Source organism: Pseudomonas sp. MTM4 (assembly GCF_019355055.1).
Lineage (GTDB): Bacteria > Pseudomonadota > Gammaproteobacteria > Pseudomonadales > Pseudomonadaceae > Stutzerimonas.
Genome location: NZ_CP048411.1, coordinates 1437341 through 1549587, shown reverse-complemented (window position 1 = coordinate 1549587; position 112247 = coordinate 1437341). Strand labels below are relative to the sequence as shown.

109 protein-coding genes, 2 tRNA genes and 3 pseudogenes (2 of these 114 running past the window's edge) are annotated in these 112247 nt (G+C 59.9%); 64 read left to right on the top strand and 50 right to left on the bottom strand.

Annotation, left to right across the window (positions count from 1 at the left end; all coding sequences use genetic code 11):
* The 13 genes from GYM54_RS06960 to GYM54_RS06900 all read left to right on the top strand — a co-directional run.
* Window positions 1-5: the final stretch of a Wzz/FepE/Etk N-terminal domain-containing protein gene (locus GYM54_RS06960; protein WP_197445961.1), read on the top strand. Its footprint begins 1273 nt before the window's first position; 5 of the gene's 1278 nt are visible here — the last part of the coding sequence; its start codon lies beyond the left edge, outside the window; it ends in the stop codon at window positions 3-5.
* A 575-nt stretch (window positions 6-580) separates the two neighbouring features.
* The gene (locus GYM54_RS06955) at window positions 581-1861 is read left to right on the top strand and encodes a Wzz/FepE/Etk N-terminal domain-containing protein (protein WP_197445962.1); all 1281 of its coding nucleotides are present in this window, start codon (window positions 581-583) and stop codon (window positions 1859-1861) included.
* A 130-nt stretch (window positions 1862-1991) separates the two neighbouring features.
* Window positions 1992-3482 carry an MBL fold metallo-hydrolase gene (locus GYM54_RS06950; RefSeq protein ID WP_197446001.1) on the top strand — a complete coding sequence of 497 codons (1491 nt, stop codon included), beginning with the start codon at window positions 1992-1994 and terminating at the stop codon, window positions 3480-3482.
* Between the two features lie 86 nt (window positions 3483-3568).
* Window positions 3569-4846, top strand: a complete 1278-nt coding sequence (gene tviB / locus GYM54_RS06945; protein WP_197445963.1) for a Vi polysaccharide biosynthesis UDP-N-acetylglucosamine C-6 dehydrogenase TviB — start codon at window positions 3569-3571, stop codon at window positions 4844-4846.
* A gap of 99 nt (window positions 4847-4945) precedes the next feature.
* On the top strand, window positions 4946-5968 hold the full coding sequence (locus GYM54_RS06940) for an NAD-dependent epimerase/dehydratase family protein (RefSeq protein WP_197445964.1): 1023 nt from the start codon (window positions 4946-4948) through the stop codon (window positions 5966-5968).
* Between the two features lie 102 nt (window positions 5969-6070).
* A complete protein-coding gene (locus GYM54_RS06935; RefSeq protein ID WP_197445965.1) occupies window positions 6071-7231 on the top strand; it encodes a hypothetical protein in 1161 nt (386 codons plus the stop codon).
* Complete coding sequence (gene wzy, locus GYM54_RS06930) at window positions 7228-8448, top strand: O-antigen polysaccharide polymerase Wzy (protein ID WP_197445966.1); 1221 nt, start codon at window positions 7228-7230, stop codon at window positions 8446-8448. The genes GYM54_RS06935 and wzy overlap by 4 nt, the downstream gene beginning before the upstream one ends.
* Window positions 8441-9631, top strand: coding sequence for a glycosyltransferase (locus tag GYM54_RS06925; RefSeq protein WP_197445967.1), 1191 nt, complete (start codon window positions 8441-8443; stop codon window positions 9629-9631). The genes wzy and GYM54_RS06925 overlap by 8 nt, the downstream gene beginning before the upstream one ends.
* Complete coding sequence (locus tag GYM54_RS06920) at window positions 9631-10776, top strand: glycosyltransferase (RefSeq protein ID WP_197445968.1); 1146 nt, start codon at window positions 9631-9633, stop codon at window positions 10774-10776. The genes GYM54_RS06925 and GYM54_RS06920 overlap by 1 nt, the downstream gene beginning before the upstream one ends.
* Window positions 10777-10778: 2 nt before the next feature.
* Window positions 10779-11375: a sugar transferase gene (locus GYM54_RS06915; RefSeq protein ID WP_197445969.1), complete on the top strand. Its 597-nt coding sequence runs from the start codon at window positions 10779-10781 to the stop codon at window positions 11373-11375.
* Window positions 11368-11988, top strand: coding sequence for an acetyltransferase (locus tag GYM54_RS06910; RefSeq protein ID WP_197445970.1), 621 nt, complete (start codon window positions 11368-11370; stop codon window positions 11986-11988). The genes GYM54_RS06915 and GYM54_RS06910 overlap by 8 nt, the downstream gene beginning before the upstream one ends.
* Window positions 11989-11996: 8 nt before the next feature.
* Window positions 11997-13181: a DegT/DnrJ/EryC1/StrS aminotransferase family protein gene (locus GYM54_RS06905; RefSeq protein WP_197445971.1), complete on the top strand. Its 1185-nt coding sequence runs from the start codon at window positions 11997-11999 to the stop codon at window positions 13179-13181.
* A gap of 26 nt (window positions 13182-13207) precedes the next feature.
* Window positions 13208-15220, top strand: a complete 2013-nt coding sequence (locus tag GYM54_RS06900) for a nucleoside-diphosphate sugar epimerase/dehydratase (protein ID WP_197445972.1) — start codon at window positions 13208-13210, stop codon at window positions 15218-15220.
* Window positions 15221-15415: 195 nt separating this feature from the next.
* Here the strand turns inward: GYM54_RS06900 and GYM54_RS06895 are convergent, their stop codons facing one another.
* From GYM54_RS06895 to GYM54_RS06880, 4 genes are all read right to left on the bottom strand, one after another.
* The gene (locus GYM54_RS06895) at window positions 15416-15733 is read right to left on the bottom strand and encodes a nucleotidyltransferase domain-containing protein (RefSeq protein WP_197445973.1); all 318 of its coding nucleotides are present in this window, start codon (window positions 15731-15733) and stop codon (window positions 15416-15418) included.
* Window positions 15730-16152, bottom strand: coding sequence for a nucleotidyltransferase substrate binding protein (locus tag GYM54_RS06890; protein ID WP_197445974.1), 423 nt, complete (start codon window positions 16150-16152; stop codon window positions 15730-15732). Before GYM54_RS06890 ends, GYM54_RS06895 begins: the two co-directional genes overlap by 4 nt.
* 52 nt (window positions 16153-16204) lie before the next feature.
* Entirely contained in the window at window positions 16205-17140 is a 936-nt protein-coding gene (locus tag GYM54_RS06885; protein ID WP_131650167.1) for a hydroxymethylglutaryl-CoA lyase, read from the bottom strand.
* A 349-nt stretch (window positions 17141-17489) separates the two neighbouring features.
* Window positions 17490-18692 (bottom strand): CaiB/BaiF CoA-transferase family protein, encoded by a 1203-nt coding sequence (locus tag GYM54_RS06880; RefSeq protein ID WP_197445975.1) that lies wholly within the window; start codon window positions 18690-18692, stop codon window positions 17490-17492.
* Window positions 18693-18865: 173 nt separating this feature from the next.
* Here GYM54_RS06880 and GYM54_RS06875 point away from each other — a divergent pair, with 173 nt between their 5' ends.
* From GYM54_RS06875 to GYM54_RS06860, 4 genes are all read left to right on the top strand, one after another.
* Window positions 18866-19765, top strand: a complete 900-nt coding sequence (locus GYM54_RS06875; protein ID WP_197445976.1) for a LysR family transcriptional regulator — start codon at window positions 18866-18868, stop codon at window positions 19763-19765.
* 147 nt (window positions 19766-19912) lie between these two features.
* Entirely contained in the window at window positions 19913-20926 is a 1014-nt protein-coding gene (locus tag GYM54_RS06870) for a DctP family TRAP transporter solute-binding subunit (RefSeq protein WP_197445977.1), read from the top strand.
* Window positions 20927-21327: 401 nt separating this feature from the next.
* Window positions 21328-22137 carry a tRNA cyclic N6-threonylcarbamoyladenosine(37) synthase TcdA gene (gene tcdA / locus GYM54_RS06865; protein ID WP_197445978.1) on the top strand — a complete coding sequence of 270 codons (810 nt, stop codon included), beginning with the start codon at window positions 21328-21330 and terminating at the stop codon, window positions 22135-22137.
* 83 nt (window positions 22138-22220) lie between these two features.
* Window positions 22221-22721, top strand: a complete 501-nt coding sequence (locus GYM54_RS06860) for an isoprenylcysteine carboxylmethyltransferase family protein (protein WP_131650172.1) — start codon at window positions 22221-22223, stop codon at window positions 22719-22721.
* 4 nt (window positions 22722-22725) lie between these two features.
* On the opposite strand, the gene GYM54_RS06855 is transcribed toward GYM54_RS06860, so the two are convergent.
* The 5 genes from GYM54_RS06855 to GYM54_RS06835 form a co-directional block, all read right to left on the bottom strand.
* Window positions 22726-23142: a SufE family protein gene (locus tag GYM54_RS06855; protein WP_197445979.1), complete on the bottom strand. Its 417-nt coding sequence runs from the start codon at window positions 23140-23142 to the stop codon at window positions 22726-22728.
* Window positions 23139-24341 carry an aminotransferase class V-fold PLP-dependent enzyme gene (locus GYM54_RS06850; protein WP_197445980.1) on the bottom strand — a complete coding sequence of 401 codons (1203 nt, stop codon included), beginning with the start codon at window positions 24339-24341 and terminating at the stop codon, window positions 23139-23141. Before GYM54_RS06850 ends, GYM54_RS06855 begins: the two co-directional genes overlap by 4 nt.
* Window positions 24342-24426: 85 nt before the next feature.
* Window positions 24427-25461 carry a 2,3,4,5-tetrahydropyridine-2,6-dicarboxylate N-succinyltransferase gene (dapD, locus tag GYM54_RS06845; protein ID WP_197445981.1) on the bottom strand — a complete coding sequence of 345 codons (1035 nt, stop codon included), beginning with the start codon at window positions 25459-25461 and terminating at the stop codon, window positions 24427-24429.
* Window positions 25462-25504: 43 nt separating this feature from the next.
* A complete protein-coding gene (locus tag GYM54_RS06840; RefSeq protein WP_181100981.1) occupies window positions 25505-25876 on the bottom strand; it encodes an ArsC family reductase in 372 nt (123 codons plus the stop codon).
* 84 nt (window positions 25877-25960) lie between these two features.
* Window positions 25961-26293, bottom strand: a complete 333-nt coding sequence (locus tag GYM54_RS06835) for a thioredoxin family protein (protein WP_181100983.1) — start codon at window positions 26291-26293, stop codon at window positions 25961-25963.
* Window positions 26294-26432: 139 nt separating this feature from the next.
* Between GYM54_RS06835 and GYM54_RS06830 the strand changes: the two genes are divergently transcribed.
* Both GYM54_RS06830 and GYM54_RS06825 read left to right on the top strand, forming a co-directional pair.
* Window positions 26433-26678 carry a hypothetical protein gene (locus GYM54_RS06830; RefSeq protein WP_181100985.1) on the top strand — a complete coding sequence of 82 codons (246 nt, stop codon included), beginning with the start codon at window positions 26433-26435 and terminating at the stop codon, window positions 26676-26678.
* Window positions 26679-26688: 10 nt separating this feature from the next.
* On the top strand, window positions 26689-26835 hold the full coding sequence (locus tag GYM54_RS06825; protein ID WP_181100987.1) for a hypothetical protein: 147 nt from the start codon (window positions 26689-26691) through the stop codon (window positions 26833-26835).
* Window positions 26836-26869: 34 nt separating this feature from the next.
* Here GYM54_RS06825 and dapC read toward each other — a convergent pair whose 3' ends face one another.
* From dapC to purM, 5 genes are read right to left on the bottom strand one after another with little or no spacing between them, the layout of a single operon-like run.
* Window positions 26870-28066, bottom strand: a complete 1197-nt coding sequence (dapC, locus tag GYM54_RS06820) for a succinyldiaminopimelate transaminase (RefSeq protein ID WP_197445982.1) — start codon at window positions 28064-28066, stop codon at window positions 26870-26872.
* 50 nt (window positions 28067-28116) lie between these two features.
* On the bottom strand, window positions 28117-28779 hold the full coding sequence (locus GYM54_RS06815; RefSeq protein WP_197445983.1) for a COG3650 family protein: 663 nt from the start codon (window positions 28777-28779) through the stop codon (window positions 28117-28119).
* Between the two features lie 57 nt (window positions 28780-28836).
* Window positions 28837-29547 carry a DUF3108 domain-containing protein gene (locus GYM54_RS06810; protein ID WP_197445984.1) on the bottom strand — a complete coding sequence of 237 codons (711 nt, stop codon included), beginning with the start codon at window positions 29545-29547 and terminating at the stop codon, window positions 28837-28839.
* 8 nt (window positions 29548-29555) lie between these two features.
* The gene (gene purN, locus GYM54_RS06805) at window positions 29556-30209 is read right to left on the bottom strand and encodes a phosphoribosylglycinamide formyltransferase (RefSeq protein ID WP_197445985.1); all 654 of its coding nucleotides are present in this window, start codon (window positions 30207-30209) and stop codon (window positions 29556-29558) included.
* Window positions 30209-31270 carry a phosphoribosylformylglycinamidine cyclo-ligase gene (gene purM / locus GYM54_RS06800; RefSeq protein WP_197446002.1) on the bottom strand — a complete coding sequence of 354 codons (1062 nt, stop codon included), beginning with the start codon at window positions 31268-31270 and terminating at the stop codon, window positions 30209-30211. The genes purN and purM overlap by 1 nt, the downstream gene beginning before the upstream one ends.
* A 320-nt stretch (window positions 31271-31590) precedes the next feature.
* On the opposite strand from purM, the gene GYM54_RS06795 reads away from it, so the two are divergent.
* The 3 genes from GYM54_RS06795 (at window position 31591) to hda (ending at window position 34646) form a co-directional block, all read left to right on the top strand.
* The gene (locus tag GYM54_RS06795; RefSeq protein WP_197445986.1) at window positions 31591-32724 is read left to right on the top strand and encodes a DUF2066 domain-containing protein; all 1134 of its coding nucleotides are present in this window, start codon (window positions 31591-31593) and stop codon (window positions 32722-32724) included.
* Window positions 32725-32847: 123 nt separating this feature from the next.
* Window positions 32848-33945, top strand: a complete 1098-nt coding sequence (locus GYM54_RS06790) for an AI-2E family transporter (protein ID WP_197445987.1) — start codon at window positions 32848-32850, stop codon at window positions 33943-33945.
* Window positions 33942-34646, top strand: a complete 705-nt coding sequence (gene hda / locus GYM54_RS06785) for a DnaA regulatory inactivator Hda (protein ID WP_131650186.1) — start codon at window positions 33942-33944, stop codon at window positions 34644-34646. Before GYM54_RS06790 ends, hda begins: the two co-directional genes overlap by 4 nt.
* Window positions 34647-34810: 164 nt before the next feature.
* Here the strand turns inward: hda and GYM54_RS06780 are convergent, their stop codons facing one another.
* The 3 genes from GYM54_RS06780 to arsC are packed head-to-tail and all read right to left on the bottom strand — an operon-like array spanning window position 34811 to window position 36169.
* Window positions 34811-35221, bottom strand: a complete 411-nt coding sequence (locus tag GYM54_RS06780) for a DUF2069 domain-containing protein (protein WP_131650187.1) — start codon at window positions 35219-35221, stop codon at window positions 34811-34813.
* Window positions 35214-35819, bottom strand: a complete 606-nt coding sequence (wrbA, locus tag GYM54_RS06775) for an NAD(P)H:quinone oxidoreductase (RefSeq protein WP_131650188.1) — start codon at window positions 35817-35819, stop codon at window positions 35214-35216. Before wrbA ends, GYM54_RS06780 begins: the two co-directional genes overlap by 8 nt.
* Entirely contained in the window at window positions 35816-36169 is a 354-nt protein-coding gene (gene arsC, locus GYM54_RS06770; RefSeq protein WP_131650189.1) for an arsenate reductase (glutaredoxin), read from the bottom strand. The genes wrbA and arsC overlap by 4 nt, the downstream gene beginning before the upstream one ends.
* Window positions 36170-36325: 156 nt before the next feature.
* Here arsC and GYM54_RS06765 point away from each other — a divergent pair, with 156 nt between their 5' ends.
* Together GYM54_RS06765 and GYM54_RS06760 are read left to right on the top strand one after the other, a co-directional pair.
* A complete protein-coding gene (locus GYM54_RS06765) occupies window positions 36326-37546 on the top strand; it encodes a virulence factor BrkB family protein (RefSeq protein ID WP_131650190.1) in 1221 nt (406 codons plus the stop codon).
* Between the two features lie 32 nt (window positions 37547-37578).
* On the top strand, window positions 37579-38034 hold the full coding sequence (locus GYM54_RS06760) for a TlpA disulfide reductase family protein (RefSeq protein WP_197445988.1): 456 nt from the start codon (window positions 37579-37581) through the stop codon (window positions 38032-38034).
* Window positions 38035-38119: 85 nt separating this feature from the next.
* Here GYM54_RS06760 and GYM54_RS06755 read toward each other — a convergent pair whose 3' ends face one another.
* The 4 genes from GYM54_RS06755 to GYM54_RS06740 all read right to left on the bottom strand — a co-directional run bounded on the left by GYM54_RS06755 (window position 38120) and on the right by GYM54_RS06740 (window position 42779).
* Complete coding sequence (locus GYM54_RS06755) at window positions 38120-38692, bottom strand: transglycosylase SLT domain-containing protein (protein WP_197445989.1); 573 nt, start codon at window positions 38690-38692, stop codon at window positions 38120-38122.
* Window positions 38693-38698: 6 nt separating this feature from the next.
* Window positions 38699-39646 (bottom strand): hypothetical protein, encoded by a 948-nt coding sequence (locus tag GYM54_RS06750; protein ID WP_181101003.1) that lies wholly within the window; start codon window positions 39644-39646, stop codon window positions 38699-38701.
* Window positions 39647-39654: 8 nt separating this feature from the next.
* The gene (locus GYM54_RS06745; RefSeq protein WP_197445990.1) at window positions 39655-41370 is read right to left on the bottom strand and encodes a proline--tRNA ligase; all 1716 of its coding nucleotides are present in this window, start codon (window positions 41368-41370) and stop codon (window positions 39655-39657) included.
* Between the two features lie 167 nt (window positions 41371-41537).
* A complete protein-coding gene (locus GYM54_RS06740; protein WP_131650194.1) occupies window positions 41538-42779 on the bottom strand; it encodes an OprD family porin in 1242 nt (413 codons plus the stop codon).
* A gap of 456 nt (window positions 42780-43235) precedes the next feature.
* On the opposite strand from GYM54_RS06740, the gene GYM54_RS06735 reads away from it, so the two are divergent.
* Window positions 43236-43658: an HIT domain-containing protein gene (locus tag GYM54_RS06735; protein WP_131650195.1), complete on the top strand. Its 423-nt coding sequence runs from the start codon at window positions 43236-43238 to the stop codon at window positions 43656-43658.
* A 4-nt stretch (window positions 43659-43662) separates the two neighbouring features.
* The gene (locus tag GYM54_RS06730; protein WP_131650196.1) at window positions 43663-43869 is read left to right on the top strand and encodes a SlyX family protein; all 207 of its coding nucleotides are present in this window, start codon (window positions 43663-43665) and stop codon (window positions 43867-43869) included.
* Window positions 43870-43934: 65 nt separating this feature from the next.
* Here GYM54_RS06730 and GYM54_RS21995 read toward each other — a convergent pair.
* From GYM54_RS21995 to GYM54_RS06720, 3 genes and pseudogenes are all read right to left on the bottom strand, one after another.
* Window positions 43935-44141: pseudogene (locus tag GYM54_RS21995) on the bottom strand (cold-shock protein); the annotation flags it as partial.
* A gap of 156 nt (window positions 44142-44297) precedes the next feature.
* Window positions 44298-44564 (bottom strand): annotated as a pseudogene (locus GYM54_RS21990) (cold shock domain-containing protein membrane protein); the annotation flags it as partial.
* A 271-nt stretch (window positions 44565-44835) separates the two neighbouring features.
* The gene (locus tag GYM54_RS06720) at window positions 44836-45306 is read right to left on the bottom strand and encodes a Dps family protein (protein ID WP_181101012.1); all 471 of its coding nucleotides are present in this window, start codon (window positions 45304-45306) and stop codon (window positions 44836-44838) included.
* Between the two features lie 376 nt (window positions 45307-45682).
* Here GYM54_RS06720 and aspS point away from each other — a divergent pair, with 376 nt between their 5' ends.
* The 17 genes from aspS (at window position 45683) to nadA (ending at window position 60687) form a co-directional block, all read left to right on the top strand.
* Window positions 45683-47458, top strand: a complete 1776-nt coding sequence (gene aspS / locus GYM54_RS06715) for an aspartate--tRNA ligase (protein ID WP_197445992.1) — start codon at window positions 45683-45685, stop codon at window positions 47456-47458.
* Window positions 47459-47535: 77 nt separating this feature from the next.
* On the top strand, window positions 47536-48282 hold the full coding sequence (locus tag GYM54_RS06710) for a YebC/PmpR family DNA-binding transcriptional regulator (protein ID WP_197445993.1): 747 nt from the start codon (window positions 47536-47538) through the stop codon (window positions 48280-48282).
* A 177-nt stretch (window positions 48283-48459) separates the two neighbouring features.
* Window positions 48460-48984, top strand: coding sequence for a crossover junction endodeoxyribonuclease RuvC (gene ruvC / locus GYM54_RS06705; protein WP_197445994.1), 525 nt, complete (start codon window positions 48460-48462; stop codon window positions 48982-48984).
* Between the two features lie 68 nt (window positions 48985-49052).
* On the top strand, window positions 49053-49658 hold the full coding sequence (gene ruvA, locus GYM54_RS06700; RefSeq protein ID WP_197445995.1) for a Holliday junction branch migration protein RuvA: 606 nt from the start codon (window positions 49053-49055) through the stop codon (window positions 49656-49658).
* 4 nt (window positions 49659-49662) lie between these two features.
* Window positions 49663-50715 (top strand): Holliday junction branch migration DNA helicase RuvB, encoded by a 1053-nt coding sequence (gene ruvB / locus GYM54_RS06695; RefSeq protein WP_131650203.1) that lies wholly within the window; start codon window positions 49663-49665, stop codon window positions 50713-50715.
* Window positions 50716-50766: 51 nt separating this feature from the next.
* Window positions 50767-51210 (top strand): tol-pal system-associated acyl-CoA thioesterase, encoded by a 444-nt coding sequence (ybgC, locus tag GYM54_RS06690; RefSeq protein WP_131650204.1) that lies wholly within the window; start codon window positions 50767-50769, stop codon window positions 51208-51210.
* A gap of 2 nt (window positions 51211-51212) precedes the next feature.
* Window positions 51213-51905 (top strand): protein TolQ, encoded by a 693-nt coding sequence (gene tolQ, locus GYM54_RS06685; protein WP_131650205.1) that lies wholly within the window; start codon window positions 51213-51215, stop codon window positions 51903-51905.
* A gap of 12 nt (window positions 51906-51917) precedes the next feature.
* Window positions 51918-52370: a protein TolR gene (gene tolR / locus GYM54_RS06680; protein ID WP_131650206.1), complete on the top strand. Its 453-nt coding sequence runs from the start codon at window positions 51918-51920 to the stop codon at window positions 52368-52370.
* A complete protein-coding gene (gene tolA / locus GYM54_RS06675) occupies window positions 52370-53377 on the top strand; it encodes a cell envelope integrity protein TolA (RefSeq protein WP_197445996.1) in 1008 nt (335 codons plus the stop codon). The genes tolR and tolA overlap by 1 nt, the downstream gene beginning before the upstream one ends.
* 41 nt (window positions 53378-53418) lie before the next feature.
* On the top strand, window positions 53419-54675 hold the full coding sequence (gene tolB, locus GYM54_RS06670) for a Tol-Pal system beta propeller repeat protein TolB (protein ID WP_218568023.1): 1257 nt from the start codon (window positions 53419-53421) through the stop codon (window positions 54673-54675).
* Window positions 54676-54725: 50 nt separating this feature from the next.
* Complete coding sequence (gene pal / locus GYM54_RS06665; RefSeq protein WP_131650209.1) at window positions 54726-55232, top strand: peptidoglycan-associated lipoprotein Pal; 507 nt, start codon at window positions 54726-54728, stop codon at window positions 55230-55232.
* A 6-nt stretch (window positions 55233-55238) separates the two neighbouring features.
* A complete protein-coding gene (gene ybgF / locus GYM54_RS06660) occupies window positions 55239-56066 on the top strand; it encodes a tol-pal system protein YbgF (RefSeq protein WP_197445997.1) in 828 nt (275 codons plus the stop codon).
* Window positions 56067-56188: 122 nt separating this feature from the next.
* Window positions 56189-56836, top strand: a complete 648-nt coding sequence (gene queE, locus GYM54_RS06655) for a 7-carboxy-7-deazaguanine synthase QueE (RefSeq protein WP_197445998.1) — start codon at window positions 56189-56191, stop codon at window positions 56834-56836.
* 53 nt (window positions 56837-56889) lie between these two features.
* Window positions 56890-57564 (top strand): 7-cyano-7-deazaguanine synthase QueC, encoded by a 675-nt coding sequence (queC, locus tag GYM54_RS06650; protein WP_197446003.1) that lies wholly within the window; start codon window positions 56890-56892, stop codon window positions 57562-57564.
* A 57-nt stretch (window positions 57565-57621) separates the two neighbouring features.
* A tRNA-Lys gene (locus GYM54_RS06645) sits at window positions 57622-57697 on the top strand.
* Between the two features lie 197 nt (window positions 57698-57894).
* Entirely contained in the window at window positions 57895-59391 is a 1497-nt protein-coding gene (locus GYM54_RS06640; protein WP_181101033.1) for an acetyl-CoA hydrolase/transferase family protein, read from the top strand.
* A gap of 237 nt (window positions 59392-59628) precedes the next feature.
* Window positions 59629-60687, top strand: coding sequence for a quinolinate synthase NadA (gene nadA / locus GYM54_RS06635; protein WP_131650214.1), 1059 nt, complete (start codon window positions 59629-59631; stop codon window positions 60685-60687).
* Window positions 60688-60718: 31 nt separating this feature from the next.
* On the opposite strand, the gene GYM54_RS06630 is transcribed toward nadA, so the two are convergent.
* Entirely contained in the window at window positions 60719-62149 is a 1431-nt protein-coding gene (locus GYM54_RS06630) for a M48 family metalloprotease (protein WP_197445999.1), read from the bottom strand.
* Between the two features lie 106 nt (window positions 62150-62255).
* Between GYM54_RS06630 and GYM54_RS06625 the strand changes: the two genes are divergently transcribed.
* Both GYM54_RS06625 and GYM54_RS06620 read left to right on the top strand, forming a co-directional pair.
* Window positions 62256-62510 (top strand): sulfurtransferase TusA family protein, encoded by a 255-nt coding sequence (locus GYM54_RS06625; RefSeq protein WP_131650216.1) that lies wholly within the window; start codon window positions 62256-62258, stop codon window positions 62508-62510.
* A gap of 18 nt (window positions 62511-62528) precedes the next feature.
* Window positions 62529-63605, top strand: a complete 1077-nt coding sequence (locus tag GYM54_RS06620) for an AI-2E family transporter (protein WP_131650217.1) — start codon at window positions 62529-62531, stop codon at window positions 63603-63605.
* 31 nt (window positions 63606-63636) lie between these two features.
* Here GYM54_RS06620 and GYM54_RS06615 read toward each other — a convergent pair whose 3' ends face one another.
* Together GYM54_RS06615 and GYM54_RS06610 are read right to left on the bottom strand one after the other, a co-directional pair.
* Window positions 63637-64110: a peroxiredoxin gene (locus tag GYM54_RS06615; protein ID WP_181101037.1), complete on the bottom strand. Its 474-nt coding sequence runs from the start codon at window positions 64108-64110 to the stop codon at window positions 63637-63639.
* A gap of 14 nt (window positions 64111-64124) precedes the next feature.
* The gene (locus GYM54_RS06610; protein WP_131650219.1) at window positions 64125-64685 is read right to left on the bottom strand and encodes a glycine cleavage system protein R; all 561 of its coding nucleotides are present in this window, start codon (window positions 64683-64685) and stop codon (window positions 64125-64127) included.
* A gap of 217 nt (window positions 64686-64902) precedes the next feature.
* Between GYM54_RS06610 and dapA the strand changes: the two genes are divergently transcribed.
* The 4 genes from dapA (at window position 64903) to GYM54_RS06590 (ending at window position 68148) form a co-directional block, all read left to right on the top strand.
* Window positions 64903-65781 carry a 4-hydroxy-tetrahydrodipicolinate synthase gene (gene dapA / locus GYM54_RS06605; protein ID WP_131650220.1) on the top strand — a complete coding sequence of 293 codons (879 nt, stop codon included), beginning with the start codon at window positions 64903-64905 and terminating at the stop codon, window positions 65779-65781.
* Between the two features lie 40 nt (window positions 65782-65821).
* Window positions 65822-66922: an outer membrane protein assembly factor BamC gene (gene bamC, locus GYM54_RS06600; protein ID WP_131650221.1), complete on the top strand. Its 1101-nt coding sequence runs from the start codon at window positions 65822-65824 to the stop codon at window positions 66920-66922.
* 132 nt (window positions 66923-67054) lie between these two features.
* Window positions 67055-67924 carry a phosphoribosylaminoimidazolesuccinocarboxamide synthase gene (locus GYM54_RS06595; protein ID WP_181101041.1) on the top strand — a complete coding sequence of 290 codons (870 nt, stop codon included), beginning with the start codon at window positions 67055-67057 and terminating at the stop codon, window positions 67922-67924.
* A 134-nt stretch (window positions 67925-68058) separates the two neighbouring features.
* Window positions 68059-68148 (top strand) — tRNA-Ser (locus GYM54_RS06590).
* A gap of 264 nt (window positions 68149-68412) precedes the next feature.
* On the opposite strand, the gene GYM54_RS06585 is transcribed toward GYM54_RS06590, so the two are convergent.
* The 7 genes from GYM54_RS06585 to GYM54_RS06555 all read right to left on the bottom strand — a co-directional run bounded on the left by GYM54_RS06585 (window position 68413) and on the right by GYM54_RS06555 (window position 78167).
* On the bottom strand, window positions 68413-69759 hold the full coding sequence (locus GYM54_RS06585; protein ID WP_181101043.1) for an OprD family porin: 1347 nt from the start codon (window positions 69757-69759) through the stop codon (window positions 68413-68415).
* A gap of 9 nt (window positions 69760-69768) precedes the next feature.
* The gene (locus GYM54_RS06580) at window positions 69769-70947 is read right to left on the bottom strand and encodes a DUF1624 domain-containing protein (RefSeq protein ID WP_231752254.1); all 1179 of its coding nucleotides are present in this window, start codon (window positions 70945-70947) and stop codon (window positions 69769-69771) included.
* 204 nt (window positions 70948-71151) lie between these two features.
* Window positions 71152-71475, bottom strand: a complete 324-nt coding sequence (locus GYM54_RS06575) for a DUF2149 domain-containing protein (RefSeq protein WP_131650224.1) — start codon at window positions 71473-71475, stop codon at window positions 71152-71154.
* The gene (locus tag GYM54_RS06570; protein ID WP_197446000.1) at window positions 71472-71951 is read right to left on the bottom strand and encodes a MotA/TolQ/ExbB proton channel family protein; all 480 of its coding nucleotides are present in this window, start codon (window positions 71949-71951) and stop codon (window positions 71472-71474) included. Before GYM54_RS06570 ends, GYM54_RS06575 begins: the two co-directional genes overlap by 4 nt.
* Before the next feature lie 10 nt (window positions 71952-71961).
* Window positions 71962-75849 carry a cobaltochelatase subunit CobN gene (gene cobN / locus GYM54_RS06565; RefSeq protein ID WP_181101049.1) on the bottom strand — a complete coding sequence of 1296 codons (3888 nt, stop codon included), beginning with the start codon at window positions 75847-75849 and terminating at the stop codon, window positions 71962-71964.
* Between the two features lies 1 nt (window position 75850).
* Complete coding sequence (locus GYM54_RS06560; protein WP_181101052.1) at window positions 75851-77812, bottom strand: TonB-dependent receptor domain-containing protein; 1962 nt, start codon at window positions 77810-77812, stop codon at window positions 75851-75853.
* Between the two features lie 97 nt (window positions 77813-77909).
* Entirely contained in the window at window positions 77910-78167 is a 258-nt protein-coding gene (locus tag GYM54_RS06555) for a type B 50S ribosomal protein L31 (RefSeq protein ID WP_131650228.1), read from the bottom strand.
* 195 nt (window positions 78168-78362) lie between these two features.
* Between GYM54_RS06555 and dksA the strand changes: the two genes are divergently transcribed.
* Together dksA and zigA are read left to right on the top strand one after the other, a co-directional pair.
* Window positions 78363-78767, top strand: coding sequence for an RNA polymerase-binding protein DksA (gene dksA, locus GYM54_RS06550; protein WP_181101054.1), 405 nt, complete (start codon window positions 78363-78365; stop codon window positions 78765-78767).
* 10 nt (window positions 78768-78777) lie between these two features.
* A complete protein-coding gene (gene zigA / locus GYM54_RS06545; RefSeq protein ID WP_181101056.1) occupies window positions 78778-79983 on the top strand; it encodes a zinc metallochaperone GTPase ZigA in 1206 nt (401 codons plus the stop codon).
* A gap of 220 nt (window positions 79984-80203) precedes the next feature.
* On the opposite strand, the gene GYM54_RS06540 is transcribed toward zigA, so the two are convergent.
* The 3 genes and pseudogenes from GYM54_RS06540 to GYM54_RS06530 form a co-directional block, all read right to left on the bottom strand.
* Window positions 80204-81043: a bifunctional allantoicase/(S)-ureidoglycine aminohydrolase gene (locus GYM54_RS06540; RefSeq protein WP_181101058.1), complete on the bottom strand. Its 840-nt coding sequence runs from the start codon at window positions 81041-81043 to the stop codon at window positions 80204-80206.
* A gap of 251 nt (window positions 81044-81294) precedes the next feature.
* The gene (locus GYM54_RS06535) at window positions 81295-82155 is read right to left on the bottom strand and encodes an MBL fold metallo-hydrolase (protein ID WP_231752252.1); all 861 of its coding nucleotides are present in this window, start codon (window positions 82153-82155) and stop codon (window positions 81295-81297) included.
* 110 nt (window positions 82156-82265) lie between these two features.
* Window positions 82266-83230 (bottom strand): annotated as a pseudogene (locus GYM54_RS06530) (GlxA family transcriptional regulator).
* On the opposite strand from GYM54_RS06530, the gene GYM54_RS21700 reads away from it, so the two are divergent.
* From GYM54_RS21700 to GYM54_RS06520, 3 genes are all read left to right on the top strand, one after another.
* A complete protein-coding gene (locus GYM54_RS21700; protein WP_231752255.1) occupies window positions 83198-83359 on the top strand; it encodes a hypothetical protein in 162 nt (53 codons plus the stop codon). The pseudogene GYM54_RS06530 and the gene GYM54_RS21700 sit on opposite strands and share 33 nt — an antisense overlap.
* 43 nt (window positions 83360-83402) lie before the next feature.
* Complete coding sequence (locus tag GYM54_RS06525) at window positions 83403-83951, top strand: cysteine hydrolase family protein (RefSeq protein ID WP_131650233.1); 549 nt, start codon at window positions 83403-83405, stop codon at window positions 83949-83951.
* A 141-nt stretch (window positions 83952-84092) separates the two neighbouring features.
* The gene (locus GYM54_RS06520) at window positions 84093-85070 is read left to right on the top strand and encodes a GlxA family transcriptional regulator (RefSeq protein WP_181101063.1); all 978 of its coding nucleotides are present in this window, start codon (window positions 84093-84095) and stop codon (window positions 85068-85070) included.
* A 337-nt stretch (window positions 85071-85407) separates the two neighbouring features.
* Here the strand turns inward: GYM54_RS06520 and GYM54_RS06515 are convergent, their stop codons facing one another.
* Entirely contained in the window at window positions 85408-86886 is a 1479-nt protein-coding gene (locus GYM54_RS06515; protein ID WP_181101064.1) for an MFS transporter, read from the bottom strand.
* A 95-nt stretch (window positions 86887-86981) separates the two neighbouring features.
* On the opposite strand from GYM54_RS06515, the gene GYM54_RS06510 reads away from it, so the two are divergent.
* Window positions 86982-87527 carry a TetR/AcrR family transcriptional regulator gene (locus tag GYM54_RS06510; protein ID WP_181101065.1) on the top strand — a complete coding sequence of 182 codons (546 nt, stop codon included), beginning with the start codon at window positions 86982-86984 and terminating at the stop codon, window positions 87525-87527.
* A gap of 58 nt (window positions 87528-87585) precedes the next feature.
* On the opposite strand, the gene GYM54_RS06505 is transcribed toward GYM54_RS06510, so the two are convergent.
* The 3 genes from GYM54_RS06505 to GYM54_RS06495 form a co-directional block, all read right to left on the bottom strand.
* The gene (locus GYM54_RS06505; protein WP_131650237.1) at window positions 87586-88548 is read right to left on the bottom strand and encodes an electron transfer flavoprotein subunit alpha/FixB family protein; all 963 of its coding nucleotides are present in this window, start codon (window positions 88546-88548) and stop codon (window positions 87586-87588) included.
* Complete coding sequence (locus tag GYM54_RS06500) at window positions 88549-89298, bottom strand: electron transfer flavoprotein subunit beta/FixA family protein (RefSeq protein WP_131650238.1); 750 nt, start codon at window positions 89296-89298, stop codon at window positions 88549-88551. It lies immediately after the preceding gene.
* Between the two features lie 157 nt (window positions 89299-89455).
* Entirely contained in the window at window positions 89456-90238 is a 783-nt protein-coding gene (locus GYM54_RS06495) for an enoyl-CoA hydratase/isomerase family protein (protein WP_181101066.1), read from the bottom strand.
* 303 nt (window positions 90239-90541) lie between these two features.
* On the opposite strand from GYM54_RS06495, the gene GYM54_RS06490 reads away from it, so the two are divergent.
* Window positions 90542-91309, top strand: a complete 768-nt coding sequence (locus tag GYM54_RS06490; protein WP_131650240.1) for an SDR family oxidoreductase — start codon at window positions 90542-90544, stop codon at window positions 91307-91309.
* Window positions 91310-91373: 64 nt separating this feature from the next.
* Here GYM54_RS06490 and GYM54_RS06485 read toward each other — a convergent pair whose 3' ends face one another.
* Genes GYM54_RS06485 through GYM54_RS06460 form a run of 6 tightly spaced genes read right to left on the bottom strand, consistent with a single transcriptional unit; the run spans window position 91374 to window position 97348 of the window.
* Window positions 91374-92732 carry an MFS transporter gene (locus GYM54_RS06485; RefSeq protein WP_131650241.1) on the bottom strand — a complete coding sequence of 453 codons (1359 nt, stop codon included), beginning with the start codon at window positions 92730-92732 and terminating at the stop codon, window positions 91374-91376.
* A gap of 47 nt (window positions 92733-92779) precedes the next feature.
* Entirely contained in the window at window positions 92780-93811 is a 1032-nt protein-coding gene (gene dmpG, locus GYM54_RS06480; RefSeq protein WP_131650242.1) for a 4-hydroxy-2-oxovalerate aldolase, read from the bottom strand.
* Between the two features lie 10 nt (window positions 93812-93821).
* Window positions 93822-94718, bottom strand: coding sequence for an acetaldehyde dehydrogenase (acetylating) (locus GYM54_RS06475; RefSeq protein WP_131650243.1), 897 nt, complete (start codon window positions 94716-94718; stop codon window positions 93822-93824).
* Window positions 94719-94743: 25 nt separating this feature from the next.
* On the bottom strand, window positions 94744-95538 hold the full coding sequence (locus tag GYM54_RS06470; RefSeq protein ID WP_181101068.1) for a fumarylacetoacetate hydrolase family protein: 795 nt from the start codon (window positions 95536-95538) through the stop codon (window positions 94744-94746).
* 9 nt (window positions 95539-95547) lie between these two features.
* Window positions 95548-96321 (bottom strand): glucose 1-dehydrogenase, encoded by a 774-nt coding sequence (locus tag GYM54_RS06465; RefSeq protein ID WP_181101069.1) that lies wholly within the window; start codon window positions 96319-96321, stop codon window positions 95548-95550.
* 25 nt (window positions 96322-96346) lie between these two features.
* Complete coding sequence (locus GYM54_RS06460; protein ID WP_181101070.1) at window positions 96347-97348, bottom strand: flavin reductase family protein; 1002 nt, start codon at window positions 97346-97348, stop codon at window positions 96347-96349.
* Window positions 97349-97531: 183 nt separating this feature from the next.
* Between GYM54_RS06460 and GYM54_RS06455 the strand changes: the two genes are divergently transcribed.
* The 8 genes from GYM54_RS06455 (at window position 97532) to GYM54_RS06420 (ending at window position 108447) form a co-directional block, all read left to right on the top strand.
* Complete coding sequence (locus GYM54_RS06455) at window positions 97532-98965, top strand: coniferyl aldehyde dehydrogenase (protein WP_181101072.1); 1434 nt, start codon at window positions 97532-97534, stop codon at window positions 98963-98965.
* 77 nt (window positions 98966-99042) lie between these two features.
* The gene (locus GYM54_RS06450; RefSeq protein ID WP_197446079.1) at window positions 99043-100635 is read left to right on the top strand and encodes an amidase; all 1593 of its coding nucleotides are present in this window, start codon (window positions 99043-99045) and stop codon (window positions 100633-100635) included.
* Between the two features lie 117 nt (window positions 100636-100752).
* Complete coding sequence (locus GYM54_RS06445; protein ID WP_181101074.1) at window positions 100753-101943, top strand: acyl-CoA dehydrogenase family protein; 1191 nt, start codon at window positions 100753-100755, stop codon at window positions 101941-101943.
* 59 nt (window positions 101944-102002) lie between these two features.
* Window positions 102003-103712, top strand: a complete 1710-nt coding sequence (locus tag GYM54_RS06440) for an FAD-dependent oxidoreductase (RefSeq protein ID WP_131650250.1) — start codon at window positions 102003-102005, stop codon at window positions 103710-103712.
* A gap of 10 nt (window positions 103713-103722) precedes the next feature.
* Window positions 103723-104478 carry a glucose 1-dehydrogenase gene (locus GYM54_RS06435; RefSeq protein ID WP_131650251.1) on the top strand — a complete coding sequence of 252 codons (756 nt, stop codon included), beginning with the start codon at window positions 103723-103725 and terminating at the stop codon, window positions 104476-104478.
* 2 nt (window positions 104479-104480) lie between these two features.
* A complete protein-coding gene (locus tag GYM54_RS06430; RefSeq protein ID WP_131650252.1) occupies window positions 104481-105512 on the top strand; it encodes a ferredoxin--NADP reductase in 1032 nt (343 codons plus the stop codon).
* Between the two features lie 16 nt (window positions 105513-105528).
* The gene (locus tag GYM54_RS06425; protein WP_131650253.1) at window positions 105529-107136 is read left to right on the top strand and encodes a FadD3 family acyl-CoA ligase; all 1608 of its coding nucleotides are present in this window, start codon (window positions 105529-105531) and stop codon (window positions 107134-107136) included.
* Between the two features lie 75 nt (window positions 107137-107211).
* A complete protein-coding gene (locus tag GYM54_RS06420) occupies window positions 107212-108447 on the top strand; it encodes an NADH:flavin oxidoreductase (RefSeq protein ID WP_197446080.1) in 1236 nt (411 codons plus the stop codon).
* 680 nt (window positions 108448-109127) lie between these two features.
* On the opposite strand, the gene GYM54_RS06415 is transcribed toward GYM54_RS06420, so the two are convergent.
* The 3 genes from GYM54_RS06415 to GYM54_RS06405 all read right to left on the bottom strand — a co-directional run.
* Window positions 109128-110318 carry an acyl-CoA dehydrogenase family protein gene (locus GYM54_RS06415; RefSeq protein WP_197446081.1) on the bottom strand — a complete coding sequence of 397 codons (1191 nt, stop codon included), beginning with the start codon at window positions 110316-110318 and terminating at the stop codon, window positions 109128-109130.
* On the bottom strand, window positions 110315-111484 hold the full coding sequence (locus GYM54_RS06410) for an acyl-CoA dehydrogenase family protein (protein WP_197446082.1): 1170 nt from the start codon (window positions 111482-111484) through the stop codon (window positions 110315-110317). Before GYM54_RS06410 ends, GYM54_RS06415 begins: the two co-directional genes overlap by 4 nt.
* A gap of 303 nt (window positions 111485-111787) precedes the next feature.
* Window positions 111788-112247: the 3' portion of an enoyl-CoA hydratase gene (locus tag GYM54_RS06405; protein ID WP_197446083.1), read on the bottom strand. 326 nt of this gene lie beyond the right edge of the window; 460 of the gene's 786 nt are visible here — the last part of the coding sequence; its start codon lies off the right edge, out of view; its stop codon occupies window positions 111788-111790.

Below are 112247 nucleotides of genomic sequence, written 5' to 3'. Positions count from 1 at the left end.
GCTGATCAATAGGCTGTTGACGCTCCAGCAGCCTATTTACTCTGCATTGCCCGCATCGCGCGGACATTCCATCGCCCGCTACTGCTCAGTTCTAAGCATTCGCCGCGAGGTCGCGCCTCCTACAACCTTGGCGACACCTCACAGCTCTTGTGGGAGGCCCGCCCCCGGGGCGAACGGGCTCAGGTAGCTGGCATCGTCATGGACCATGAACCCAACCCCCTAGCATTTCCATGAAGCACGCACTGCCCCCCGGGCAGGCCTGCGTTTGCATTCGCCGCGAGGGCGCGCGCCCTACAAATCTTGACGATACCTCGCAGCTTCTGTGGGAGGCCCGCCCCCGGGGCGAAGCTCTTCGCTTGTTAGGCAACCGGCTAGCTCAACGACTTCTCTCGAAAGCCCTTAATAGATACCACTCGTCACCTGCGGCGTTTTGCCCTTCGTCTCCTTTAATCGGTCCGCTTGTTTTTTGTGATCTAGGTGGCAAAATGCCAACCCGCTAAAGGTTGGATGGAACTTTTCAATCTTTTTCAGATCGCGCAGCCTTTCGCTGCGCTGCCTAACCGACGAGACGGAATTCGACGTGAACGCTGTAGTCCCCCCGCAACACCTTCATTCTGCTACCCATGATGAAATTGATCTGGTCCAGCTCGTCAGCGCGCTATGGAAGCAAAAAACGCTGATCATCGCAGTGACCATCCTGGCTGGCCTCATTGGGCTTGCTTACGCCATGCTTACAACGCGCTACTACACAGTCCAAAGCGTATTGCGACCAGCAGCGATCAAGGATCTGGACGAACTCAATCACCTGGGTATCTACAAGCTGTCACCGAAGCAGGCATTGGCCGAAGTTGGCGCTGCGCTCGATTCTTACGAAAACCGCCTCGGTTTCTTCCGCGACAATCAGCAGCTCTTCGCTGATTTGGCCCAGCCCGGCCGCAGCCTGGAACAAACCTTCGAGTCCTTTAATGATGACGCATTCGAGCTGCTGCAGCCTGATGCTAAAAAGGCCGAAAGCACCACTCCCTTCATTGGCATCCAGCTGACCTACCCGCAGGACCTCAACGGCGTCCAGATCGTCAACGGCTTCGTGCAGTACTCACTTAATAATGTACGTCAGCAGGTCGCAGCCGATCTCGACACCCTCATCGGCAATCGACTCAGCCAATTGGAAAAGAACATGGCTGCCGCTCGTGCCAACTACGAGGCGAGTAAAGAAATCAAGATCGCCAAGCTGAGCGAGGCGGACGCCCTCAAGCGCGCCGAATTGAACGATGAATTGGCAGCGCTGCGCCAGCAACTGAAAACCCGCCGTGACAACCGCATCAATCAACTTAACGAGGCGATCCGCATCGCAACCTCGTTGGGTATCAGCAAACCCACTACGCCTTCATCCCTTGGCGCCGCCGAAATCACGGGCCAAGGCAGCGTGATCCGTACTGAAGTCAACAATCAGCAAATTCCGCTCTACTTCATGGGCAGCAATGCGCTCGAGGCCGAGCGTAAAGCGTTGCTCGCGCGCCGCTCCGATGACTTCACCGAGCCGCGCATTGCCCAGATCGCCCGCGAGCTCAAACTGCTCCAGCACAACCGCCAGATCGAAGTGCTCAACAGTCGCGAAAACGAAGACTTATTCCTCAAAGACCTCGCCACTTGGCGCGAGGAGGCCGCACGCTTGCGTGCCCTGCAGTTCGATACCGAATCGCTCAAGTTGGTCTCCATCGACCAGGCTGCGGTAGAGCCGAGCCGGCCCATCAAACCTAGGAAGGCGCTGATCGTCGCGCTCGCCTTGGTGCTTGGCGGCATGCTCGGTTTGTTCATCGCACTGGTGCGAAACCTGCGTCGTCCGGTCGTTACGATCTGACCATCCATCCGTCGGATTGCTGCTGATAACTCGGCAGCTCCGAAACTCGTTTAGAATCCCGCTTTATTTTTTCAGCGGGCACGTGACTAGTTTGTCGCGCGCATTGGGTGACATCGTTAAAGGAATAACCATGAGCTATCCACAAATAGAACATCACGGCGCCAAGGACGGCGTTACCGGCTCCTGCCACCAACTGCGCATGAACGCCACCACCAGCTTGCTGATCGACTGCGGGCTGTTCCAAGGCAACGACGCATCGATCCCTGATGAGCCCGGCGCGGATCGCCTCTCCATCGAATTCCCGCTGGATACCATCAAAGCGCTGGTCGCCACCCACGTACATATCGATCACGTCGGGCGCATTCCTTACCTGCTCGCGGCAGGCTTCGATGGTCCCATCCTGTGCAGCGAGCCTTCCGCGAAGCTTCTGCCGATCGTGCTGGAAGATGCCTTCAAGCTTGGCTTCAGCCGTGATCAGGTCCAGATCGAGAAATATATCCGCCTCGTCGAGCAGCGGATCATCGCGCTGCCGTATCAGCAATGGTTCACCCTGGCCGATAGCGACGAATTGCTGGCGCGCATACGGTTGCAGCGTGCTGGACATATCCTCGGGTCGGCCTATGTCGAAATCGATCTGACTTACTCGCAAACAGGGGAGAGCAAGCGCGTAGTCTTTTCCGGCGACCTCGGCGCGCCGCACGCACCTTTCCTGATGCCGCCCGAATCACCGGAGCGCGCCGACATCCTGGTGCTGGAAAGCACCTACGGCGACCGCCTCCACGAAGACCGCGCCAACCGCCGAAAGCGGCTCGAAGCCGTCATCGAACAAGCCCTCGAAGACCAAGGCACTGTCCTCATTCCCGCATTCAGCATCGGCCGAACCCAAGAGCTGCTCTACGAGCTTGAAGAGATCATCAACAAGGCCCGCCCCAACACCGCACAACCCCCTCTCCCCCCTGGGGAGAGGGCTGGGGTGAGGGGGCCGGCGAACAACACCGACGCCAAGTCCAACACCGAAACAAACTGGCCCGAACTCCCCGTCATCCTCGATTCGCCACTCGCGAGCCGCTTCACCGAGACCTACCGAAGCCTAAAACCCTTTTGGAACCAGGAGGCCCGCGACCGTATCCAGTCCGGCCGCCGCCCGCTGGCCTTCGAGCAACTGATTACCATCGACAGCCACAGCGACCACCAACGCATCGTCCAGCATCTGGCCCAGACCGCACGCCCGGCGATCGTCATCGCTGGCGGTGGCATGTGTAGCGGTGGCCGTATCGTCAATTACCTCAAAGCCATGCTGGGCGATAAAAGGCACAACGTCCTATTCGTTGGCTACCAAGCCAAGGGCACGCCGGGACATGTCATCCAAACCTACGGACCTAAAGGCGGCTACGTAGACCTGGATGGCGAACGCATCGATATCTGTGCTGGCATCACAAGTATCGGCGGCTACTCTGCGCATGCGGATCAGAAAGGGTTGGTGGAGTTTGTGACCGGAATGCAGCAGTGGCCGAGTGAGATACGAGCGGTACATGGGGAGGTTGGGGCGAAGGGGGTGTTGTCTGCCCAGTTGAGTAAACAATACGCATACAAAGGTGAAACAGTGCACGTCGTTACCTGACGCATACTTCTAACGGAGCGGTAGCGGACCAAGCCAAAGGCGAAAGGCCGCTGAGTTCAATTTTAATCATTTAGATGGATGTAATGATGGTCAGCTTGCAAGAGATAAAACTCGCCATTATCGGCTTGGGCTACGTCGGCCTGCCGCTAGCTGTGGAATTTGGGAAGCAGCGTGCCGTGGTGGGTTTCGATATCAACAACCCGCGCATTGAAGCTTTACAAGGAGGTCACGATGCTACTCTCGAAGTTAGCGATGACGAACTTAAGCAAGCTGAACATCTCACCTACACAGCGAAACTCGACGACCTTAGAGATTGCAACGTATTTGTCGTTACTGTGCCGACGCCTATAGACGAGCATAAGCAGCCAGATCTCACACCGCTGATTAAAGCTTCCCAGAGTATCGGTAAGGTGTTGAAGAAGGGCGATATTGTCATCTACGAATCCACGGTATATCCGGGAGCTACCGAGGAAGACTGCGTACCGGTCTTGGAAAAAGTGTCTGGCCTGCAGTTCAACGTTGACTTCTTTGCCGGATACAGTCCAGAGCGCATCAACCCAGGCGACAAAGAGCACCGGGTCACCACCATCAAGAAGGTTACCTCAGGTTCTACTCCCGAAGTCGCCGATTTGGTTGATAAACTTTACAACCAGATCATTACAGCCGGGACCCACAAGGCTACTAGCATCAAGGTCGCTGAGGCCGCTAAGGTCATTGAGAATACCCAGCGCGATCTAAATATCGCCTTGATCAATGAGCTTGCAATTATCTTTAACAGGATGGGTATCGATACCGAGGCAGTACTCCAAGCTGCAGGAACCAAATGGAACTTCCTGCCTTTTCGCCCAGGCCTGGTCGGCGGTCACTGCATCGGGGTAGACCCGTACTATTTGACTCATAAAGCCCAAAGTATCGGTTACCATCCCGAAATTATTCTTGCTGGTCGCCGCCTTAACGATGGCATGGGCGCATACGTTGTGTCGCAGCTGGTCAAAGCTATGCTGAAACGTCGAATCCACGTCGACGGCGCACGAGTGCTCGTACTAGGGCTTGCGTTCAAAGAAAATTGTCCAGACCTACGTAACACGCGGGTAGTGGACATCATCAGCGAATTGGGTGAATACAACATTGCGGTTGACGTATATGACCCTTGGGTCAGTGGCACGGAAGCCCAGCATGAATACGGAATCACGCCAATAACCGAACCGGCAATCGACGCGTACGATGGTGTCGTGCTCGCTGTAGCGCATAACGAATTCCGTGATTTGGGCGCTGACAATATACGTCGGTACGGCAAGGCTGAACACGTACTATATGATCTAAAGTATTTGCTGAGCGCTGAAGAGTCCGACCTGCGCTTATAAATGGCCTGAGCAGGTGGCCCGGTCACGGAAAACTCGAGAGGAGGGAATGTTCAATTTACGGTTCCCTTCACTGCTCCCTTTAAGAACAAGTGAAACTTCATGACTCGCTACGAATTATTACTGCAAGAACTGCCTCTAAAGCCTAAAACTTGGTTGATAACCGGAGTGGCAGGCTTTATCGGCTCCAACTTGTTAGAAACGCTGCTCCGGCTAAATCAGCATGTGGTTGGGCTGGATAATTTCGCCACAGGCCACCAGCGGAATCTGGATGAAGTTAAAAGTTTGGTGAGTGCGGGGCAATGGGCGCGGTTCAGATTCAATGAGGGTGATATCCGGAACCTAGACGATTGCCGCAGAGGGTGCGCAGGCGTTGACTATGTTCTGCATCAAGCAGCCCTAGGCTCCGTACCACGGTCGATCAATGATCCGATAACAACGAACAGCACCAATATTGATGGCTTCCTTAATATGTTGGTGGCCGCTCGCGACGCTCAGGTGGAAAGCTTCACCTATGCTGCCAGCAGTTCAACATACGGAGATCATCCTGGGCTTCCTAAGGTTGAGGATGTGATTGGGAAACCTCTTTCGCCCTACGCTGTGACCAAATATGTCAATGAGCTTTATGCTGACGTATTTGCTCGCACATATGGATTCAGTACGATTGGACTGCGCTACTTTAACGTATTCGGTAAGCGCCAAGACCCAGACGGGGCCTATGCTGCTGTTATTCCAAAATGGATTAGTTCAATGTTAAAAAATGAACCAATTTGGATAAATGGTGATGGTGAAACGAGCCGGGATTTTTGTCATATTAACAATGTTATTCAGGCAAACATACTTGCCGCATCAGCAAGCTCAACAGAAAAAGACAATATCTATAATATCGCAGTTGGTGATCAAACTACTTTGAATGAGATCGCAGTGCTTATCGGCAAAGCTTTGAATGAGCAAGGGGTATTCTTTAAAAGCGAAATTCTGTACAGAGGGTTTCGCGGTGGAGATGTAAGGCATTCAAGGGCCGATATTACAAAGGCCAGAAATATACTTTTCTATAATCCGTCGATATCTGCATCTGAAGGTGTTCGTGAAGCTATGTCGTGGTATGTTCGTAAATTGATTTAGTAGCGCATGAAAAGGTCTTCGGACTCATGTCGATAATTTTAGCCGTAAGCTAGGAATTTTCGACCTAATGAGTTTTTTCAAGTTTGAACGCTGGTGGGCGACTTGGGTATATTATCTATATTGGTAGGGCTGCACCAAGTTGTAGCTTTCCTTTCGCCTTGGTCCATCGTATTTATTGCTGGTAACGTCGGAGGGGAAGCGAGTATTGGGCTCGTGTCTTACTGGATGGCTATAGCCACTCCTGTCGCAACACTGTCGGCACTGCCAAACAGGAACTTCCTGCTTACAGCTAATAAGGTTTTTTCAGATAGTTGTTTGTATTTATCTAGGCTGTCTATAACAGCCATATGTTGTATATTTTTTCTTTTTGTGGGTTGGAATATAGAGTATTGGTTTATTCCAATTCTTGTTTTTGCTGTTAAATCCTTTGAGTTGCTTGTTGATATACCATTGGCTAAATTAATTAGCCAGAAGCGCATTCGGTCTATCAGTATTTTATGGTGCTGCCGTGTTGTGACGACAGTTGGCCCCCTATTGGTTGCGATGCGGTTTGAATCGCTGGTTATATTAATCGTTCCTATGTGCGTTGGCTTTATCCTCACTGCAATCTTATTTTATGATGATACTGGTGTTTGGATAGGGCGTAATGAGGTGCTGAGTTCCCTAGCGCTATCTATTTCCGGTTTTTTTGTTGCTTTAGAAAGTAATATGCCTCGCTATATTCTCGGGGGAAATAACGAAATGCCCTATTTGGCTGCTTATACTGCTAGTGCCTTTTTGGTGACTGGATTGTCTGTGGCAGTCAACGTTATTTTGCAGACTAGGTTGACAGCATTAAGTGCCTGTTTTCAGTCAGGAAGCACGAAAGATGCTTTTGGCATGATGCTAAGAGTACAGCTTTTCTTTTCTGTGATTTGGGGAGTCGTCTGCATCTTGTTGCTTGGTACAAGCGGTGGATCATATTACCTATCCCTTTATAAGATTGAATCCAGTGACGTGGCAAAGGAGGTTTTTATGTTCACCGCTGCGTCAGGTTTCGTCGCTATCGCAAATTCCGTTTTAGCATCTGGAGTAATGGCTTCTCGCCAATATAGCCAGATGCTTAAATCGTCGATTGCTTTTGTAGCTGGCGCGTTGGTGTTCGGCTTGCTTGGATATTCATTAAGCAGAGCGTTAGGTGCTATATGGATGTGCTTGTTAGTTCAGGCTGCTCATGCAAGCTATTTCTTTCTTTGTATCAGGCGCCGCAAGGTTGCTATATGACAATTTTTAGCGTTTTCTTTGTGGTATTTGTAATTTTACTCGCCGGCAGATTTTCATGGCGCAAAAAACTATCAGGTATCGATATTTACCTTCTTTTATATATATATTTTTTTGCAGGCCCTTTTGCCGCGCAACTTCTTGGTTACCATGTATATATAGGGATTCGGTTCGATTATTTGCATAAAGCATTGCTGGTATTGTCTGTTGCCGTTTTTGCGATGATGCTGGGAAGTTGGCTTCCCACACGGTCTGAACGGGTCCCTGATTTTTATTCGGCCGCTGGAGGAAAGAAAAATATTTTTCTGGTATTGCCTGTTTTTGGGATAGTGCTTGTAGTGTTTGCACTTGTTTGGCTGTATTACATCGGTATTGTGCAGTCTGGTATGAATAAAACGGAGAAAATACTAGCTGTAGGAATATATCATTATGCAGTAGCAACGCTGGTCCCTGCCGCGCTTATAGCTTATATGGCGCTCACCGTCGAAGTCAGACGTAATTACCTTGTTTTCACCATTTGCTTGGTTTTGTACTGCTTCTACTCTCTCCTAATGGGAGAACGGGACTTTCTGCTTCTAGCTCTTCCAATATATTTTTGGTTGATTCGTGATGTATTTACCGGCTTGCGATACCCATTAATACTTTTTGTTTGTTTCGTTTTTTTATTTGTATTGATGTCGGGCGGGCGCTCCGATGTTTTTAATCAAGGGTTTGTGTCTTCGCTACTTAATCAAGGGAGTAATCTCATGGTTATGACAAATGTTTTGCAGTATTTCGAAGAGGGCGGCGAGTTGATTTGGGGTGGGTCTTATGTGTCTGCAATTTTGAATTTACTGACGGCTGGTTTCGTTAAAATAACTGAGTCTCGCTCGGTGTGGTTCTCTAATTATGTTTCTAACGGGGCCGGCGCTTACGGCTTCTCTCTGGAGGCAGAAGCTTATTTGAACTTTGGAATTATGGGCGTCCTGGTTGTTTTCTTATTGTATGGCTACTATTATGCATGGATAGAGCACTTTGCTGTAAGGCGAAGTCATCTTGGATATTTGTTGTACTATCACTTTCTTTTCTTTGGTATATATGCAATACGCGGCGAGTCGCTCGTTGTTTTGAAATCGCTGGCATATTGTTTGTTTTTCTATATTTTCGCGTCGGTAATTTCAAGCGGCGGTAGGGTAAGGTTGACGTCGCGAAAGGGTGAGGTGAAAGCAACCAATGTCTAAAGTTCTGGTTGTGTACTTAGAGGAGCGATTTCAGCGATCTAGCGCTGGTGTGTATTACTCGAATATATTTGGTGGTTTTTTTTGGCGCCGGTATTTGGAGGTTTACGACTTTGTTTATATTGTCGCTCGTGCCGAGCCAGATAGAAATTTAATGCCCCAAAATCTTGATTGGATGATAGCGGATACACGCTTAAAATTTATCGAGCTGCCCTATTATAAGGGCGGTCGACAGTTGTTAATAAAAATTCATAAGGTGCTATTTGCCGTATGGATGACAACTCGGATCCGTGGTGTACATATTTTGAGGCTACCGGGAATCTTAAGTAGCATCGCGCTTCCTTTTCTTCTTGTAAGTCGAAAGGTATTTGGCGTTGAGCTGGTTGGAGATCCTCAAAGTGTTTTTTCAGTAGGTGGTGTAGGTGGTAGGTTTTCTAAATGTTATGAGTATGTATTTACGACCGCCACTCGTCTTGCTTGCAAGCATGCAAAGGCTGTGGCATACGTAACTAAGCATACAATGCAGCGGCGCTATCCTGCTTCATCTAGGGCTTATGCGACATTTTATTCGAGCATTGATCTTCCTAGTGAAATTATAGTGTCTGACCGATTAATAAAAAGGAAGAGTGAGGAGCAGGCGTTCAGACTTTTTATGGCTGGTACTATGGAGCAGCGATATAAAGGGTTTGATATCATGATTAAAGCTATGGAACGCATAGCTTCTTCTGGGCATCGTGCCAACCTCATTTTAGCTGGAGATGGGGCTTTTAAAAGCGAATTGGAATATCTTGCACGTTCGCTGGAGGTTTCAAAAAATATTGTTTTTTTGGGAAAAGTTTCTCGGGAACAGGTTTTGCGTGAAATGGACTTGGCTGACATGTTTGTTATCCCGTCAAGGACAGAAGGGCTGCCGCGGGTTTTAATAGAAGCTATGGCACGCGGTCTTCCTTCTGTTGGAACTAATGTAGGTGGCATACCTGAATTGCTCGCGTCAAACTTTCTGGTTGAACGTGAGGATTACGTCTCGCTGGCTAATCTAATTTGCAATCTAATAGATGATTACGCACAGAGAAAGGCCATGTCTGAAGATAACATTCGCATGGCGCATAGTTATGAGTCGAGTGTTCTACGAGGGCGGCGAATAGAATTTTATGAATATCTTGCGGCACGGGCTGGAGAGAAATAATGAAAGTCTTGCACCTCGTCAAAACGACGTCAGGCGCTATCTGGGCTCTACGGCAGATAAAAGTTCTCATCGATTTGGGTTGCGAAGTGTGGGTTGCCTTACCTAATGATACAGGTACAGCGAGCGCTTACCGGGCCGCAGGCGCTAACGTCGTTATACTTGTTAGTGATGTAACTTCGCTGAAAAACCCACTTTCGTTGTTTCGCTCTATTTATGCTTTTCGTCGATTAGTTAAAGAAATCAGGCCGGACGTCATTCACTCGCACTTCGTAGGCACGACGTTGTTTATGCGTATTGCTTTGTTTCGAATGAGTGTGGCGCGTTGTTTTCAGGTCCCTGGACCTTTGCACCTGGAAAGTTGTTTAACGCGCGCTGTCGAGATTGCTTTATCTAATGACCACGACTATTGGATTGCGACATGCAATAGAACCAGAAAATATTATATTGATGCGAAGGTTTCTGCTAGTAAGCTGTTTTTAACATATTATGGTACCGATACGGGTCTCTTTTCACCTAGTGCCAAAGGTGTATTAAGGAGAGAATTGGGCGTTCCTGATGGAGTTAAGATTGTTGGGATGGTTGCTTATGCATACGGACCAAAAAAATGGCTTGGCCAAAGCAGAGGAATAAAAGGACATGAGGATTTGATAGATGCTATGTCGCTCGTTCTTCAGCATCGTAGCGACGTAGTTTGCGTTTTTGTTGGGGGGGCTTGGGTTGGGGCTGAAAAGTACTACGGCGCAGTGAAAAAGTACGGAAAAAAGATTCTGAAAGACAAAGCGATTTTCTTAGGTTCAAGAAGTGATGTCGCTTCACTGTATCCTGATTTTGATCTTGTAGTGCACCCGTCTCACTCTGAGAATCTTGGTGGCGCAGCTGAGTCGTTACTGATGGGAGTTCCAACCCTCACCACTAGTGTTGGTGGTTTTCCAGATATTATTATTCCTGGCGAGACGGGCTGGATGGTTTCGCCAAGAGATCCTGCAATGCTTTCAAACGCTATTTTAGAAATATTATGTAACCCTGACGAGGCTATCAAGCGCGCTCACGCTGGTCGTGTGTTTACTCAAAATATCCTAGATATACGAGAAACCGGTCGCGCTGTGTATGGGTTCTATCAAGATATTCTGAATAGGAAGGGATGAATATGTGGTCGCGGCTAATGGATATCGTAGTTTCGGCTGTATGCCTAGTTATCCTTTTTCCATTGTTATTGGTCATATCTTTGGTTGCTCGGTTGGCGTTTGGGTCTGTGTTTTTTACTCAGTTAAGGCCTGGGATGAATGGCAGGCTATTTAGAATGGTAAAATTCCGTACGATGAATGAATTGGTTGACGCAAAAGGGGAGTTGCTTCCAGATCGCGATAGGTTAACTCCGTTAGGACATCTCTTGCGCTCTTGTAGTTTAGACGAGCTTCCTGAATTGTGGAATGTCCTCAGGGGAGACATGAGTTTGGTAGGACCTCGACCTTTATTGCCTGAGTATCTACCTCTTTACAACGAGCGACAACGCCGGCGTCATGAAGTTAGGCCAGGTATTACCGGGTGGGCGCAGATCAACGGGCGTAACTCACTGAGTTGGGATGAAAAGTTTGAGCTTGATATTTGGTACGTGGATAATCGCTCCATATTTTTAGATTTGAGGATTATGTTTATCACTCTAAAGAAGGTTGTGGCGCGCGAAGGAATAAATGCTGACAGAGATGCCACAATGCCAAAATTTACAGGGAATAAGTGTGAATAGCCTAGCCATTCTCGGTGCCAGTGGTCACGGAAAGGTAGTGGCGGATACTGCTGAATGTTGCGGTTGGCATACAATCGAGTTTTTTGATGACGCATGGCCTAAACTTCAAAATAATCGAATTTGGCCGGTTGTGGGCGATATGACGGCGCTCATGAAGCGGTTGGCCGAATTTGAAGGTATTGTGGTGGCTATTGGCAATAACCGTATCCGTCACGCCAAGCTGCTTGAGCTGCGTGCGGCGGGTGCTCGTCTGGCAACGCTGGTTCATCCCGCTGCTACCGTCAGCCGATACGCGACTATTAGCGAAGGAACTGTGATATTTGCGGGGGCGGTAGTTAACGCTGATGTTTCCGTAGCTCTAGGCAGTATCCTTAATACTGGCTGCAGCATCGACCACGATTGTGTACTCGGTGAGGCCGTGCATGTCAGTCCAGGTGCCAGACTCGCGGGTGGCGTACAGGTTGGTAGTCAAAGCTGGGTTGGCATTGGCGCTAGTGTGCGGCAGCTGATTCGTATCGGCCAGCGCGTGATGGTGGGTGCGGGTTCGGCGGTCGTAAGTGATGTTCCGGATGATGTGACTGTGGCTGGTGTTCCGGCCAAAAGGATGAGGTAACCCGTTTTATGCTCAATACCCCGTTTTCTCCCTGGCCGAGCTTCAGTGAAGAAGAAGCCAATGCTGTACGAGATGTTATTCTCTCCAACAAGGTGAACTACTGGACTGGCCAAGAATGTCGCGAATTTGAAAAAGAGTTTGCGGCCTGGGCAGGTACTGAGCATGCCGTTGCGGTAACTAACGGTACGGTAGCGCTGGACCTGGCATTGCTGACCTTAGGTATCGGTGCTGGTGATGAGGTTATCGTTACGCCGCGCACTTTTCTCGCTTCGGTTTCCAGCATCGTCAATGCGGGCGCAATCCCTGTGTTCGCTGAGGTGGATCGGGACTCGCAAAATATCACTGCAGAAACGATCCGCGCCGTGCTGACGCCCCGTACACGTGTAGTCATTTGCGTGCATCTGGCTGGTTGGCCGTGCGATATGGATCCGATTATGGAATTGGCGGCTGAGCACCATCTTAAAGTCATCGAGGATTGTGCCCAGGCTCACGGAGCACGTTACAAGGGCCGACCGGTGGGTTCCATCGGACATGTCGGTGCGTGGTCCTTCTGTCAGGACAAGATCATGACCACTGGAGGCGAGGGGGGCATGGTCACCACGAATGATCGCTCCCTGTGGAAGCGTATGTGGGCCATCAAAGACCATGGCAAGAGTTGGGATGCAGTCTATGAGCGTGAGCATGCGCCCGGTTTTCGCTGGCTTCATGAGAGCTTCGGCACCAACTGGCGAATGATGGAGGTCCAAGGTGTTATTGGTCGTATACAGCTGCGGCAGATGGCTAATTGGCATGCGAGTCGTTTAGCTAATTGCGAGCGCATATGGTCGGTTGCCAAGACGCTGCAGGGGCTGCGCGTACCGGAAGTACCGCAAGAAATTCTTCACGCAGGGTACAAATGCTATGTGTTCGTAGAGCCTGCTCAGCTTGCTGAAGGTTGGAGCAGGGACCGTATTCTTGGAGAGATATCGGCGAAAGGCGTTCCTTGCTTTTCGGGCTCCTGCTCCGAGGTCTATTTGGAAAAAGCTTTTGACGGGACAGGATGGCGACCTGCGGAGCGTCTTCCGATTGCCCGCGAATTGGGCGAGACCAGTCTAATGTTCTTAGTGCATCCGACGCTAACAACAGCCGAAATAGAAAAGACCTGCTCGGTGCTTATGCAAGTCATGGCTGCCGCCACAACTAAGGTCGTTTGACCGGTCAGCCAGAACGTGAGGTTAGTGTGTTAAGACTCGCTGAAAAACTACGAGCTCGGTTGGTGACTTTGCCGCGTCGTTATAAGCGGCTGATCCAGGTCTCTGCGGATGTAGTCTTGGTCTGGGCTGCGCTCTGGCTGGCCTTTGTGGTGCGATTGGGTGATACGCACAATATTGATCCGTTTGGTGGGCACGCCTGGCTGTTCGGAATTGCACCGCTGATTGCGATTCCGTTCTTCATCCGCTTCGGCATGTATCGCGCTGTGATGCGCTACTTCGGCAACGACGCGCTGATGGCAATCGTCAAGGCGGTTACGCTCTCGGCGTTGCTGCTTTCCCTGGCTGTGTATTGGCGTACGGATGTGCCCAAGGTCATTCCGCGCTCCATGGTGTTCAATTACTGGTGGTTGAGCCTGGTGCTGATCGGCGGCTTGCGCCTGGTGATGCGCCAATACTTTATGGGTGATTGGTTTTCCCCGGATTCGCTTACTAAGTTCAAGGGCCGCGACGCGGGGTTGCCGAAAGTCGCTGTTTATGGCGCTGGTGCGGCGGGCAATCAGTTGATTGCAGCATTGCGGCTGGGGCGCGCGATGCGTCCGGTTGCGTTCATCGATGATGATCCAAATCTCTTCAACCGCACCATCGCCGGATTGCGGGTGTATTCGCCCAAGCATATCCAGCAGATGATCGACGAGACGGGAGCGGATGAAATTCTGTTGGCGATCCCGTCTGCATCGCGTGGCAGGCGGCGTGAGGTACTGGAGACATTGGAGCATTTCCCCCTCCATGTACGCAGCGTTCCCGGTTTTATGGATCTGGCCAGCGGCAAGGTCAAGGTCGAGGATATTCAGGAAGTCGACATTGCTGACTTGCTCGGGCGTGACGCCGTGCCACCGCAGCAGGCGCTGTTCGAGAAGTGCATCCGCAGCAAGGTAGTGATGGTGACGGGAGCGGGCGGCTCGATTGGTTCCGAGCTGTGCCGACAGATCCTGTCGAACAAGCCTCGAACGCTACTGCTGTTCGAGCACAGCGAGTTCAATCTTTACAGCATTCACATCGAACTGGAGCGGGTGATCAAGCGGGCTTCGCTGCCGGTTCGGTTGGTGCCGATCATGGGTTCCATCCGTAATCCCGAGCGTCTACTGGATGTGATGCGCACCTGGCAGGTCGAGACGATCTACCACGCAGCGGCGTACAAGCATGTACCCATGGTGGAGCACAACGTCGCAGAGGGCGTGCTAAATAATGTGCTTGGCACCATGAACACCGCCCAGGCGGCGGTGCAGGCGGGTGTTGCCAACTTCGTGCTGATCTCCACCGACAAGGCGGTGCGGCCCACCAATGTGATGGGGAGTACCAAGCGTGTCGCGGAGATGATTCTGCAGGCGTTGAGCCGTGAAGCGGCACCGGTGCTGTTCGGCGCTGACGATGCGGTGCATCACGTCAACAAGACCCGTTTCACCATGGTGCGTTTCGGCAATGTGCTGGGCTCGTCGGGATCGGTGATTCCACGTTTCTATCAGCAGATACGCAGTGGCGGGCCGGTAACCGTGACCCATCCGAAAATCACTCGCTACTTCATGACCATTCCCGAGGCCGCCCAGCTGGTGATCCAGGCGGGCTCCATGGGGCAGGGCGGTGATGTGTTTGTCCTGGACATGGGGCAACCGGTGCGTATTGCCGAGCTGGCGGAGAAGCTCATTCACCTGTCCGGTCTGAGCGTGCGCTCGGAGAAATCTCCGCATGGCGATATCGCCATCGAGTTCACTGGGCTGCGCCCGGGTGAGAAGCTTTATGAAGAGCTGCTGATCGGCGACAACGTGAGCCCCACCGAGCATCCGATGATCATGCGTGCCGATGAGGAATACTTCACTTGGGATGCATTGCGCGGCGCTCTGGCGAAACTGCTTAAAGCTGTCGAGCAGGATGACTATCCGCAGGTTCGGGTACTGCTGCGTGAGGTGGTGAGCGGTTATGTGCCTGAAGGGGAAATCGTCGATTTGATTTATCAGCAGCGAAGAGCGGGGCCGGCTGAGTAGGGGAGGTGGGCAGGCTATCGCCTGCATCCGCCGCGAGGGCGCGCCTCCCACAACGGGCTCGCGGTGGGCTGATTAAGCTTTAGGCCCGACCTCGGGGCAAGGCTTTGGTTTGTTGGCGGCTGTGGTCCGCATTCGCTGCGGGACACGTCTCCACAAGAGCGATCCTCAGGCGAAGCGCTGGATCGAGGGGATGCGCTAATCCGTTACCTTATAGAACTGTTTCCCGACTCGGGCGATGTGGTCGATCAGCTGGGAGTTGTCGATTTGGTAATGCAGGGACAGGTCCACCTTGTAAGGCAGGAGCAGGTCATCGATCGCCAGCTCGATATCGAGTAGGTCTTGGTGTGAGAGCCCATCACCCTTGAGGGTCAAATCGATATCCGAACCGGGGCGGTAGTTTCGTTTTGCGCGGGAGCCGTAGAGAATCGCTTCGCTGACTTTGGGAAACTGTCGCAGCGCTTCTTGAATCGATTGCACATCGCTTTGGGAGAGTCCCGTATCTTCTAAAATCATGGGGCTGGTTCGGCTCGGCTGCGCATGGTTCGCTCAAGCGCTTTGAGCAGCGAATGGTGCTTCATTCGGATATTGCTCAAGATGGCTTCGGCCGTTTCCTCGTTATACGTGTGAGAGGTCCGGTTACGGTCTGTCAGCATGTGCATCCAGGCATGACCATCCTCGATCAGCCCCTTGCTAAACGCTTCTCTAATAGTGTCACGCGAGCCGACGATGCCATCGATGCCTTGCCAGACGAGGAAATCTTTCAGCGTATTCCAGCCAAGCTCATAGCAATATTCGAAACCCTGGATGACACCCTGCTTTTCCAGTTTCGATAGCTGGCGTTGCTGCATGAGTTCCATCGCTTCATCGAGTTGTAGCAGAGCCCTGCTGAAGTTATGCAGACGTTGTTGCCAGCGCACATCAATGTTGTTCATTCGTGGGCCCTAATACGTTTGCGCATATGCTACAACTTACTCGTTGATAGGCCTATTTGTCTGACTCCTGCATCCACTTGGGCTTCGGATAACGGCGGTCTGCTTTACCGGCTTTGAGGACGGCGCCCGGCACATCGTGGCCGACCAGTTCCGGCAGGCTCGCGGCGCATTGCAACAGCGTGTCTAGATCGACGCCGGTGTTCAGGCCCATGCGTTGAAACATGTGCACGAGATCTTCAGTGCAGATGTTGCCGCTGGCACCTGGCGCGTAAGGACAGCCGCCAAGGCCACCGAGCGACGCATCGAAACGATCGATACCTGCATTCAGAGCGGCCAGCGCGTTGGCCAAGCCCATTCCTCGGGTGTTGTGAAAGTGCGCGGTAAATACCGCCTCGGGCCAGTTGCTCGTCGCTTCGCGGCAGATGCGCTCGACCTGAGCCGGATCGGCCATGCCGGTGGTATCGCAGAGGGTGATGCCCTGCACGTCTAGATCCAGCAGGCGCTGCACCAGTTCATATATTCGGGGCTCTGGGATATCACCCTCGAACGGGCAGCCGAAGGTGGTGGAGAGCGAAGCGTTGATGAACACGCCGCTGCCACGGGTGACTTCGATGATTTCGCGGAACTGAGCCAGTGATTGCTCCGGCGTCATACGCAGGTTTGCCATGCCGTGGGTGTCGCTAGCGGACATCACGAGGTTGATTTCATCCACGCGACAGGAGAGGGCGCGCTCGCATCCCTTTACGTTGGGTACCAGTACCGTGTATTCGACGCCTGGCGTTCGGCGGATACCGCGCATGACTTCTTCGGCATCGCGCAAATTGGGGATGGCTTTTGGCGAGGTAAAAGAGGTGACCTCGATTTTCGCCAACCCGGTTTCGGAGAGGCGATCGATCAATGCGATTTTGCCTTCGGTTGGGATGAAGTTCGGTTCAATCTGGAAACCGTCGCGGGTAGCAACGTCCTGGATGTAGAGGCGTTTGGTCATGATGTCTCCGGGAGTGGCAAGCGCTGATTGTTCGAGGACCATCAGGTCAGTTTGATTGTCCCCAAGCTCCGCTGGGAACGGCACTGCGGCGCTTTGCGCCGCTGGACGCTGAGCGTCCGGTTGGCTCCTACGCAGAGCGTGGAAGCCATAAGATGCCCGTTGGGCGGCGAGTGGCTGGTGGGCTAAAGCCCACCCTACGATTGCTGCGTGCCGAGGGCAGGCCTCCTACAACACCCAAAGCCTACGCCGCACCGCTTTTTGTGGGAGGCGCGCCCTCGCGGCGAATGCAGGCGATAGGCTGCTAACAAAGTCAAAGCCTCGCCCCGCGGCGAATGGATTTGATGGCTACTCAGATAATTCCCCGCTCGCGCAATCCGTGGCGCTGCGCTTCGGTCAGGCCTAGCCCCGCCAGTACGTCTTCGGTGTGTTCGCCCAGCTGTGGGCCGCCGGTGCCGATGCGGCCTGGGGTGCGGCTGAGCTTGGGTAGCACGCCCGGAACCTTGAGCGGTCCGGCGAATGTATGTACCTGCTCGATCATCTGCCGCGCCAGGTAATGCGGGTCTTTGACAATATCGGCAGCGGTGTAGGGATAGCCGGCCGGGACGCGCGCGTCTTTGAGCGCCTCGATTACCTCGTCGCGACTGTGCTTCGCGGTCCATTCACCGATGGCGGCATCGATCAGTTCGGCATGCTGGGAGCGGCCGTCGTTATGGGCGAAGCGCGGATCGTCGGCAAGATCCTGGCGCCCCATCAGAGCCATCAAACGCTTGTAGATGCTGTCGCCGTTGCCTGCGATCAATACATACGCGCCGTCGCTGCACAGGTAGGAGTTGGAAGGCGTGATGCCGGGCAGGGCGCTGCCGGCGGGCTCGCGGATATAGCCGAAGGCGTCGTACTCGGGCACCATGCTTTCCATCATGGCGAATACCGATTCGTACAACGCTACGTCGATCTCTTGGCCCTTGCCGCTGCGGCTGCGCTCCTGCAAGGCGAGCAGCACGCCGATAACGCCGTAGAGCGAGGACAGCGAGTCACCAATGCTCACGCCTACCCGTACCGGCGGTTGACCGGGATAGCCGGACAGGTGCCGCAACCCGCCCATGGCCTCGCCGATCACGCCGAAGCCGGGCAGGTCGCGGTAGGGGCCGGTCTGGCCGTAGCCGGAGATGCGCAACATGATCAGCCGCGGGTTGAGCTTGGCCAGCTCGTCCCAGCCAAGGCCCCAGCCTTCGAGGGTGCCGGGACGAAAATTTTCCACCAGTACGTCGGCTTCGGCCACCAACTGACGAACTATTTCCTGACCTTCGGCGGCTTTCAGATCAAGGGTCACCGACTGCTTATTGCGCGACTGCACGTGCCACCAGAGCGAGGTGCCGTCCTTGAGCTTGCGCCATTTGCGCAGTGGATCGCCGACTCCCGGTGGTTCGATCTTGATCACCTCGGCGCCGAACTCACCGAGCATCTTGCTGGCGAAGGGGCCGGCGATCAGCTGGCCCATCTCGATGACCTTGAGGCCTTGCAGCGGCAAGCTGTTTTCATTCTTTTCGTTCATCACAACACCTGTGCCGGTAATCCATATGCGGAGGATGACCGAGGGCGGCGCGGTGGACAATTACCAAATAACCAAGCATGTATTCGCGGAATGCGAAGGCTGTAGGCTAATGCCTTTCTGAACGCTACGGTTTAAGGTTGCCGCTTCGTCACTTGCGAATACGAGAACCAACCATGCGGCGTGTCGATTTCGTTACCCTGCGCCTTTTTGTCGCCATTGCCGACGAGCGCAGCCTTACCCGTGCCGCCGAGCGCGAGCACCTGGCGCTCGCCGCTGTCAGCAAGCGCATCAGCGACATGGAGAGCCAGCTCGGCGTGAGCTTACTGTATCGCCAACCGAAGGGCGTGGAACTGACGCCCGCCGGCCATGCGTTGCTGCATCACGCGCGCAACTTGCTCGATGGCCTACAGCAGATGGATGCCGATCTCAGCGAATTCAGCCAAGGCGTGAAAGGGCACGTTCGCATCCACGCCAACACCTCATCGGTAATTGAATTCCTGCCCGAAGATCTGAGTGCCTTCTCTCGCTTGCATCCAGAAGTAAAAATTGATCTGGAAGAGCGCGTCAGCAGCGACACCCTGCGTGCTCTACGCGAAGGGCTGACGGATATCGGCATCTTCGCCGGGCACATGCCGGCCGAAGATATTCAGGTGTTCGGCTATCGCGAGGATCGGCTGGTGCTGGTCACACCGCGCGAGCATCCCTTGGCGACGCTGACAAGCATCGCCCTGCGCGATGCCGCCGGTTTCGATTTCATCGGCCTGCAGCAAGACGCGTCACTGCATGCGCTGCTGCAGCAGTCAGCCCAGCAGATGGGCATGCCGTTGCGGCTGCGCATTCAGGTGCGCAGCTTCGAGGCGATCTGCCGGATGATTCATACCGGCATGGGCATTGGTGTGCTGCCCGAGCAGGTGGTGCGCAATTACTTGCCGGCGCTGGATGTCGCGATCATTCCGCTTACCGATCCTTGGGCACGCCGCGAACTGAAGATTGGTGTACGCAACCTCGAAAGCCTCTCGGTCACGGCGCGACAGTTGCTGGAGCACCTCACGACTCGCGAAGGCAATCGCTGAAAACAGGCTGTATACGGCATGGCCTCGTCCTAGCCTTCGCGGGCAGCGAAGCCACGCTTGCTCAAATATGAATGTCAGCGGGAAACCACGCCGGCTAGAGTCCGGTTAGCTACACAGCTCACACAACTACAAAACGGAGCTTCTCCCATGGCACGACTCACCCGTGGTATCAGCCGCCTGCTCGCCGTTTCGGCATTGGTCACCGTATTCGGCGCTCAGGCCCAATCTCAGCCGAGCGCACCGATCCTGATCAAGTTCTCCCACATCACCGCGGACAGCACGCCCAAAGGGCAGGGCGCGTTGATGTTTCAAAAGCTCGTCCAGGAACGTCTGCCGGAGCAGGTCAAGGTCGAGGTTTACGCCAACTCGTCGCTGTATGGCGATGGCAAGGAAATGGAAGCCCTGCTACTGAACCAGGTTCAGATGCTCGCCCCAGCGCCGTCGAAACTCGAGCAATACACAAAGCAGCTACAGCTGTTCGACATGATGTTCCTCTTCGATGACGTCGCCGCCGCGCAGCGCTTCCAGCAATCGGACAAGGGCAAGGCCATGCTCAAGTCGATGGAAGACAAGGGCATCACCGGATTGGCTTACTGGCTCAACGGTATGCGCCAGTTCACCGCCAACAAGCCGTTGCGCGAGCCGACCGACGCTCGCGGATTGAAGTTCCGTGTTCAGCCGTCGGATCTACAGGCCGCTCAGTACACCGCGCTGCGCGCCGTGCCGCGAAAGATGGCTTTCGCCGAGATCTACCAGGGCTTGCAGACCGGCGTAGTCAATGCTCAGGACAACCCCTGGTCGAACATCTATAGCCAGAAGTACTACGAAGTGCAGCCGTACATGACCGAGTCCAATCACGGGATCGGAAATTACCTGCTGATCACCAACACCCAGTTTTGGAACGGCTTGCCGGCTCCGGTGCGTACCGAACTCGAAGAAATCATCGAGGAGGTTACCGCCGAGGTGAATCGTCAAGCCGAGGCTCTGAATGAAAAAGCCAGGCAGAACATCGTCGATACCGGCAAGAGCGAAATTCTGGTGCTGACCGAGGAGCAGCGCAATGCCTGGCGCGATGCGGTTCGCCCGGCCTGGAAGAAGTTCGAGAATGAAATTGGCGTTGATCTGATCCAGGCAGCTGAAGCGGCGAATCAGGCGCAATAATTCGTCCTTGTTCGTGCTCACCACGTTCGCCGCGAGGGCGTGCCTCTTACAGGGTTTCGTACAGGTTCGGCTTTAACGTCGGCGCGGCTAACGCAAGGGTTTATGCAGGCCTCGGTTTGTAGGAGACCCCCCTCGGCGCGAAGCTTTTTGGCTTTCCGGCAGATAGGGTTGCTGGTTGTTTGAGCGTTGATCAGGCGGGTACGCCTCCAACAGGGTTTCGTGCAGGCTTCGGCTTTAATGTCGGGCGCGGCTAACGCAGGGGTCGTTGCAGACCTCGGTTTGCGTAGGAGGCCCGCCCTCGGGGCGAAGCTTTTAGAGGAGCTGTCAGGGCTGACATTACGGGCTGGGATCGAGGTGAATGTCGGCCCTATAATCGCGCGATATTTCCCAGGGGTATCGACATGGCTATCGACGATCAGCGTTTTGGCGGTATAGCCCGTCTCTACGGTGCTGCTGGGCTAGAGCGTTTGGCGGCGGCGCATGTCGCAGTGGTTGGGATTGGAGGGGTTGGTTCCTGGGCGGCCGAGGCGCTAGCGCGTAGCGGGGTCGGCGAGATCAGTTTGTTCGATCTGGACGATGTCTGTATTACCAACACCAACCGGCAGGTGCATGCGCTGGAAGGCGCCGTTGGCAAACCCAAGGTTGATGAGATGGCGGCGCGGATCAAAGCGATCAACCCCGCATGTGTGGTGCATGCTGTTGCCGACTTCGTCACGCGCGACACTATGGCCGAATACATCACCGAACAGATGGATTGCGTCATCGACTGCATCGACAGCGTGCCGGCCAAGGCGGCGCTGATCGCCTGGTGCAAGCGGCGCAAGATTCAGATCATCGCCACGGGCGGCGCGGGCGGGCAGGTTGATCCGACGCAGATCCAAGTCACCGACTTGAACAAGACCTTCAACGATCCGCTGGCCGCCAAGGTGCGTTCCCTGCTGCGGCGCGAATACAACTTTTCCCGCACGCCGGGCCGCACCTACAGCGTGCCCTGTGTGTTTTCCACCGAGCAATTGCGCTACCCCAAGCCGGATGGCGGTGTCTGCCAGAGCAAGAGTTTCGTGGGCGAGGGAGTAAAGCTCGACTGTGCCGGCGGTTTCGGCGCGGCGATGATGGTCACTGCCAGTTTCGGTCTGGTGGCGGCGGCGCGCGCCGTCGACAAGCTGGTGGCGGGAGCAAGGCGGCCGGCGGAGCGTGCGCCGATAGGCTAGTCCCGACGCTGTTGCCTTCGTCGAAGGCGAACCGGGGCGCTGCGCTTGTTGTCCTTAGACGAGACAGATCGGACGCCATACACGTGAATAAGCTGCTCGGCAGGGTCGATACCCTGATCTACCTGATCGTCGGCCCGTTCGGCGTGCTCTATGTATTCCCGCGTTTCTTTCTGCAACTGGAACAGCAACTGGGCATCGAGCTGCCGCGCCTGGCAGTTCTGAAATACACGGGCGTCACGCTGATGAATCTGGGTGGGCTGCTGGCGATCGTCTGCGCGCTGATGATGTACCGGCATGGCAAGGGAACGGTCAGCCCGCTATCTGGACCGAAGGCCCTGCTGCGAGGCGGTCCGTACGGATGGGTCAGGCATCCGATGATGTGGTCGGGCACTTTCGTACTGATCGGCCTGATGTTGATCTACAGTTCGCCGCTGCTGGCGGTGTGGCTGGCGATCTGGAGCCGCTTCGCCGCGGTATATATCGCGCGTTATGAAGAGCCCTACCTGGAATCGGTGTTCGGTGAGCAGTATCGCGATTATTGCCGACGTACGCCGCGCTGGTTTCCCTGGCGCTCTGCCAGATGAGCCGCTATTGCGTTTGCCGGCTCAGTTCGCGCATGCGCGCCAACACTGCGTTCATGCCGTTGCTGCGCGAAGGCGATAGCTGCCGCGACAGGCCGAGTTGGTCGAACCACTCTGCGATGTCGAGCTGCCGCAGCTGAGCAGCGTCGAGCCCGTTGACGCGCACCAGCAGAACAGCGAGTAACCCGCGCAGAAGGCGCGCCTCGCTGGTGCCGCGGAAATGCCAGAGATCTCCTTGTCGCTCGCCGATCAACCACAGCTTGCTTTCGCAGCCTGCCACTTGGTTGGTCTCGTTGCGCTCGAATTCGCTGAGTGGCTCGAGCCTATCGCCCCACTGCATCAGCAACCGCGCGCGCTGTTCCCAACCGGCAGCCTGTTGAAAATTGAGCAGGGCTTCGCTAGCAGGGGCAGGCAGCTCGCTCATTGGAGCAGCTCCAGCGATTGGTCCAGCGCTGCGAAAAAACGCTCCAGATCGGTGCCGTCGTTGTACAGCCCGAGCGAGACGCGGGTGGCGCCATCGATTCCCAGACTTTTCAATAGCGGCTGTGCGCAATGGGTCCCGCTGCGAATGGCGATGCCTTGTTCGGTGAGCAGGTGCGCCAAATCACCGTGATGAATGCCGTCCACGGTGAAGCTGGCCAGTGCCAACTGCGGTTCGCCCAGCAGTCGCACGCCTTCACGGGTTGCGAGGCCCGCCAGTAATTGTTTATGCAGTGCTTGTTCGTGGTCAGCCACCGCCGTTGCGTCCAGTCTGGACAGATAATCCAGCGTCGCACCGAGCCCGATGACCGCACCGATGGGCGGCGTACCGGCCTCGAAGCCCAGCGGCGCGGCATGGAATTCGGCGTCCTGGAAGTCGGCGATACGGACCATCTCGCCGCCGAATTGCCAGTGCCTGAGCTTGAGCAGTGACTCGCCGCGCCCATAAAGCGCGCCGACGCCTTCCGGCCCGTAGAGCTTGTGGCTGGAGAGCACATAGAAGTCGAAGGCCAGCGCCTGCATGTCGTGCCGGCCATGGACCACGCCTTGGGCGCCGTCGACGATGGTTAGCGCGCCCTGAGCCTTGGCCAGCGGCAATAGCTCTGCAAGCGGTTGCCAAGCGCCGAGCACATTGGATAGCTGGCTGACGGCAAGTAGGCGGGTCCTTGGGCCAATCAATTGAGAAGCCGCTTCGAGATCGATCACTCCGCGATTATTCAGCGGCAATACCACCAGCCTGGCATTGCGTCGCTTCGCCAGTTGCTGCCAGGGCAGCAGATTGGCGTGATGCTCCAGCGCGCTGACGACGATCTCGTCATCCGCTTCGATCAGCGGTTCGAGGCCATAGGCAAGTAGGTTGAGCGCCTCGGTGGCGCCACGGGTGAAGACGATTTCGGTCGGGCTGGCTGCGTTGAGCCACCGCGCCACCTTGATCCGTGAATCCTCGAAGGCACGTGTCGCGCGCTCGGCCGGCTGATGCTGGGCGCGGTGAACGTTGGCGGTGCCGCTGGTGTAATAGCCGGTCAGCGCATTGATCAACGCTTGCGGCTTTTGCGCCGTGGCGGCGCTATCGAGGTAGGTCTGGCCCTGGGCTTCGAGAATGGCCAGGGCGGGGAAATCGGAACGCCAGGGGGACAAAAGCATAGCGTTAAGCCTGAAGCTGGAAGCTGGAAGCCCAAGCGATGCGCGGTTGCTTCCGGCTTCCGGCTTATGGCTTCCAGCTAAGCGGTCAGTTATGCGCGTGCAGCGCTTCGTTCAGCTCGATCGCGGACTTGTGCGTCTTGCATTCGACCGCGCCAGTCAGCGAGTTGCGGCGGAACAGCAGGTCGGTCTGGTTAGCCAGCTCGCGTCCTTTTACCACCTTGACCAGCTCGCCTTGCTCGTCGAGCAGGTTCACTTTGGTGCCAGCGGTGATGTACAGGCCGGCTTCCACGGTGTTGCGGTCGCCCAGCGGAATGCCGATACCGGCATTGGCGCCGATCAGGCAGCCTTCACCTACGGAAATGACGATGTTGCCGCCACCGGACAGGGTGCCCATGGTCGAGCAGCCGCCGCCGAGGTCCGAGCCCTTGCCGACGAACACGCCCGCCGAGACGCGGCCTTCGATCATGCCTGGGCCTTCGGTGCCGGCGTTGAAGTTGATGAAGCCTTCGTGCATGACGGTGGTGCCTTCGCCCACGTAAGCGCCAAGACGGATGCGCGCCGTATCGGCGATGCGCACGCCAGCCGGGACCACGTAATCGGTCATCTTCGGAAATTTGTCGACGGAGATGACTTCCAGCAGATAGCCCTTCAGGCGTGCTTCCAGTTGACGCTCGGCCAGTTCGGCCAGATCCACCGCGCCTTGGTTGGTCCAGGCGACGTTGGGCAGCAGCGGGAAGATGCCGGCAAGGTTCAGGCCGTGCGGCTTGACCAGGCGATGGGAGATCAGATGCAGCTTGAGGTAGGCCTCGGGCGTCGAGGTCAGCGCGGCGTCTTCGGCAAGCAGTGTGACTACCAGCGGGCGCTGGCTTTCGGCCAGACGGGTCAGCAGTGCGTGCTGGGTGCTGTCGATCGATTTGATCGCATCCGCCAGTTGCGCGGCCTGGCTGGTGGAGATGGTGATGGCCTGATTGCCACCTTCATAGCCGAGCAGCGGGGCGATAGCGGCGACCAGCTCGCCGGCCGGTTGCAGCAGCGGCTGCGCGTAGAAGACTTCCAGCCAGCTGCCCTGACGGTTCTGTGTGCCGACGCCGAACGCCAGGCTGAATAGGTTTTTGCTCATGGGGAATCCCTTTATCAATCACGCTCGTCTTGGCGAGCGGGTCTCAGTTCTTGGCTGCCAGCTCGACAGCGTAAATATCCGGCTTGAAGCCAATCAGCGTCTTGTCGCCCAGATCGAATACGGGGCGCTTGATCATCGATGGCTGAGCCTGCATCAGCTCGATGGCCTTGGCTTGGTCAAGATCAGCTTTTTGCACGTCGTCCAGCTTGCGGAAGGTGGTGCCAGCACGGTTGAGTACGGTCTGCCAGCCATGTTCGTTGCACCAGGCTTCCAGGTGGGCGCGGTCGATGCCGGCGCTCTTGTAGTCATGGAACTCATAGCTCAAGCCCTGCTGGTCGAGCCAAGTACGGGCCTTTTTCATGGTGTCGCACGCCTTGATGCCGTACAGACAGAGTCCTTTGTGTTGATCGGGCATAACAGCTCCGCATTCTCCGGCCAAACTGGACCGCGGATTATGCCACGATGAACACGAACCTGCCGCTTTGAGCGGCCTGGCGCTTTAGCTAGCGGAGTTGTCCGCCTGGCGCAGCAGATCCTCGATAGCCTGGGTGCTGGTCGGACGCACCACGCGGTCGAGTTCTTCGCCCTGGCGCATGAGAATCAACGTCGGCCAGAGTTTGACGCGAAACGACCGCCCCAGTGGGCGCCCAGGACCGTCTTCGATCTTCAGATGACGCAGTGAGCGCTCGGCCATAGCAGTCGCCAATGGCGGTTGCGCCGCACGGCAATGACCACACCAGTCGGTGCCGAATTCGAGCAGGGTAAAACCTTCGAGATCATCCACTTCGTCTCGCGAAGGGGCATTGGCGGTGTAGGTTTCGTTCACGGGCATGGTCGGCTCCTTGAGAATCCTAATAAGAGTGGGAGTCGCCGCAGCGGCCATCGGTTCAGCGGTAAAGGTCGCAAAGCGGTTCGACCTTTTTCAGGCCATACGTTGTCCATTGATCACAATCGTAACGATGAGGTCATGTATGGCACGCAAGCATTTCGAAAACCATGAGGCCATTTCCTCCGCCGTTCCTGCCGATGATGGATTCGAGGCGGTGATCGCGGTGAAGCGTCGTGATACCGACGACACTGCCCGAGTATTCAAAGTCGCCAACGGCCGGCATTACGACCTTGCGTCCGAGGCCGAAGTAGCAGCCGAGGCGGCGCTGACCAAGGTCAGGGAGGTCAGCAACGACGGTGAGCTGATTTGGGAAGAGAACGCAATCTGAGGAGAGCGCCATGAACGAGCCCGAAAAGCCCAATGTGGAGGAGCGCGATGAGCGCGAAGAACCCATCACGGCGGACATTCCGGAGCATATGAAGCCGGAAAACCTCGAGAAACTGCGCGACTACGGTAAAGACAAGATTCCGCCAGGTGTCGCCTGAAAGAGGGCCGGACGCCGCCGCGTCCGGCTCCGGCTCAAAGCGTGGCGGTAAACGCGCGGATGCGCTCGGCTGCTTCAACGCAATCGGCGAGCGGCGCCACCAGCGCCATGCGAACCCGATCCTTACCAGGGCTGACGCCATCGACTTCTCGTGACAGATAGGACCCTGGCACCACGGTCACATGTTCGCGGGCAAACAGCTCGCGGGTGAATTGCTGGTCGTCGACAGGCGTTTTCGGCCACAGGTAGAAGCCGCCATCGGGGCGCTGCACATCCATCACTGGTGTGAGGATGTCTAGAACCGCATCGAACTTTTCGCGGTACATCTGGCGATTGGCCTGGACGTGCGCCTCGTCGTTCCAGGCGGCGATGCTCGCGAGTTGGGTCTGCACGGGCATGGCGCAGCCGTGATAGGTGCGGTAGAGCAGAAACGCCTTGAGAATATCTGCATCCCCGGCAACGAATCCGGAGCGCAGCCCCGGCAGGTTCGAGCGCTTGGATAGGCTGTGGAACACCACGCAGCGTTTGAAATCAGTGCGACCCAGCGCGGCGCAGGCGGTCAGCAATCCGGCTGGCGGTTGTTTCTCATCGAAGTAAAGCTCGCTGTAGCACTCGTCGGCGGCGATGACGAAGTCATGCTCGTCGGCCAGCGCGATCAGCTTCTGCAGCGTGTCGAGCGGCACCAACGCGCCGGTGGGGTTGCCCGGCGAGCAGAGAAACAGGATCTGCGTGCGCTGCCAGATATCGGCCGGAACGGCGTCGAAATCCGGATTGAACCCATTCTCGGCGGTACAGGGCAGGTAGTGCGGCGTGGCGCCAGCCAGAAGCGTCGCGCCTTCGTAAATCTGATAGAACGGATTGGGGCTGAGCACCAGGGCATCCGCGCTGCGGTTGACGACGGCCTGAGTGAACGCAAACAGGGCTTCGCGGGTGCCGTTGACCGGCAATACGTGGCGCGCCGGATCGAGACTGCCAGCCGGTACGCCGAAGCGACGTTCGCACCAGCGGGCGATCGACTCGCGCAGCTCGGGGATGCCGAGTGTGGATGGATACACGGCCAGCTGGTCAAGACTGGCGGTTAGTGCCTGAGCAACGAAATCGGGCGATGGATGTTTCGGTTCGCCAATCGACAGCGCGATCGGGCGCTTTTCGCTCGGCGGTTGCGCGCCAGCGAGCAGGGCGCGGAGTTTCTCGAACGGATAAGGCTGCAGCAAGGACAGGTCGTTATTCATTGTGTGGTCTTCGAAACGTCGGGAAGCGCACAAATGCACGCTTCGATAAATCATTCGTTACGTGCACCGCCGTAATAGGCGCAGCCAAGCAGCGTCTGGCCGTCGAGGCGCAGTTCGGCGGTCAAATGGCTGATCGCACCGCTGGCATCATCGACGCAACGCTGTGGCGCCACCCAGAGATCGAGGCGCTGGTTGTTGGCTTCGCTGCTGAAGCTCGACTGTCCGCCCGGAAGTTGTTCTTCCAGATACGGCACGGCCAAGGGGGCCTCGCCGGGACGTTCGAGCAGCATGCCGCGGGTGGTGATCCTTACGCTCCAGCCTGGCTCGTTGCCACTGGCGCGCAGCGTCAATTGCTTGAAGTCGTCCGCGTCGCAGCCAGGACCTTCGGCTTGCAGTCGATAGACTTGGGTCAGTTGCAGTTGGCTATCGCCCTCTCGCGAAATCAGCGTGCCACGTACATCGGCAAACAGCGGTTGGCCGCTGTCGGACAATAGCGCCTGGGCATCTTCTGACAATCCGATCGCGTCGGTGTCGAGCAGTGTGATCTGGCGTTCGCCCTGACAAGTGCGCAACGACAGCAGACCGTCGCGGTGCGTGACCTCGCCCTGAAGCCGCTCGGTTGGTTGTCTGCGAGGGCCGTCGCTCCAGGGTAACGATTGGCAGCCAGCAAAAACCGGCAGCAGGGCGAGCAGCAAGACGCGCGGAGAAGTCATGGTGAGATTCGCTGAAACGGCGGGCGATGACGCGCCGGCTGCCCGGCGCAGTGGTAATCAGTCACCTTTCACGGCTTTGCCGTCGACGGTGCCTTCTTCGAGCATGATTTGGTATTCCTTGCCGTCCTTCTCCACCTGATGCAGGCGGACCAGCATGTAGTCCCAGTCCTTGGCGAACCAGAGGATGGTCTGACGCTTGCTCTGCGTCGGATCACGCACGCGCTCGACCTTGATCGCATCGATCTGGCCTGCCTTGGTGCTGACCGCTTCCTCGCCGAGCACACGGAAGTCGTAGGTTTCGATTTCATCGCCATCGACGACCTGATAGCTCATGCTTTTTTCGCCCGCTGCCACCGCTTCCTGCAGCGCGATCTGGTAGGTGGACTTGTCCAGCAGGCCGCGGTTGAGCGGCAGCTTGACCGGATCACCACGATCTTCTCCGGTGACCTGCTTAGCCTGCCAATCGAAGTCGTGCTTGATAGATTTGCCTTTGCCTAGGCCGCTGCGCTTGAGGCGGTACTTCTGTGGGATGAAGGTCTCGCCCTCGACGGTGAAGGTGCTGCGTTCATTGAAGCTGGCCACCAGCATGGAGGCTTCGAAATCCAGCTGCCAGGTATTGCCTTCGAGTTTTTCCAGGCTGCGCTGGGCGGTGCCGCTGACAGGCACTTGTTTCCAGTCCGCGGTGTAGCTGGCGGAGAAGGGCTTGAGCTCCAGAGCCTGGGCCGGCAGGGCCAGTACGGCGAGAGCGAGCAGCAAAGCGCGACGCATAAGATCTCCTAGATTCGTATCGGATGGCCGGAAGCCGGCAACGGAATGTCGTCAAGCATCGCGCCTTGCTCGGCAAGGCGCAAGCGGCCTTCGGCAAACCAGCGGACGGCCAGCGGATAGATGATGTGCTCAGCTGCATGCACCCGATCGGTCAGTTCGCCGATGCTTTCGCCGGGCTCGATATTGAGGCTGGCCTGTATTGCCACGGGGCCACCATCGAGCTCTTCGGTGACGAAATGCACGCTGCAGCCGTGCTCGTGCTCACCGGCTTCGAGGGCGCGACGGTGGGTGTCCAGCCCCTTGTATTTTGGCAGCAGGGACGGGTGGATGTTGAGCAGACGGCCCTGGTAATGGCGGACGAAGCGCGATGTAAGGATGCGCATGAAACCGGCCAGTACGACCAGCTGCGGCTCGTACGTATCAATGATCTCGGTAAGCGCGGCGTCAAAGGCTTCGCGATCGGCGAAGTCCTTGTGTTGCACTACGTGAGTGGCAATGCCGACGGCTTGCGCGCGCTGCAGACCGAATGCTTCGGCGCGATTCGACACGACCGCGCGGATACGCACCGGATTCTCTTCACCGAGGCTGTCGATCAGGGCCTGGAGATTGCTGCCAGACCCTGAAATCAGCACTACGACATTGCAAGGCGCGCCGAGGCTCATCAATGTCGTTTCAGGTTGTTCAGCACGACGCGCTCGGCATCCGCGCCAGCGGAGGCGATTTCACCGATCACCCAAGGACTCTCGCCGGAGTCACGCAGGTTGCCGAGAACGGTTTCGACTTGATCCTGTGCCACGCAAATGACCATGCCGACGCCGCAGTTGAGCACGCGGTGCATTTCATGCTCGTCGACGTTGCCTTTCTCCTGGAGCCAGTCGAACACCGCGGGACGATTCCAGCTGGCGATATCGAGGACGGCCTGACTGCCTTCGGGCAGTACGCGCGGGATGTTGTCCAGCAGGCCGCCACCAGTGATGTGCGCCATGGCCCTGACCGCGCCGGTGTCCTTGATCAGCTTAAGCAGCGGCTTGACGTAGATGCGGGTCGGCGCCATCAGCAGTTCGGTGAGTGGTTTGCCGTCGAGCTGGATGTTCTCGATATCGGCGCCGGCCACTTCGATGATCTTGCGGATCAGCGAATAACCATTGGAGTGCGGGCCGGAAGAGGGCAGCGCGATCAACGCGTCGCCAGCGGAAACCTTCGAGCCGTCGATGATTTCGCTCTTCTCGACCACGCCGACGCAGAAGCCGGCCAGGTCGTAGTCTTCGCCTTCGTACATGCCAGGCATTTCGGCGGTCTCACCGCCAACCAGCGAGCAACCGGCCAGTTCGCAGCCGGCACCGATGCCGGTAACCACGGTTGCGGCGATATCCACGTTGAGCTTGCCGGTGGCGTAATAGTCGAGGAAGAACAACGGCTCGGCGCCGCAGACCACTAGGTCGTTGACGCACATGGCCACCAGATCCTGGCCGATGCTGTCGTGCTTGTTCAGATTCAGTGCCAGGCGCAGCTTGGTGCCGACGCCATCGGTACCGGAAACCAGCACCGGCTGCTTGTAGCCGGCCGGAATTTCGCAGAGCGCGCCGAAGCCGCCCAGACCGCCCATGACTTCAGGACGCGCGGTACGCTTGGCCACGCCCTTGATGCGTTCGACCAGCGCTTCGCCTGCATCGATGTCGACACCGGCGTCCTTGTAGCTGATGGAGGGTTGCTTGCTCATAATCCGGACCTGTAAGGAGAGTGCGGGGCGACCGGTGGGACAAGGCTGTTGTCTCGACGCGGCGAGGGCGCCGGACCGGTCTGCGGAAAGCGCGCGATTTTATCAGGCTTGCCGCACAGCGGCCATCCCGCCGCGGTTCCCGTGGATGGATCGGCGAGTATGCGCCGCAGAGTAGTGATGCCCGACGCGCAACTCCGGAGCGCGGCGGTTGCCGCGGTTCAGACGCCTGTTTAAGGTATAGCGCTTGATTCCCAGTGGCCGAAGCCGATCGTCGTCAGTCGACCGGCAGGCTCCCCATGACTGGCCAGCCAGCGAGTATTTCCATGCGCCTCATTCCCCGTCTTTTGGCCCTTTGCTGTGCGGTCGTCTCCGCCCACGGCATGGCGGCACCTCTCAGCGATCTATACAAGGTGCGTGAACCAGTTGCCAGCCAGCAGCCGGATGAGCGCGAGGAAGCGCTGCGCAAGGCGTTCGATACCCTCGTACTACGCCTCACGGGGGAGCCCGAAACGGCAGCTGTTGCGCAACTGCGCAGCGATCCGCAGCAGCTCGTAAGCCGCTACGCCTATGAGGGCGATGCCGTTGTGGTGAGCTTCGATCCAATCACAACCGAGCGCGCGCTGCGGTCCGCCGGGCTGTCGTTGTGGGGAGCTGACCGCCCGAGCATCCTGATCTGGTGGCTGGGCGAGTCGGTCAACGGCACGAATCTGGTCGGCGACGCTCAGGAGGGGGCGTCCGATCTGCAAGCAGCCGCCCAGCATCGCGGCTTGCCACTGCGCCTACCTCTCGCCGATCTGAGCGAGCAGCTCGCGGCCACTGCCGAGACCATCGCGGCGAACGAGCCTGAGGCGCTTCGCGACGTGTCGGAACGCTACGATGCGGATGGCCTGCTGACGGTGCTTGCGAAGCAGTCCAGCGAAACCTGGGAGGCCAGTTGGCGCCTCTGGGTTGGCGATAAGCAGACGCAAGGCAAGGCGAGCGGCGACAGCCGGGCCGCGGTGGCAGATGCGGTGATGTTGGCGGTGAGCAAGTTTCTCGCACCGCAATACCGCGTGGCGCCGGGCGAGACCGAAGAAATCACGCTTGAAGTGCTGGGCGCCGATGTCGAGCGTTTCGCCGAATTGGATCGCCTGCTCGAGCCATTCGGCGCTCGCCTGATACGGGTCGAAAGCGATCGGCTGGTGTACCGCCTCAATGCCAGCCCGGATCAGCTGCGGTCTCAGCTGGCCTTGGCACGTTTGCAGGAAGTGCCGGCTGATGAAGTTGTTGCGCAGCCGATCGATGCCGGATTGCCGACGAACGATGCCGCCGCACCGCCGAGCGATGCAACCGCGCCGGTTGCGGGCAGCGAAGCACCTCCGATCGATGCCCAGGTCCCACTCGAGGAGCCGGACCAGCCTGCCGCTGAGCCACCGTTGCAGCCAGATCAGGGCGAGGTATTGCGCTACCGCTGGTGATGCGCCGCTTGATCAATGCTGACAAGGCGGGCGCTGCACATGTGGCGCTCGCTGGTTCATGAATCCTTACCTTTCGCCAGCGATGGCACTGCGGCTCGAATAACGGAGCAAGGCGTCTAGCCCATGACGATCACTCATACCAACCGCTGGCTATGGCTGGCAGCACTGTTGCTGCTTGGCTGGCTGGTTTATCAGCTGTCACCCATTCTGTCGCCGTTTCTGGTGGGCATCCTGCTGGCCTACTTGGGCGATCCGCTGGTTGATCGCCTGGAGCGCTGGAAGCTTTCCCGCACCTGGGGCGTGATTCTGGTGTTCACGCTTTTCACCTTGCTGTGCATGTTGCTGCTACTGGTATTGGTACCGATGCTCGGCAAGCAGCTGATGCACCTTTATCAGCTGGCGCCCGTGGGGCTCGATTGGCTGCAGATGACGGCGCTGCCCTGGGTGCAGATGCAGTTTGGTCTTGACGAAGATTTCTGGCGCTTCGACCAGATCAAGAGCGCATTCACCGCCAATCTTGGCAGTACCAAAGATGTGGTGGCGGTTATTCTCAGTCAGGCGACGGCTTCCAGCATCGCGCTGCTGGCGTGGCTGGCGAATCTGTTGCTGGTGCCGGTGGTGTGCTTTTACCTGCTGCGGGATTGGGATCTGATCATGGCCAAGCTGCGGGCCTTGTTGCCGCGGCGGCGGGAAGAGACAGTCATGGCGTTGCTGCGTGAATGCCATGAGGTGATAGGCGCATTCCTGCGCGGGCAACTGCTGGTGATGCTGACGCTGGCGGTGGTGTATTCGGCCGGCCTCATGCTGGTCGGCGTCGAGCTGGGGCTGTTGATTGGTGTGCTGGCCGGTCTCGCCAGCATCGTGCCCTATATGGGCTTCGTGGTCGGGATCGGCGCGGCAGTCGTCGCTGTGCTGTTCCAGTTCGGCCTGGAGCCTTACCCGTTGCTGGGTGTCGCGGCGGTATTCACGGTCGGACAGATGCTCGAGGGCATGCTGTTGACGCCGTTGCTGGTAGGTGATCGGATCGGCCTGCACCCGGTCGCAGTGATTTTCGCGGTGCTGGCGGGTGGGCAGCTGTTTGGTTTTACCGGCGTGTTGCTGGCCTTGCCGGTGGCGGCGGTGATCATGGTTCTGCTGCGTCACGTGCATGATCTCTATAAACTCTCCGACCTTTACGTAGAGCCGCCGGTCGTATCGGTCGACCCACCCAGCCAGACATGAAACCCATCCAGCTTCCCCTTGGCATTCGTCTTCGTGACGACGCCACCTTTGCCAACTTCTATCCGGGCGCCAATGCTGCCGCGTTGGGCTATGTCGAGCGGGTCTGTTCGCCCGAGGCCGGCTGGTCCGATGAGTTGATCTATCTCTGGGGCAATACAGGTGTTGGGCGTAGCCATCTGCTGCAGGCCGCTTGTTTGCGTGTCGAACAGCGCGGCGAGCTGGCGGTGTATCTTCCGCTCGCCGACGTGGCCGAGTATGGGCCGGCGCTGCTGGACAATCTGGAGCAGAGCGAGCTGGTCTGCCTGGATGATGTGGATGCCATAGCCGGTGATCCCGTATGGGAAGAGGCGCTGTTCCACCTGTTCAATCGGCTGCGTGACAGTGGTCGGCGACTGCTGCTCGCGGCCGATGCCTCGCCGCGGGAAATCGCCGTGCAACTGCCTGATCTCAAGTCGCGCTTGAGCCTCTCGCTGGTATTCCAGCTGCAGGAGCTTTCCGACGAAGACAAGCTGCGCGCGCTGCAACTGCGAGCCTCGCGCCGCGGCCTGAACCTGCCGGATGACGTCGGCCGCTTCATTCTCACTCGTGGCGCGCGCGACATGAGCACGTTGTTCGAATTGCTCGATCGGCTCGATCAGGCCTCGTTGCAAGCGCAGCGAAAGCTGACCATTCCGTTTCTTAAGGAAACGCTCGGCTGGTAGCGATTCGGTTGTTGGAGTGCTGGAGGGTTTTGCCTGATGCTCCAGCGTCGCGCCATTGGTGGGCTGAAGCCCACCCTACGGTCTAGCAGGTAGGGTGGGCTTTAGTTGTAGGGTGGGCTTCAGCCCACCAACATCCGGCAGCAACTCCCTGCGCTCAAGCCGCCTCAGCTTTCACCCGCCGCTTTACGCTCGTACTGATACGCCCAGCGGGTATAGAGCAGGGCGCTGATGAACAGCGTCAGGCTGATGATCGCTTCCAGCCAGCCGTAAACCATCCGTGCTGGGTTGATGGCAGCAAGAACGCCTTGGATGAAGTAAAGATTGACGATGAAGCAAGTCCAGGCATGGGCGCGTGGGCTGCCGGAAATCATGCCCGGAGCGACCAGCAGCAGCGGAATCAGCTGAATGCTGATCACCACCCAGGTCCGCGCACCGTGCAGGTCGGCGAAGGCCAGATTCCAGACGATCAGCAACGCGGCAAGGCTAATGAAACTGGCCAGGCTGAGCACTCGGCTGAACTTCAACCGCGGGGCCAGCCATTCGAGCGACGGAAGGGGTTTGGGCTTTCTAGCCACGGTCATTCTCCAAACGCTTGGCGGTCTGCGCGAGGCGTTGGCCCAATGCGCGGCAGAGGCTGATTTCGTGCTTGTCCAGCAGGCGCTTGCCGTCTGCGCCGGCGTGATGGCTGGCGCCATAAGGCGTGCCGCCGCCTTGCGTCTCGAGCAGGGCGTTTTCGCTGTATGGCAGGCCGAGTACCAGCATGCCGTGGTGCAGCAAGGGCAACAGCATGGACAGCAGAGTCGTTTCTTGACCGCCGTGAAGGCTGGACGTCGAGGTGAAGACGCCGGCGGGTTTGCCCACCAGTTCGCCGGTCAGCCAGAGTCCGCTGGTGCCGTCGAGAAAGTATTTCAGCGGGGCGGCCATATTGCCGAAGCGAGTCGGACTGCCGAGCGCCAGGCCGGAACAGTTCTTCAGGTCGTCGAGCGTCGCGTAGACCGCGCCTTGTTCGGGGATCGTCGGCGCTACCGCTTCGCATTCGGTGGAAACGGCCGGCACGGTGCGTAGCCGGGCTTCGAGCCCGGCCTGTTCGACACCGCGTGCGATCTGTCGCGCCATCTCGGCGGTGGCACCGTGGCGGCTGTAATACAGCACCAGAACGTAGGGTGCGCTCATGGCAGGATCTCCAGCACCTTTTCGGGCGGACGGCCGATCACCGCCACATCGCCGGCAACCAGGATCGGTCGTTCAATCAGTTTTGGATGCGCGACCATCGCATCGATGATTTCGGCATCGCTGAGCGCAGGGTTGGCCAGGTCGAGGGTCTTGTATTCCTCTTCGCTGCTGCGCAGCAGTTGTCTCGGCCTGATGCCTAAACGTGCAAGGATCTGCTTGAGTTCGGCGGCGGTGGGAGGCGTTTCTAGATAGCGGACGACCGTGGGGTTCAGGCCGCGTTGTTCGAGCAATTCCAGCGCGCCGCGCGATTTCGAGCAACGTGGATTGTGATAAAGAGTCAGTTCGGTCATTTGTAGTTGCTTCACGCCAGGGTAGGTCGCCATTCTAACCTTCAATGCAGCGAGGCCTGAAACGGTAGGTCGCCGGCAACGGTGAGCAAAGGTAAGTCGCCGGTTGTCCCACGCAGGTGGACAGGGTTGGAACGAACGGGTCATCAAGGGGATGGAATGCAGCAAAGGATCAATGATTTCGTCGAGTTCGGCCGTTTCCTGGTGCAACGCTTCCTGGCGGACCGTGGCCCTCACAGTGCCGCCGCGCTGACCTACACGACACTGTTCGCCGTGGTGCCGATGATGACGGTCACCTTCGCCATGCTTTCGGCCATCCCCGCGTTTCAGGGCGTCGGCGAGCAGATCCAGCTGTACATCTTCCGAAACTTCATCCCTTCCACGGGCGCAACCATTCAAGAATATTTGGTCGCCTTCACGAATCAGGCAAGGCAACTCACTTGGTTTGGCGTGGGGTTTCTGATGGCGACCGCGCTGATGATGCTATTGACCATCGAAAAGGCGTTCAACGTAATCTGGCGGGTGCGACAGCCACGCCGTGGCATCTCGAGCTTCCTTCTGTACTGGGCCATCCTCAGCCTCGGTCCGCTGCTGCTCGGAGCGGGGTTCGCCATGAGCACCTACATCACATCCTTGTCGCTGATCTCCGGCCCCCATGCATTGATTGGCGCCCGTACCGTACTCAAGGCGATGCCGCTGGTGCTCAGCGTCGCGGCCTTCACGCTGATCTACGCAGCGGTGCCGAACACCCGGGTGCCGTTACGGCATGCGGTTGTCGGCGGCACTTTCACGGCGGTTCTGTTCGAAGCGGCCAAGCAATTGTTCGGTTTGTATGTGAGCTATTTTCCCAGCTACCAGCTGATCTACGGGGCTTTCGCCGCGGTACCGCTGTTTCTGTTGTGGGTTTATCTGTCCTGGATGATCGTGTTGTTTGGTGCGGAGCTGGTCTGCGGTATGTCTTCGTCGCAGCAATGGCGGCGTCGCTCGGTACCGCGCCTTCTGGTCATGCTCGGGTTGCTGCGTGTGCTGCACGAAAGCCAGAAGGCTGGGCGCGAGGTACGCTTGCGTGATGCGCATCGAAGCGGTTGGCAACTACCCGAAGATGAGTGGGATGAAATTTTCGAATTCTTCGAACGGGAACAACTCGTCTGTCGGACCGGGTCGTCCGGATGGGTCCTGTGTCGCGATCTCAATCATTACAGTTTCGATCAGCTGTTGCGCTCCAATCCCTGGCCGCTCTCGGGTAACCATGCCTTGCCGGAGCAGCTGGACGAACCCTGGTACCCGACGCTGAAACAGTCGCTGGAGCTGCTACAGAAGGAGCAGGCGAACCTGTTCGGTGGCAGTGTTGCCGACTGGCTGCAGGCGCGACGGGTTTGAACGAGACAATTCAGCATTGCAAGGAAACGAAGATGATCAAGCGCTCCATTGCTGTATTCGGTCTGCTCGCCTGCCTGGCGCTGACTGGATGTGCAGAAGACTGGGGCCCCGACCAGCACGGTGCCGACGTCACGGCGCAGCAACTCGAGGGTCAATGGCTGTTGATCAATTACTGGGCTGAGTGGTGCGGCCCGTGTCGGACGGAAATCCCCGAGCTGAATGCGCTGGACGACTCACACGACGACATCACCGTTCTCGGCGTCAATTTCGACGGCCTGCAGGGGGAGGAACTGGCTGCGGCAGCCAAGGACCTGGGCATCGGTTTTCGAGTCCTCAGCGTCGACCCCGCCGAACGCCTGGATCTGCCGCGCAGCGCGGTGCTACCGGTGACCTATATCGTCGATGGCGACGGCAAGGTGCGTCATCAGCTGGTCGGCGAACAAACCGCTGAGGGCCTGCAGGAGCATCTGGCAAAGTTGGGGAGGTAGCGGTCGAGCTTCAAGCTTCAAGCCACAAGTTAAGAGCAGGGCAGCAGGGGACGGTGGCGCTTCTGCTTGCAGCTTGCCGCTGCCCTTAGGGCTTCACGTACCAGAAGTCCTGCCAGAAGCCGATCACCTTCGCCGGGTAGTGGTTCTTGCCGAGGCTACCGTTGTAACGGGCCAGGGCGCGATTGATGTCGCCTTTTTCCTTTCTCAGGTAGTAGCTGAGGATGGTGCAGCCGTAGCGCAGGTTGGTGGCGTTGTCGGTGAGATTGTCCTGCGGGCGCCCCAATTCGGCCTTCCAGAATGGCATCACCTGCATCATGCCTTGCGCACCGACGCTGGAAATGGCGAATCGGTCGAAATGACTTTCGGCGTGTATGAGCGCAAGCACCAGGTCAGGTTTCAAACCCGCCTTGCTGGCCTCCTGGTGCACCAGTCGCAGTAGCGTCAACCGTTCTTGCGGGTCGCGAACGTAGCGCTTGAGGCGGGTCGACATATCCATCAGCCAGACTTCCGCCTCGAAGCGATCCTGGAAACTCTCGGCTTCCGCTACGGTGCGTTGCATCAGTTCGCGCAATTCCGGCTCGGGTGCCTGGCGAACGTTGGCGGACACTGGCCCGGCGACGACCAGCACAAGTAGCAATGCGTAGCGCAGCGGCGTCACGATGGATCAGCCGTCTTCGCCCGGATCGCTGGCCTGGCGGCCAGCGTCCTGCATCAGGCTGCGAAGAAACTCCTGCTGCAAATCAGGATCATTGCGGGTCAGCTCGATCAGGCTCTGCTCGAGTTCGCTGGCTTCTTCCTCGAGGCCAAGCTCCGAGAGCCGCTTGACGCGATGCACCCACTGGCTGACGTCATCGCCCTCGAGATCGTTGAAAATCAGGTCGTGGGCTTCGAGCAGCTTGCCGCGCAGACTGCGGCTGACCAGCAGCATCGCGTCGGCACGGGTCGAGTCCTGTGGATCCTCGACCTGCAGGTGGAGCTTGCCGATCTGACTGATGTCCTGATCGGCGAACGAGCCATCGAGCAGGTTGAGCCGCAACACTCCGTTGCGGTCAGTGCTCAGCTCATGGGTTTCGGGGCCGGCAACGACCAGCACGGGGCGCTCGGCCCAAGGCAGGCTGGAGTATTCGAGGCGAGTATCGCGGCGCTGTTCGTCGAGGCTGGCAAGGTTCTGCTGCGAACGTCCGTTGGACTCGACGTTGACGAACGGGTTGAGGCCAGCAAAACCGTAGTTGATCCAGCCGCGCGTGGCGCTTTCCGGTATTTTGCCGAGCAGGGCCACGTTGAGCACGTTGGCGCCGACCCCGGCGACCACTGCGACTGCTCCCAGCGGAATCTCGTACAGCTCGCGCCACGCCTGATAAGGCGTGTAGCGATCATAGCGGCGGGTCACTTCGAAATCAGTGACTTCGAAGGTCTTCTGGTCGAGCACGCGGATACGCCGCTGCGGTAGCTCCAGCAAGGGCTCTCCCACTTCGATGCGAAGGCTGTGGTCGAGCAGTTTGCGTTCGGTACGGGCTTCGTGTTCGCTGCGTTGAGGCAGCTGGTTGGCGCAGCCACCCATAAAAAGCGCCACGCAAAGCGTGGCGCAGAGTGAAGCACTTCGGTTGTGCATGATGTCCGTCAGCGACTGGCGCGTGAATTGATGAACTCGAGGATGTCGGCGGCAGCGACGGCCTGGCTTTCGGCATCGCGACGATGCTTGTATTCCAGCGTGCCGTCGGCAAGTCCACGATCGCCGATGACGATGCGATGCGGGATGCCCACCAACTCCATATCGGCGAATTTGACGCCGGGACTGGTCTTTTTGTCACGGTCATCGAGCAGTACGTCGTAGCCGGCGGCGGTGAGCTCCGCATAGAGCTTATCGGTCGCTTCGCGAACGGCCTGATTTTCATACTTCATTGGCACCAGGGCGATCTGGAAGGGTGCCAGCGCCTCAGGCCAAAGAATGCCGCGCTCGTCGTAGTTCTGCTCGATGGCCGCGGCGACCACACGGGATACGCCGATGCCGTAGCAGCCCATGGTCAGGGTGACCGGCTTGCCGTTCTCACCCATGACGCTGCAGTTCATCGCCTCGCTGTACTTGGTACCGAGCTGGAAGATATGCCCGACCTCGATGCCGCGCTTGATCACCAGAGTGCCCACGCCATCGGGGCTGGGATCGCCTGCTACTACGTTGCGCAGGTCGGCGACCTGCGGCAGAGGCAGGTCGCGCTCCCAGTTGATGCCGAAATAGTGCTTGTCTTCCTGGTTAGCGCCGGCTGCGAAGTCGCTAATCAGCGCGACCGAACGGTCGATGACGCAGCTGATCGGTAGATTCAGCGGGCCCAACGAACCGGGACCTGCGCCAATGGCGGTACGGATCTCAGCATCGGAAGCGAACACCAGCGGGCTGGCAACCTGAGCCAGGTTCGCCGCCTTGATCTCGTTCAGTTCATGGTCGCCACGCACGACCAGAGCAACCAGCTGGCCTTTCTCGACCCCCTGTACGACGAGCGTCTTGATGGTTTTCACGATGGGCAGCTGAAACTGCTCGACCAGCGCAGCAATCGTCTTGCAGTTCGGTGTATCGACCAGGCGCAGTTCTTCGGTAGCGGCGCTGCGCTCCGCTTCGCGTGGGATGGCTTCGGCCTTCTCGATGTTGGCGGCGTAGTCGGAGCTGTCGCTGAACGCGATATCGTCTTCGCCGGATTCAGCCAGTACGTGGAATTCATGCGAGCCGGTGCCGCCGATCGATCCGGTATCGGCTTGCACGGGACGGAAATTCAGCCCAAGGCGAGTGAAGATGTTGCAGTACGCCTGGTGCATGCGGTCATAGGTTTGCTGCAGCGATTGCTGGTCCGCATGGAAGGAGTAAGCGTCCTTCATGATGAATTCGCGACCGCGCATCAGGCCGAAGCGCGGACGGATCTCGTCGCGGAATTTGGTCTGGATCTGGTAGAAGTTGATCGGCAACTGCTTGTAGCTGTTCAGCTCGTTGCGAGCCAGATCGGTGATGACTTCTTCGTGGGTCGGGCCAACGCAGAATGCACGGTCATGGCGGTCATTCAGGCGCAGCAGTTCGGGACCGTACTGCTCCCAACGACCGGATTCCTGCCAGAGTTCGGCGGGCTGAATAGCGGGCATCAGCACTTCCAGCGCGCCGGCCTTGTTCATCTCGTCGCGAACGATAGCTTCAGCCTTACGCAGCGCACGCAGGCCCATCGGCATCCAGGTGTAGAGGCCGGACGCCAGCTTGCGGATCATGCCTGCACGCAGCATCAATTGATGGCTGATGACCACTGCATCGGAAGGCGTTTCTTTAAGGGTCGAAAGCAGGAACTGACTGGTGCGCATGAGGGCCGTTGTGTCCTTGCAGAGCGGGGAATTTGGCTCGGCATTGTACGGCTGCGGTGAGGTGGCGTACAGGTGGGGTGGTGGTTGACAGACGGTCGAAGTGCTGTGGCTTGCGAAATAAAGAAACCCGGCTGAACCGGGTTTCTTTCATGCGTAACCGCTCAGAATTACAGAATGCTCAGCGGATAAATGGCATACAGGCGCCATTCGTTGACGTCGTTCCAGGCGGGATTGTTAGTCCGCAGGATCGAGTTGCGTGCTCTAAGAGTCAAGTCCTTCGCCGCACCATTCTGGAAGGTATAGGAAACCTGGTTGAAGATCTCGCGCTCGGTCGCCTCGCCCTCGCCACCATAGAATGCCGCGTCGATGTTATCGCCGCGCAGGTAAGCGGTTTTCCAGGCCAGGCCGGGGATGCCATAGCCGCTGAAATCCAGCTCATAGCTGGCCTGCCAGGAACGCTCATCCTTGAAGTTGAAGTCCGACAGGAAAGAGTTCGCGACCCAGATACTACCGCCGCCGTCGCCTTCGTCGTACAGGTAGCCTGTGTCACCTGAAACGCGCTGGTGGGCAATAATAAAAGCGTGTGCCCCCACGGCATACTTAGTTGATAGGCTCCAGATGGTGTTGTCATCGGCATCCGCAACGATTTCAATATCATCTGTTTTGTAGTAGTTGAAATCGAAAGTCAGTGACTGATCTTCCGCCAGCGGCATCACGTAATTGATATTGGCGTACTTCTTGTCGTAAGTATCTTCGACGTCGGAGAAATACAGCGAGGTGCTTAGGTTGTCGGTGAAGGCATACGTGCCCCCGAAGACATCGAGGCTTTTCAGGCTTCTGTCATCACGAGCGGGCGAGCCCATCGGGCTGTCTGCTGTAAAACGGCCAGCGTTCAGCTCCAGTCCTTCGATTTCGGTGCTGGTAATCAACGTGCCCGTGAAGGCTTCGGGAAGTAGGCGGGAGTCGTCGGAGGCGATGACTGGCAAGCCGACGAACTGATTGCCGTACTTGACGGTAGTGTTGGAGAGACGGAGTTTTACAGCGGCGCCGGCTTCGGAGAGATCATCTGCCCAATCTCCAGTGGGGTCTAAATCAGTGGGGCCGCCAGGAAACATGTCACCCTGACCGCCATCGAGTCTAACGCCCAACAGGCCGTAGGCGTCGATGCCGAATCCGACCGTACCCTGGGTGAATCCTGACTCGAAAGTAGCTATGAAGCCTTGAGCCCAAGTGTTCCGGTCATCGTTGCCATTGTTATGATCACGGTTCCAATAGGTGTTTCGCAGCAACAGATCCAGGCTTGCATCTTCCACGAAACCTTTCGATTCCGACTGGGCACTGGCGAATGCCATTTGCGACGTACCGGCCGCCACGGCCATTGCGATAACGCTCCACTTCATCACTTGCATGAGTGATTGCTCCTTTGGTTCAAATTGGTGCTTGCTTTCCTGCTTGTGGCGGGAAAGAGGCATCTTATTTTCGGTATACAAGCTCAATTGCAGTCCTTGTTTACCTAGCTGGTCGAAACCTGCAACAACTCTGGGAATGTATTTCCGAGAATTATTGTGTAGCTGGGGAAACTAGCGACAGCAAGCTTACTCCAGCTTTTTACGTTTTTCTGCCCCCTCGCGTGGGGCTTTTTACCGCAAAGCAATAACCGTGCACAGAATGAAAAGCTGCCTCGTTGCAGGAAAACTGACTGCTGCGCGCCTCGGCCCGCTCTATAGCGGGGCTTTGTCGTCGGTGGCAGTCCCGAACTGGTGCGCTTTGCTCGGCTGCTGGCGCTGGAACGTTGGAGTATTCTTATCTGACGATCCGGTGCGGCTTCGCTGCTGCCGGTTCCCCATATGAACAGGAGTGCCGTTATGTTCGTTCTCGATTCACGCCTGGAGCAGGACACGCTGAATCTGGGTGATTTTCCGCTGTGTCGCTTGCTGCTGATGAACGATGCCAATTACCCCTGGTTCATTCTTGTGCCGCGCCGTGAGGAGGTCAGTGAGCTGTTTCAACTGGACGCGGCGGATCAGCAGGCGCTTTGGCGAGAGGCAACGGCGCTGGCTGAAACGCTGAAGGACACTTTCGGCGCAGACAAGATGAATGTCGCGACCTTGGGCAACGTGGTGAATCAGCTCCATATGCACGTGATCGCCCGGCGTCGGGGTGATGCCGCCTGGCCAGCGCCCGTCTGGGGTCACAAGCCGGCCAATCCTTATAGTGAGGTGCAGGTCGATGCGATAAGGCAGAAGCTGAAGCTGGTGCTCACTGACAATTTTCGTTTTGCGGAGTGACGTAATGGAGATGGAACAACGCATCACCGATCTCGAGGCGCGCCTGGCTTTTCAGGACGACACGATCCAAACCTTGAGTGATGTGCTGTTTGCGCAGCAGCGTACCGTCGAGCGGCTACAAGCGCAGCTGGGTGTGCTGGCCAGGCGGCAGGAAGACATGCAGAGCAGGATGGGGGGGGAGGAGGATGAAGCGCCTCCGCCGCATTATTGAAGGCTGCGGCGCAGGGTGGCAAACGCCAGCACTGTTGGTTCTGGCGTTCGACGTCGGTGGTCTGACTAGATTGCGACCACGTCTTCGGCCTGGAGACCTTTGTCGCGCATCATGACGGCGAATTCGACGCGTTGACCTTCTACCAGTACCCGGTGGCCTTCGCCTCGGATGGCTCTGAAGTGGACGAACACATCATCACCGCTATCGCGGGAGATAAAACCGAAACCTTTCGAGGTGTTGAACCATTTGACCGTGCCTGCTTCGCGCCCGGCGGTACTAGCAGCTGGCGCCGTGACGTTCTTGTGCTGGCTTCTGCGATGCGAGGATGGGCTGCGGTTGGTGGTACGTGCATTTACTGATTGCGTCGCAGCCAGTTGCAGCAGTACGGCGATGAAGGCGAGCACTAGGCTGGCCAGGGTTGCTGGTTGTCCCGCAATGGCAACGACGGGAAGCAACAGAATCGCAGCCTGGATCACAACCGCGATAATCAGCAGCACAGAAGCGCCGAGTAGAACAGGGCGGCTACGCCCGTGGCTGTTCGCCTGAGCGGATGCAAGCTGTACGTTCAGCAGACCTAGAAACAGCAGGCTCAATGCCTCGGGTTGTACCAGCAAGGGCATTGCCCCGGTAATACTGGGTACGAATGACAGCGTCAGGGCAACAACGCCCGTTAATACATGGATGATCTTAAGCATTCTTATGACTCACAGTTAAATAGCACGACAGAAAGCGGCAGGCTTGGGCGGAGGAAATTGAGTGGTATGCGATCGCCTTAATTGAATGCCCAAGCTGCGACGCGCGCGTATTTAACAGTAAAGGAAGGCGGTGCTCAAATGGCTTGCCCATCGAGGCATCGGGAAGGGGTTGGGGCGGGTGTCACGCCGTTAGCGGCGAGCTTCGTGTCATTTGCCAAGCGGAATGGCCGTGCTTCGACCATCCCGCTTGCAGCGGAGGTTGCGTCTCGTATCAGGCGGCAAGCAGGCTGCGCAGCATCCAGGCAGTCTTTTCATGAATCTGCATGCGCTGAGTCAGAAGGTCGGCGGTGGGCTCGTCACTGACTTTTTCCAGCAGCGGGAAGATGCCGCGCGCGGTACGGACGACGGCTTCTTGTCCTTCAACCAGCAACTTGATCATGTCTTCTGCGGATGGAATGCCCTCCTGCTCCTTGATCGAAGACAGCTTCGCGTAGGCGGCGTAGGTGCCGGGCGCGGGGAAGCCCAGGGCGCGGATACGCTCGGCGATATCGTCCACCGCAAGGGCCAGTTCGGTGTACTGCGTCTCGAACATGGTGTGCAGGGTGTTGAACATCGGCCCCGTCACGTTCCAGTGGAAGTTGTGCGTCTTCAGATAAAGCGTGTAGGTGTCGGCCAGCAGGCGGGACAAACCATCTGCAATGGCGGCGCGATCCTGTTCGGCAATACCAATATTAATTTCCATGGTTCTCTCCCTTTGGATGAATTGACTGACAGTTATGCCAGAAAACGACGGCTAACAGTGAGCGGCGCACTGACGCCGGTAACGGTCTGTTGGTTGGAAGGCGCCAGTAGGCGTTGGGTTCAATGCGGATTGGCTATTGCTTCGATGGGCAAGCGTTCAGAGTCGGCTGCGTTGAAACGATTATGCAGATATAATCCCGCGCTTGTGTCGGGCGGCCCGTCTGCCGTAAGGGTAGCCGCGTACTGATGTCTGCCGGCAGCTCTGGCTCTGTGCCGATGAGCGATCGATCCCAGGTGGAGCGCCATTTGGGCTCCGTCTGCCAGTCGCGAATCGAGCGACCCAACGAATTTCCAAGATACGAGAAGCGAACCCCACCATGATGCGCAGCCACTATTGCGGCCAGTTGAACGAAAGCCTGGACGGCCAGGAAATCACTCTTTGCGGTTGGGTCCATCGCCGCCGCGACCACGGCGGGGTCATCTTCCTCGACGTGCGTGATCGTGAAGGCATGGCCCAGGTGGTGTTCGATCCCGACCGCGCCGAGACGTTTGCAGCCGCCGACCGGGTACGCAGCGAATATGTGGTGAAAATCACCGGCAAGGTCCGCCTGCGCCCGGAAGGCGCACGCAACCCGAACATGGCCTCTGGTGCCATCGAAGTGTTGGGCTATGAGCTGGAAGTACTGAACGAGGCAGAAACCCCGCCGTTCCCGCTCAACGAATACAGCGACGTGGGCGAGGAAACCCGCCTGCGCTATCGCTTCATCGACCTGCGCCGCCCGGAAATGGCCGAGAAGCTTAAACTGCGCTCGAGCATCACAACCAGCATTCGTCGCTATCTGGATGAAAACGGCTTCCTCGATGTGGAAACGCCGATCCTGACCCGCGCCACCCCTGAAGGCGCCCGCGACTATCTGGTTCCCAGCCGCACCCATCCCGGCAGTTTCTTCGCCCTGCCGCAGTCGCCGCAGCTGTTCAAGCAGTTGCTGATGGTGGCCGGCTTCGATCGCTACTATCAGATCGCTAAGTGCTTCCGCGACGAAGACCTGCGGGCCGACCGTCAGCCGGAATTCACCCAGATCGACATCGAGACCAGCTTCCTCGATGAATCCGACATCATCGGCATCACCGAAGGCATGGTGCGCAAGCTATTCAAGGAAGTGCTGGGCGTCGAGTTCGGCGAGTTCCCGCATATGCCGTTCGAAGAAGCCATGCGCCGCTACGGTTCGGACAAGCCGGACCTGCGTATTCCGCTGGAACTGATCGATGTGGAAGACCAGCTCAAGGATGTCGAATTCAAAGTGTTCGCCGGCCCGGCCAACGATCCCAAGTGCCGTGTTGCCGCACTGCGCGTGCCGGGCGGTGCGAGCATGCCGCGCAAGCAGATCGACGACTACACCAAGTTCGTCGGCATCTACGGCGCCAAGGGCCTGGCTTACATCAAGATCAACGAGCGCGCCAAGGGTGTTGAAGGCCTGCAGTCGCCCATCGTCAAGAACATCCCCGAAGCCAACCTCAATGCGATCCTTGATCGAGTGGGTGCGGTCGATGGCGACATCGTCTTCTTCGGTGCCGACAAGGCCAAGATTGTTTCCGAAGCGCTGGGTGCGTTGCGCATCAAGCTGGGTCACGACCTGAACCTGCTGACTTGCGAATGGGCGCCGATGTGGGTGGTCGACTTCCCGATGTTCGAGGAAAACGACGACGGCTCGCTGTCGGCACTGCACCATCCTTTCACCGCGCCCAAGTGCAGCCCCGAAGAGTTGGAAGCCAATCCGGGAGCGGCGCTGTCGCGTGCCTACGACATGGTGCTCAACGGCACCGAGCTGGGTGGCGGTTCCATCCGTATCCACCGCAAGGACATGCAGCAGACCGTATTCCGTATCCTGGGTATCGACGAAGCGGAGCAGAACGAGAAGTTCGGCTTCCTGCTCGATGCGCTGAAATACGGCGCGCCGCCGCACGGTGGCCTGGCTTTCGGCCTTGATCGCCTAGTGATGCTGATGACTGGCGCGCAATCGATTCGTGAAGTAATCGCCTTCCCGAAAACCCAGAGCGCGGCGGACGTCATGACCCAGGCGCCGGGTGCGGTGGATGCCAAGGCGCTGCGCGAGTTGCACATTCGCCTGCGCGAGCAGCCTAAAGCCGAATAACCGCAGAGCCGGAGCCCAGGGAAACCTGGGCTTCTCCGTTTCAGCGAGAAGAAAGTTGATCGAAGAGGGAGGCAGTTATGGCTGGTCATTCCAAATGGGCCAACATCAAGCACCGCAAGGGGCGCCAGGACGCCAAGCGCGGCAAGATTTTCACCAAGCTCATTCGTGAGCTGACAGTTGCGGCCAAAAGTGGCGCAATTCCGGCGGATAACCCGCGCCTGCGCCTGGCGGTAGACAAGGCACTGGTCGCCAACATGTCGCGGGACGTGATCGACCGCGCCATCGCCCGCGGCGCCGGCAATAACGAGGCCGACAATGTCGTCGAACTGAGCTACGAAGGTTATGCGCCTAGTGGCGTGGCCATCATCGTCGAGGCCATGACCGACAACCGCAATCGCACCGCGGCCGAAGTGCGTCATGCCTTCAGCAAGCACGGCGGCAACCTTGGCACCGATGGCTCGGTTGCCTACATGTTCGATCGCAAAGGGCAGATCAGCTTTGCCGCGGGCGTGGACGAAGATGCGCTGATGGAAGCGGCGCTGGAAGCCGGTGCCGATGATGTGGAAATGGGCGAAGATGGCTCGGCGCTGGTCTCCACCAGCTTTGCCGATTTCCATGCCGTCAACGAGGTGCTGAGTGCGGCCGGCTTCAAGGGCGAGGAGGCGGAAATCGCCATGATCCCCTCGATTGCCGCGCCGCTCGCCGATCTGGAAACCGCGCAGAAGGTGTTGCGCCTGATCGATGCGCTGGAAGATCTGGACGATGTGCAGAACGTCTACCACAACGCCGAGATTTCCGACGAAATCATGGAGCAGTTGGAGTGATTGGGCACTGGTAAGAAGTCAGGAATCGAAGCTGAAAGCCGGGAGCGCCGTTTGCGTGTTTCCGGCTTCTTCATTTGTGCGCCTTGATGCGTGCGGTCTTCGGCATTGTTCCGGTAGCTCTCGCCGCGACTGTACCTTTATACTCGCGGCTGGATAAATAGACAGTACGGCGACCGCATGACGCTCATCCTCGGGATCGATCCCGGCTCTCGCATTACTGGCTACGGCGTGGTGCGCGATACCGGCCGCAGTTGTGAGTACGTGGCATCCGGTTGCATCCGCACCGGCAGTGGTGAGCTGTCCGCCCGGCTGCAGGCAGTATTCGCTGGCGTCAGCGAGGTGATCCGCCTTCATGGCCCGGTGACCATGGGTATCGAGCAGGTCTTCATGGCGCGCAACGCCGATTCTGCGCTCAAGCTCGGACAGGCCCGAGGCGCCGCGATAGTGGCTGCTGCCGAGCAGGGTCTGGAGATAGCCGAGTACACCGCCACCCAGGTCAAGCAGGCGATTGCCGGAACCGGTGGTGCCGACAAAGAGCAAGTGCAGATGATGGTGATGCACCTGCTGAAATTGGTGAAAAAACCACAGATCGATGCCTCAGACGCGCTAGCGATCGCCTTGTGCCATGCGCATCATCGGCAGAGTCTCATCCCGCACGGGCTGGCCGGTGCCAAGCGCAGGGCAGGGCGCTTGCGTTTGTAGTAGCTAGTGCTGGGTAGCAAAGACAATGGCTGACGGCGCTCCTTCAGTCGAGAGAGGAATGGATAACTGTGATTGGACGTTTGCGCGGAACCCTGGCGGAGAAACAGCCGCCGCATCTGATACTGGATGTGAATGGCGTCGGCTATGAAGTCGAGGTGCCGATGACGACGCTCTACCGCCTGCCTGCTGTCGGTGAGCCGGTAACGCTGCACACCCATCTGGTAGTGCGAGAGGACGCGCAACTGCTTTATGGCTTCGCCGAAAAGCGTGACCGCGAGCTGTTTCGCGAACTGATCCGGCTCAATGGCGTCGGCCCCAAGCTGGCGCTGGCATTGATGTCGGGCCTTGAAGTGGACGAACTGGTGCGCTGCGTGCAGGCTCAGGACACCTCCGCGCTGGTGAAGATTCCGGGCGTCGGCAAGAAGACGGCCGAGCGGCTGCTGGTGGAGTTGAAAGATCGCTTCAAAGCCTGGGAGAGCATGCCGTCCATCGCACCTCTGGTGGTGGAACCCCGCTCGAATATGGCAGTCTCAAGCGCCGAGAATGATGCGGTCAGCGCGCTGATTTCCCTTGGGTTCAAGCCGCAAGAGGCCAGTCGTGCCGTATCCGCCGTACAGGAAGACGATTTGAGTAGTGAAGATCTGATCCGCCGTGCCCTGAAGGGAATGGTGTAAGCGCATGATCGAAGCCGATCGTCTGATTACCGCCACTGGCCGCGACCGCGAAGAACAATTCGACCGTGCCATCCGCCCACTGAGTCTGGCCGAATACATCGGCCAGCCGGTCGTGCGCGAGCAGATGGATCTGTTTATCCGTGCGGCCCGCGGGCGCAGCGAGGCCCTTGATCACACCCTGATCTTCGGCCCGCCGGGCCTCGGCAAGACGACCCTGGCCAATATCATTGCGCAGGAGATGGGTGTCTCGATCAAGAGCACTTCCGGCCCCGTGCTGGAGCGGCCCGGTGATCTGGCCGCGCTGCTGACCAATCTGGAGCAGGGCGATGTGCTCTTCGTCGACGAGATTCATCGGTTGTCGCCCATCGTTGAAGAAGTGCTGTATCCGGCGATGGAAGATTTTCAGCTGGACATCATGATCGGCGAGGGGCCTGCGGCGCGCTCGATCAAGCTCGACCTGCCGCCCTTCACGTTGGTTGGCGCCACCACTCGTGCGGGCATGCTCACCAATCCGCTGCGTGATCGCTTCGGTATCGTGCAGCGGTTGGAGTTCTATTCCACGGCCGATCTGGCGACCATCGTCAGCCGTTCGGCCGGCATCCTTGGCCTGGCTATCGAGGCCGAAGGCGCTTTCGAAATTGCCCGGCGTGCTCGCGGCACTCCGCGTATCGCCAACCGCCTGCTGCGTCGGGTGCGGGATTTTGCTGAAGTTCGTGGAAATGGTGAGATTACCCGCCGTACAGCGGATCTCGCGCTGAACATGCTCGATGTGGACGAGCGCGGCTTGGATCATCAGGACCGACGGTTGCTGCTGACATTAATCGAGAAGTTCGATGGCGGGCCAGTGGGCATCGACAATCTGGCAGCCGCCATTAGCGAAGAGCGCCACACCATCGAAGACGTGCTCGAACCCTATCTGATCCAGCAGGGCTACATCATGCGTACGCCGCGCGGGCGCGTGGTCACCCGGCATGCCTATCTGCATTTCGGCCTGAACCTGCCGAAACGCCTGGGCGATTCGCCAGTAGCGGACCTGTTCGACGGCGACACAAAGTGAAGAAAATATTCTTGTCCCACCCGATTGGAATTTACGGGGCCTGGCTCTAGTATGCGCGCGGAATCGGATGCTCAACCCTTCACTCATCGGTGTCGGGTGTACTACGAAGATACCGATGCCGGCGGCATCGTTTATTACGTCAATTACCTCAAGTTCATGGAGCGGGCCCGCACCGAGCGGTTGCGCAACCTGGGTTTCGCCCAGTCGCAGCTGGCGGGCGAAGACCTGCTTTTCGTCGTGCATTCGAGCGAAGCGCGTTATCACGCGCCGGCGCGGCTGGACGACGAGTTACTGGTAACTGCCGAGGTTGTAAAAATAAAGCGCGCCAGCCTGCATTTCAGGCAGCAGGTACGACGCGCCAAGGATAATTTGCTGCTCTGTGAAGGGCAGTTTCTGGTCGCCTGTGTGCGTACCGAGAGTTTGAAACCCCGACCTATTCCCGAAGCGTTGCGCTCAGCCTTCGCCGGGTCGGGTCTACCCCCTGCAGGAGATTAAGCGTGGAACCCAACGTCGATCATATGTCCATGTGGAGCTTGATCAGCAACGCCAGCTTTGTGGTTCAGCTGGTCATGCTGATCCTGGTGGCGGCCTCGGTGATGTCCTGGATCATCATCTTCCAGCGCGGCAACATGCTGCGTGCCGCCAAGCGCTCGCTGGACACCTTCGAGGAACGTTTCTGGTCCGGTATCGACCTTTCCAAACTGTACCGCCAGGCTGGCAGTAATCCTGATCCTGATTCGGGTGTCGAGCAGATCTTCCGCGCCGGCTTCAAGGAGTTTTCCCGCCTGCGCCAGCAGCAGGGTGTGGATCCCGATGCCGTGATGGATGCGGTGAACCGGGCTATGCGCGTCGCCATTTCCCGCGAAGAAGAAAAGCTCGATCAGAGTTTGCCGTTCCTCGCGACCGTTGGCTCTACCAGTCCTTACATCGGTCTGTTCGGTACCGTCTGGGGCATCATGAATTCGTTCCGCGGGCTGGCGCAGGTGCAGCAGGCGACTCTCGCCACTGTCGCGCCCGGCATCGCCGAGGCATTGATCGCTACTGCGATCGGCCTGTTCGCCGCAATTCCTGCGGTCATCGCATACAACCGTTTCTCCGCGCGTGGCGAGATGCTCATCGGTCGTTACTACACCTTCGCCGATGAGTTCCAGGCGATTCTCCATCGCAAAGTTCACACCACCGAAGATTGAGGCCCCCAGGCCATGGCCAGAATTCGTAACAGACGCAAACCTGTCGCCGAGATGAACGTGGTGCCTTACATCGACGTGATGCTGGTGCTGCTGGTCATCTTCATGGTGACCGCGCCGATGCTCAATCAGGGTGTAAAGGTCGATCTGCCCAAGGTCAGCAGCGAAGTCCTGCCTCAGGATAACGATGCTCAAGTACTGACCATTTCGATCAAGGCGGACAAGACTTACTTCTGGAACATCGGGAGCGAAGTGGACACCGAAACCGTCCAGGATCAGGCCCTGACACTGGATGAGATGACCAAGGCGGTCACCGCAATCATGAACCAGAACCGTAGCCAGGGTAAGCAGGTTCAGGTGTTCGTGCGCGGCGACAAGGCGGTGGACTACGGTTCGGTGATGTCTGCCATGGGCGGGCTGCAGGAAGCGGGTGTCGGTAACGTCGGCTTGATCACCGAGGCGCCTTAATGCAACAGCCGGAACGTTCACGCTCGGAGAGCTACTACTGGCCCACCATTCTGGCGGTCGGTCTACACATCGTTATTTTCGGAATGCTCTTCGTCAGCTTCGCCATGACGCCGGAGCTGCCGCCATCCAAGCCCATCGTTCAGGCGACCTTGTACCAGCTCAAATCTCAGAGCCAAGCTACGACTCAGACGAATCAGAAGATTGCGGGTGAGGCTCAGAAAACGGCGGCCAAGCAGTACGAAGCCGAGCAGCTGGAACAGCGCAAGGCCGAGCAGCAGAAACAGGCCGCCGCCAAGGCAGCGGAACAAAAGAAGGCGGACGAGGCTCGAAAGGCCGAAGCAGCGAAGGCTGACGCGGCAAAGAAGTCCGCGGAGACGAAAAAAGCCGAAGAAGCCAAGAAACTAGCCGAACAGAAAAAACAGGCGGATATCGCCAAGAAGAAAGCGGCTGACGAGGCGGCCAAGAAAAAGGCTGCCGAAGAAGCCAAGAAGAAAGCTGCTGCCGAGGCCGCGAAAAAGAAAGCGGCAGAGGACGCAAAGAAAAAGGCGGCAGCTGAGGCTGCGAAGAAAAAGGCCGCCGAAGAAGCCAAGAAGAAAGCAGCAGCCGAGGCTGCCCGCAAGGCTGCCGAGGACAAGAAGGCGCAAGCTCTTGCCGAACTGTTGTCTGAAGACACGGAGCGGCAGCAGGCCATGGCTGACACTCAAGGCGATCAGGTAGCTGGTAACTTCGATGACCTGATTCGTATGCGTGCGGCAGAGGGCTGGACCCGACCGCCATCGGCCCGGAACAACATGTCGGTAACGCTCCGGGTCAACATGCTGCCGGATGGCACCATCACCGCTGCAACCGTTTCGCGTTCGAGTGGCGATGCGCCGTTCGATAATTCGGCGGTCGCAGCAGTAAAGAATATTGGTCGGCTGACCGAAATGCAGGGGCTCACTGCCCAGGAATTTCAGCCGTATCGCTCGTTCACGATGACATTTACGCCTGAGGATCTAGCGTTGTGATCAATTACCTTCGAGGTTTTATCGTCTTTTTCCTGTTCGTGATGGGCAGTGCCGTGGCGCAGGAGAAGAACATTGTCGTCACCAGCGGTACCGATCGTGCGATTCCGATCGCGGTTGTGCCGTTCGGTTGGCAGGGCGGCACTGTGCTGCCGGAAGACATGGCAGAAATCATCGGCAATGACATGCGCAATACCGGTATTTTCCAGCCGATTCCCAAGCAGAACATGATCAGTCTGCCGACGCGCGGTAGCGAAATCATTTTCCGTGACTGGAAGGCATTGGGTGCCCAGTACGTGATGGTCGGCAACATCGAGCCTTCGGCCGGCAAACTGCAGATCCGCTACGAGGTGTTCAATGTGACCACCGAACAGCAGGTCATGACGGGCACCGTGGGTGGTGGTCAGGATCAGCTGCGGGATATGGCGCATTTCGCAGCTGACCAGGCGTTTGAAAAGCTGACGGGCATCAAGGGCGCGTTCTCCACGCGCTTGCTCTACGTTACTGCTGAACGTCTCGGCGGCACCAATACGCGTTACACGCTGCAGCGTTCCGACTACGACGGTGCGCGCGCCGTGACCCTGCTGCAATCCCGTGAGCCGATTCTGTCACCGCGCTATTCGCCGGATGGCCGTCGCATCGCCTATGTTTCTTTTGAACAGAAACGTCCACGTATTTTCATGCAGCACATCGACACGGGGCGTCGCGAGCAGATTACCAATTTCGAAGGGCTCAACGGTGCGCCAGCATTCTCGCCGGACGGCAATCGCCTGGCATTCGTGCTGTCGAAGGATGGCAATCCGGAAATCTACGTGATGGATCTTGGGTCGCGTCAGTTGCAGCGACTCACCAATCATTACGCAATTGACACGGAGCCTTTCTGGGGCGCCGACGGTCAGACTATCTACTTCACCTCGGATCGTGCGGGCAAGCCACAGATCTACAAGCAGCGTCTGGGTAGCAATAATGCCGAACGAGTCACTTTCGTTGGCAACTACAACGCAAACCCGAAACTATCGGCAGATGAAAAGACGCTGGTGATGATTCATCGCCAGGAGGGCTATACCAATTTCAAGGTGGCGGCACAGGACCTGCAGCGCGGCAATTTACGGCTACTCTCAGATACGAGTTTAGATGAGTCGCCCACTGTTGCGCCTAATGGCACCATGCTAATCTACGCGACCCGCCAGCAGGGCCGGGGAGTCTTGATGCTCGTATCAATCAATGGTCGAGTTAGGCTCCCGCTTCCTACTGCTCAAGGCGAAGTCCGTGAGCCATCGTGGTCCCCTTACCTGAACTGATGCGGTATCAACGCTTTACCTAACCAAAAACACAACTGGGGTTGTTACACATGGAAATGCTGAAATTCGGTAAGTTCGCTGCGCTGACTCTGGCTATGGCCGTAGCTGTTGGTTGTTCGTCCAAGGGTGGCGACGACTCTGGCGAAGGTTCCTCCGCCATTGATCCGAACGCTGGCTACGGCGCTGACAGCGGTGCTGTCGACGGCAGCATGGGTGGCGAAGAAGCCGCTCTGCGCGCTATCACTACTTTCTACTTCGAATACGACAGCTCGGACCTGAAGCCGGAAGCTATGCGCGCTCTGGACGTTCATGCCAAGGATCTGAAGTCCGCTGGCAACCGTGTCGTTCTGGAAGGCCACACCGACGAGCGCGGCACTCGCGAGTACAACATGGCTCTGGGCGAGCGTCGTTCGAAGGCCGTTCAGCGTTACCTGGTTCTGCAGGGCGTATCTCCCGCTCAGCTGGAACTGGTTTCCTACGGTGAAGAGCGTCCGGTTGCCATGGGCAACGACGAGCAGTCGTGGGCTCAGAACCGTCGCGTTGAGCTGCGTAAGTAATAAGTCATGCTCAAGCACCGTTACGCTCTGACGCTTATTGCGCTTGGTTTGCCTCTTTTTGCGGCGGCTCAAGTCCCAGTGGTCGAATATGACTCGCAAACCCAAAGCGGTGTGCCTGAGTCGGGTTATTCCACCGGGGCAGATACTAGCGGTGCCTATGTCGGAGGCGGAGCATCGGCTCCGTCTTCGGCGCAGGGCATGCTTTTCGTTCAGTTGCAGCAGATGCAAGAAGAAATCGCGCAACTGCGCGGCATGCTGGAAGTGCAACAGAACGAGATCCAGCGCCTGAAACAGGAAGGGCTGGAGCGTTATCAGGATTTGGATAGTCGTTTGTCGAACGCCGCATCAGGCGGTTTGGCCAACCAGAATTCGTCAGCCGCGGGCAGCAGTAATGCCGGTGGTTCAGTGCAAGGGCCCGTGAATGCCTCTGGGCAAGATCAGGCGAGCAATCAATCGGTTGATCCTGAAAAGGAAAAGCTGTACTACGACGCAGCCTTCGATCTGATCAAGGCGAAGGATTTCAATAAGGCTAGCCAGGCTTTTTCCGCCTTCTTGCGTAAATATCCCCAAAGCCCTTATGCCGGTAATGCACAGTACTGGCTGGGCGAGGTCAATCTCGCCAAGGGAGATTTGCAGGGGGCCGGCCAGGCATTCGCGAAGGTCAGTCAGGCGTATCCTCAGCACAACAAGGTTCCTGACTCGCTGTACAAGCTTGCGGATGTCGAGGTGCGGCTGGGTAATCGTGACAAGGCTGACGGGATTCTTCGTCAGGTCATTGCTGACTACCCGAACAGCTCGGCTGCGCAGTTGGCTCAGCGCCAACTGAATCGATAAGCCGATACGTTGGCATCAGTTAACAAAAACCCGCCCATTGAGCGGGTTTTTTCGTTAGAATCGCTGCCCTTTTCCCGCAACGGAGGCGGATGGCCTGTTTAGCCGTCACGCCCGTGGCTGATATGCAAAATACCCTGCGAATTTCCGAGATTTTCTACTCGTTGCAGGGGGAGACCCGTACCAGTGGCCTGCCTACTGTGTTCGTCCGCCTGACCGGCTGCCCCCTGCGCTGTCATTACTGCGATACCGCCTACGCTTTCAGTGGCGGCGAGATCATGCCGCTCGAAGCAATTCTTGAGCGGGTTGCGTCCTATAAGCCCCGCTACGTCTGTGTCACGGGCGGCGAACCGCTGGCTCAACCGAACTGTCTGCCGCTGCTACGCGAGCTTTGCGACGCGGGCTATGAAGTTTCTCTGGAGACAAGTGGTGCGCTGGATATTTCCGGTACCGACACGCGAGTAAGCCGGGTCGTTGATCTGAAGACGCCAGCGTCAGGCGAGATGGGCCGCAATCTGTACGCGAACATTGGTCAGCTGACGCAAAACGATCAGATCAAGTTCGTAATTTGTTCACGCGAAGATTACGACTGGGCTGTATCCAAGCTTATTGAGTACCGGCTGGATGCTCGTGCTGGTGAGGTGCTGTTTTCGCCTGGCCATCGGCAAGTCGATGCCAGAGCGTTGGCTGACTGGATCGTCAGCGACAATCTTCCGGTGCGTTTGCAGCTTCAACTGCACAAAATTCTCTGGAACGATGCGCCCGGCCATTAATGTACGCCGGAGCGGCTTTGATCCTGGAGCCGAAGTTCTCACAGGTAAACCTAATGACTGACAAGAAAGCCGTAATCCTCCTTTCGGGCGGGCTCGATTCTGCGACCGTTGTCGCGATGGCCAAAGCGCAAGGTTACGCTTGCTACACCATGAGCTTCGATTATGGTCAGCGTCACCGTGCGGAGCTGCAGGCTGCCGAGCGGGTTGCTCGCCAATTGGGCGTGGTGGAACACAACGTCATCGGCATGAATCTCGATGGCATAGGGGGCTCGGCACTCACCGACAGTAGCATCGAGGTGCCGGAGGCGTCGGAGGAAGGTATACCGGTAACCTACGTGCCGGCACGCAACACCGTGTTTCTCTCCTTGGCGTTGGGCTGGGCGGAGGTGCTCGGCGCTCAGGATATTTTCATTGGAGTCAATGCCGTCGACTACTCCGGTTATCCAGATTGCCGTCCAGAATTCATCGATGCCTTCGAGCGCATGGCCAATCTTGCGACCAAGGCTGGCGTGGAGGGGCAGGGCTTTACCATTCGTGCTCCCTTGCAGAACTTGAGCAAGGCGGAGATCGTCCAGGCTGGTGCCCGTCTGGGTGTTGATTATGCGATGACCGTCTCATGCTATCAGGCCGACAATGATGGGCGTGCTTGTGGAAAGTGCGACAGCTGCCGTTTGCGAGCCGCAGGTTTTGAGCAGGCCGGCCTTTCGGATCCGACTCGCTACCGTTAATTTCTTCCAAAAAAACTTTGATTTAATCAATCAAATCAGTATCATGCGCCCCGCATTGGGTCGTTAGCTCAGTTGGTAGAGCAGTTGGCTTTTAACCAATTGGTCGTAGGTTCGAATCCTACACGACCCACCATATTCTCCTTAGGGAGCCGAAAAGCCGGAGACCGCTAGGTCATCCGGCTTTTTTATGTTCGCAATTCACAGCAGTCAAAACGGGTTATTTCCTTCGGTTATAAAAGGCGTTTTTCACTACGACCTTGGTCTGTGACTCAGCCGAGATTAAACGTAATAGACTGCGACCTCCCGATTGTCCGTTGGTTTGAGGCTCAAATGTATTCTGATCGCATCCGCTTGTCCTCCCTGCAGAGCAAGGTCATGAGCGCCGAAAAGGCCGCTACTCTTATTCAAGACGGCATGACCGTCGGCATGAGCGGCTTTACCCGTGCGGGTGAGGCTAAAGCTGTGCCTTTGGCGTTGATCGATCGCGCCAAGGACGAAAAGCTGAAGATCAGTCTCATCACAGGCGCCAGCCTCGGTAACGACCTAGATGGAAAAATGGCTGCAGCCGGTTTGTTGGCTCGCCGTGGACCGTTCCAGGCGGATGCCGTCCTGCGCAAGGCGATCAACCTGGGCGAGGTCATGTTCATAGACCAGCATCTCTCCCACACCGTCGAGCAGATGCGCAACAACCAAATCAAGCGTCCGGACGTGACCATCATCGAGGCCGTAAGCATCACTGAGCAGGGTCACATCGTCCCGACTACCTCAGTAGGTAACTCCGCCAATCTGGCGGTGTTCGCCGACAAGATCATTGTCGAGCTGAACCTTGCGCATAACCTGAATCTGGAAGGTCTGCACGACATCTATTTCCCGGGTGAGCGTCCGAACCGTGGTCCGATCCCGCTGACCAAGGTCGACGATCGTATCGGCACTGCCGCCATTCCGGTCGACCCGGCCAAGATCGCCGCTATCGTCATTACCGAGCAGCCGGATTCTTATTCCACCGTCACGCCAGCAGACGAAGAAACCCAGGCCATCGCCAATCACCTGATCGAATTCTTCAAGAAAGAAGTCGATGAAGGCCGCATGGCGAAGAACCTTGGTCCGATGCAGGTGGGTATCGGTAACATCGCCAATGCCGTTGTATGTGGTCTGATCGACTCGCCGTTCGAAGATCTGGTGATGTACTCCGAAGTGCTGCAGGACTGCACCTTCGAATTGATCGATGCTGGCAAGATGAAGTTCGCTTCCGGTTGCTCCATTACCCTGTCCGAGCGCTGCAACGATCGCGTATTCGGCAACCTGGAGAAGTACAAGGACAAGCTGGTGCTGCGTCCGCAGGAAATCTCCAACCATCCGGAGCTGGTGCGTCGTCTGGGTATCGTTGGAATCAACACCGCTCTGGAGTTCGACATCTACGGCAACGTCAACTCGACGCATGTCGGCGGTACCAAGATGATGAATGGCATCGGTGGTTCCGGTGACTTCGCGCGTAACGCTCACATGGCCATCTTCGTGACCAAGTCGATCGCCAAGGGCGGCAACATTTCCAGTGTTGTGCCGATGGTTGCGCATGTCGACCACACCGAACACGACGTGGAAATTCTCGTCACCGAGCAAGGCCTGGCGGATCTGCGTGGCCTGGCGCCCCGCGAACGGGCCCGTGTGATCATAGATAACTGCGTCCATCCTTCGTACCGTGATGCGCTGAACAATTACTTCGAAGGCGCATGCGACAAGGGCGGCCAGACTCCACATATGTTGCGCGAAGCCATGAACTGGCACATCAATTTGGAAGAACGCGGTCATATGCTCAAAGACAAGTGATCGATAACCGCCGGCAAATGCCGGCGGTTTTCATTTGGGTGAGCCTAAACACCCTTCGTTTGCCCCCTCGCTTTCCCTTTTGCAGACGCTTCAGCTAGTATTCCTGCCCCTTGAGCGGGCAGGGAGCGGCGGACTGCACCTCGCACTGTCTTCCTCTTTCGCCTCGTCCGATTCGAACAGGCTGGCCGGGTATACTCGGCGCTTCATGCAATAACGCGCTTTTGCAGGACCGCGAATATGACGCAGATACCCGAACGCATTCTTGTGCAGGCTCACCTGGCAGCCAAACAACCCCAGCCGCTGTCGCCCGAGCAGGAAGCGCAATTGCGCGACGATATCGCTGTCGAGTTGAAGCGCCAGAATGCGGTGCTCGTGGCGCATTACTATACCGACCCGGTGATCCAGTCGCTCGCCGAGGAAACCGGAGGCTGTGTTTCCGATTCGCTGGAGATGGCCCGCTTCGGCAACGAACACTCGGCGCAGACCGTGGTGGTCGCGGGCGTCAAGTTCATGGGTGAGACGGCGAAGATCCTCAATCCTGAAAAGCGGGTGCTGATGCCGACATTGGACGCCACCTGCTCGCTGGACCTCGGTTGCCCGGTGGAAGAGTTTTCGGCTTTTTGTGATCAGCATCCAGAGCGCACTGTCGTGGTCTATGCCAATACTTCGGCGGCTGTGAAGGCTCGGGCCGACTGGGTAGTTACCTCGAGTTGTGCGCTGGAAATCGTCGAAAGCCTGATGGACAACGGCGAGAAGATCATCTGGGCTCCAGACAAACATCTCGGCAGCTATGTGCAGCGTGAAACCGGAGCCGACATGCTGCTTTGGGATGGGGCTTGCATCGTCCACGAAGAATTCAAGGCGAAGCAGCTGGAGGATATGAAGGCGCTGTATCCGGACGCTGCCGTTCTGGTTCACCCTGAATCACCTGAATCGGTGATCGCTCTGGCGGATGCCGTTGGGTCCACCAGTCAGCTGATCAAGGCGGCCCAGACGCTGACGAATCCAACTTTCATCGTTGCCACCGACCGCGGCATCTTTTACAAGATGCAACAGCTTTGTCCTGATAAGGCGTTCATCGAGGCGCCGACGGCGGGTAGCGGAGCCGCCTGCCGTAGCTGCGCGCATTGCCCGTGGATGGCGATGAACACGCTCGAGCGTACACTGCATTGCCTGCGCACCGGCAGCAATGAGATATTCGTCGATCCAGCCTTAGTTCCGCGGGCGGTCAAGCCGCTCAAGCGCATGCTGGATTTCACTCAGGCTGCGCGTATCAAGCAGGCTGGCAACGCCTGACATCATTGTCGTCGAGGGAGGTGCTGCACGCTCAGCGCAGCATCTCCTCAATCATTCGCTTCTCTTCGATCAGCTGTTTCTGCCGAGCGTCGATACGTGCGGCTGTTTGAAAATTGCTCGATCGGCGTTTAGCGAGATCCAGTTGCTCGATAGCCTGATCGTAATCTCCGACCAGGGCGAAGAACTCAGCTCGGCCCTGGTGCAGCCCCAGTATGTTTCCGGTGAGTCCGCGGATCTCCGAAACCTGATACCAAATGTCCGGGTCCTTGGGGCGTGCTTCGACCAGCTTGTCCAGCTCTCGCTCGGCCTCTTGCAGCTTGTCTTCCTTTATCAGCAGATCGATATGCGCTTGGCGTACCGGGTAACTGCTGGGGTAGAGATCGAGCAGGGTCTGGGTTCGCTCGCGTGCCGCGGCCAGTCGGTTGGCGGTGATATCCAACTCGATCTGCGCCAGGTTGTAGCTGACTTCATCCGGCGACTCCGTCAGTAACGGTTGCAGGCTGGCGGCGGCGTCCGAGAGTTGGCCGCTCTTGATCTGAGCCAGCGCCAGGCCGTAGCGAGCAGCATCCAGGCTTTCGTCTTCATTGAGCATGGCTCGGAAGCGCTTAGCGCTGAGGCCGGGTGTGCTTTCGAATTTAAGGTCGACTCTTGCACGCATCAGCTGATATCGCAGGCTGTCTTGCACTCCTCCAGCCGGAAACTGTTCGGCGCGGTTTTTGGTATCGGCGATGCGCGATTCCGTGACCGGGTGGGTCAGGAGGAATTCGGGCGGTTTCTGGTCGTAGCGATACTGGCGCATCAGACGACCGAACATCTGCGGCATGGCGCGAGGGTCGTAACCTGCTCGTTCGAGATTGACGATGCCGATGCGATCGGCTTCCTGTTCGTTCTGTCGGGAGAAGCGTCGTTGTGCCTGGATTGCCGCGGCCTGAGTCGAAACAATCGCGGCGATGCCTGCGTCACCCGCGCCGGCTGCGGCCGCTACGACCCCCGCGAGCATCGCCGCCATCAGCGGCAGCTGCATGCGCTTCTGCGCCTCCAGGCCGCGTGCGAAGTGGCGTTGGGACAGATGCGCTAGTTCGTGCGCCAGTACCGAGGCGTATTCGGCTTCAGTCTGGGCATGAAGAAACAGGCCGCCATTGACTCCGATGATTCCGCCCGGCGCGGCAAACGCGTTCAGCTGCGGACTTTCGAGCAGTACGAACTCCAGACGGCGGTCTTGCAGCTGGCTGGTCTCGGCCAGGCGATAGACGCTGCGTTCCAGATAGTCTTTCAGCAGCGGGTCGGACAATTGCGGAACCTGTCCGCGAAGCAGGCTGAGCCAGGCCCGGCCCAGATGGTACTCCTGTTCTGGCGAGACGATACCTGAGCTGGAATCGCCGAGAGAGGGCAGATCATTGGCCATGACCGGCTGCGCAATCAGGCATGCCAGTGTCAGCAGGGTGGGGCGCAGCAATTTCATCCAGACTGGCTCATGAAGGCAGGAGCGTTACTGTAGCCTTGTGCCAGGGTGGCTGGCCAGGGGCGGGCGCGGGTCGGTATCCTGCGCTCCTTTCGAGGAGATGAACATGACCCAACAGACCGTGCCTGTCACCTGCGATGCCGAGCTGGATGCGGTCGGGCTGGAATGCCCGATGCCGCTGCTCAAGGCTAAACTTGAACTCAACCGACTAGCCAGCGGGCAGGTACTGAAGGTTACCGCGACCGATCCGGGCTCGCAGCGAGATTTTCGTAGTTTCGCCAGATTGTCCGGCCACGCTCTGTTACGGGAAGAGGCGGATGAAGGGCTCTATCGCTACTGGCTGCGTAAGGCTGAGGGCTGAAGGCTCTAAGGGAAACATATGCTCAAGGTGTTGCGCAGCTGGGCCCATCGCTATTTCTCTGATGAGGAAGCGGTGGTCTTGGCTGTACTGTTGGTGGTTGCCTTTGCTGCGGTGCTAACGCTGGGCGAAATGCTTGCGCCAGTCCTTGCCGGCCTGGTGCTCGCCTACCTGATGCAGGGTTTGGTCGGCGCGCTGGAGCGCATCAGGATTCCCCACCTCGTGGCGGTCTGGCTAGTATTTTTGATGTTCGTCGGCGCGCTCACGGTTTGCATGCTGTTTCTTGTGCCTTTGGTCTGGCAGCAGGTGCTAACCCTGTTCAACGAGCTGCCACGGATGCTTGTGGAATGGCAGTCCTTGTTGCTGCTTCTGCCCGAGCGCTACCCGCAATTGCTCACCGAAGAGCAGGTGCTGCGTGGCATCGATTTCATGCGTGGCGAGGTAGGCCGCTACGGCCAGGTGGTGCTGACGTCGTCGTTGTCCAGCCTGCCATTGTTGTTAAGCCTGATGATCTATCTGATCCTGGTGCCGATTCTTGTGTTCTTCTTTCTCAAGGATCGCCAGCAGATAAGCGACTGGTTGAGCGGCTACCTGCCGCGTGAGCGTGCGCTGATTACGCAGGTGTCTCAGGAAATGAACGTGCAGATCGCCAATTACATTCGGGGCAAGGCGATCGAGATCCTGATCTGCGGCGTGGTGTCGTATGCGGTGTTCGCGGCGCTGGAACTCAACTATGCCGCGCTGCTGGCGCTGCTGGTGGGAGTCTCGGTTGTGGTGCCTTATATCGGTGCGACCGTGGTGACCATTCCCATCGCCCTGATTGGCTTATTCCAGTGGGGGTTGGGTGACCAGTTCATCTACTTGATGGTGGCCTACGCGATCATTCAGGCGTTGGATGGCAATGTCCTTGTGCCTTTGCTGTTCTCCGAAGCGGTGAACCTGCACCCGGTGGCCATTATCTGCTCGGTGCTGTTATTCGGCGGTCTCTGGGGATTCTGGGGAGTATTTTTCGCGATCCCCCTGGCTACCTTGTTCAAGGCGGTGCTATACGCTTGGCCGCGCAGGCCACCCACGGTCCCGGTGGTGGAGGTCGGCTAGAACGAGAAAGGCCGGTGCTACCGGCCTTCGCTTATTGTCGATGCAGTGCTTGAGCGGCCTGCAAAACGGCTTCGACATGTCCGTGAACCTTCACGCCTCGCCACTCCTGGCGAAGGATGCCGTCGCGGTCGATCAAGAAGGTGCTGCGGTCTACGCCCATGTATTCCTTGCCATAGAGCTTCTTCAGCTTGATGACATCGAACAGCTGGCAGAGCTCCTCAGTCTTGTCGCAAATGAGCTCGAAAGGAAACGCCTGCTTGGCCTTGAAGTTCTCGTGTGTCCGCAGGCTGTCCCGCGAAACGCCGAAGATTAGTGTGTTGGCTTCGCTGAACTCCGGCTGCAGGTCGCGGAAACCCTGGCCCTGAGTGGTGCAGCCTGGCGTGTTGTCCTTGGGATAAAAGTAGAGCACCACCTGCTTGCCCTTCAGCGTGTCGAGGCTGACCAGGGTGTCGCTAGTGGCTTGGGCCTGGAAGGGCGGAACGGGCTGGTCGATTGCTACGGCCATCACTTGTTTCCTTATCAGGGGTTTTGCGGGCGCCAGGGCTCTATCAGAGCGTCAAGATTCAGTGCGTCGGCAAAATCCAGAAATTGATCACGCAGCCAGCTGATCTGCGTACCTGCCGGTAGCGTGACGGTCAGCGTCGCGTTGAGCATGGTGCCGCCGGTCTGGGGCGCCTGGTACGTGTCGCAGGTAAGATTTTCCAGTTCGACGCGGTGGTCGATGAAGAACTGGCACAGCTCATTGAGTATGTCCGGACGGTATACCGAGCTGACATAGGCTACGTATGGCAACGCTTGCGGGCGGGTTTCCGATGGTTCGCTGCGCACTACATTGGTGGTGAAGTCGTGCTTCTTGGCCAGGCTCGGTAGCGCCGTCTCCATGCGAGCGAGGGCATCCCAGGTCCCGGTGATCTCCAGGACCAGCGCACAGCATTCGCCATGACGGGTCAGACGTGTACTGACTACGGCGCAGCGATTCTCGTTGCTCGCTCTGCAAAGCACGTTGGTGAGCGCCATAGGGTTGCGGCCCATGGCGCTGATGACGAGAAACTGTTCTCGAGGTACTGAGGGGGTGGACATGCAGGTTCCTGGCGAAGATGAATCGGACGGCCAGCCAAGCCGAAAATGGCTAAGGTTAGCGAAAAGCACCGCCCGAGGGAATGCGTGTGCGGTGTGAGCCCGAAAAGCGCAACGCTGGCGTTCGGTCGTTCCGACGGTGGGATGTAACCAGCGTACTCGCAAAGCGCTCAGGAGCCTTGTACCATTACGCCTCTCTTTTTCCGGCAGGAGTGGTTGCATGATCTCAGGCAGTATGGTGGCGCTCGTCACTCCCATGGACGCGCATGGCGGTCTTGATTGGGACAGCCTGAGCAAACTGGTGGACTTCCATCTTCAGGAAGGCACCAATGCGATCGTTGCGGTGGGTACCACTGGCGAGTCGGCGACGCTAGAAGTGCCCGAGCATATCGAGGTAATCCGCCGGGTGGTGGATCAAGTCAACGGTCGCATTCCGGTGATTGCTGGCACCGGTGCCAACTCCACTCGCGAAGCCGTCGAGCTGACTGAAAATGCCAAGGCAGCCGGAGCGGATGCCTGCCTGCTGGTCACGCCCTACTACAACAAGCCGACCCAGGAAGGCATGTACCTGCACTTCCGCCACATCGCCGAAGCCGTGGCGATTCCACAGATCCTCTACAACGTGCCCGGGCGTACCGCCTGCGACATGCTGCCGGAAACCGTCGAGCGTCTGTCCAAGGTGCCGAACATCATCGGAATCAAGGAGGCGACCGGCGACCTCAAGCGTGGGCAGGAAGTGCTCGATCGTGTCGGCAAGGACTTTCTTGTCTACTCCGGAGACGATGCCACCGCCGTTGAGCTGATGCTGATGGGTGGCAAAGGCAATATTTCCGTCACGGCGAACGTCGCGCCCCGCGCCATGAGCGAGCTATGCGCTGCCGCCATTGCCGGTGATGCGGAGAAGGCGCGTGCCATCAACGCATTGCTGATGCCGCTGCATCAGACGCTGTTCATCGAGGCCAATCCGATTCCGGTGAAATGGGCGCTACACGAAATGGGCCTGATGTCGGACGGTATTCGCTTGCCGCTGACCTGGCTCAGCCAGCGTTGCCAGGAGCCGCTTCGCGACGCCATGCGTCAGTCCGGTGTACTGGCCTGAACGGTATCCGGTGTACTGATCTAATAATGAAGGAACATGCATGAAGCGACTGGCCGGCCTCTCGACCCTAGCCCTGATCATCTCTGGAACCAGCGGTTGTGGCTGGCTGTGGGGAGAAGACGGATATTTCCGTGACCGTGGTAGCGACTATCTCCAGGCCCATCAGGTACCGCCGATGCAGGTCCCGGCCGATAGTGAGTTGCGCCCGATCGAGCCCTTGCTACCGATCCCCCAGCAGGTCCCTGATACCCGCGCGACAGGCGAATACGAGGTGCCGCGCCCGCAACGGTTGCTGGTCGCTGAAGAAGCCAGCGAGTTCAGCCTGCAGACGTCGGAGGATGCGCGCTGGCTGGTCGCGATGCGTGAGCCGTCGCAAGTCTGGACTGCGACGCGGCAGTTCTTCACCGACAATGGCTTTCAGATTGCCGAAGAGCGCCCGCAAACGGGAGAGCTCATTACGGCCTGGCAGACCCGTGATCAGCTTGCTCCAGCGCTGGTGCGCAACCTTGGGCTGGGCGATGGAGAGACCCGTATCCGGGTTCGCATCGAACCGGGTGTGCAGCGCAATACGAGCGAGATCCAGCTGCTCAGCGTTCAGCGTCCCGCAGACAGCAATGCTGACGTAGCCTGGCCTGATACCCCAGTCAATGCCGAACTCGATCGGGTACTGCTCGATGAACTGCAGGTCGGTTTGAACAGCAGCGCAGCCCAAGGCGGTTCAGCCTCTCTGCTTGCAGAGCGCGAGTTCGACGCACCCAGCCGAGTGACGCTCATCGAAGCTGGCAGCGGCACTCCGGTGCTACAACTTGATACTGACTTCAACCGTGCCTGGTCAAGTGTGGGCCGGGCACTGGCTGCAAGTGACATCCTCGTCGAGGATTTGGATCGCAGCCTCGGTGTTTACTACATCAACCTGTCGGAAGGTGCGGAGAATCCGGACGACGAGCCGGGCTTTTTCTCCCGCTTGTTCGGCGGGGCGCCCGACCGTGAGGAGATCGAGGCGCGCGCGGAGCGTTATCAGGTCCGTGTGAACGATGTGGCCGGCAACATCCAGGTGACGCTCGACAAGAACCTTGACACCGTCGCGCCAGCCGACGTCGCACGGCGCGTGCTGAACATGCTCAAGGACAGTCTGGACTGAGACACCGATCAGCCCGCTCCAGCCAGTACAGGCGAAACCCTCTCGGTTTCGCCTGTTTCGTTTGATGACAGGCCTGCCGTTACACTGCCGTCCCGCGCAACGTAACGAAGGTTCGGAACCGCGAGAATCGAAATGCCTACTCCCAATGCACTCAGCCTGAAGAAAATCTACTCCGGCAAGGTTCGTGATCTGTACGAAATCGACGACAAGCGCATGCTTATGGTCGCTACGGACCGGCTCTCAGCATTCGATGTGATTCTCTCCGAGCCAATACCTGAGAAGGGCAAGATTCTCACAGCGATTTCGAATTTCTGGTTCGAGAAGCTTTCCGCTCTCGTACCCAATCACTTCACTGGCGACAAGGTCGAGGACGTGGTCTCGGCGCAAGAGCTGCCACTGGTAGAGGGGCGTGCGGTGGTCGCCAAGCGCTTAAAGCCGGTTGCCGTTGAAGCCATTGTCCGTGGCTATATCGTTGGCTCCGGTTGGAAGGAATATCAGAAAAACGGAACCGTTTGCGGCATCCAGTTACCGGCCGGTTTGAAGGAAGCCGCTAAGTTGCCGCAGCCGATCTTCACGCCATCGACCAAAGCCGCCGTCGGCGATCACGACGAGAACATATCCTTCGAGCAGTGCGAGGCCATCATTGGCAAGGAACTGGCAGCCCAAGTGCGCGATACTTCCATCGCACTGTATTCGGCAGCCGTCGAATACGCGGCAACCCGTGGCATCATCATCGCCGATACCAAGTTCGAATTCGGCCTCGACGAGGCCGGTAACCTAACGCTCATGGATGAAGTGCTGACTCCCGACTCCAGCCGCTTCTGGCCTGCCGATAGCTACCGGGAAGGCAGCAATCCGCCAAGCTTCGACAAGCAGTTCGTTCGCGACTGGCTGGAATCCACCGGTTGGAACAAGGAGCCGCCAGCGCCTCCTGTGCCGGTTGATGTCGCCCAGAAGACCGCGGACAAATATCGCGAAGCCCTGACTCGGCTGACGACCTGATTACAGCTTTTGATTGGAGTGGAGTGGCGGCTTCAAAAGCGCTGGGGGTTTAGCGCAACATCCTGAATAGCGAGCGAAAAAACACCCTCCTGGGGTTCGACAATCGCTTGCGAACTGCTATGATGCGCGCCGCTGGAGAGATGCCGGAGTGGCCGAACGGGACGGATTCGAAATCCGTTGAACAGGCAACTGTTCCTAGGGTTCAAATCCCTATCTCTCCGCCACTATTGAAAGACCTGAAAGCCCCGCAGCGCTTAGCGTGTAGCGGGGCTTTTTGTTTTCCTGAGTCTGGTTTGGGCAAAATTGGGGCAAGAACGCACATTCCAGCCCGCCCGAAGCCGCCCTATGTCGAACTGCCCCCACCATCTGAGAGACGATCGCAGCCATGCTCGTATATCGGTGGGCATCCACCGTGCTTCTTCACCGGCGCCGAGCCGCCGTGCGGTCTGCATTCGGATAGACCCGGTAGCCTCTCACCGCGTCGCGGACTAGAACATCCCCTGGATTGGATACTCCACCGCCAAGCGAATCTGGTCGGCGTCCAATTCCGCCTGATCGATGTTGCCCCGATGCACCGCATAGCGGGCGCTGAAGGTCATCCCTTGGGCGGCCCCGTTTTGTACGACGTAACGGGCTTCCAGGTCACGCTCCCAGTGCCGTCCGTTACGCCCATAACCCAGATAGGTATAGCCACCGCTGGGGTCCACATCGCTACCGTCGATGCCACTGCCGCGAATATATGCTGCACTGAAACTCAAGCCGGGTATGCCGTATGCAGCCATCGCCAGGTCATAGCGTAATTGCCATGAGGCTTCATTCGGCCCGTTGAAGTCAGACAGCGCCACCGCGTTAGTGAGGTAGATGGCACCGCGGGTGACGTAATCGAACGGCGTATCCCCATGCACCTTCTGGTAGCCCAACGAAAAGCGATGGGCACCGCGCAAGTAAGAACTCATCAAGCTCCAGGTGGTGTTGTCGATAGCGCCCGAGCGTGCCTCTCCGGTGTCCTGTGTGCGGTAGAGATTCAGATTGAAGGACAACGCCTGTTCATCATCAATCGGCCATGCGTACACGCCGCCTAGATAATGCTGCCGCCAGGTTTCGTCGTATTGCGCGCTGTAAAGGGTCAGGTTGAGGCGCTCCATGCCGTCGTAGCTGCCGCCCAGGAAGTCGAACGAGTCGCCTTGTCTCCCGTTGGAGTAGTTCACGACGAACCCACGGTCGTGGCTGCTGGCATTGCGGTCGGTACTTTCGGTGAAATGACCACCGTTGAGGGTCAGGTCGCCCCATTCCTGGCTGGTCACCCACCACCCCGTGGCGGTTTCAGGCAGCAGGCGGCTGTCGGACGAGCCGAAGACGGGCGTTTTCACCCGGTGCTCGCCGTATTTCAGCACTGTGGATGACAGACGCAGCTTCGCCGCCGCACCAGCGCGTCCATAGTCATCTTTGGGATGCCCCTCGTTATCCACCGAAAGCAGGCGAGCCTTGCCAGCGCGACCACCGCCGCTGTCCAGCTTTACCCCCAGATAGGCGTGGGCATCGAGGCCGAAGCCGACCGTGCCTTGGGTGAACCCTGAGGCGTAGCTGCCCATTAGCCCGTAGCCCCATTCCTCCGCCAGATCGCTGCGCTCGCCGCGCGGTTTAGCTGCATTGCGCGCGGCCCCGTTGAGCCCACCGTGGCGATAATCACGACGGTCGTAGACGGTGCGGTTTAGCAGGTTCCATGTGCCATCTTCGATGAAACCCGCCGCCTGCTCCTGTGCGCCAGCACATGCCGCCAATGGCAGGCATGAGAGCGACAGCACCCGCATCCAGTAACCGGTTTTTCTGTTCATCACCAAGCCTTAGAAGTACTTCAGCCAAGCGATATCGCGACGGCGCTGCTTGAGTTGCGCGAACCAGCGGGTCGGAAAATAAAGCGCCGCCGACAGCATCACTGCCCACAGCCAGATACCAGCGAGGCTATCGAAACCGTAGTAGTTGCCTTGGTTCAGGCCCCAGATCTGCACAGCGATCAGGTAAAGCGCCTTGAGTACCAGCAGGTGCAGGACGTAGAAGAACATCGGCGCACCGCCATACAGCGAAAGCACCTTCAGCACGGGACGCCCTTCGAGTTGCTGAAACCAGGCGAGCAGCAGAAAGCCGACACCGATGGTTGGCATCAGGAACATTAGGGAAGGTGGGTATTTGGTAAGCGACATGAAGCTCATGAAGGTGCGTACGCCGTTTTCCATGGTGCTCCACGGCTTGTCGCCATAGACGTTCAGGTAGCGGATCAGGACGAAACCCACGAGCAAACCGATACCCCACATCAACAGGCGGCAGGCACGCTGCGCCGGATCGGCATCGCGGGCAAACCAGGGGCCTGCGCAGTAGCCAAGTGCGATGAGACCGATCCAGGGCAGGATGGGGTAAGTGGTCCGTGCACGTGTGTGCTCGGTAATTTCGAGAAAGGAACGCTGGTGCAGGATCGACCAGATCTCGAAGAACGGCGAATCCGCTGTGAGCACGATGCCATCAAGCAGGTTGTGGCCGGCCACGATCACCAGACCCAGCACCGCCAACCCCGCACGCGGCATGTGGATAAGCGCGGACAGCACGATCATGCTCAAGCCGATGGCCCATATGACCTGCAACCACAGGGTCGGCGGTACGAAGGTCGCGTTCCAGGCGAAGTTCACTAAGGTCAGTTCGAGGAACACGAGGAATACGCCCCGCTTGAGCAGGAACGTCGACACTTCGCTGCGGCTGTGGGATTGCCCGTACAACCATGCGGAAAGGCCGGTCAGGAATACAAAGACCGGTGCGCAGACCATGCTGCTGATACGCGTGAAGAACAGCTCCGGTGGCGTGTTGACCGGATCCATGGGGTCGCCTACCTGAACGTGCAGGAAAAAGGTCTCCCGCACGTGGTCGACGAGCATGAACAGCATGACCAGCCCGCGCAATGCATCGATCGCAAGCATCCGCGTGCGTATCTGCGTCTTCACATGAAGGGATGAAAGCGTGCCGGCTGCGGGCATCGTGGCGGCGTTAGTCATGTAAGCGCGTCCTGGATATAAAGCGGGATGCGAAAGTTATAATATAACAAGGTCATTTGGAATGACTGTTCGCCAAATTTCGACCTGGCCCCGCGTAAGGTTCGACTATCGGCAGCTGTCGGCCCGATACCGATGTGGCCTCAATAGGATTGGGCTGTCTTCTTTTGCCTAGATCACGGTTAGAAATTACTTAACCAATGCCTTCTCCTCGGGCACGTAAATCATCCTTCCGTCGTTCAGGCGATAGGTGATTCCAGCCTTGGCGCCCTGGCCCTCGCCGATTTCGCCGCTTGACTCATATTGCTTCAGCTCCTGACCATCCTTGATCAGCATGCGCATGTTCGCTTCGCCTGGATTTTCGATAACCACGACCTTCTCCTGGCTGAATGGATTGAGCGGGTTCTGCACGATGACGATGAGCAGAATGCCGATCACCACCAGGAACAAGTCGATCAGGTTGACCACCGACAGCAGCGGGTCATCGTCCTCGTCATGGTCGAGAAATCTCATCGGCGCTGTACCCCGGCGCGCTCGATGGCACGCAGCTCCTGCAACAGCCAGCGGCGCCGAACGGTGAGAACGAAGAAGGTGATGCTCGCTGCGATGAGCGCAAGGATCACAGAGGAGAAGGCGACCACCAGATTGTCGCCGATGCCTTTTGCGTCGCTCTGGGTTAATGCCAGCAGGGCTGGGCCTATAGGGATCATGGTTGCGACCAGCCCAAGCATCGGTGCGCTCCGCGAGGTCACGCGCAGCCATTCCAGGCGTTGCATGATCCAGAGTTCGAGGTCATCGCTGGTGCCACCGTTTGCCGCTTGGTGCGCCGCAAGGACGGAGCGATAGCGGCCGTTACGGCGTTGCCAGGCCTCCATGGCGAAGCTGCCCAATGCCAGAAAGGCATAGACCAGCGCGGCCAGGATCAATAGCAGGACGGGTGCGAGAAAAATACGTGTCAGTTCGTAGAGACTGGTTTCAAGTGCGTTCATGGATTTCGGTTCATTGAGGGTTCAAAACGGGATCGGCGCGACGATTGGCAAGCGCCTGGCGTAGGGCACCCAACGCCAGACACGACGCCAACGCGGCGATGCCGAGCAGAAGCCGCCATGGGCTCGGCGCTTCGTTTGGTTGCTCAGCCACTTCCTGCATCACCTGGCCGCGCACCGTTTCACCCGCGTTCGCGTTGCTTGATGAGGTGGGCGTTTCGGCAGTTGGAGCGGCTTCTGGAGCGAGGCCATAACCGGCGGCCATCTGTTCGATGAAGTCTCGGGTGATCGGCTCGCCGGCATCGGCGCCATGTTCGGTGGTGAGCGCCTGCCAACGTTCGGCCAGTTCGCGGCGGGTTTGATCGGAGGCATCCCAGTAGCCCTTGCGGATCGCTTCGGCCATACGCTCGATCAGCTGGGCCTGGGCCGTGGGGTTGTGTGCCTCGAACCATTCATCGAGGCCAAGCTCGCGCTGATCCATGACGAAGGTGTCATGCAGGGCCTGCCATTGATCGGCGCGGACCATGCTGCGGTCGGCGGCCTGCCAGCCCCAGAGGTTATTGGCGACGTTCAGCACTTCCAACGTGCCGGCGTAGCCTTCCTGCTGCATCGCGCTGATCCATTGCGGGTTCAGGTAGCGGCTGCGCAGTTCACTGGCAAGGTAGCTCGCCGCGCCCGTCGTGCGGGGCTCGGCCTTGCGTAGGTCCGATATGTAGAGTGATGGACTGGCACCGTCGAGATGGCGGACCGCCAGTGACAGGCCCCCTAGAAACTCGAATGGATGGTCGGTCGACAGCACGCCGTTGAGCTCGCTGGAGCGGGCCATGATCGCAGCCTGGACACCTTTGAGTTGTTCGGCGAACAGGTTTTGGCCCTCGATCTTTTCTCCCCAACTGCCGGTGCCGTAGCCATATTGCAACCGCGAGATGAACTGCTCTGCGAGGGCCGAATCGTTCTCCCAGCGTGTCGAGTCCATCGTTAACTGAGAAACGCCGGTGCCGTAATCGCCGGGCTCGTTACCGAACAGCCGCAAGTGCGACAAGCGCCCGGCGCGCTCGGCATCGACCCCTTGATCCACCAGCCGCTGGGCCAGTAGTCGGCTGTTGGTGGCCAGCGTGTTGCCCGGCTCATCCAGCACGGCGAGACGCTCCATTACATCGGCTAGCTGACGCATGAAGCCGTCGAACTGATCGCGGTAGACGCTAGTGACCTGGACGACGACGTCAATGCGTGCTCTGCCAAGTTCCGCTGCCGGAATGATTTCCAGGGTACGAATCCGTCCTCCCTCATCCCAAACCGGACGTACACCCAGTGCATGCAGGACCTGGCTTTCGAGAATGCCCATGTGGCGCATGGCTTCGGAGGACCACAGGCTGAACGCGAGTTTCGTCGGCAATTCGCCTTCGTGCTCATCACGGTAGCTCGCGAGCAGTTGCTCCAGTGCCTTGTCGCCTGCCTCATAGGCCGCTCGGGTCGGCAACTTGTCGGCCTCGAAGGCGTAGAGGTTGCGACCGCTTGGCACGTCCGGATTGCGCACCGGGTCGCCCCCGAGTCCGGGAGCGATGAAGCCACCGGCGAGGCCGGTCAGCAGCGCTTTCATTTCCCCCGTGTCGGTCAGCCGGGCGTCGAGCACGCGTGCGCGTTCGATCTGTTCGCGCAGTCGTGCACCGGCAATCGAATCAAGGCTTTCACCCTCGCGCAAATAACGCTGCAGCGTGCGGTAGGGAAGGCTGGCCTGTAGCCCGGCGAAATCCTCGGCCATCGGCTCGTCATCGGTCAGCTCCAACGCGCGCAGATAGGGCTCGCCCAGTTGTTGCAGCACGGTGGCCAGGCGATGTTCGGTGGATGCAGGCTCGCCGAAGGTGTGCAGGCCGAGCGGGAGGTTCGCCTGGGCGATGTCATGCAAGTGATCATGCAACGCTTGCAGGAAGCCTCCGGTATTGGCACGCATGCGCGCTTCGTCCCAGCCCAAGTCTTCCAGCAGTTTGTTTTCCAGGGTCAACCGACGAATACGTTCGGCCGTGTTTTCACGCACCGCGCCCTCATCGAGTTGCTGATACTCGTGGATCAGCGCATGCATGTCGCGCAGTTCATCGTAGAGTCCGGCCGGCGCAAACGGTGGCGTCTGGTGACTGACGATGACCGCACGGCCGCGGCGGCGCGCCTGTATGGCCTCGCCGATGTTGTCTTGAATGTAGGGATAGAACACCGGCATATCGCCCAGCGCAAGGAAGGGGTAGTCGCTCGCGGCCAGACCGCGATCTTTACCGGGTAGCCATTCCTGCGTGCCATGCGTGCCGAAATGGATCAGCGCATCGGCCTGGAAATCCTCTCGCAGCGCCTGATAAGCGACCAGGTAGAGATGATCGGGCGGAACCTTGCTGTCGTGATAGGCCTCACCGGGGCGACCGGCACGCGGCGGTTGCGGCAGCAGCAACAGCTTGCCAAGGCGCGCGGCGGGAATGATGAAGTGAGGCTGGCCATCGATATCGCGTAGCGCCCAATGGTCAGCGGGATCGCCCCATCGCTCAAGCAATGCCTGGCGGCTGGGTGCCGGCAGATCGGCGAGCCAGCGCTGGTAATCCGACAGTGACAACGCCACGGCAAGCCCGTCGGCTAGCAGAGAATCCAGCGTTTGCGGCCGGTAGTAACCGCCAAGCAGGCGCTGCGCCGTTTCGATCAATCGTGGCTCATCCGTAGCGGGTACGTCATAACCGGCTTCACGCAGCGCAGTGGAGAGGTGCGCCAGGCTGCGCGGCACGTTGAGGTTCGAGGCGGCCACATTCTTTTCGCCGTCGGGATGGTTCCAGAACATCAACGCTAGACGTTTCTCCGCAGGGGCAAGCCGACGCAGCCGGGTCAGGCTGTCGACCTTGCTGAGCAGCGCCTCGACTTGTTCGGGGATCGGGGTCGGCTCGCCGTTTTCGACGGCGGCGATCACCAGCGGATCGGTCATGCCCCAGCTTTCCGGGATGGTCAGCATGGCCGCGGCGGTTCGCGCCGTAATACCGCTATCGGACGCTCGCCAGTGCGCAGGATCACCTTCACGCCAGGTCAGGGTGGACAGCACCGGGATGCCAAGTACTAGAAACTCTGCCTGACGTGCTAGACCGTTCTGCATGTGCTGAAGGTTAACCAGCAAATCACTGCGTGCGGGTACCAGCACCTTGCTCAGCGCCTGCGGGTCCCTGCCCTCTATCCAGAACGCGATTGGAGCCTGGCCACGCGACTCGCTGCTTTTCATCAACGCGTCGATCAACTGCAACTGGCTATCGACGACGGCACCGCGGTGAATGGCGAAGGCGACACGCGGCGCATCTATCGTCCAGCGATCGGCGCCCCAGGCGAGGTAGTCGTCGAGTTCTGTAAAGGGCGCGGGTGCGTCGGGGTGATAAAAACCGACCTTGCCCAGCTCCGTAGGGGCAGGAATCGAGTCGGTGGGGAGGTCGTCGTGCCAGGCTTGCAGGTAGGCGAACAGATCCCTGAAGTTCTGCTCGCCACCGTTGGCGTAATAACCGATCAACCGCTTGGCGACCGGCGTGGGCAGGTTGCCAAAGGCAGGCGAGCCACCGCCGACGCGTATCCAAGGCGTGCCCTTCGCGATTAGCGCGTCGAACTGCTGCTGGACTGTTGCAAGGTCCCCAGGGCGCGGCGTGTCCAGTATCAGCAGGTCCGTGTCAGTCCCGTGTTGCGGCGTAGCTACAGAGGACACGCGCAGCGTATCGAGAGTGACACCGTATTGGTCCGCCCAGCCCGCCAGCCGGTCGAACTTGCCCTGCAGGACGAAGTCGGTCGTCAGCACCTGTACATGAATGTCTTGCCGTACCGGGTTGGCGAACGCAGCCGCTCCCCAGCCGGCCAGCGCGATTAGCGCCACGCCGATTTTGATCCAACTGGTCATGTCAGAAACTCAGGCTCAAGCCGACGTGATAGGTGCGGCCCGGTTCGGCGAAGGTGAAGCTGTCAGACGCATCGCTGAAGTCTTCGTCGGTCAGGTTTTCGATGCCGCCGCGAATGCTCAGGGTGTCGGTAATCCGCTGCGTCAGTTCCAGATGCCACAGGCTGTAGGCCGGCACCGCATAGGCCGTGTTGCTGGAATAGGTCAGCTGGCTGCCGACGTATTCGCCACGCAGCTGCCCGGTGAACGTGGCGTTCGGCGTCCATTGCAGTTGGGTGTTGGCCAGATGGCGTGCTCGATCACCCAGGCGCCGGTCGGCGCTGCGGTCGATGGCGTCGAGGTAGGTGTAATTCAGGTCCCAGCGCAGGTTGGCGGGCAAATCCAGACCGCCGCCTAGCTCGAGCCCGCGGATGCGCGCCTCGTCGACGTTGTCGTAGTTGCGAACTTCTTGGCCGCGAACGCCACAGCTCGATACGCAGACCGTCTGGATCAGACCGCGCACGTTGTTCTGAAAGACACCCGCGTTCACGGACCAGCCGTCTGCCTGATAGTCCGCGCTGATTTCGTACATGGTGTTGATCTCCGGTTCGAGGTCCGGATTGCCGTAGATCCTGAACATCCCGCCGCCGCCGATCGCCGAATAGCCCGGCGATAGCTGCTTGAGTGAGGGCGCCTTGAACCCGCGGCCACCGCCGCCCTTGATCGTCAGGGCATCGTTGACATGGTGAACCAGGTAGGCACGCGGGCTGTTGTGCCAGCCGTATTCCTCGTGCTGATCGAAGCGATTACCCAGGACCAGCGACCACGCTGGGTTGAACTGAATTTCATCCTGCAGAAACAGCGCACGGTGAATGATTCGGGCATCGCCTGTCGTAAAACCGCCGTCCTCCAGCTGCTCCTTGCGCCACTCGCCGCCGAGCGTGATCAAGTGCATGCCGGCGAATGGCAGGGTCAGGCTGCCATCGACGATGTCGTCGGTGAGTTCCTGACGTGGCGAGGAGGGGACCACGCCGTTGGTATAGCGGTTGGTGCGCTCCAGTGTGTTGCGGTAGGCGCGCAGCGAGCTGCTGCCCCACGTCCAATCGCCACTATGGGCGAGGGAGAATCGCTCACGTTCGATACGATCGCTGGACTCGTAATCCACTGGTGCGCGTCCTGCACTGCGGGTATTGCGCCAGCGATCCTCAAGGCCGCTTGCATAGCTGAAGTCGATGCGTTGCGCGGTGTCTGGCGTCCAGCTCAGGGTGATGTCGCCGCTGTGCGCGTCACGGCCTTCGATCTCCGACAGCGAGGCGTCCTCGTTAAAGGGCGTTTCCTGGCGGCGCCGCGTCTCGCCGCTCAAGGATAGGCCGAGCAGTCCAGGCACAAGTGGGCCGCCGGCATAGATCCCCAGTTGATGTATCTGGCCGCCGCGCCCGTCCTCGCGTACGCCGCCGTTGATCTGCGCCGCGCCCTGCCATGCGTCCGTCGCGCGCCGCGTGATGACATTGATCACACCGCCGAGCGCTTCGGAACCGTAGAGCGAGGACATCGGGCCGCGTATCACCTCGATGCGTTCGATCGCCTCCACCGGCATCCAGCCTAGGTCGAAATCGGCATGCGCCACGGCGCCAGCGGCGGTATTGATGCGCTGTCCATTCATCAGCACCAAGGTGTGCTCGCTTCCCATCCCTCGAATGCTGACGCCACGGCGCGTCATGCCAATGCCTGTGAACTGGAGCCCCGGCGTGCCACGCAGGGCATCTTCGAGATCCTGAACGGGCCGCATGCTCAGTTCCTCGTGGGTGATGACCGTAACGCTTGCGGGGGCATCGCTCAGCTGGCGCGCCGTGGAGGTGGCGGTGATGACCGTGGGTTCGAGGTTCAGGGGCTGGTCAGCGCCCAGTGCCGTCAGGGGTAGCAGGGCGAGGGCGGAAACGAGTCGGGCGGGTGTGCGGACAGTAAGGAGGCGGGTCTTGCGGGACATTGAAGCGTCTTCCGTGGCTTGGATGATTGCTATCGGGGTGAGGACGCGATCCGCTCGGGTATTCGAGCGGATCGTCTTGGCGTTGTGAAAAGAGCGATCACTTCTTCGTGGTAAATCCGGCGAAGCGCTTGTTGAAGCCCGCGATACGGCCTTCGGACGTCGTTTTGCGCTGCTGGCCGGTGTAGACCGGATGCGATGCGCTGGACACGTCGAGCGCTACGTACGGGTAGGTATTGCCATCGGTGTGCTGGTGCGTACGGCTGGCTTCGACCGTCGAGCCGATCAGGAAGTAGACGTCCGCCGCCGTGTCGTGGAACAGGACGGGACGATAGTCGGGATGGATGCCTGGTTTCATAAGCTGCTCCTTCATTTTGAGTAGGGTGTGATTGATACGAACTTAAATGTTATATCATAACGATATGTGTTGGGCGAAACCGTAATGGGATCACCCGTAGCCCAGCAGGTATGCCGAAACGCTTTTATCAAGATGAACTTCAGAGAGCGGTTTGATTTATGGATGTTGTCGTCTCAATCGATCATTGGTGCACCCATGACTGAGCAGGAACTACTTCAGCAACACCCCAACGCATACATGAGCGAACAGCAGCAGGCGTTTTTCCGCGAGCTGCTGTTGACCGAGCGTCGTGAGCTGCAGGAGCGAATCACGAGCGAGTTCAATGAACTACGCGATCACGAGCCGAGCAGCGATCCTGCGGATATCGGTAGTACGGAGGAGCAGCGCCAGTGGCAGCTGCGTCTACTCGAACGTGAGAAGAAGCTGCTCGACAAGATTGACCGGGCGCTCGAACGCCTGGCCCGTGGCGAATACGGCTGGTGCGAGGAAACCGGAGAGCCGATCGGTTTGCGCCGCCTGTTGCTGCGACCTACGGCGACCTTGTGCATCGAGGCCAAGGAGCGGCAGGAAAAGAAAGAGAAACATCTACGTGAGACTTGAGGCTTTCCCCATGACTGACCGACTTCCCGTTACCGTACTGTCCGGCTTTCTTGGTGCCGGCAAGAGCACGCTGCTCAACCATGTGCTGAAGAATCGTGAGAACCGTCGTGTCGCGGTGATCGTCAACGACATGAGCGAAATCAACATCGACGGCAGCGAAGTGCAACGCAATGTAAGCCTCAACCGTGCCGAGGAGAAGCTGGTAGAAATGAGCAACGGCTGCATCTGCTGCACCTTGCGCGAAGATCTATTGGAGGAAGTCAGTCGCCTGGCTCGCGAAGGCCGTTTCGACTACCTGCTGATCGAATCCACTGGCATCGCCGAACCCTTGCCAGTGGCCGAGACCTTCACTTTCCGCGACGAGCAGGGGCGCAGCCTCTCCGACCTGGCGCGCCTGGATACCATGGTCACGGTGGTCGACGGGGTCAACTTTCTCCGCGACTTCCATGAATCGGAGAGCTTGGCCAGCCGTGGCGAGACCTTGGGCGAAGAGGATGAGCGCTCCATTACCGATCTGCTGATCGAGCAGGTGGAATTCGCCGACATCATCCTGATCAGCAAGATCGATCTGATCTCCAGCGCCGAGCGTGAAGAGCTGACCGCTATCCTGCGCGGCCTTAACACGCACGCCGAAATCATGCCGATGAGCATGGGCCGGGTGCCCCTGGGCAGTATCTTGGACACAGGCCGCTTCGATTTCGAGCGTGCCGCCCAGGCGCCAGGCTGGCTCAAGGAGCTACGGGGCGAGCATGTGCCCGAAAGCGAGGAGTACGGTATCGCCTCGACCGCGTATTGTGCGCGTCGGCCGTTCCATCCGCAGCGTTTCCATGAATTTCTGATCCGTGACTGGAGCAATGGCAAGCTGCTGCGCTCCAAGGGCTTCTTCTGGCTTGCGAGCAAGTACCGCGACGCCGGTAGCTGGTCCCAGGCGGGTGGTCTGATGCGCCATGGTCTGGCGGGACGTTGGTGGCGTTTCGTACCCAAGACACAATGGCCCACCGATGACGAGGGGATGCAGGAAATTCTCAAACACTGGGACGTCCAGACCGGCGACTGCCGGCAGGAGCTGGTATTCATCGGGCAGAATATCGATTTCGAGCGATTGAGCGCGGAGCTGGATGCCTGCCTACTCACCGACCAGGAGATGGCCGCGGGCGTGCAGACTTGGGAGCGGCTTCCCGACCCTTTCGGCTCTTGGCACGAGGCTGTCACCTGATGCCAGCGAACCGGTCGAGAAGCAGTCACGGCACGTGGCCGACAGCTGGTTGCTGCCATTCTGGCTATGACCGTATGTGCCGGGTACGCCCGATCGCACAGACGTTCCCAGCTAGCCCGATACTAAGTGCCTAGATCAACTGGCGGACCTCTACGAGAACGACCCGCAGAAACGAAAACGCCCCCTGGCCAAGAGGCGAGGGGGCGTTCGATGCGAAGAATCAGGCCCGGTGGTTGTACTTGCCCAGGTCCATGTGACGGTTCACATCCTTGTACAGCAGGTAGCGGAACTTGCCGGGGCCGCCGGAGTAGCAGGCCTGCGGGCAGAAGGCGCGTAGCCACATATAGTCGCCGGCTTCCACTTCGACCCAGTCCTGGTTCAGGCGATAGACGGCCTTGCCTTCCAGTACGTACAGGCCGTGCTCCATCACGTGAGTTTCGGCGAACGGGATTACCGCACCCGGCTCGAAGGTCACGATGTTCACATGCATGTCATGGCGCATGTCGCTCATGTCGACGAAGCGAGTAGTGACCCACTTGCCATCGGTGCCTGGCATCGCGATCGGCTCGACGTCCTGCTCGTTGGTGACGAAAGCTTCCGGATGTGGCAGGCCTTCGACGGCCTGGTAGTACTTGCGTACCCAGTGGAAGCGCGCAGGGGCGCCGCTGTTGTTGCGCAGGCTCCATTTGGCCGCCGGCGGGATAAAGGCGTAGCCGCCCGGACGCATGACGTGCTGGGTGCCTTCGAGGGTCAGGGTGAACTCGCCATCGACCACAAAGAGTACGCCTTCGGCGTTCGGGTCCTGCTCGGGCTTTTCGCTGCCACCGCCGTCGGCTAGTTCAACGATGTACTGGGAGAAGGTCTCGGCGAAGCCGGACAGCGGGCGGGCGAGCACCCACATGCGCATGTTGTCCCAGAAGGGCAGATGGCTGGTGACGATGTCGCGCATCACGCCCTTCGGAATGACGGCGTAGGCCTCCGTGAACATCGCGCGATCGGTCAGCAACTCAGTCTGCGCTGGGTGCCCGCCAGTGGGGGCGTAGTACCTTGTGTTTGCCATATGACTCCCATCTTGTTGGTGGTGCCTGCGGTCGAGATGGCCGCAGGCTGGGTGCGGAGCTATGTGCTCAATTGTACACATGCTGACAAATAAATCTCCAGCAATTGTATACAATCGATGCTCGTTCCAGACCTGAGCTACATTCTTGAGCATGATGGAGTCGGTTCAAAGCCCCGTTGTCTCTGGATCAGCCCCCAGCAGCCCTGGGCTAGCGCAGGTGGGGCGCCCTGACAAGGCGGTCCCAAGCCAGCTTAGAACTTCAGTGTTGCCCCATCCTCGGGAATCTCGACGCGTTCCTGAATGCCTTTCTCCTGAACGTAGGCTTTCAACTCTTTACGGCTCAGCCCCATATGGTTGATGGCATCCATGTGCGTCGCCACGACTGTTGCATCCGGCACCGCCTGGCTGGCACGCAGTACATCTTCCTTGCCCATGAGGATCGCGCCGTCATAGCCAGTCACCTGTGCATAACCGGCATTCAACACGACGACTTCGGGCTTGTACCGGCTTAGCGCCTGGTCGACCTCGTCACGCCAGATGGTATCGCCTGCCAGATAGAGCGTTTTGTGCTCTGGCGCTTCGAAGACGACACCAATCGCAACGCCGAGGAACTCCGCGAGCTCAGGTGTAGCGAACATCTTGTCGGTACCGTGCTGGCCACCAATCCTGCTTAGCGTGACGCCGCCGAACTCCGCTTGGTCCGTGAGAATCCGGACGTCGCCAAAGCCCTGCCCACGGATGATCTCGGCATCGGCCTCGTTCTGTAAGAACAGCGGGAGATCCTTGGGCAGCATCTGCTGCGCGGCGTCATCCCAATGATCCAGATGAGTGTGCGTGACGATCACCGCATCGACCCCGGCAAGGACCTCTTCGGCTGGCATCGGCAGCTCGACCAGCGGGTTGCGAAGTTCGCTGCGGTAAGTGCCCTCGAAGCCTGGGTAAGTGCCTTTCTTGGCGAGCATCGGGTCGATCAGAAAGGTCGTGTCGGCGTAGATGATTTTCAGCGTAGAGCTGCGGATCTGCTGCAGCTGCACCCGCTCGGAAGGCGTGGCTGATGTACCTGCTGGTTGTGCCGAGGCAAATGCGCTGGTGAAGGCGAGGCTGACGGCCAAAGCCAGTGAACTGCTGATTTTGAAAAATGCATGGAGCGACTCCTGGGTTCGTTTCGAAGGAGCGCATTGTGGGAGCAGAGAGAAAGAAGCAATAGCGGCCCAAAAGACAATCATAGATAAAAACGGGCCATTCTTTCGGCGGGTCGTGAATTTGCCCAAGCCTGCCTATGAAACCCACTGAAACGTCGTCGATATTCGCTAGGCGTGAGCCCGACGATACCTGTGAATACCTTGCGGAACGCTCCGGCGTCACCATAGCCGACCTCCCAGGCGATCCGCTCGATGGGTAACTGGCTCGCCTGTAGCATCTCGCGCGCGCGGCCCACTCGGAGGCGCTGGCAATATTCGGTGGTGGTCATGCCGGTAGCTTTCTGAAAGCGGCGCAGAAAGGTGCGCACCTCCATGCCGGCACGTTGAGCCAGGTCGGGAAGGGCGATGTGCTTGGCACCTGTCTCTTGCAACCAGTGCTGCACGGCCAGCACGGCCTGATCGCCATGAGCCAACCGCGGCGCGAAGGCGCTGTAGTAACGCTGCTGGAGTCCGGGCGGATCGACGAGAAACATCTGGGCGGTGTCGATCATCACCGCAGCGCTCAGGTAGCGGTCTACCAATCGCAATCCGAGATCGATCCAGGCCATGACGCCGCCGGCGGTGATGATGTCGTCGGCGTCGATGATGAGCTGGTCGATATCGAGCCGCACATCGGGGAAGCGCTCCGCGAATTTCTCCACATAGAGCCAATGCGTCGTGATGGTGCGACCGGACAGCAAGCCTGTTTCGCCAAGCAGGAAAGCGCCTGCACACACGGACGCGAGCGTAGCCCCCGCGCGGTGCTGCGCCTGCAGCCATCTCTGTAAGGCGCCGCTGCGCTGGTGGCAATCGGTTCTTCCAGGCTAGGGGGCAGGATGAGCACGGCGGGCGTCGTGCTCATGCCAGCAAGCGAATCCTGTACGCGCACCGGAGTTTCGCTCGGGCTTTGTTTTTGCCACTGGCTGATGCGCAAAACCGGCATATCCGGCGCCCCTCGCTCGTCGGCGATTCGTTGTGCAAACGCGAACAGATCGGTCAGGCCCAGAACCGTCGCCAGCTGCGCACCGGGATACAGCAGTATCCCGATCTCTATGACGTTCATATCCGGCATGTGTCGATCCAGCCCTTGAAGATGTCGATCTCGCCACTTCGCAACAAGCGCCTCGATGGCTGATGATGGTCACGCTTCCCCTTACAACATCGTCAAGGAGCCAATAATGAGCAAGCGTGCATTGGTCGTAATCGATCTGCAGAACGAATACCTGCCGACGGGCAATCTACCGCTGACCGGTATCGAGGCAGCCGTCGATAATGCAGTAAAAGTGATTGCCGACTCCCGCGCCAAGGATGTCCCGGTCATTCACGTCCGTCATGAATTCGTCAACGGGGAAGTCCCGGCTTTCGTTCCGGGAACTCAAAACGTCGAGATCCAACCTGCTGTCGCCCCGCAGAATGGCGAGCCTGTCATCGTCAAGAACTACCCTAACTCGTTCCGTGAAACGGAGCTCAAGCGTTTGCTCGACGAGCAGGGTGTAGAAGAAATCGTGATCGTCGGCGCGATGAGCCACATGTGTGTCGATGCCGGCGTTCGTGCCGCAGCCGATTTGGGCTATTCGGTGACCGTACTGCACGATGCCTGCGCGACGCTGGATCTGGAGTTCGAGGGTGTACAGGTTCCGGCAGCTCAGGTGCATGCGGCCATGATGGCTGCCCTTAAGTTCGGCTACGCCAACGTGATCTCGACGCAAGCCTATCTGACGGCCTAAGCCGCTGTTGGATATCCCGATCTGTGCCCAATCCGCAGGTCGGGGAAGCACCTACCAGCGATGCCGCTCGGCACTCGATGTTTGACCTGAATAAAGCTCTTGGATACTTTCGGGCCATCTTTCCCAAGCGGGTCATCTGCCATGTCCATGCTTCGCGTTGCCGTCCTGGCGTTCGATGGCGTGAGCCTGTTTCATCTCTCCGTGCCCGGAATGGTCTTTGGCGCAGCCAAAGACGCACCGGATCTGCCGCATTACGAAGTTCGATATTACGCTGTAAAGCCGGGCCAGGTCCGTAGCGATCAAGGCGTGATGATCGATGTCCCCGATGGGCTGGAGGCGATGGAGCGTGCCGATATCGTCATCGTGCCGGCTTGGAGCGATCCCAACCAGCAAGCACCTACCGAACTGACCGATGCCCTGCGTCAGCGCCATGCACAAGGCGCACTGATCGTTGGCCTGTGCTTGGGTGCCTTCGTGTTAGGCGATGCAGGTCTGCTGGATGGCCGCGAAGCCACCACGCATTGGGTGGCTCGCGATCTCTTCGCTCGGCGTTTCCCCAGCAGCCACTTCCGCCCGGATGTGCTCTACGTTTCTGACGACAACATCATTACCTCGGCCGGTACGGTCGCCGCCATCGACTGTTGCCTGCATCTGCTGCGTCAGCGACACGGTGCCGATGTAGCGAATCGAATGGCCCGGCTGCTGGTTACACCACCGCATCGGCAAGGTGGGCAGGCGCAATACATCGAACAACCTGTTCCGCAGCTGCCGAGCGAGAGCCGGCTGCCCGGTGTCCTAGAGTGGGCGCGGGAACATCTGGCTGAACCCTTGTCGCTCGATACGCTGGCTGATGTGGCCGCCATGAGTCGCCGTACCTTCACCCGCCGTTTTCGCGAAACCACAGGCACGACCTTCATCAAATGGCTCAACGCCGAACGTGTCGCGCGGGCACAACAGCTCCTGGAGACCACCGAGATGCCGATTGACTGCATCGCATCGGAGGTAGGCTTCGGCACGTCGCTTTCACTGCGTCAGCAGTTCGCTGCGCAATTGGGTACGACCCCCTCGGATTACCGTCGGACCTTCTGTAAGGAGCTGCGCTCGAAGGCGCTCAGCTAATCGGTCGCGTGTAACAAGCGATCAGGCGCATGTCAGACTCGTGGTTTCCTGCTGGTCTTTGGCCTGGGCCGCCAACTGGTCGCGGGCGAGCAGCACAGCGTTCTTCACCGCCAAACATCGGCCATGACGCCGCTGGAAGCCGGCGGGATGCCGCGCCGCGAGCGCCAGTTCGGCACGACGATGGCCTAACGCAGCTATGAGCCATATCGATCGATGCCGCTTTGATGCAGCGCAACGAGCCAGGTGTTGCCTTGGTCCAGAGCGGTCCTTTCCATGCAGGCGGTTTGCTGGCATCTCCAATTGGCTTGAAGCTTCGTCCTGTTGCTTGCGTGTTCCACTAACGAGCGCGGCGGGTGGTCAGGGCGATGCCGGCCGATGCCGCGCCGAGCAGCGCGACGACCATGATCATTACCGTCACGAAAGCACTGTCGAAAGCGCTTTGCGCCAGGCTGACGAGCGGGGCGGCAACGGTTTCAGGCAGGGCTTCGGCGGCGATCAACGCGCCGTCTAGGCTGTCTCGGGCCAGCGCTGGCGCCGCGCTGCCTGCCGGTGTGGTGAAGGCTGCGGAATACACCCCGGACATCAAACTACCCAGTATGGCGATGCCCAGTGCACCGCCCAGCTCGTACGAGACCTCTTCGATCGACGCCGCCATGCCGGCGCGGTCTGGCGGCGCATGCAACAGCATGGCGCTGGAGGCGGCAGTCATTGCCGCGCCGATGCCGAAGCCGAGCAGGCTGAACGATAGAATCTGAACCCATAGCGCGGCGCCATAACCCAGCAGGTACAGCAGCGCCCCGGCTGCCGACAGGGCGAGGGAGGTGCTCAGGATGCGTTCCGCCCCCAGGCGCGGCAACGCCAATCCGGCAAGCGGACCGGCGACGAAGGCACCCAGCGGGATTGGCAGAATGGCCAGACCGGCCTGCAATGGTGATAAGCCGACCACCAGCTGCAGCCGCTGGCTGACCACTAACTCCATGCCCATCAATGCTGCCGAGGCGATCAATGCCGTGGCTACGCCAGCCGAGAAACTGCGGTCGCGAAACAGAGCGAATTCGATCATCGGTACTGTCGTCTGGCGCTGGCGCCGCAGGAAAGCCAGGCCGCACACGAACGCCGTAATTGCCGCCGCGCTGGCTTGCAGCACGGACGGGTCTGGCTTGCCGGCTTCCTTGATGGCCAGCGTCAGGCCGACCAGCGCACCCATGATCCACAGTGAGGCGAGCAGGTCGAACGGTCGATCGGGGTTGCCGGGCCGGGCGGGCACCCAGATCACGGCGAGCACCAACGCCACGATTACGATCGGCACGTTGATGATGAACACCGAGCCCCACCAGAAATGTTCCAGCAGCACACCGCCGACGACCGGGCCGAAGGCGGCACCGCCCGAAGCGATCGCGGCCCATATGCCGAACGCCAGGGCGCGCTCGCGGACGTCGTCGAAGACGTGGCGGATGATCGCCAGTGTGGCCGGCATCATCATCGCCGCACCTACCGCCAAGGCCACCCTGGCGGCGATCAGCGCCTCGGCACTGGGCGAAAAGGCAGCGCCCAGGGAGGCTCCACCGAACACCACCAGCCCGGCGATGAACATCCGCTTGTGGCCGAAGCGGTCTCCCAGCGCGCCCATCCCGGGCAGTAGGCCCGCGACTGTGAGGGCATAAGCGTTCACGATCCATAGCTTCTCGGTGGCCGAGGCGCGCAGTTCGTAGGTCAGGCTTGGCAACGCCAGGTAGATTACCGTCATGTCGATGACGATCAGCAAAAGCGCGCTGGATAATATGCCCAGCACCAGCCAGCGAAGAGGTGATTTCAACGGGTCATCCTCGGGTCCGGTATCCCAGCAATTGGCGGGGGGAAAACGTTGCGGCAGAATATAAATACATACGTATTTAATTTAAAGGGATGAATGTGGGCAGAAAGAGAACTATCGATCGCGAGGTACTGCTGGATGTGGCCGAAGGAATCGTCAATCGACAAGGCGCTGCAGCACTGACGATAGACGCCGTCGCCAAAGCTGCGGGCATTACCAAAGGTGGCGTGCAGTACAGCTTCGGCACCAAGGATGAGCTGATCAACGCGATGTTCGAGCGTTGGGGCAAGGGTTATACCGAGCAGTTCCAGCGCATCGCCGGGGACGACCCCGATCCGCTGACGGCGGTGCGCGCGCATATCGAGGCCACTCGCGGCTCGGACTTCGGTTCTCACGCCAAGGCGGCGAGTCTGTTGGCGGCGCTGCTACAAACTCCCGAGCACCTGCAGTCGACCCAGGCGTGGTACCGGGAGCGCCTTGCCGGACTCGACACCTCGACCGAAGAAGGGCGCCGCGCCCGTGTTGCCTTTTTCGCTGCCGAAGGCATTTTCGCGCTGCGCTTCTTTCGCCTGATGGAAATAGGCGAGGAGGAGTGGACGGACGTCATGAGCGATATCGCTGCAGTGGTCCGTCCGGATAGCTGACGGGGCCTCGACATCGACCCGTTGCCTGCTAGACCGACTAGCGCCGAAGACCGGTCTATCAGCCAAGCAGACTCTCGAGCTCCGGCACGATCTCGAACAAGTCACCCACCAGGCCGTAATCGGCGACCTGGAAGATTGGCGCTTCTTCATCCTTGTTGATCGCGACGATCACCTTGGAGTCTTTCATACCGGCCAGGTGCTGAATGGCCCCCGAGATACCCACGGCGATGTACAGCTGCGGCGCAACGATCTTGCCGGTCTGACCGACCTGCATGTCGTTCGGTACGAAGCCGGCGTCGACCGCCGCGCGCGAGGCGCCAACGGCAGCGCCGAGCTTGTCGGCCAGCGAGTACAGGTGCTTGAAGTTCTCACCGTTCTGCATGCCGCGACCGCCAGAGACAACGATCTTGGCAGCGGTCAGCTCGGGACGGTCGGACTTGGCCAGTTCTTCACCCACGAACGAAGAAATGCCCTTGTCGCCAGTGCCCGAAACCTGCTCGACGGCAGCCGAACCACCTTCTGCCTTGACCGGATCGAAACCGGTGGCACGCACGGTGATCACCTTGATCGGCGCGCTGGATTGCACTGTGGCAATGGCGTTACCGGCATAGATCGGGCGCTTGAAGGTATCAGCGCTCTCGACGGCGATGATCTCGGAGATCTGGTCGACGTCCAGCTGCGCTGCAACCCGCGGCAGGGAGTTCTTGCCGTTAGTGGTCGCGGCAGCCAGTACGTGGCTGTAGGCGGCCGGCGAGGCTCCTTGCGCCAGGCCGGCAATCAGCGGCGCGACGTTTTCCGGCAGCTGGTGGGCGTAGGCTGCATCGTCGGCGACCAGTACCTTGGTCACACCTTCGATCTTGGCAGCTGCTTCGCCGATGGCACCGCAGCCGCTACCAGCGACCAGTACATGAATGTCGCCGCCAATGGTTTGGGCGGCAATCCGCTTTGCGGCAGCCACAGTGTTGAGGGTCGCAGCAGCCAGAACGGCGTTGTTGTGTTCAGCGATAACCAGGATAGTCATTTAGATTACCTTCGCCTCGTTCTTCAGTTTCTCGACCAGTTCAGCCACGGACTTGACCTTGATGCCCGCGCTGCGAGCAGCCGGCGCTTCGACTTTCAGGGTCTTCACGGTGGAGGCGGTGGTGACACCCAGCGCGTCCGGAGTCAGCACTTCCAGCGGCTTCTTCTTGGCCTTCATGATGTTCGGCAGCGACGCGTAGCGCGGCTCGTTCAGGCGCAGGTCGGTGGTCACGATTGCCGGCAGGTTCAGCGCAACGGTCTGCGCACCGCCGTCGATTTCACGCTCGACTTTGACCTTGTCGCCTTCCACTTCGACTTTCGAAGCGAAGGTGCCCTGGGCGTAGCCCGTCAAAGCACCGAGCATCTGGCCGGTTTGGTTGTTGTCACTGTCGATGGCCTGCTTACCGAGAATGACCAGCTGTGGCTGCTCCTTGTCGACTACAGCCTTTAGCAGCTTGGCCACGGCCAGGGAGTTGAGCTCTTCGGTCGACTCGACCAGTACGGCGCGATCGGCACCCAGTGCCAGCGCGGTGCGCAGCTGCTCTTGAGCTGCGGTCGGGCCAATGGAAACCACGACGATTTCGCTTGCCACGCCCTTTTCTTTCAGGCGCACGGCTTCTTCCACGGCGATTTCGCAGAAGGGGTTCATCGACATCTTGACGTTGGCGAGGTCGACGCCGGAGTTGTCCGCCTTGACGCGAACCTTGACGTTGTAATCGACCACTCGTTTGACGGGTACCAAAACTCTCATAAGTCGGCTCTTGTTCCGTGATTGATCATGTCGGCTCATTGGGCGAGCAGGGTCGAGTCGACTCAACACGCCTGCTGATTGGCTGTCGCTAAGATAGGCAGCGTTCCTGAAACAGGGATGACCTAAACGGACGATGCTGGGGCCGATTCACAGACTGCTAGCCGTTAATGGCCGGATACCTTTCCAGGTACGCGTGGGCCGCGCGCTGGCATTCGTCGCTCTCCAGGCAATCGGATAACGCGCGTTTTTCCGCTTCGAGCTGCTGCGGCAGATCGCGCTGGTAGGCATCACGCATCAAACGCTTGAGCTGGCCTTGAGCGGGTACTGCCGCCTCGCTCAAGCGCTTGGCCAGGCACGAGGTCTCGCTGGCCAGCGTTTCGAGCGGCACGATGCGATTGACCAGCCCAATGGCTGCCGCCTGGGAAGCCTTCAAGGGCTCATTGAGCAGCGCGATTTCCATGGCCGCGCGCAGCCCCACGAGACGAGGCAGGTGCCAGGAAGCACCGAGCTGGCAGCTGATGCCCGCCTGCAAACAGGCGAAATTGAAACGGCAATTGGTGGCGGCGATGGCCAGATCGCAAGCCAGGGCGATGCTCATGCCGGCGCCTGCAATCGGTCCCTGCAGGCTGCCGAGAACCGGGATGTCGAGCTCGGTCAGGATCTGTATGGCCTGATTCATCGGCTCGATCAGGTCTTCGATGATCAAGTCTGGCGCCGCGAGTACCTGCGGCAGATCGACCCCAGCCATGAACGTGCGGCCTGCGCCGCTGAGCACGAGCACTCTGCTGGCTGGACGCGCCGCCACCTCACGGCATGCCGCCAGAAAGGCCCAGGCCATGTCCCGGTCGATGGTATTGAGCGCCTCTGGCCGGTTGAATCGGATCTGGCTGATGGCGCCGTTATGTTCAAGCGACACGGGCGAGGAGGCTCGATTGTTCATATAGGACTCCGAAACAGGGGCGGCGGGTAGCTGGAGCCGAGGTTTGGCCCAAAGGGCGCACCTTCATTTGTGATCAGCGTGTGGGCAGAAATCCGGCGGCTCGGCATGCGGTGCCCACGATTGCGATCAGTGTTGGCAAGAGCCCGTGGTCGGCGCATCGTTCATACGGAGTACATCTCAGACAACCTCGGAGGCTTTAGTCTTTCCGGACGATGTGAGGCGCTGTGAACGCATGGGCAAATGAGCCAACCGCTGATGCCTGAAGTCAGGGCGCCACCCATATCGTTTTGGAAGGAGAAGCACATGCCTGTCACAGCAATTACCGGATCCGCCTCTGGCATCGGCGCGGCGCTGAGCGAGGTGCTGATGAGCGCCGGCCACACCGTAATCGGAATCGACCGAGCCAACGCCGAGATCAATGCCGACTTATCCACTCCCAGTGGTCGCCAGGCGGCAGTCGCCTCGGTGCTCGAGCGTTGTGGCGGCGTGCTTGACGGGTTGGTCTGCTGCGCGGGCGTTGGCGTCACCGCGCCAAGCTGCGGGCTGATCGTGGCGGTCAATCATTTTGGTGTGAACGATCTGCTGGACGGGCTATTCGAGGCGTTGCAGAAAGGACACAAGCCCGCCGCTGTGGTGGTTGGGTCCGTCGCTTCAGTGCAGCCAGGCGCGCATGAGTTGCCGATGGTCAAGGCCATGCTGAGCGGTGATGAAACCCGAGCGATCGAGCTGGCCGAGTCGCAGAACGAGCCGCACATGGCCTACGCCGGTTCCAAATATTCGGTCACTTGCATGGCGCGGCAAAAGGCGCCGGACTGGGGCAAGCTTGGGGTGCGCCTCAATGTGGTCGCGCCTGGCGCCGTGGAAACGCCTTTGTTGCAAGCGTCCAAGGCCGATCCTCGCTACGGCGAATCGACCCGTCGTTTTGTTGCGCCGTTGGGCCGGGGCAGCGAGCCAACGGAGGTGGCGTCGGTGATCGCCTTCCTGCTCTCGGAACAGGCGAGTTTCGTCCATGGCAGCGTGCTATTCGCCGATGGCGGCATGGACGCGATGGTCCGACCGAACACGTTCTGAAGTTCGTCTCGCAGATCAAAAAGCGCCTGGCTTGCCAGGCGTTTTTGCGTTTGGAGAACCGACGTTAATCCGCGCAAGCGGCGAGCGGGATGGCTGAGGGCGCGGGGGTACGAACGGGCGAAGTCTCCTGGTACGCCCGGGCACGGTACAGCGTCAGAAGCAGCGCCAGCGGTGCGAACAAACTACAGCTGACCACCAACAAGGCGTAGCGCAGCGATTCATGTCCGAACGTGGTGCTGAGCGCGTCGCTCAGAAGCCCGGCAGCGAGCGGGCCGAGGCCGATGCCGAGCAGGGTGGAGAAGATCGTCTGCAGCGCGATCGCCGTGCCGCGTTGCCAGGGGCTGACCAGTTGAGTCAGCAGATTGAAAGAAGCCGCCACCCACCAGATCGCGAAGAAGCCACTGAGCGCAGCCCAGAGCATCGCTGTCGGCACGGGCAGGCCGCCTAGCATGAACAAGGTGCCCTTGGGCGCGAGCAGGTAAAGCGCCATTCCAATCAGCCCCACGACATGTCCCAGCAGCGGAATGCGCAATAGCCAGGCGCGGTTCAAGGCGCTAAGGCGATCGGTCAGCCAGCCGCTGAACAATCCGCCAACGGCCATGCTGGCCCCGCTGACCACGCCGGCGAGGATGCCGGCATGCTGCAGCGAGAGGTCGTGGCTGCGCATCAGAAAGGTCGTGTTCCACATGCCGAAGGCGTAGGCGCCAAAGGTCGTCAGCGAGCTGGCGCTCATCAATAGCAGGTAGGGTCGGTTGCGTAGCAGTTCCAGCGCCGATTGCGTCAGCGTCTCGCCCGGGACCGGGTGCGTGCTCACCGCATCCCAGCGGCCGCGAGACGGTTCGCGAACCACAAAACCGAACACCAGCGATAGCAGCAACAAAGGCGCGGCGATCAGCATAAAGCCGGTGCGCCAGCCATAAACGTCGACCAGCCAGGCGCCGACGCTCAGGCCGAGGATGGCCGACAGGGTCGGCGCGCCGGTGAAGCAGCTGATTGCCAGCGAGCGGTTGTGCGCCGGGTAGAGATCCGCGATCAGCGACAGCGAGGCCGGCATTACCGGCGCTTCGGTGGCCGCAACCAGCATCCGCGCCAACGCCAGCATGAAAAAGCTCATGGCCAGGCCGCAGAGCAGGGTCGCCAATGCCCACAGCACGGCGGCGATAGCCAGCACCCGCATGCGCGAATGGCGGTCGGCAAGGCGTCCGGCGGGCAGGCCGAGCAGTGCGTAAAAGGCGGCAAAGACCAGACCGGAGAGCAGCCCCATCGCGGTATCGCTGACGCCGAATTCCAGTTTGATCGGTTCGATCATCACCGACATGATCTGCCGGCCAATGAAGCTGCCGGCATAGGCCGTCACCAGCAGCGCCAGCACGCCATGGGTACGCCAGCCAAGGCCAGTCTCGGAAGTAGTCGCGGTCGTCATGCGTGGCTCCGGTGGCCGGCCTGGGCGGGCCGACCGAGAGGGGCGGCTCAGGCGCTGGCCTGGCGCTGCTTGAGAAGAGTCAGGGCGGTGTCCTCGATCATGTCTTCCTGGCCACCGACCATGCCACGGCGGCCCATTTCGACCAGGATTTCACGCGCCGAGACGCCGTACTTCTTCTCGGCGCGCTTGGCGAACAACAAGAAGGACCCGTAAACCCCGGCGTAGCCCATGGTCAGTGCATCGCGGTCGCTGCGGATGGGGAAATCCATGATTGGCACCACGAGATCCTCGGCCACATCCTGGATGCCGAACACGCTGACGCCGGTCTCGATGCCCATGCGGTCGCAGACCGCCACCAGCACTTCCATCGGCGTATTGCCGGCACCGGCACCAAGGCCTGCACAGGCTGCGTCGATGCGTGTCGCGCCGGCGCTGATGGCGGCGATGGAGTTGGCCACGCCCATCGACAGGTTGTGGTGGCCGTGAAAGCCGATCTCGGTTTCCGGCGCGAGGGCATCTCGCAGGGCGGCGACCCGCGCGTGGACATCCTCCGGCAACAGGTAACCGGCCGAGTCGGTGATGTACACGCAGTTGGCGCCATAGCTTTCCATCAGCCGGCCCTGAGTCGCCAGTCCTTGCGGACTGTTCATATGCGCCATCATCAGAAAGCCCACGGTGTCCATGCCCAGCGTGCGGGCGTGGCTGATATGTTGCTCGGAGACGTCCGCCTCGGTGCAATGGGTCGCCACGCGAATGGTGGCAACGCCCAGCTCGTGGGCCATCTTCAGGTGATCGACGGTGCCGATGCCCGGAAGCAGCAGGGTGGATACCTTGGCGTTTTTCATCAGTGGAATCACCGCCGACAGGTATTCCTCATCGCTGTGGGCCGGAAAGCCGTAGTTGACCGAGGTACCGCCCAGGCCGTCGCCGTGGGTGACCTCGATCAGCGGCACGCCGGCCGCATCCAGGCCCTGGGCGATGCTTTTCATCTGCTCCAGGCTGATCTGGTGGCGCTTGGGGTGCATGCCGTCGCGCAGGCACATGTCGTGAACGGTAATTTTCTTGCCGCGAAGGTCCATGGCGCGCTCCTTAAAGCTCGGTCTGCTTGAGCAGTTCTTCGGCGAACATCTCGGCAGTACGCGCCGAGGCTGCGGTCATGATGTCCAGGTTGCCGGCGTACTTGGGCAGGTAGTCGCCCAGGCCTTCCACTTCCATGAAGATGGAGACCCGGTTGCCCTCGAACACCGGCCCGTTGACCAGTTGGTAGCCGGGCACGTACCGCTGCACCTCGGCGATCATGGCCATGATCGAGGTGGTGATCGCCGCCTCGTCCGGGGTGCCTTCCGTTAGGCAGTGCACGGTGTCGCGCATGATCAACGGCGGCTCGGCCGGGTTGATGACGATGATCGCCTTGCCCTTCTTCGCGCCGCCCACCTGTTCCACCGCGCTGGCGGTGGTGCGGGTGAACTCGTCGATATTCTTGCGAGTACCAGGCCCGACCGACTTCGAAGCCGCCGTTGCGATGATCTCGGCATACGCCACCGGCTGCACCCGAGACACCGCCGCCACCAGCGGAATGGTGGCCTGGCCGCCGCAGGTGACCATGTTGACGTTCAGCGCGCCGGCCTTGAGGTTGTCTTTCAGGTTCACCGGAGGCACACAATAGGGGCCGATGGCCGCTGGCGTCAGGTCGATCATCAGCACGCCCAGTTCGTTGAGCTTGCGGCTGTTCTCGGCATGCACGTAGGCAGAAGTGGCATCGAAGGCGATGCGAATGTCATCCGCCTTCACGTGAGGCAGCAGGCCGTCCACGCCCTCGGCCGTGACTTTCAGGCCCATCTCCTCGGCGCGCTTCAAGCCTTCGGAAGTGGGGTCGATGCCCACCATCCATACAGGCTCCAGCACCTCGCTACGCTTTAGCTTGTACAGAAGGTCGGTGCCGATGTTGCCGGGCCCGATCAGGGCGCAGCGGATTTTCTTGCTCATCAATCGTCTCCTTGCCAGCTCGGGGTCACTCGATGAACTGCAGGCTGGCCGAGCCAAGGCCGCCGATAGTCATGTGGATGCGGTCGCCGGCGCCCACTGGCACCAGCGGGGCGAGGGCGCCGGAAAGGATCACCTCGCCCTTGCGAAACGGAATGCCGAGCCGGCCCAGCGTATTGGCCAGCCACGCGACGGCCTCGCAGGGGTGGCCCTGCACGGCGGAGCCCAGCCCCTGGCCAGCGGGTTGATCGTTCTTGAACATCCGTAGCTCGCAGGCGGCCAGATCCAGCTGGCGCGGGTCGATGCGGGTATCGCCCAGGGCAAACACGCCGCAGGAGGCGTTATCGGCGACGGTGTCCTGGATGCGGATTTTCCAGTCGTCGATCCGCGAATCGACAATCTCGAAGCAGCAGGCTACCGAGGCGGTCGCCGCCAGCACGTCGGATGCGGTAACGCCCGGGCCGTTGAGATCCTCGGCCAGAATGAAGGCGATCTCGCCTTCGGCGCGCGGCTGGATCAATCGGTGTTCGGCCATGCTCACGTCGCTGCCGCGGGCAACCTGCATGCGATTGGTGAGAAAGCCGAAATCGGGCTGGTGGACGTTCAGCATGTCCTGTACGGCCTTGCTGGTGACGCCGATTTTTTTACCGATCACCTGTTCACCGAAGGCCTCGCGCCGTGCGAGAAAACGCAGCGAGATGCGATAGGCGTCATCGATGTCGATGGCCGGGTAGCGCTGGGTCAGCGGCGCCAGGGTGCGGCGCTCGCGCAGGGCGGCGAACAGCTCGTCGCCGAGGGTTTCAATCAGTTGGGGGTCAAGCATGGTTTCTCCTCAGCCCGGCCAGACGCTGGATTCGGCACCGCCGTCGACTTCGATGATCTTGCCGGTTACCCACCTGGAGGCCGGGGTCGCTAGGTACAGTGCGGCAGCGGCGATGTCTTCCACCTCGCCCAGGCATTTCATCGGCGTGTTCGCTTCCATGGCCGCGCGCATCTCGGTCGGCATCACTCGATTCAACGCATCGGTGAGGATCGGGCCGGGTGCGATGGCGTTGACCCGGATCCGTGGCGCGAAATCGTGCGCCAGCAGGCGAGTCAATTGCGTCAACGCCGCCTTGGCTGCACCGTAAGCGCTGAACTGCGGCTGCGCGTAGCGGGCGGCGCCAGAGGTGATATTGAGAATGTTGCCGCTACCGGCTTCGTGCATGTGCGGCACGCAGAGCTGGGCAAGCGCATAGGCCGAGCTCACGTTAAAACGCAGAACCTGCTCGAATTCCTCGACGCTCATCTTCAGCGGATCGTTCGGTCCGGCACCGCCAGCATTGTTGACCAGATGAGTGATGCGCCCGAAGGTCTCCAGCGCGGTCTGCACCATCGCTTGGCGTTGGGCCGGCTCGTTGACGTCGCAGCTGACCGCGACGGCCTGGCCACCGGCGGCGCGAATGTCGGCCACCACGGCCTCGACGTCCGTCAGTGTGCGCGCGGCGCAGACCACCCGCGCACCGGCTTCGGCATAGGCGAGCGCGATGGCGCGGCCAATTCCGCGTCCAGCACCGGTGACGATGGCGACGTCATCGCGCAGGGTGAAGCGATCGAGCAAGCTCATGATGTCTTCCTTTTTTCGAGAGTCTTCAAGCGCGGGCGCCGAATTCCTGTGACGCTGGCGCCCACAGGTCCGGCAGGCCGGGATCGGTCGCCTGAATGAGGCGCTTGAGCAGCATCTTCAGAACCTGCGCGTCTGCTTGGCCAAGCTTTTCTATCAGCTGCTGTTCGACCGCCTTGGCCAACGCGATCTGTTCGAGCGACAGCTCCCGCCCGGCCGCAGTGAGCAAAAAGCGAAGCACCCCAAACTGCTTGTCGGGCGCCACATAGCCCTGCTTCTCCAGGAACAGCATCAGCGATTGCGTGACTTCCCGGCCGGTATAGCTGACGTAGTCATTGATTTCTTCCAGGGTCAGGTTGTCCTGGATGCACAGCACCGAGAGTACGAAGAAGGCATGCTCATCGATCTTCTGGCTATGCAGCAGCCGCCGCAGTGCGTCCAGCAGCTGGTAGTGCGCACGACCGGCCAGATAGCCCAGCAGGTCTTCGGTATAGCTGCACTCGGGTGGCGGCTCCGCACCCAGGCGCAGGAGTTCGCGAGGCTTGCACGTCGCCAGCGCGTACTGGCCGCTTTGGTAGGCCAGCGGCGGTAGTTCGGTCTTGTCGAAGGCCAGCACCTCGCCCACGAAGATCAGGTGATCGCCGCCTTCGTAGGTGAAGGCCGTACGGCATTGAAAGCGGGCGGTGCAATCCTTGAACAGCGGCGTGTCGTTGATGCCCTGGTCGAGATTGACGCCGGCGAACTTGTTCTCACCGCGGGAGGCGAAACGGCCCGACAGCACGTCCTGCTCTGCCGACAGGACGTGCACGTTCCAGTGCCTGTTTTCGGTGAACGCCGGCAAGCTCAGCGCCGATTTGGCCAGGCTCCACAGTACGAGGGGCGGATTCAGCGAAACCGAATTGAAGCTGTTTGCGGTGACGCCTACCGGCTCGCCCTCTGCGTTGCGGGTGGTGATGATTGTCACGCCGGTGGTGAAGGTGCTCAGCGCGGCGCGAAACGCCTGAGGGTTGAAGCTGGCTACAGCCGTCATGGTCTGCCTCGTGAATCCGGTCAGTCGTGGACGCAGTATTGGCAGTCGGGCAAGTGGGAACATCGTCTTTACGGACTAAAAACGCGGTCCGCCGCGTGTCGTCCGGATGGACGAGGCAGGGGCCGGATGGCGCGGGCTAACGTGTCCGTCGACCAGGAACGACACGGCCGCCCGGGAGGCCCTATGAGTGCATATCTGCGATCCATCGATGAAGTGCGCGCGCTGCTTGGCGCACAGCGTCAGGCTTACGACCGAGAGGGCCCGGTCGACGCCGCGACCCGCCGACGCCGGCTGCAAGCGGTGATCGAACTGCTGGTGGCCGAGCAGAACAGGCTGCTGGAGGCGATGGATGCCGACTTTGGTGGGCGCCATCCGGGCTATTCACTGATGACAGATGTGCTCGGTGCGCTGAGTTCACTCAAGCACGCTCGCAGCCATTTCGAGCAGTGGATGCAGGATTCGCCCCGGCCGCCGTTTGCGCCCTATGACCAGCTCGGTGCCGAGGCATGGGTGCAGTATCGGCCCAAGGGCAGCGTGGGCATCATCGGCACCTGGAACGCGCCGGTGTTTACCTTGCTGAGCCCGCTTGCAGGTGTGCTCGCCGCCGGCAACCGGGCAATTCTCAAGCCGTCCGAGATCGTGCCCAACACTGCGCAGGTGCTGGCGGAGGCCATCGCTGATCGTTTCGATCCCTTAGAGCTGGCCATTGTCACGGGCGGCGTCGAGGTCGGACAGGGCTTCGCCAGCCAGCCGTTCGATCATCTGGTATTTACCGGCGGTACCTCAATTGGCCGGGACGTTATGCGCCGCGCCGCGGAGAACCTCGTACCGGTGACGCTGGAGCTCGGCGGCAAGTCGCCGGCCATTGTCGGCCGCAGTGCGGACATCGCCGATGCGGCCCGGCGCCTGGCCATCGCCAAGTTCACCAACGGCGGGCAGATTTGCGTCTCGCCGGATCTGGTCTACGTGCCGGTGGAACAGAAACAGGCCTTCATCGGCGCGCTCCGCGATGCGGTTGGCGTGCTGTACCCACGAGCCGCCGGCAACCCGGACCTGGTTGCGGTGGTCAACGAGCGCCACCTCCAGCGCATCGACCGTTACCTGGCCGATGCCGAGGCGCAAGGCGCCGAGATCATCCGTTGCCCCGACGAGGCGCCCGTACCTGGCTGCTGCAAGCGGCCGCTGAGTGTGGTGGTCAACCCGCCGTTGCACAGCCTGGTCATGCAAGAAGAGATCTTCGGCCCGGCAATGGTGCTGCTGACCTACAGCGACCTTCCCGCCGTGGTGGAAGAAATCAACAGCAGGCCCCGGCCATTGGCACTGTATTACTTCGGCCATGACCAGGCCGAGCAGGATTACGTGCTCGGCCACACCTTGTCGGGCGGCGTGACGATCAACGACGCGATGATGCATCCGGCCATGCATGACGCCCCGTTCGGTGGCGTTGGCGCTTCGGGCATGGGGCACTACCACGGCTGGGAGGGCTTCTGTCAGTTCAGTCATGCACGCACCATATTCAAGGCGCCGGCCTATGACCCGCGCGGCGAGTGGGGCCTTTTGCCGCCCTACGGCGAAAACCTTCTCGCCACCTTGCAGGCGCAGGTCACCGCTGACTGAGCAGACATGGCCCGGTCGTGGCTGCCAGGTCGCGCCGGCCCTGCGTAAAAACCGTCATTCATGATCGGAGCATTCCCATGAGCAAAACCGACCCCGCTGGCGAGCCCGTTCTCGCCGAGCTAGAAATCCAGCCAGCCTGGCCGCGCCGTGGGGTACTCAAAGCCGGCGCGCTGGTTTTGGGCGCCACGATGCTCGGTCGCTTCGCCCTGGCAGGCGAGCGAACCACCGGCCTAACGTCAGAGCAATACGCGGGGCTCGACGCCTGGGCCATGGCCGAGGCGGTGCGTAGCGGTGAGCTGACAGGCGCGGAGCTGTTGGCCGCGGCGCTTGCTCGCTGCGAGGCGGTCAATCCGCAAGTCAACGCCGTGAACATGCTGCATGAGGATTACGCTCGGGCGCTGCTGAACGAACGTCGCGCGGCCCGCGAGACGGGTGCGCTGGCCGGCGTGCCACTGCTGGTGAAAGATCTCAGCACGTATCTGGCTGGCACCGTGACCAGCCATGGCAGTCGACTGTTTCGGGATGGCCCGCCGTCGCAATTCACCAGCACCTTGATCGCGCGTTACCAGGCCGCCGGTGCGGTGCCCTTTGGCAAGACTGCCACCCCTGAGTTCGGGCTGACCACCACCACCGAGTCGGCGCTGTGGGGCCAGACTCGCAACCCTTGGGATCTCGAGCGCAGCGCCGGAGGCTCCTCCGGCGGCGCGGCGGCGGCAGTGGCGGCGGGCATCGTACCGGCGGCCCATGCCACCGACGGCGGCGGCTCGATTCGCATCCCGGCGTCTTATTGCGGCCTGGTCGGCCTGAAGCCCAGCCGTTACCGCACGCCCAGCGGTCCGGGCCGCTTCGAGGGCTGGTTCGGCGCGAGCGTGGCGCACGTGGTTTCGCGCACGGTGCGCGACACGGCGCTGTTTCTCGATGCGGGGCAGGGCCATGAGGCCGGCAGCCCATACTGGACCCAGCCACTGGAGCGCCCCTTCGTCGAGGCGGTGGAGCGCGATCCCGGGCGCCTGAAAATTGCGCTGGTCAGCCGTTCGCTGACCGGTGCGACGCTGGACCCGGCAGTGGCGCAGGTGCTCGACGACACCGTGAAACTCTTGCTCGGCCAGGGTCATGAGATCGAGGAACTGACCCTGCCGGTCGACCCGCGCGAGCTGTTCTCGGCCCATGGCAAGGTGAGCGCCACCGCGCTGCTGGCCAGCATCCGTGACCGCGAAGATATGCTCGGGCGCAAGCTGAACACAGACGAGCTGGAGCAGATCACACATGTCGTGCTGGGCAATGGCGAGCGGGTCAGTGGGCTCGAGCTGTACCGCGCCCGGCACGCGTTCGAGACCATCAGCGAGCAAATGGAGCGCCCGTTCGAACGCTTCGACCTGATTCTTTCGCCAGTCACCGCCAACCTGCCGCCCAAGCTCGGCGAGCTGCGCCTCTCGCAACCCTGGGAAAGCTACATGCAGAAGGCCATGGGCAGCGCCTCCTTCACGGTGCTGGCCAACGTCAGCGGGCAGCCGGCGATCTCGTTGCCGCTCGGCTGGAGCGAGGAGGGGTTGCCGGTGGGGATGATGTTCACCGCGCGCCTGGGTGGCGAGGACCTGCTGCTGCGCCTGGCCGGGCAGCTGGAACAGGTCCGTCCCTGGTCGTCGCGCCGCCCTGGCCTGCCGGTGTGATTGGCCGTGTTTTTTGACCCTCTGCTAGTCCGCTTTGACGATGAGTCTGCCAGCTCCGGCTTCCGATAATCAGAACAGCCGCGCCTTCCTCGCAGCGGCGCTATAGAGGAATCAGAGATGGCAGCCACTCGCCAGAAAACACAACAAGAAGTCGACCTGATCGAGCGCGCGCGGCAAATGATCCCCGTGCTTAAAGCGCGCGCCGCACAAGCGGAAAGCCAGCAGAAGGTGCCGGACGAAACCATCGCCGATCTGCAGGAAGCCGGCCTGTTCAAGGTCCTGCAACCCAAGCGTTTCGGTGGCTACGAGGCCGACCTGCGTACATTTGCGGAAATCCAGATCGCGCTGGCCGAGGGCTGCATGTCGACCGCTTGGATCTACGGCGTCATCGGCGTGCATCCCTGGCAGCTGGCCCGCTATCCGCTCCAGGCGCAGGAAGACGTCTGGGGTTCGGATCAATCCACGCTCATGTCTTCAACTTATATGCCGGTAGCCAAGGTGACGCCTGTGGAGGGCGGCTTTCGCATCAGCGGTCGCTGGGGCTTTTCCAGCGGCAGCGAACACTGCCATTGGTGTCTTTTGGGCGGAATTATCCCGGCCGACGAGAACGGCGAGGGCTCCGAGCACGGCACCTTCCTAGTGCCACGCAGCGACTATCGCATCGAGCACAACTGGGACGTCCTGGGGCTGCGCGGTACCGGTAGTCACGACATCGTCGTGGAGGATGCATTCGTGCCGGCGCACCGCGTTCAGCGCACCAACAATTCAAGCCTCGAAGCGACCCCGGGCCGCGAAGCCAACCCCAACCCGCTGTACGGCATTCCTTTCGCCCAGGTGTTCACCCGCGCTGTTTCCACCTCTTGCTTGGGCGCGCTGCAGGGTGCGATCAACGAGTTCCGTGAAAACGCCGCGCGGCATATCGGCAAGCACGGTGCGAAAACCGCAGAGGACCCGCTCGCCCAGGAAACCGTGGCCGATGCCTCGCTGACCCTGGACATGCTGCGTCTGGTGCTCGATCGCAACTACGAGCAGTTGCAGGAAATCTCCGCCGGTAACGCCTTCCCGGATGTGGAAACCCGCCTGCTGTATCGCTACCAGTCGGCCTACGTGACCAATACCTGCGCCGAGAAGGTCAGCGGCATCCTGCGCTGCATGGCCGCGTCCGGGCTCTATGAGAGCAATCCGGTGGCGCGGATTTTCCGCGACCTGCACCAGGCCCGCGGGCACATCTCCAACAACGTGGCCGCGTTTGCCCGTACCTATGGCGCCGTCCAGCTCGGCCTGCCCAATCCCGACCCCTACGTGTGACAGCCATGCCGCTGTCTGTGCGACGGCGGTTCGATCGATCAAGCAAGTGAGTCCGGAACATGCATAACAACAAGAGTCATCCAGACACTTACGACGTCGTGGTAGTCGGCTCGGGAGCCGGTGCGATGACGGCAGCGATAACCGCTGCCGACCAGGGGCTGTCGGTGCTGGTAGTGGAAAAGGCCGCGCAGTACGGCGGCACCTCGGCGCTGTCCGGCGGCGGCATCTGGATCCCCGGCAATCACTACTTCAAGAAGATCGGCGGCAAGGACAGCTACGAGCAGGCCATGACCTACCTCAAGGCTGCGATCGGCGACCGGGTCGACGAGTCACGCCTGCATGCCTACCTGACCCACGCCCCGGTGATGATCCAGTACCTGGAGGAGCAGACCCGGGTGCATTACACGGTGGCCGACAAATACCCGGATTATTACCAGGACCTGCCCGGCGCCCTGAAGGGCGGGCGCAGCCTGGACCCGGAACTGTTCGACGTCAGCGTGTTGGGCGCGGAACTGGAAAACCTGCGCGAGGCCTCGCCGACTACGTTGCTGATGGGGCGCATCGCCTGGACCGCGCGGCACGCCCACAAGGCCATGGCCAAGACGCCGGGCTGGCGGCTGCTGGTGCTCTGGCTGATGCTGCGCTACAAGTTCGACTTCGCTTGGCGCAAGAAGACCCGCCGCGACCGCCGCACCGCGCTCGGCAACGCCCTGGTGGCGAGCCTGCGCGCCTCCATGCTCGACCGCAACATTCCCCTGTGGCTGAACACCGGCTTCCGCGAACTGATCGAGGAAGACGGCGTGGTGACGGGCGTGGTCGTCGAGCGCGACGGCCAGGCGATGGCCATCCGCGCGCGGCGCGGGGTGATTCTCGGTGCCGGCGGTTTCGAGCAGAACCAGGCTCTGCGCGACCGATATCTGCCGCAGCCGAACAATCACGAATGGAGCGCCACGCCCAAGGGCGGCAACACCGGAGCGGCATTGGAGGCGGGGCAGAAGATCGGTGCCGCCACCGACCTGCTGGACTGGGCGTGGTGGGCGCCGACGCTACAGGTGCCGGGTGAGCCGCAGTCACGCGGGGTGTTCGCCGAGCGGGCCTTTCCCGGCGCCATCGTGGTCAACGGCCAGGGTCGGCGCTTCGTCAACGAAGCCGCGCCTTATCTGGAATTCGTCGATGCGATGTACCGCGACAACGAGACCAGCGGCGGCAAAAGCGTGCCCGCCTGGGTGATCTTCGATGCCAGGTTCCGCTTCGGCTATGCGATGGGCCCACTGATGCCGGCGCAGATCATGCCGGACAGCCGCCTGCGCAAGGAATGGCTGGGCAGCGTCTACTGGAAGGCCGACAGTCTGGACGATCTGGCCCGCCAAATCGGCGTCGACGCTGACGGGTTGAAAGATACCGTGGCGCGCGTGAACCGCTTCGCCAGCAGCGGTATCGACGAGGACTTCGCTCGCGGCGGCAACGTCTTCGACCGTTACTACGGCGACTCGAACGTCAAACCCAACCCTTGCCTGGCGCCGCTGGACAAGGGGCCGTTCTATGCGATGCGGATGAATGCCGGCGACATCGGCACCAAGGGCGGGCTGCTGACCAACGCGAATGCCCAGGTGCTACGCGAGGACGGCTTGCCAATTGCCGGCCTATACGCCATCGGCAATACCTCAGCGTCGGTCATGGGCACGCGCTATCCGGGCGCCGGCGCCACGCTCGGCCCGGCCATGACCTTCGGCTACATAGCCGCGCACCACCTGTCGGCAACGGCGTGAGGGCATGCTCATGAGTGCACGTTTGCGGGACAAGGTGACGATCGTCACGGGCGGCGCCAGCGGCATGGGCGAATGCGCCGTGCGCCAGTTCGCCGCTGAAGGCGCACAGGTGCTGCTGACTGACCTGAACGTCGAGGCCGGACGTCGTCTGGCTCACGAGTTGGGCGACGCGGTGTCGTTCGTGCAGCAGGACGTCAGCGATCCCGATGGCTGGCAAGCGCTGGGCGCGCTAGTGGATGAGCGCTATGGCCGGCTCGACGTGCTGGTCAATAACGCGGGCATCCTCAAGGCCGGGACGATCGAACAGACCACTCTGGCCGACTGGCAGACGCTGATGCGAGTCAACGCCGATAGCGTATTCCTCGGTTGCCAGACGGCGGTCGCACTGATGAAGCGCGGCGGGGGCGGCTCGATCATCAACCTGTCCTCGATTGCCGCGATTGCCGGCAAGCCCGACTTTCTGGCCTACAGCGCCAGCAAGGGCGCTATCAGTGCACTCACGCGCAGTGTCGCGGCCTTTGGCCGGGCGCACCGCATCCGCTGCAATTCGCTGCATCCGGACGGCGTGCTTACGCCCATGACCCGTGCGATCTACCCACCGGGTATCGATCCGGAGCGGCTGACCATCGACACGGACCCCATGAACCGGGCCTGCCGGCCAGAAGACGTGGCCAATGCCATGGTCTTTCTCGCCTCGGACGAGTCGCGGGCGATCAATGGCATCGAACTGCGCATCGATAGTGGCCAGTTCGTCATGAGTATCTAGACATGAACGCGCCCGAATACATCACGCTGCAGGTCGCCGAGGTGATCCACGAGACCGCCGACAGCTGCTCCTTCGTCTTCGACGTGCCTGAGGCTCTGATCCGGCGTTTCGAATACCGCCCTGGCCAGTTCCTCACCCTGCGTATTCCCCACGGCGATGATTGGCTGCCGCGCTGCTACTCGCTGTCCAGCTCGCCGCTGGAAGACGAGTCGCTGCGCGTCACCGTCAAACGAGTGGAGGACGGTCGCGGCTCGAACTGGCTATGCGACCGGTTAAGGCCCGGCGACAGCGTTCAGGTGCTGCCGCCGGCCGGTGTGTTCGTGCCCAAATCGCTGGACACCGACCTGCTGCTGTTCGCTGGCGGGAGCGGTATCACACCGGTGCTGTCGATCCTGCGCGCGGCGCTGAAACAGGGGCACGGCCGGGTTCGCCTGATATATGCCAACCGCGACGAGGCGTCGGTGATCTTCCGTGACCTGCTGCGTGAGCTGGCCACCTTCCATCCGCGGCGGTTGCAGGTGATCCACTGGCTGGACAGCGTGCAGGGCCGTCCCTCGCCCGAGCAACTGGCCGCGTTCGCCGAGGGCTTCGGTCACGCCGAGGCGTTCATTTGCGGGCCGGGACCGTTCATGGATGGCGCTGTCACCGCGCTGAAGGCCGCTGGCTTGCCGAACCAGGCGGTACACGTCGAACGGTTCGTCTCGCTGCCGGGCGAGGGCGAGCAGCCCGCCGATGTGGTGGAGCATGCCGGCGCTACCGCGACGCGTCTGACTGTCGAGCTGGACGGCGAGCGCCACACCATCGACTGCGAACCTGGCGAGCTGCTGCTGGCGGCGATGCGCCGGGAAGGGCTGCAAGCGCCGCACTCCTGTCTGGTCGGCGCCTGCGCCTCCTGCATGTGCACCCTGGTGGAGGGTGACGTCGAGCTGCTGGCCAATGATGCCCTGGATGCGGACGAACTGAAGGAAGGCTGGACGCTGGCCTGCCAGGCCATCGCGCTCAGCAGCTACGTCCACCTGCGTTTTCCCGACTGATTGAACCGAGGCTGACATGACCGTGCTGACGACCCCTTCGACCCGCGCCGACGCTGACGTCCGCGCCATCCAGACGCTGCCTGCGCTGCTGTTTTCTGCCGCCGAGGTCCATGCGGGGCGCACAGCGCTGGAAGATGGCGAGCGGCGAATCGACTATGCCGAGCTGCCCGAGCACGCTCTGGCTATCACCCGCGGGTTGATGGCGCTCGGTGTGAAGGCGGGCGATCGAGTCGCCATCTGGGCGCCGAACTGCATTGACTGGGTGCTGCTGGCCCTCGGCCTACTATGCGCCGGCGCGGTGCTGGTGCCGCTCAACACCCGCATGAAGGGCGCCGAGGCGGCGGATATCCTGTCGCGTAGCCGTACGCGCCTGCTATTCGTGCAGGGGCAGTTTCTCGGCGTGGACTATCCGGCAATGCTGGCGCCACACCGGCCAGCGGGCCTGCGACATGTAGTGGTGCTGGGCGAAGCCCCGTCGGCTGCGGCGGATTTCAGCCTGGATGCGCTCGTGGCCATCGGCTCGACGGTATCGCCGCAAGCCGCCTGCGAACGCGCCCAGGCGGTGCGCGCGGAAGATCTGTCGGATCTGCTCTATACCTCTGGCACCACCGGCAAACCCAAGGGCGTGATGAATGCCCACGGTCAAAGCCTGCGCGCCTTTGGCGAATACGCCCGGATCATCGGCCTGGTGCCGGGCGACCGTTACCTGATCGTCAATCCGTTCTTCCATTCATTCGGCTACAAAGCCGGCTGGCTGACTTGCCTGCTGGCTGGCGCGACGATCCTGCCGCATGCGGTGTTCGACGCTGAACAGATTTTCGAGCGGGTCGCCAGCGAACGGATCACCGTATTACCCGGCCCGCCGACGCTGTACCTGTCGATGCTGGCGCACCCGAATCTGCAAAACACCGATCTGGGCAGCCTGAGAATTGCCGTTACCGGCGCATCGACCATCCCGCCGCAATTGATCGAGCGCATCCGCGGCGAGCTGGGTTGCGAGGTGGTGACGACCGCCTATGGCCTGACCGAATGCGGCGGGCTGGCGACCATCTGCGACCCGGCCGCTGCCGCGGAAGTCATTGCCGGCACCAGCGGCCAGCCCATCCCCGGTACGGAGGTGCGCATCGTCGACGCCGACAACCGACCGGTACCACCGGGGGAGAACGGCGAAATCTGCTTGCGCGGCTTCCATGTGATGCAGGGCTATTTCGACGACCCCGGCGCCACCGCCGAGGCCATCGACGCGGAGGGCTGGCTGCACACCGGCGACGTCGGCAGCCTGGATCCCAGCGGCAATCTGCGCATCACCGGGCGGCTCAAGGACATGTTCATCGTCGGTGGTTTCAACTGCTATCCGGCCGAGATCGAGGCCGCACTCGGCGAGCATCCGGACGTTGCATTGGTGGCGGTGATCGGCGTTCCCGATGAGCGCATGGGCGAGGTGGGCTGCGCCTGCGTGGTGCGCAAAAGCGGCGCGATACTCGACGCATTTGACCTGATCGCCTGGTCGCGCGAACACATGGCCAACTACAAGGTGCCGCGCAAGGTGGTGTTCTTCGAGCAACTGCCGACCAACGCATCGAACAAGATCGACAAACTGAAGCTGCGCGCCGAACTGTCCTGAGCGATCCAGGCAGTGAATGATCGGCCAGCCGTGACCTGGCCGATCCCGATTTCGCCCATCAGAGGCAAGCGATTCATGGACCACGACAACAATACTTCCAGGTCTCCCTTCAGCCCCCTGCGCATCGGCCCGCTGACGCTCAGGAATTGCTTCATCAAGGCCGCGACCAATGAAGGCATGTCCATCGGTGGAGTGCCCAGCAAGCAGCTGGTGCGCTTCCACGAGTCGATGGCGGCTGGCGGCACGGCCATGACCACGCTGGCCTACTGTTCGGTCAGCCCCGACGGGCGAACGCTGCCGGGCCAGATCGTGCTGCAGCCGGACAGCCTGACGCATCTTCGCGTGCTGACCGATGCGGTGCACCGACACGGCGCCGCGGCCTCGGCGCAAATCACCCATGGCGGCTGTTTCACCTTTATGCCCGAGCGTTCGACGCCCCGGCCGTTGTCCGCCAGCGGTGGTTTCAACAAGATCGGCATGCTCAGCGGCATGTTCCGCAAGCAGGCGATGACCGAGGCGGACATGGATCAGGTCGTCCGCGAGTTCGCCCAGGGCGCCCGGCTGGCGCGGGAGGCGGGGTTCGATGCCGTGGAGATCCACATGGGTCACGGCTACCTGCTCAGCCAGTTCATCTCGCCGCTGTACAACAAGCGCCGCGATGCCTACGGCGGCAGCCTGGAGAACCGCCTGCGCTTTCCGCGTCAGGTATTGCGTGCGGTGCTCGATGCGGTGGGCCGGGACATGGCGGTGCTGTGCAAATACAGCATCACCGAGGGGGTGAAGGGCGGTAATCAGCCGGAGGACGGCGTGACCATTGCGCGCCTGCTCGAGGCGGAAGGCGCGAACATGCTGGTGCTCAGCGCTGGCATGAACGCCGAGTCCATCACCACCATGTTCGGTTCGTCGTTTCCCAAGGAAAACCGCGTGCGCCCGAGCAATCCGCTGGTGGCGGCAGCCATGGCGATCCAGCAACTGCGCGAGCGGCCGGTGGAATTTCGCGAGCTGTACCTGCTGGAGCATTCGCGGCGGATCCGTCAGGCCGTCAAGGTGCCGCTGGCCTACCTGGGCGGCGTCACAAGCCTGCGTGGCGTCCAGCAGGTGCTAGACGAGGGCTTCGACGCGCTGGCACTGGGCCGAGCGCTGATCGCCGAGCCGGATCTGGTCGCCAAGTTTTCTTTGGGCGCAAGCCAGCAGGGTATCTGCACGGCGTGCAACCGATGCGTGGCGATGATGTATACGCCCGGCGGTACCAGCTGCGTGCTTGGTGCGCCGGGTGACCCGGTGCTCAATGCCCAGGCGGCGGCTTCCTGAGTTTTCCAGGGATGTGGTTGTTCGTGTTTCGCCCTGCCCACGCTCGGCGTCTATGCCTCGCGTCCCGTTTGCTTTGATTTGGCTTTTTTTGCACGAACCAACAGGCGACACCAAACGCCCCATCAGAAGGGTGAGCGAAATCGTTGCGTAGAGGGGCGAGCCGCAGGACGCGGCGAGAGTCGTAAAGGGCCATGGATGGCCCTTGTACGACGACCCTCGGAGCGACGATGGAGTGAACGGACCCGGAGCGAAGCGCAGGGCCGGATGCAGGGGCAAGCGTTTTTGGTTACTTTTTCGGCGTTTGGAAAAAGTGACTCGCCCAGCAGGGCGAAACCAAGCATTCAAACAACTCGCCAATCGCCACAAAAGCGAAACGTTCATTCAACACACCCGAACTCGCCAGTCCGTAACGCCCAGCGCTTGAGCGCCGTCGACACGCCTGCCAGACAACACGCACTCACTCAAGAGACGCGCAGATTCGTGGTGGGCTGCTGCTGGGATCCTGGCCTCGGGGCGAAGCGTCAGCTTTTGCGTTGCTTGAACACACGCTTTCGCCGCGAGGGCGCGCCTCCTACAAAAGCGGATCGGGGCTACGGCAGCAAGCGTGGTTAGCGTTTGTGGGAGGCCCGACCTCGGGGCGAACGGCGTTGCGCTCAGAGCCGGGCCTCTCGCAAGGCGCGCTACTGCACCCTCGGCTCGCGCGGCATGCCTAGCGCGCGTTCGGCAATGATGTTGCGTTGAATCTCGTTGCTGCCGCCGTAGATGGTGTCGGCGCGGGTGAACAGGAACAGTGACTGCAGGCGCGACAGTGCGTAGGGCGCTTCCTCGAGGATTTCCGCCTGCGGCCCGAGCACGTCCATTGCCAGCTTGCCCAGCTCGGCATGCCAGGTGGACCAGGCCAGCTTGTAGATGGTCGCCTCGCGGCGCAGGCTGCCGTCCTGCGGGCCGGAGAGCATTCGCAGCGAGTTGTAGCGCAGCACCCTGAGACCCGCCCAGGCCTGGGCCAGGCGCTGGCGGATCAGCGGGTCGTCGGCGGCGCCGTTGCCTTTGGCGAGACGGATGACCTCATCCAGCTCGTTCTGGAACTGCATCTGCTGGCCGAGGGTGGACACGCCACGCTCGAAGCCCAGCAGCGCCATGGCGATCTTCCAGCCCTCGCCCGGCGCGCCGATCATGCAGGACGCCTCGGCTTCGGCATCGTCGAAGAACACCTCGTTGAACTCGCTGGTGCCGGTAATCTGCTGGATCGGCTGCACGCTGATGCCGGGCTGATCCATCGGCACCAGCAGGAAGGACAGGCCGTGATGGCCGCGGCTGTCCGGATCGGTGCGCGCCAGCACGAAGCACCAGTCCGACTCGTGGGCCAGCGAAGTCCAGACCTTCTGCCCGTTGATCCGCCAGGTACCGCGAGTGGCGTCGAGCTGCGCGCGGGTCTTGACGCCGGCGAGATCAGAACCAGCGCCCGGCTCGGAATAACCCTGGCACCAGAACTCGCGGCCTTCGAGGATGCCGGGCAAGAAGCGCGCGCGCTGCTCGTCGCTGCCGAACGCCACCAGGGTCGGGCCGATCAGCCCCTCGCCGATGTGCCCCATGCGGCCGGGTCCGCCGGCGCGGGCATATTCCTCGTGAAAGATTACCTGCTGGCTGATCGACAACCCGCGACCGCCACACGCGCTCGGCCAGCCCAGACCGATCCAGCCACCCTTGGCCAGCTCGCGTTCCCAGGCTTTGCGTTCTTCAGGAAACATATGCTCGTCGCCCGGCCCGCCACGAAAGCGCAGCGGCTCGAAGGGGCCGCGCAAATGCTCGGCGATCCAGCCGGCAACTTCCTGACGGAAGGCTTCGTCTTCTGCACTGAATCCGATCTTCATGTGAACTGCTCCAGAATCAGGTGGGCCAGGCGCTCGCGGTGCTGAGCGGGGTTGCCGAACAGCTGTTCACCGGCGCGGGCGCGTTTGAAGTACAGGTGCGGGTCGTATTCCCAGGTGAAGCCGACCCCGCCGTGCAGCTGGATCGACTCGGCGGCGCAGTGCATGAAGGCTTCGCTGGCGTGGATCTTGGCGACGGCGCTGACTTCGCCCAGTTCGCCTGCGATCAGCCTGTCGCCTTCGGTCGCGAGTACCTCATGGGCCACGCAGGCCGCGTAGTAGCAGGCCGAGCGTGCGCTCTCGATCTCCAGCATGAGGTCGGCGCAGCGGTGCTTGATGGCCTGGAAGCTGGCGATGGGACGGCCGAATTGCTGGCGCTCGCCGAGGTAGGCCAGGGTCAGATCCAGACATTGCTGGGCGCTGCCGGTCTGCTCACAGGCCAGCGCGATGGCGGCGAGTTGCAGCGTGGTGTCGAGCAACTGCGCGCCTGCGCCGGGCGCATGCAGGCAGTGCTCGGTCGATACCTGGACGGCCTCCAGCGAGAGGTGCCCGAGGCGCCGGGTCTGGTCCAGCGTAGGCAGCGCGCGGCGGCTCAGGCCCGGTTGATTGGCGGGCACAGCAAACAGCCCGATGGCGCTGTTCGGGGCGTCCTTGAGTTGCGCGGCAACGATCAGCAGATCCGCGTCGGCGCCGTCGAGCACCGTCTCGCAAACGCCGTCGAGCCGCCAGCCGTTGCCCTCTGTCGTGGCCTGCACCCCTTGCGGCAGCAAATGCCCGGCGCGCGTGGTGGCTGAGCAGGCGAGGGTGGCTGTGAGGCTGCCGGCCGCTAGTTCCGGTAGCCAACGTGCCTTCAGCGCCTCGTTATCGCCCAACAGCAGCGCCGGGGTGGCGACGCAGGCGCTGGCAAAGAACGGCGAACTGAGCAGGCGCCGGCCCATCTGTTCAAGCAGGATGGCCTGCTCGACGAAGCCGAGACCAAGGCCGCCGTGGTCTTCCGGAATGATCAGCGCCGGCCAGCACAACTCGGCAGCGATCTGCCGCCACAGCTCGCCGTTGTAACGCTCGCTCACCATCGCAGCTCGCACGGCGGCTGAATCTGAGGCCTTGGTCAGAAAGCCGGCGGCGCTCTCCTGAATCATCAGTTGTTCATCGCTCAAGGCGAAATCCATGTTCGGGCTCCTTCGGGCTTCGATGGCCAGCAGCCTAGGCTGCGCGCGCGGCGGCGGAATCCTCGATACGGACTAGGGGCTGTTGACGTTTCGTTCGCGGCCGCGCCGGAGCCTGTTTTTGTGCGAGGCAAGACCGCGCCCGCTCCCGGCGGGCTTGCGGCATTCACTCCATCCATGGAGATCGCACGAGGAGTGAAGTTTGGTTGTTCCAAATGAGCGACGAGTAACGCCGCATCGCGTAAAAACAGGCCCGGCCCGCAGGGTTGCGCAGCAACGCGGCTCGCGACGAAACGTCAACAGACCCTAATACCCCTCGAAGGTTGGCCGGCGTTTTTCCAGGAACGCTTGCATGCCCTCCTTTTGATCGCGCGAAGCGAACAGAAGGGCGTTGGCCTTGCGCTCCAGAGCCAGGCCCGCTTCGAGCGAGGCGTCCATGCCGGCAAGAATGACTTCCTTTATCTGCTCGGCGGCCAGCGGCGACATGGCCGCGATAAGGCGTGCTTGCTCCAGTGCATGGTCGTGCACCCGGTCGTCGGCCACCACCTCGCTGACCAGCCCGGCGACCCATGCCTCATGAGCGGTAATCGGCCGGCCGGTGAGGGCCATCTGCATGGCCTTGGCCTTACCCACCGCGCGCAGCAGACGCTGGGTGCCGCCGATGCCGGGCATGATGCCAATGCGAATTTCCGGCTGGCTGAAGCGCGCGCCTTCGCCGGCAATGATGATGTCGGCGTGCATCGCCAGCTCGCAACCGCCGCCATAG

What these genes read in the sequence shown, in the direction of transcription:
- GYM54_RS06950 (WP_197446001.1), top strand. Translation starts at nt 1,992, where the DNA reads ATGAGCTATCCACAAATAGAACATCACGGCGCCAAGGACGGCGTTACC.
- tviB (WP_197445963.1), top strand. Translation starts at nt 3,569, where the DNA reads ATGGTCAGCTTGCAAGAGATAAAACTCGCCATTATCGGCTTGGGCTAC.
- GYM54_RS06940 (WP_197445964.1), top strand. Translation starts at nt 4,946, where the DNA reads ATGACTCGCTACGAATTATTACTGCAAGAACTGCCTCTAAAGCCTAAA.
- wzy (WP_197445966.1), top strand. Translation starts at nt 7,228, where the DNA reads ATGACAATTTTTAGCGTTTTCTTTGTGGTATTTGTAATTTTACTCGCC.
- GYM54_RS06925 (WP_197445967.1), top strand. Translation starts at nt 8,441, where the DNA reads ATGTCTAAAGTTCTGGTTGTGTACTTAGAGGAGCGATTTCAGCGATCT.
- GYM54_RS06920 (WP_197445968.1), top strand. Translation starts at nt 9,631, where the DNA reads ATGAAAGTCTTGCACCTCGTCAAAACGACGTCAGGCGCTATCTGGGCT.
- GYM54_RS06915 (WP_197445969.1), top strand. Translation starts at nt 10,779, where the DNA reads ATGTGGTCGCGGCTAATGGATATCGTAGTTTCGGCTGTATGCCTAGTT.
- GYM54_RS06905 (WP_197445971.1), top strand. Translation starts at nt 11,997, where the DNA reads ATGCTCAATACCCCGTTTTCTCCCTGGCCGAGCTTCAGTGAAGAAGAA.
- GYM54_RS06895 (WP_197445973.1), bottom strand. Translation starts at nt 15,733, where the DNA reads ATGATTTTAGAAGATACGGGACTCTCCCAAAGCGATGTGCAATCGATT.
- GYM54_RS06890 (WP_197445974.1), bottom strand. Translation starts at nt 16,152, where the DNA reads ATGAACAACATTGATGTGCGCTGGCAACAACGTCTGCATAACTTCAGC.
- GYM54_RS06885 (WP_131650167.1), bottom strand. Translation starts at nt 17,140, where the DNA reads ATGACCAAACGCCTCTACATCCAGGACGTTGCTACCCGCGACGGTTTC.
- GYM54_RS06880 (WP_197445975.1), bottom strand. Translation starts at nt 18,692, where the DNA reads ATGAACGAAAAGAATGAAAACAGCTTGCCGCTGCAAGGCCTCAAGGTC.
- GYM54_RS06875 (WP_197445976.1), top strand. Translation starts at nt 18,866, where the DNA reads ATGCGGCGTGTCGATTTCGTTACCCTGCGCCTTTTTGTCGCCATTGCC.
- GYM54_RS06870 (WP_197445977.1), top strand. Translation starts at nt 19,913, where the DNA reads ATGGCACGACTCACCCGTGGTATCAGCCGCCTGCTCGCCGTTTCGGCA.
- tcdA (WP_197445978.1), top strand. Translation starts at nt 21,328, where the DNA reads ATGGCTATCGACGATCAGCGTTTTGGCGGTATAGCCCGTCTCTACGGT.
- GYM54_RS06855 (WP_197445979.1), bottom strand. Translation starts at nt 23,142, where the DNA reads ATGAGCGAGCTGCCTGCCCCTGCTAGCGAAGCCCTGCTCAATTTTCAA.
- GYM54_RS06850 (WP_197445980.1), bottom strand. Translation starts at nt 24,341, where the DNA reads ATGCTTTTGTCCCCCTGGCGTTCCGATTTCCCCGCCCTGGCCATTCTC.
- dapD (WP_197445981.1), bottom strand. Translation starts at nt 25,461, where the DNA reads ATGAGCAAAAACCTATTCAGCCTGGCGTTCGGCGTCGGCACACAGAAC.
- GYM54_RS06840 (WP_181100981.1), bottom strand. Translation starts at nt 25,876, where the DNA reads ATGCCCGATCAACACAAAGGACTCTGTCTGTACGGCATCAAGGCGTGC.
- GYM54_RS06835 (WP_181100983.1), bottom strand. Translation starts at nt 26,293, where the DNA reads ATGCCCGTGAACGAAACCTACACCGCCAATGCCCCTTCGCGAGACGAA.
- GYM54_RS06830 (WP_181100985.1), top strand. Translation starts at nt 26,433, where the DNA reads ATGGCACGCAAGCATTTCGAAAACCATGAGGCCATTTCCTCCGCCGTT.
- GYM54_RS06825 (WP_181100987.1), top strand. Translation starts at nt 26,689, where the DNA reads ATGAACGAGCCCGAAAAGCCCAATGTGGAGGAGCGCGATGAGCGCGAA.
- dapC (WP_197445982.1), bottom strand. Translation starts at nt 28,066, where the DNA reads ATGAATAACGACCTGTCCTTGCTGCAGCCTTATCCGTTCGAGAAACTC.
- GYM54_RS06815 (WP_197445983.1), bottom strand. Translation starts at nt 28,779, where the DNA reads ATGACTTCTCCGCGCGTCTTGCTGCTCGCCCTGCTGCCGGTTTTTGCT.
- GYM54_RS06810 (WP_197445984.1), bottom strand. Translation starts at nt 29,547, where the DNA reads ATGCGTCGCGCTTTGCTGCTCGCTCTCGCCGTACTGGCCCTGCCGGCC.
- purN (WP_197445985.1), bottom strand. Translation starts at nt 30,209, where the DNA reads ATGAGCCTCGGCGCGCCTTGCAATGTCGTAGTGCTGATTTCAGGGTCT.
- GYM54_RS06795 (WP_197445986.1), top strand. Translation starts at nt 31,591, where the DNA reads ATGCGCCTCATTCCCCGTCTTTTGGCCCTTTGCTGTGCGGTCGTCTCC.
- GYM54_RS06790 (WP_197445987.1), top strand. Translation starts at nt 32,848, where the DNA reads ATGACGATCACTCATACCAACCGCTGGCTATGGCTGGCAGCACTGTTG.
- hda (WP_131650186.1), top strand. Translation starts at nt 33,942, where the DNA reads ATGAAACCCATCCAGCTTCCCCTTGGCATTCGTCTTCGTGACGACGCC.
- wrbA (WP_131650188.1), bottom strand. Translation starts at nt 35,819, where the DNA reads ATGAGCGCACCCTACGTTCTGGTGCTGTATTACAGCCGCCACGGTGCC.
- arsC (WP_131650189.1), bottom strand. Translation starts at nt 36,169, where the DNA reads ATGACCGAACTGACTCTTTATCACAATCCACGTTGCTCGAAATCGCGC.
- GYM54_RS06765 (WP_131650190.1), top strand. Translation starts at nt 36,326, where the DNA reads ATGCAGCAAAGGATCAATGATTTCGTCGAGTTCGGCCGTTTCCTGGTG.
- GYM54_RS06760 (WP_197445988.1), top strand. Translation starts at nt 37,579, where the DNA reads ATGATCAAGCGCTCCATTGCTGTATTCGGTCTGCTCGCCTGCCTGGCG.
- GYM54_RS06750 (WP_181101003.1), bottom strand. Translation starts at nt 39,646, where the DNA reads ATGCACAACCGAAGTGCTTCACTCTGCGCCACGCTTTGCGTGGCGCTT.
- GYM54_RS06745 (WP_197445990.1), bottom strand. Translation starts at nt 41,370, where the DNA reads ATGCGCACCAGTCAGTTCCTGCTTTCGACCCTTAAAGAAACGCCTTCC.
- GYM54_RS06740 (WP_131650194.1), bottom strand. Translation starts at nt 42,779, where the DNA reads ATGCAAGTGATGAAGTGGAGCGTTATCGCAATGGCCGTGGCGGCCGGT.
- GYM54_RS06735 (WP_131650195.1), top strand. Translation starts at nt 43,236, where the DNA reads ATGTTCGTTCTCGATTCACGCCTGGAGCAGGACACGCTGAATCTGGGT.
- GYM54_RS06730 (WP_131650196.1), top strand. Translation starts at nt 43,663, where the DNA reads ATGGAGATGGAACAACGCATCACCGATCTCGAGGCGCGCCTGGCTTTT.
- GYM54_RS06720 (WP_181101012.1), bottom strand. Translation starts at nt 45,306, where the DNA reads ATGGAAATTAATATTGGTATTGCCGAACAGGATCGCGCCGCCATTGCA.
- aspS (WP_197445992.1), top strand. Translation starts at nt 45,683, where the DNA reads ATGATGCGCAGCCACTATTGCGGCCAGTTGAACGAAAGCCTGGACGGC.
- GYM54_RS06710 (WP_197445993.1), top strand. Translation starts at nt 47,536, where the DNA reads ATGGCTGGTCATTCCAAATGGGCCAACATCAAGCACCGCAAGGGGCGC.
- ruvC (WP_197445994.1), top strand. Translation starts at nt 48,460, where the DNA reads ATGACGCTCATCCTCGGGATCGATCCCGGCTCTCGCATTACTGGCTAC.
- ruvB (WP_131650203.1), top strand. Translation starts at nt 49,663, where the DNA reads ATGATCGAAGCCGATCGTCTGATTACCGCCACTGGCCGCGACCGCGAA.
- ybgC (WP_131650204.1), top strand. Translation starts at nt 50,767, where the DNA reads ATGCGCGCGGAATCGGATGCTCAACCCTTCACTCATCGGTGTCGGGTG.
- tolR (WP_131650206.1), top strand. Translation starts at nt 51,918, where the DNA reads ATGGCCAGAATTCGTAACAGACGCAAACCTGTCGCCGAGATGAACGTG.
- tolA (WP_197445996.1), top strand. Translation starts at nt 52,370, where the DNA reads ATGCAACAGCCGGAACGTTCACGCTCGGAGAGCTACTACTGGCCCACC.
- tolB (WP_218568023.1), top strand. Translation starts at nt 53,419, where the DNA reads ATGGGCAGTGCCGTGGCGCAGGAGAAGAACATTGTCGTCACCAGCGGT.
- pal (WP_131650209.1), top strand. Translation starts at nt 54,726, where the DNA reads ATGGAAATGCTGAAATTCGGTAAGTTCGCTGCGCTGACTCTGGCTATG.
- ybgF (WP_197445997.1), top strand. Translation starts at nt 55,239, where the DNA reads ATGCTCAAGCACCGTTACGCTCTGACGCTTATTGCGCTTGGTTTGCCT.
- queE (WP_197445998.1), top strand. Translation starts at nt 56,189, where the DNA reads ATGCAAAATACCCTGCGAATTTCCGAGATTTTCTACTCGTTGCAGGGG.
- queC (WP_197446003.1), top strand. Translation starts at nt 56,890, where the DNA reads ATGACTGACAAGAAAGCCGTAATCCTCCTTTCGGGCGGGCTCGATTCT.
- GYM54_RS06640 (WP_181101033.1), top strand. Translation starts at nt 57,895, where the DNA reads ATGTATTCTGATCGCATCCGCTTGTCCTCCCTGCAGAGCAAGGTCATG.
- nadA (WP_131650214.1), top strand. Translation starts at nt 59,629, where the DNA reads ATGACGCAGATACCCGAACGCATTCTTGTGCAGGCTCACCTGGCAGCC.
- GYM54_RS06630 (WP_197445999.1), bottom strand. Translation starts at nt 62,149, where the DNA reads ATGAAATTGCTGCGCCCCACCCTGCTGACACTGGCATGCCTGATTGCG.
- GYM54_RS06625 (WP_131650216.1), top strand. Translation starts at nt 62,256, where the DNA reads ATGACCCAACAGACCGTGCCTGTCACCTGCGATGCCGAGCTGGATGCG.
- GYM54_RS06620 (WP_131650217.1), top strand. Translation starts at nt 62,529, where the DNA reads ATGCTCAAGGTGTTGCGCAGCTGGGCCCATCGCTATTTCTCTGATGAG.
- GYM54_RS06615 (WP_181101037.1), bottom strand. Translation starts at nt 64,110, where the DNA reads ATGGCCGTAGCAATCGACCAGCCCGTTCCGCCCTTCCAGGCCCAAGCC.
- GYM54_RS06610 (WP_131650219.1), bottom strand. Translation starts at nt 64,685, where the DNA reads ATGTCCACCCCCTCAGTACCTCGAGAACAGTTTCTCGTCATCAGCGCC.
- dapA (WP_131650220.1), top strand. Translation starts at nt 64,903, where the DNA reads ATGATCTCAGGCAGTATGGTGGCGCTCGTCACTCCCATGGACGCGCAT.
- bamC (WP_131650221.1), top strand. Translation starts at nt 65,822, where the DNA reads ATGAAGCGACTGGCCGGCCTCTCGACCCTAGCCCTGATCATCTCTGGA.
- GYM54_RS06595 (WP_181101041.1), top strand. Translation starts at nt 67,055, where the DNA reads ATGCCTACTCCCAATGCACTCAGCCTGAAGAAAATCTACTCCGGCAAG.
- GYM54_RS06585 (WP_181101043.1), bottom strand. Translation starts at nt 69,759, where the DNA reads ATGAACAGAAAAACCGGTTACTGGATGCGGGTGCTGTCGCTCTCATGC.
- GYM54_RS06580 (WP_231752254.1), bottom strand. Translation starts at nt 70,947, where the DNA reads ATGCCCGCAGCCGGCACGCTTTCATCCCTTCATGTGAAGACGCAGATA.
- GYM54_RS06575 (WP_131650224.1), bottom strand. Translation starts at nt 71,475, where the DNA reads ATGAGATTTCTCGACCATGACGAGGACGATGACCCGCTGCTGTCGGTG.
- GYM54_RS06570 (WP_197446000.1), bottom strand. Translation starts at nt 71,951, where the DNA reads ATGAACGCACTTGAAACCAGTCTCTACGAACTGACACGTATTTTTCTC.
- cobN (WP_181101049.1), bottom strand. Translation starts at nt 75,849, where the DNA reads ATGACCAGTTGGATCAAAATCGGCGTGGCGCTAATCGCGCTGGCCGGC.
- GYM54_RS06560 (WP_181101052.1), bottom strand. Translation starts at nt 77,812, where the DNA reads ATGTCCCGCAAGACCCGCCTCCTTACTGTCCGCACACCCGCCCGACTC.
- GYM54_RS06555 (WP_131650228.1), bottom strand. Translation starts at nt 78,167, where the DNA reads ATGAAACCAGGCATCCATCCCGACTATCGTCCCGTCCTGTTCCACGAC.
- dksA (WP_181101054.1), top strand. Translation starts at nt 78,363, where the DNA reads ATGACTGAGCAGGAACTACTTCAGCAACACCCCAACGCATACATGAGC.
- zigA (WP_181101056.1), top strand. Translation starts at nt 78,778, where the DNA reads ATGACTGACCGACTTCCCGTTACCGTACTGTCCGGCTTTCTTGGTGCC.
- GYM54_RS06540 (WP_181101058.1), bottom strand. Translation starts at nt 81,043, where the DNA reads ATGGCAAACACAAGGTACTACGCCCCCACTGGCGGGCACCCAGCGCAG.
- GYM54_RS06525 (WP_131650233.1), top strand. Translation starts at nt 83,403, where the DNA reads ATGAGCAAGCGTGCATTGGTCGTAATCGATCTGCAGAACGAATACCTG.
- GYM54_RS06520 (WP_181101063.1), top strand. Translation starts at nt 84,093, where the DNA reads ATGTCCATGCTTCGCGTTGCCGTCCTGGCGTTCGATGGCGTGAGCCTG.
- GYM54_RS06505 (WP_131650237.1), bottom strand. Translation starts at nt 88,548, where the DNA reads ATGACTATCCTGGTTATCGCTGAACACAACAACGCCGTTCTGGCTGCT.
- GYM54_RS06500 (WP_131650238.1), bottom strand. Translation starts at nt 89,298, where the DNA reads ATGAGAGTTTTGGTACCCGTCAAACGAGTGGTCGATTACAACGTCAAG.
- GYM54_RS06495 (WP_181101066.1), bottom strand. Translation starts at nt 90,238, where the DNA reads ATGAACAATCGAGCCTCCTCGCCCGTGTCGCTTGAACATAACGGCGCC.
- GYM54_RS06490 (WP_131650240.1), top strand. Translation starts at nt 90,542, where the DNA reads ATGCCTGTCACAGCAATTACCGGATCCGCCTCTGGCATCGGCGCGGCG.
- GYM54_RS06485 (WP_131650241.1), bottom strand. Translation starts at nt 92,732, where the DNA reads ATGACGACCGCGACTACTTCCGAGACTGGCCTTGGCTGGCGTACCCAT.
- dmpG (WP_131650242.1), bottom strand. Translation starts at nt 93,811, where the DNA reads ATGGACCTTCGCGGCAAGAAAATTACCGTTCACGACATGTGCCTGCGC.
- GYM54_RS06475 (WP_131650243.1), bottom strand. Translation starts at nt 94,718, where the DNA reads ATGAGCAAGAAAATCCGCTGCGCCCTGATCGGGCCCGGCAACATCGGC.
- GYM54_RS06470 (WP_181101068.1), bottom strand. Translation starts at nt 95,538, where the DNA reads ATGCTTGACCCCCAACTGATTGAAACCCTCGGCGACGAGCTGTTCGCC.
- GYM54_RS06465 (WP_181101069.1), bottom strand. Translation starts at nt 96,321, where the DNA reads ATGAGCTTGCTCGATCGCTTCACCCTGCGCGATGACGTCGCCATCGTC.
- GYM54_RS06460 (WP_181101070.1), bottom strand. Translation starts at nt 97,348, where the DNA reads ATGACGGCTGTAGCCAGCTTCAACCCTCAGGCGTTTCGCGCCGCGCTG.
- GYM54_RS06455 (WP_181101072.1), top strand. Translation starts at nt 97,532, where the DNA reads ATGAGTGCATATCTGCGATCCATCGATGAAGTGCGCGCGCTGCTTGGC.
- GYM54_RS06450 (WP_197446079.1), top strand. Translation starts at nt 99,043, where the DNA reads ATGAGCAAAACCGACCCCGCTGGCGAGCCCGTTCTCGCCGAGCTAGAA.
- GYM54_RS06445 (WP_181101074.1), top strand. Translation starts at nt 100,753, where the DNA reads ATGGCAGCCACTCGCCAGAAAACACAACAAGAAGTCGACCTGATCGAG.
- GYM54_RS06440 (WP_131650250.1), top strand. Translation starts at nt 102,003, where the DNA reads ATGCATAACAACAAGAGTCATCCAGACACTTACGACGTCGTGGTAGTC.
- GYM54_RS06435 (WP_131650251.1), top strand. Translation starts at nt 103,723, where the DNA reads ATGAGTGCACGTTTGCGGGACAAGGTGACGATCGTCACGGGCGGCGCC.
- GYM54_RS06430 (WP_131650252.1), top strand. Translation starts at nt 104,481, where the DNA reads ATGAACGCGCCCGAATACATCACGCTGCAGGTCGCCGAGGTGATCCAC.
- GYM54_RS06425 (WP_131650253.1), top strand. Translation starts at nt 105,529, where the DNA reads ATGACCGTGCTGACGACCCCTTCGACCCGCGCCGACGCTGACGTCCGC.
- GYM54_RS06420 (WP_197446080.1), top strand. Translation starts at nt 107,212, where the DNA reads ATGGACCACGACAACAATACTTCCAGGTCTCCCTTCAGCCCCCTGCGC.
- GYM54_RS06415 (WP_197446081.1), bottom strand. Translation starts at nt 110,318, where the DNA reads ATGAAGATCGGATTCAGTGCAGAAGACGAAGCCTTCCGTCAGGAAGTT.
- GYM54_RS06410 (WP_197446082.1), bottom strand. Translation starts at nt 111,484, where the DNA reads ATGGATTTCGCCTTGAGCGATGAACAACTGATGATTCAGGAGAGCGCC.